At 63.3% G+C, this 110,930-nt stretch carries 110 protein-coding genes, 2 pseudogenes and 1 riboswitch (2 of these 113 cut by a window edge); of the genes and pseudogenes, 51 read left to right on the top strand and 61 right to left on the bottom strand.

What is annotated here, in order from left to right; all coding sequences use genetic code 11:
- Positions 1–824, bottom strand: partial view of a thiamine pyrophosphate-dependent enzyme gene (locus ACNJX9_RS26080; RefSeq protein WP_439404901.1) — the 5' end (the start) only. It extends 1,336 nt beyond the left edge of the window; only the first 824 of its 2,160 coding nucleotides appear in the window; the start codon lies at positions 822–824; the stop codon falls past the left edge of the window.
- A 127-nt stretch (positions 825–951) separates the two neighbouring features.
- Here ACNJX9_RS26080 and ACNJX9_RS26075 point away from each other — a divergent pair, with 127 nt between their 5' ends.
- From ACNJX9_RS26075 to ACNJX9_RS26055, 5 genes are read left to right on the top strand one after another with little or no spacing between them, the layout of a single operon-like run.
- Entirely contained in the window at positions 952–1,968 is a 1,017-nt protein-coding gene (locus ACNJX9_RS26075; RefSeq protein WP_439404900.1) for a carbon-nitrogen hydrolase family protein, read from the top strand.
- A gap of 15 nt (positions 1,969–1,983) precedes the next feature.
- The gene (locus tag ACNJX9_RS26070) at positions 1,984–3,090 is read left to right on the top strand and encodes a cupin domain-containing protein (protein WP_439404899.1); all 1,107 of its coding nucleotides are present in this window, start codon (positions 1,984–1,986) and stop codon (positions 3,088–3,090) included.
- 45 nt (positions 3,091–3,135) lie between these two features.
- Positions 3,136–4,044, top strand: a complete 909-nt coding sequence (locus tag ACNJX9_RS26065) for a fumarylacetoacetate hydrolase family protein (RefSeq protein ID WP_439404898.1) — start codon at positions 3,136–3,138, stop codon at positions 4,042–4,044.
- Positions 4,044–4,481, top strand: coding sequence for an acyl-CoA thioesterase (locus ACNJX9_RS26060; RefSeq protein WP_439404897.1), 438 nt, complete (start codon positions 4,044–4,046; stop codon positions 4,479–4,481). Before ACNJX9_RS26065 ends, ACNJX9_RS26060 begins: the two co-directional genes overlap by 1 nt.
- Positions 4,478–5,194, top strand: coding sequence for a hypothetical protein (locus ACNJX9_RS26055; RefSeq protein WP_439404896.1), 717 nt, complete (start codon positions 4,478–4,480; stop codon positions 5,192–5,194). Before ACNJX9_RS26060 ends, ACNJX9_RS26055 begins: the two co-directional genes overlap by 4 nt.
- Here ACNJX9_RS26055 and ACNJX9_RS26050 read toward each other — a convergent pair.
- Together ACNJX9_RS26050 and ACNJX9_RS26045 are read right to left on the bottom strand one after the other, a co-directional pair.
- Positions 5,191–6,081 carry a LysR family transcriptional regulator gene (locus tag ACNJX9_RS26050; RefSeq protein WP_439410131.1) on the bottom strand — a complete coding sequence of 297 codons (891 nt, stop codon included), beginning with the start codon at positions 6,079–6,081 and terminating at the stop codon, positions 5,191–5,193. The two genes, ACNJX9_RS26055 and ACNJX9_RS26050, sit on opposite strands and share 4 nt — an antisense overlap.
- 111 nt (positions 6,082–6,192) lie before the next feature.
- The gene (locus ACNJX9_RS26045) at positions 6,193–6,762 is read right to left on the bottom strand and encodes a TetR/AcrR family transcriptional regulator (RefSeq protein ID WP_439404894.1); all 570 of its coding nucleotides are present in this window, start codon (positions 6,760–6,762) and stop codon (positions 6,193–6,195) included.
- A 95-nt stretch (positions 6,763–6,857) separates the two neighbouring features.
- Between ACNJX9_RS26045 and ACNJX9_RS26040 the strand changes: the two genes are divergently transcribed.
- Positions 6,858–7,238 carry a DUF4267 domain-containing protein gene (locus ACNJX9_RS26040; RefSeq protein ID WP_439404893.1) on the top strand — a complete coding sequence of 127 codons (381 nt, stop codon included), beginning with the start codon at positions 6,858–6,860 and terminating at the stop codon, positions 7,236–7,238.
- On the opposite strand, the gene ACNJX9_RS26035 is transcribed toward ACNJX9_RS26040, so the two are convergent.
- A complete protein-coding gene (locus ACNJX9_RS26035; protein WP_036024830.1) occupies positions 7,239–7,592 on the bottom strand; it encodes a cupin domain-containing protein in 354 nt (117 codons plus the stop codon).
- A gap of 220 nt (positions 7,593–7,812) precedes the next feature.
- Positions 7,813–8,613: a DUF1269 domain-containing protein gene (locus tag ACNJX9_RS26030; protein ID WP_439404892.1), complete on the bottom strand. Its 801-nt coding sequence runs from the start codon at positions 8,611–8,613 to the stop codon at positions 7,813–7,815.
- Between the two features lie 497 nt (positions 8,614–9,110).
- On the opposite strand from ACNJX9_RS26030, the gene ACNJX9_RS26025 reads away from it, so the two are divergent.
- Positions 9,111–9,584: an SRPBCC family protein gene (locus tag ACNJX9_RS26025; RefSeq protein ID WP_439404890.1), complete on the top strand. Its 474-nt coding sequence runs from the start codon at positions 9,111–9,113 to the stop codon at positions 9,582–9,584.
- A gap of 60 nt (positions 9,585–9,644) precedes the next feature.
- Positions 9,645–10,313 (top strand): NAD(P)-dependent oxidoreductase, encoded by a 669-nt coding sequence (locus tag ACNJX9_RS26020; protein ID WP_439404889.1) that lies wholly within the window; start codon positions 9,645–9,647, stop codon positions 10,311–10,313.
- A gap of 100 nt (positions 10,314–10,413) precedes the next feature.
- Here ACNJX9_RS26020 and ACNJX9_RS26015 read toward each other — a convergent pair whose 3' ends face one another.
- Both ACNJX9_RS26015 and ACNJX9_RS26010 read right to left on the bottom strand, forming a co-directional pair.
- Entirely contained in the window at positions 10,414–12,999 is a 2,586-nt protein-coding gene (locus tag ACNJX9_RS26015) for an excinuclease ABC subunit A (protein ID WP_439404888.1), read from the bottom strand.
- Between the two features lie 86 nt (positions 13,000–13,085).
- On the bottom strand, positions 13,086–13,274 hold the full coding sequence (locus tag ACNJX9_RS26010) for a hypothetical protein (RefSeq protein WP_439404886.1): 189 nt from the start codon (positions 13,272–13,274) through the stop codon (positions 13,086–13,088).
- Between the two features lie 88 nt (positions 13,275–13,362).
- On the opposite strand from ACNJX9_RS26010, the pseudogene ACNJX9_RS26005 reads away from it, so the two are divergent.
- Positions 13,363–13,635 (top strand): annotated as a pseudogene (locus ACNJX9_RS26005) (DMT family transporter); the annotation flags it as partial.
- A gap of 126 nt (positions 13,636–13,761) precedes the next feature.
- A riboswitch (ZMP/ZTP riboswitch) is annotated at positions 13,762–13,847 on the top strand.
- 34 nt (positions 13,848–13,881) lie between these two features.
- A complete protein-coding gene (gene glyA / locus ACNJX9_RS26000) occupies positions 13,882–15,159 on the top strand; it encodes a serine hydroxymethyltransferase (RefSeq protein WP_439404885.1) in 1,278 nt (425 codons plus the stop codon).
- Positions 15,160–15,211: 52 nt separating this feature from the next.
- On the opposite strand, the gene ACNJX9_RS25995 is transcribed toward glyA, so the two are convergent.
- Both ACNJX9_RS25995 and ACNJX9_RS25990 read right to left on the bottom strand, forming a co-directional pair.
- Complete coding sequence (locus ACNJX9_RS25995; RefSeq protein WP_439404883.1) at positions 15,212–15,493, bottom strand: hypothetical protein; 282 nt, start codon at positions 15,491–15,493, stop codon at positions 15,212–15,214.
- 510 nt (positions 15,494–16,003) lie between these two features.
- Positions 16,004–16,234, bottom strand: a complete 231-nt coding sequence (locus ACNJX9_RS25990; protein WP_439404882.1) for a hypothetical protein — start codon at positions 16,232–16,234, stop codon at positions 16,004–16,006.
- Positions 16,235–16,457: 223 nt separating this feature from the next.
- On the opposite strand from ACNJX9_RS25990, the gene ACNJX9_RS25985 reads away from it, so the two are divergent.
- Both ACNJX9_RS25985 and ACNJX9_RS25980 read left to right on the top strand, forming a co-directional pair.
- Positions 16,458–16,790 carry a response regulator gene (locus tag ACNJX9_RS25985; protein ID WP_439404881.1) on the top strand — a complete coding sequence of 111 codons (333 nt, stop codon included), beginning with the start codon at positions 16,458–16,460 and terminating at the stop codon, positions 16,788–16,790.
- Positions 16,791–16,844: 54 nt separating this feature from the next.
- Positions 16,845–17,243, top strand: coding sequence for a response regulator (locus tag ACNJX9_RS25980; RefSeq protein WP_439404880.1), 399 nt, complete (start codon positions 16,845–16,847; stop codon positions 17,241–17,243).
- Between the two features lie 14 nt (positions 17,244–17,257).
- On the opposite strand, the gene ACNJX9_RS25975 is transcribed toward ACNJX9_RS25980, so the two are convergent.
- On the bottom strand, positions 17,258–17,449 hold the full coding sequence (locus ACNJX9_RS25975) for a hypothetical protein (RefSeq protein ID WP_439404879.1): 192 nt from the start codon (positions 17,447–17,449) through the stop codon (positions 17,258–17,260).
- A gap of 651 nt (positions 17,450–18,100) precedes the next feature.
- On the opposite strand from ACNJX9_RS25975, the gene tnpA reads away from it, so the two are divergent.
- The 3 genes from tnpA (at position 18,101) to tnpC (ending at position 20,532) form a co-directional block, all read left to right on the top strand.
- A complete protein-coding gene (tnpA, locus tag ACNJX9_RS25970; protein WP_439404878.1) occupies positions 18,101–18,502 on the top strand; it encodes an IS66-like element accessory protein TnpA in 402 nt (133 codons plus the stop codon).
- On the top strand, positions 18,499–18,846 hold the full coding sequence (tnpB, locus tag ACNJX9_RS25965; RefSeq protein WP_057745396.1) for an IS66 family insertion sequence element accessory protein TnpB: 348 nt from the start codon (positions 18,499–18,501) through the stop codon (positions 18,844–18,846). Before tnpA ends, tnpB begins: the two co-directional genes overlap by 4 nt.
- Before the next feature lie 93 nt (positions 18,847–18,939).
- The gene (gene tnpC, locus ACNJX9_RS25960; protein WP_057745442.1) at positions 18,940–20,532 is read left to right on the top strand and encodes an IS66 family transposase; all 1,593 of its coding nucleotides are present in this window, start codon (positions 18,940–18,942) and stop codon (positions 20,530–20,532) included.
- A 136-nt stretch (positions 20,533–20,668) separates the two neighbouring features.
- On the opposite strand, the gene ACNJX9_RS25955 is transcribed toward tnpC, so the two are convergent.
- The 6 genes from ACNJX9_RS25955 to ACNJX9_RS25930 all read right to left on the bottom strand — a co-directional run bounded on the left by ACNJX9_RS25955 (position 20,669) and on the right by ACNJX9_RS25930 (position 27,537).
- Entirely contained in the window at positions 20,669–20,848 is a 180-nt protein-coding gene (locus tag ACNJX9_RS25955; protein WP_439404877.1) for a hypothetical protein, read from the bottom strand.
- A 433-nt stretch (positions 20,849–21,281) separates the two neighbouring features.
- Positions 21,282–22,529 (bottom strand): serine hydrolase domain-containing protein, encoded by a 1,248-nt coding sequence (locus ACNJX9_RS25950; RefSeq protein ID WP_439404876.1) that lies wholly within the window; start codon positions 22,527–22,529, stop codon positions 21,282–21,284.
- A gap of 296 nt (positions 22,530–22,825) precedes the next feature.
- Positions 22,826–23,539: an ABC transporter ATP-binding protein gene (locus tag ACNJX9_RS25945; protein ID WP_439404875.1), complete on the bottom strand. Its 714-nt coding sequence runs from the start codon at positions 23,537–23,539 to the stop codon at positions 22,826–22,828.
- A complete protein-coding gene (locus tag ACNJX9_RS25940) occupies positions 23,536–25,305 on the bottom strand; it encodes a branched-chain amino acid ABC transporter ATP-binding protein/permease (RefSeq protein ID WP_439404874.1) in 1,770 nt (589 codons plus the stop codon). Before ACNJX9_RS25940 ends, ACNJX9_RS25945 begins: the two co-directional genes overlap by 4 nt.
- Positions 25,302–26,345, bottom strand: coding sequence for a branched-chain amino acid ABC transporter permease (locus ACNJX9_RS25935; RefSeq protein WP_057758669.1), 1,044 nt, complete (start codon positions 26,343–26,345; stop codon positions 25,302–25,304). Before ACNJX9_RS25935 ends, ACNJX9_RS25940 begins: the two co-directional genes overlap by 4 nt.
- 43 nt (positions 26,346–26,388) lie before the next feature.
- Entirely contained in the window at positions 26,389–27,537 is a 1,149-nt protein-coding gene (locus tag ACNJX9_RS25930; RefSeq protein ID WP_439404872.1) for an ABC transporter substrate-binding protein, read from the bottom strand.
- Between the two features lie 634 nt (positions 27,538–28,171).
- Between ACNJX9_RS25930 and ACNJX9_RS25925 the strand changes: the two genes are divergently transcribed.
- The 7 genes from ACNJX9_RS25925 to ACNJX9_RS25895 are packed head-to-tail and all read left to right on the top strand — an operon-like array spanning position 28,172 to position 35,553.
- Complete coding sequence (locus tag ACNJX9_RS25925; RefSeq protein ID WP_439404870.1) at positions 28,172–28,954, top strand: aspartate/glutamate racemase family protein; 783 nt, start codon at positions 28,172–28,174, stop codon at positions 28,952–28,954.
- A gap of 29 nt (positions 28,955–28,983) precedes the next feature.
- Positions 28,984–29,412 carry an organic hydroperoxide resistance protein gene (locus ACNJX9_RS25920; RefSeq protein ID WP_439404869.1) on the top strand — a complete coding sequence of 143 codons (429 nt, stop codon included), beginning with the start codon at positions 28,984–28,986 and terminating at the stop codon, positions 29,410–29,412.
- A gap of 22 nt (positions 29,413–29,434) precedes the next feature.
- The gene (locus ACNJX9_RS25915) at positions 29,435–30,613 is read left to right on the top strand and encodes a thiolase family protein (protein WP_439404868.1); all 1,179 of its coding nucleotides are present in this window, start codon (positions 29,435–29,437) and stop codon (positions 30,611–30,613) included.
- Positions 30,610–31,851 carry an SDR family NAD(P)-dependent oxidoreductase gene (locus tag ACNJX9_RS25910; RefSeq protein WP_439404866.1) on the top strand — a complete coding sequence of 414 codons (1,242 nt, stop codon included), beginning with the start codon at positions 30,610–30,612 and terminating at the stop codon, positions 31,849–31,851. The genes ACNJX9_RS25915 and ACNJX9_RS25910 overlap by 4 nt, the downstream gene beginning before the upstream one ends.
- Positions 31,852–31,885: 34 nt before the next feature.
- Positions 31,886–32,668 carry a cyclase family protein gene (locus ACNJX9_RS25905; RefSeq protein ID WP_057758658.1) on the top strand — a complete coding sequence of 261 codons (783 nt, stop codon included), beginning with the start codon at positions 31,886–31,888 and terminating at the stop codon, positions 32,666–32,668.
- Positions 32,669–32,725: 57 nt separating this feature from the next.
- Positions 32,726–33,883 (top strand): ABC transporter substrate-binding protein, encoded by a 1,158-nt coding sequence (locus tag ACNJX9_RS25900; RefSeq protein ID WP_057759094.1) that lies wholly within the window; start codon positions 32,726–32,728, stop codon positions 33,881–33,883.
- Between the two features lie 47 nt (positions 33,884–33,930).
- A complete protein-coding gene (locus ACNJX9_RS25895) occupies positions 33,931–35,553 on the top strand; it encodes an ATP-dependent acyl-CoA ligase (protein ID WP_439410130.1) in 1,623 nt (540 codons plus the stop codon).
- A 12-nt stretch (positions 35,554–35,565) separates the two neighbouring features.
- On the opposite strand, the gene ACNJX9_RS25890 is transcribed toward ACNJX9_RS25895, so the two are convergent.
- Positions 35,566–36,072 carry a MarR family winged helix-turn-helix transcriptional regulator gene (locus ACNJX9_RS25890; protein ID WP_057758656.1) on the bottom strand — a complete coding sequence of 169 codons (507 nt, stop codon included), beginning with the start codon at positions 36,070–36,072 and terminating at the stop codon, positions 35,566–35,568.
- Between the two features lie 290 nt (positions 36,073–36,362).
- On the opposite strand from ACNJX9_RS25890, the gene ACNJX9_RS25885 reads away from it, so the two are divergent.
- The 3 genes from ACNJX9_RS25885 to ACNJX9_RS25875 are packed head-to-tail and all read left to right on the top strand — an operon-like array spanning position 36,363 to position 40,322.
- Positions 36,363–38,693: a bifunctional salicylyl-CoA 5-hydroxylase/oxidoreductase gene (locus ACNJX9_RS25885; RefSeq protein WP_439404864.1), complete on the top strand. Its 2,331-nt coding sequence runs from the start codon at positions 36,363–36,365 to the stop codon at positions 38,691–38,693.
- A 3-nt stretch (positions 38,694–38,696) separates the two neighbouring features.
- Positions 38,697–39,875 carry an acyl-CoA dehydrogenase family protein gene (locus tag ACNJX9_RS25880; RefSeq protein WP_439404863.1) on the top strand — a complete coding sequence of 393 codons (1,179 nt, stop codon included), beginning with the start codon at positions 38,697–38,699 and terminating at the stop codon, positions 39,873–39,875.
- An 18-nt stretch (positions 39,876–39,893) separates the two neighbouring features.
- The gene (locus ACNJX9_RS25875) at positions 39,894–40,322 is read left to right on the top strand and encodes a RidA family protein (RefSeq protein WP_439404861.1); all 429 of its coding nucleotides are present in this window, start codon (positions 39,894–39,896) and stop codon (positions 40,320–40,322) included.
- On the opposite strand, the gene ACNJX9_RS25870 is transcribed toward ACNJX9_RS25875, so the two are convergent.
- Genes ACNJX9_RS25870 through ACNJX9_RS25850 form a run of 5 tightly spaced genes read right to left on the bottom strand, consistent with a single transcriptional unit; the run spans position 40,323 to position 44,260 of the window.
- Positions 40,323–41,087, bottom strand: a complete 765-nt coding sequence (locus tag ACNJX9_RS25870; protein WP_439404860.1) for an ABC transporter permease — start codon at positions 41,085–41,087, stop codon at positions 40,323–40,325. It abuts the gene before it with no gap.
- On the bottom strand, positions 41,084–41,848 hold the full coding sequence (locus ACNJX9_RS25865; protein WP_057758648.1) for an ABC transporter permease: 765 nt from the start codon (positions 41,846–41,848) through the stop codon (positions 41,084–41,086). Before ACNJX9_RS25865 ends, ACNJX9_RS25870 begins: the two co-directional genes overlap by 4 nt.
- Complete coding sequence (locus ACNJX9_RS25860; protein ID WP_439404859.1) at positions 41,845–42,651, bottom strand: ABC transporter ATP-binding protein; 807 nt, start codon at positions 42,649–42,651, stop codon at positions 41,845–41,847. Before ACNJX9_RS25860 ends, ACNJX9_RS25865 begins: the two co-directional genes overlap by 4 nt.
- The gene (locus ACNJX9_RS25855; protein WP_057758646.1) at positions 42,648–43,352 is read right to left on the bottom strand and encodes a GntR family transcriptional regulator; all 705 of its coding nucleotides are present in this window, start codon (positions 43,350–43,352) and stop codon (positions 42,648–42,650) included. The genes ACNJX9_RS25860 and ACNJX9_RS25855 overlap by 4 nt, the downstream gene beginning before the upstream one ends.
- A gap of 11 nt (positions 43,353–43,363) precedes the next feature.
- Positions 43,364–44,260, bottom strand: a complete 897-nt coding sequence (locus ACNJX9_RS25850) for an ABC transporter substrate-binding protein (RefSeq protein ID WP_439410129.1) — start codon at positions 44,258–44,260, stop codon at positions 43,364–43,366.
- A 139-nt stretch (positions 44,261–44,399) separates the two neighbouring features.
- Here ACNJX9_RS25850 and ACNJX9_RS25845 point away from each other — a divergent pair, with 139 nt between their 5' ends.
- Both ACNJX9_RS25845 and ACNJX9_RS25840 read left to right on the top strand, forming a co-directional pair.
- Entirely contained in the window at positions 44,400–45,389 is a 990-nt protein-coding gene (locus tag ACNJX9_RS25845; RefSeq protein WP_439404857.1) for a fumarylacetoacetate hydrolase family protein, read from the top strand.
- A gap of 53 nt (positions 45,390–45,442) precedes the next feature.
- On the top strand, positions 45,443–46,219 hold the full coding sequence (locus ACNJX9_RS25840) for a cyclase family protein (RefSeq protein WP_128952545.1): 777 nt from the start codon (positions 45,443–45,445) through the stop codon (positions 46,217–46,219).
- Between the two features lie 14 nt (positions 46,220–46,233).
- On the opposite strand, the gene ACNJX9_RS25835 is transcribed toward ACNJX9_RS25840, so the two are convergent.
- From ACNJX9_RS25835 to ACNJX9_RS25815, 5 genes are read right to left on the bottom strand one after another with little or no spacing between them, the layout of a single operon-like run.
- Entirely contained in the window at positions 46,234–47,331 is a 1,098-nt protein-coding gene (locus tag ACNJX9_RS25835) for a Gfo/Idh/MocA family protein (RefSeq protein WP_439404855.1), read from the bottom strand.
- Positions 47,332–47,351: 20 nt separating this feature from the next.
- Positions 47,352–48,515 carry an N-acetylglucosamine-6-phosphate deacetylase gene (nagA, locus tag ACNJX9_RS25830; RefSeq protein WP_439404854.1) on the bottom strand — a complete coding sequence of 388 codons (1,164 nt, stop codon included), beginning with the start codon at positions 48,513–48,515 and terminating at the stop codon, positions 47,352–47,354.
- Positions 48,515–49,540 carry an SIS domain-containing protein gene (locus tag ACNJX9_RS25825; RefSeq protein WP_439404853.1) on the bottom strand — a complete coding sequence of 342 codons (1,026 nt, stop codon included), beginning with the start codon at positions 49,538–49,540 and terminating at the stop codon, positions 48,515–48,517. The genes nagA and ACNJX9_RS25825 overlap by 1 nt, the downstream gene beginning before the upstream one ends.
- A complete protein-coding gene (locus ACNJX9_RS25820) occupies positions 49,537–50,292 on the bottom strand; it encodes a GntR family transcriptional regulator (protein ID WP_439404852.1) in 756 nt (251 codons plus the stop codon). The genes ACNJX9_RS25825 and ACNJX9_RS25820 overlap by 4 nt, the downstream gene beginning before the upstream one ends.
- Positions 50,289–51,161 carry a BadF/BadG/BcrA/BcrD ATPase family protein gene (locus ACNJX9_RS25815; protein ID WP_057758635.1) on the bottom strand — a complete coding sequence of 291 codons (873 nt, stop codon included), beginning with the start codon at positions 51,159–51,161 and terminating at the stop codon, positions 50,289–50,291. Before ACNJX9_RS25815 ends, ACNJX9_RS25820 begins: the two co-directional genes overlap by 4 nt.
- Before the next feature lie 93 nt (positions 51,162–51,254).
- Between ACNJX9_RS25815 and ACNJX9_RS25810 the strand changes: the two genes are divergently transcribed.
- The 6 genes from ACNJX9_RS25810 (at position 51,255) to ACNJX9_RS25785 (ending at position 57,111) form a co-directional block, all read left to right on the top strand.
- Positions 51,255–52,199 carry an N-acetylmuramic acid 6-phosphate etherase gene (locus ACNJX9_RS25810; RefSeq protein ID WP_439404851.1) on the top strand — a complete coding sequence of 315 codons (945 nt, stop codon included), beginning with the start codon at positions 51,255–51,257 and terminating at the stop codon, positions 52,197–52,199.
- A 1-nt stretch (position 52,200) separates the two neighbouring features.
- Positions 52,201–53,463 carry an ABC transporter substrate-binding protein gene (locus tag ACNJX9_RS25805; protein WP_439404850.1) on the top strand — a complete coding sequence of 421 codons (1,263 nt, stop codon included), beginning with the start codon at positions 52,201–52,203 and terminating at the stop codon, positions 53,461–53,463.
- A 131-nt stretch (positions 53,464–53,594) separates the two neighbouring features.
- On the top strand, positions 53,595–54,545 hold the full coding sequence (locus tag ACNJX9_RS25800; RefSeq protein ID WP_439404849.1) for a carbohydrate ABC transporter permease: 951 nt from the start codon (positions 53,595–53,597) through the stop codon (positions 54,543–54,545).
- Between the two features lie 9 nt (positions 54,546–54,554).
- Entirely contained in the window at positions 54,555–55,388 is an 834-nt protein-coding gene (locus ACNJX9_RS25795) for a carbohydrate ABC transporter permease (protein WP_439404848.1), read from the top strand.
- 9 nt (positions 55,389–55,397) lie between these two features.
- A complete protein-coding gene (locus tag ACNJX9_RS25790; protein ID WP_439404846.1) occupies positions 55,398–56,477 on the top strand; it encodes an ABC transporter ATP-binding protein in 1,080 nt (359 codons plus the stop codon).
- A gap of 55 nt (positions 56,478–56,532) precedes the next feature.
- A complete protein-coding gene (locus tag ACNJX9_RS25785) occupies positions 56,533–57,111 on the top strand; it encodes a histidine phosphatase family protein (RefSeq protein ID WP_439404844.1) in 579 nt (192 codons plus the stop codon).
- A 178-nt stretch (positions 57,112–57,289) separates the two neighbouring features.
- Here ACNJX9_RS25785 and ACNJX9_RS25780 read toward each other — a convergent pair whose 3' ends face one another.
- The gene (locus ACNJX9_RS25780; protein WP_057758622.1) at positions 57,290–57,805 is read right to left on the bottom strand and encodes a YciE/YciF ferroxidase family protein; all 516 of its coding nucleotides are present in this window, start codon (positions 57,803–57,805) and stop codon (positions 57,290–57,292) included.
- Between the two features lie 115 nt (positions 57,806–57,920).
- Here ACNJX9_RS25780 and ACNJX9_RS25775 point away from each other — a divergent pair, with 115 nt between their 5' ends.
- Positions 57,921–58,529, top strand: coding sequence for a cysteine hydrolase family protein (locus tag ACNJX9_RS25775; protein ID WP_439404842.1), 609 nt, complete (start codon positions 57,921–57,923; stop codon positions 58,527–58,529).
- A gap of 13 nt (positions 58,530–58,542) precedes the next feature.
- Here ACNJX9_RS25775 and ACNJX9_RS25770 read toward each other — a convergent pair whose 3' ends face one another.
- The 3 genes from ACNJX9_RS25770 to ACNJX9_RS25760 are packed head-to-tail and all read right to left on the bottom strand — an operon-like array spanning position 58,543 to position 61,391.
- Positions 58,543–59,673: a DUF305 domain-containing protein gene (locus tag ACNJX9_RS25770; RefSeq protein WP_439404840.1), complete on the bottom strand. Its 1,131-nt coding sequence runs from the start codon at positions 59,671–59,673 to the stop codon at positions 58,543–58,545.
- Complete coding sequence (locus ACNJX9_RS25765; protein WP_439404839.1) at positions 59,660–60,205, bottom strand: hypothetical protein; 546 nt, start codon at positions 60,203–60,205, stop codon at positions 59,660–59,662. The genes ACNJX9_RS25770 and ACNJX9_RS25765 overlap by 14 nt, the downstream gene beginning before the upstream one ends.
- 10 nt (positions 60,206–60,215) lie before the next feature.
- On the bottom strand, positions 60,216–61,391 hold the full coding sequence (locus ACNJX9_RS25760; RefSeq protein WP_439404837.1) for a zinc-dependent alcohol dehydrogenase: 1,176 nt from the start codon (positions 61,389–61,391) through the stop codon (positions 60,216–60,218).
- Positions 61,392–61,568: 177 nt separating this feature from the next.
- Here ACNJX9_RS25760 and ACNJX9_RS25755 point away from each other — a divergent pair, with 177 nt between their 5' ends.
- The 3 genes from ACNJX9_RS25755 (at position 61,569) to ACNJX9_RS25745 (ending at position 64,734) form a co-directional block, all read left to right on the top strand.
- A complete protein-coding gene (locus tag ACNJX9_RS25755; RefSeq protein ID WP_439404835.1) occupies positions 61,569–62,351 on the top strand; it encodes an SDR family NAD(P)-dependent oxidoreductase in 783 nt (260 codons plus the stop codon).
- 1,116 nt (positions 62,352–63,467) lie between these two features.
- Positions 63,468–64,544, top strand: a complete 1,077-nt coding sequence (locus tag ACNJX9_RS25750; RefSeq protein ID WP_439404834.1) for a flavodoxin family protein — start codon at positions 63,468–63,470, stop codon at positions 64,542–64,544.
- 16 nt (positions 64,545–64,560) lie between these two features.
- On the top strand, positions 64,561–64,734 hold the full coding sequence (locus ACNJX9_RS25745; RefSeq protein ID WP_167354020.1) for a hypothetical protein: 174 nt from the start codon (positions 64,561–64,563) through the stop codon (positions 64,732–64,734).
- Positions 64,735–64,736: 2 nt separating this feature from the next.
- Here ACNJX9_RS25745 and ACNJX9_RS25740 read toward each other — a convergent pair whose 3' ends face one another.
- The 9 genes from ACNJX9_RS25740 to ACNJX9_RS25700 all read right to left on the bottom strand — a co-directional run bounded on the left by ACNJX9_RS25740 (position 64,737) and on the right by ACNJX9_RS25700 (position 73,330).
- Positions 64,737–65,459 carry a DUF72 domain-containing protein gene (locus ACNJX9_RS25740; protein ID WP_057758611.1) on the bottom strand — a complete coding sequence of 241 codons (723 nt, stop codon included), beginning with the start codon at positions 65,457–65,459 and terminating at the stop codon, positions 64,737–64,739.
- A gap of 12 nt (positions 65,460–65,471) precedes the next feature.
- Positions 65,472–65,954 (bottom strand): VOC family protein, encoded by a 483-nt coding sequence (locus ACNJX9_RS25735; protein ID WP_439404831.1) that lies wholly within the window; start codon positions 65,952–65,954, stop codon positions 65,472–65,474.
- Between the two features lie 52 nt (positions 65,955–66,006).
- A complete protein-coding gene (locus ACNJX9_RS25730) occupies positions 66,007–66,303 on the bottom strand; it encodes a hypothetical protein (RefSeq protein ID WP_057758609.1) in 297 nt (98 codons plus the stop codon).
- A gap of 91 nt (positions 66,304–66,394) precedes the next feature.
- Positions 66,395–67,759, bottom strand: a complete 1,365-nt coding sequence (locus ACNJX9_RS25725) for an FGGY-family carbohydrate kinase (protein WP_439404829.1) — start codon at positions 67,757–67,759, stop codon at positions 66,395–66,397.
- 78 nt (positions 67,760–67,837) lie between these two features.
- Entirely contained in the window at positions 67,838–68,953 is a 1,116-nt protein-coding gene (locus ACNJX9_RS25720) for an autoinducer 2 ABC transporter substrate-binding protein (RefSeq protein WP_057758605.1), read from the bottom strand.
- Between the two features lie 48 nt (positions 68,954–69,001).
- A complete protein-coding gene (locus ACNJX9_RS25715) occupies positions 69,002–69,994 on the bottom strand; it encodes an ABC transporter permease (RefSeq protein ID WP_057758603.1) in 993 nt (330 codons plus the stop codon).
- Positions 69,991–70,977 carry an ABC transporter permease gene (locus ACNJX9_RS25710; protein ID WP_439404827.1) on the bottom strand — a complete coding sequence of 329 codons (987 nt, stop codon included), beginning with the start codon at positions 70,975–70,977 and terminating at the stop codon, positions 69,991–69,993. Before ACNJX9_RS25710 ends, ACNJX9_RS25715 begins: the two co-directional genes overlap by 4 nt.
- Positions 70,974–72,515 (bottom strand): sugar ABC transporter ATP-binding protein, encoded by a 1,542-nt coding sequence (locus tag ACNJX9_RS25705; protein WP_271601995.1) that lies wholly within the window; start codon positions 72,513–72,515, stop codon positions 70,974–70,976. Before ACNJX9_RS25705 ends, ACNJX9_RS25710 begins: the two co-directional genes overlap by 4 nt.
- Before the next feature lie 2 nt (positions 72,516–72,517).
- Positions 72,518–73,330 carry a DeoR/GlpR family DNA-binding transcription regulator gene (locus ACNJX9_RS25700; RefSeq protein ID WP_057758599.1) on the bottom strand — a complete coding sequence of 271 codons (813 nt, stop codon included), beginning with the start codon at positions 73,328–73,330 and terminating at the stop codon, positions 72,518–72,520.
- 185 nt (positions 73,331–73,515) lie between these two features.
- Here ACNJX9_RS25700 and ACNJX9_RS25695 point away from each other — a divergent pair, with 185 nt between their 5' ends.
- The 6 genes from ACNJX9_RS25695 to ACNJX9_RS25670 all read left to right on the top strand — a co-directional run bounded on the left by ACNJX9_RS25695 (position 73,516) and on the right by ACNJX9_RS25670 (position 82,808).
- A complete protein-coding gene (locus ACNJX9_RS25695) occupies positions 73,516–75,612 on the top strand; it encodes a bifunctional rhamnulose-1-phosphate aldolase/short-chain dehydrogenase (protein WP_439404826.1) in 2,097 nt (698 codons plus the stop codon).
- Positions 75,609–76,907: an L-rhamnose catabolism isomerase gene (rhaI, locus tag ACNJX9_RS25690; protein WP_439404825.1), complete on the top strand. Its 1,299-nt coding sequence runs from the start codon at positions 75,609–75,611 to the stop codon at positions 76,905–76,907. Before ACNJX9_RS25695 ends, rhaI begins: the two co-directional genes overlap by 4 nt.
- Before the next feature lie 681 nt (positions 76,908–77,588).
- Positions 77,589–78,191, top strand: coding sequence for a hypothetical protein (locus ACNJX9_RS25685; protein WP_157083798.1), 603 nt, complete (start codon positions 77,589–77,591; stop codon positions 78,189–78,191).
- A 49-nt stretch (positions 78,192–78,240) separates the two neighbouring features.
- Complete coding sequence (locus ACNJX9_RS25680; RefSeq protein ID WP_057758592.1) at positions 78,241–80,103, top strand: GMC family oxidoreductase; 1,863 nt, start codon at positions 78,241–78,243, stop codon at positions 80,101–80,103.
- 58 nt (positions 80,104–80,161) lie between these two features.
- Positions 80,162–80,842 (top strand): DUF2278 family protein, encoded by a 681-nt coding sequence (locus ACNJX9_RS25675; RefSeq protein ID WP_439404823.1) that lies wholly within the window; start codon positions 80,162–80,164, stop codon positions 80,840–80,842.
- A 103-nt stretch (positions 80,843–80,945) separates the two neighbouring features.
- Entirely contained in the window at positions 80,946–82,808 is a 1,863-nt protein-coding gene (locus tag ACNJX9_RS25670; protein WP_439404822.1) for a phospholipase D-like domain-containing protein, read from the top strand.
- On the opposite strand, the gene ACNJX9_RS25665 is transcribed toward ACNJX9_RS25670, so the two are convergent.
- A complete protein-coding gene (locus ACNJX9_RS25665; protein ID WP_439404820.1) occupies positions 82,802–83,998 on the bottom strand; it encodes an MFS transporter in 1,197 nt (398 codons plus the stop codon). The two genes, ACNJX9_RS25670 and ACNJX9_RS25665, sit on opposite strands and share 7 nt — an antisense overlap.
- Positions 83,999–84,024: 26 nt before the next feature.
- On the opposite strand from ACNJX9_RS25665, the gene ACNJX9_RS25660 reads away from it, so the two are divergent.
- The gene (locus tag ACNJX9_RS25660) at positions 84,025–84,360 is read left to right on the top strand and encodes a hydroxyisourate hydrolase (protein ID WP_057759084.1); all 336 of its coding nucleotides are present in this window, start codon (positions 84,025–84,027) and stop codon (positions 84,358–84,360) included.
- Here the strand turns inward: ACNJX9_RS25660 and ACNJX9_RS25655 are convergent, their stop codons facing one another.
- From ACNJX9_RS25655 to ACNJX9_RS25630, 6 genes are all read right to left on the bottom strand, one after another.
- Positions 84,361–85,176, bottom strand: a complete 816-nt coding sequence (locus tag ACNJX9_RS25655) for an ABC transporter permease (RefSeq protein WP_439404819.1) — start codon at positions 85,174–85,176, stop codon at positions 84,361–84,363.
- On the bottom strand, positions 85,176–86,039 hold the full coding sequence (locus ACNJX9_RS25650) for an ABC transporter permease (RefSeq protein ID WP_057758584.1): 864 nt from the start codon (positions 86,037–86,039) through the stop codon (positions 85,176–85,178). Before ACNJX9_RS25650 ends, ACNJX9_RS25655 begins: the two co-directional genes overlap by 1 nt.
- Positions 86,040–86,054: 15 nt before the next feature.
- Positions 86,055–87,101 (bottom strand): ABC transporter substrate-binding protein, encoded by a 1,047-nt coding sequence (locus ACNJX9_RS25645; RefSeq protein ID WP_057758582.1) that lies wholly within the window; start codon positions 87,099–87,101, stop codon positions 86,055–86,057.
- Between the two features lie 30 nt (positions 87,102–87,131).
- Positions 87,132–88,226: an ABC transporter ATP-binding protein gene (locus ACNJX9_RS25640; protein ID WP_271620418.1), complete on the bottom strand. Its 1,095-nt coding sequence runs from the start codon at positions 88,224–88,226 to the stop codon at positions 87,132–87,134.
- 107 nt (positions 88,227–88,333) lie between these two features.
- Positions 88,334–89,083: an aspartate/glutamate racemase family protein gene (locus ACNJX9_RS25635; RefSeq protein ID WP_439404816.1), complete on the bottom strand. Its 750-nt coding sequence runs from the start codon at positions 89,081–89,083 to the stop codon at positions 88,334–88,336.
- Between the two features lie 2 nt (positions 89,084–89,085).
- A complete protein-coding gene (locus tag ACNJX9_RS25630; RefSeq protein WP_439404815.1) occupies positions 89,086–89,793 on the bottom strand; it encodes a GntR family transcriptional regulator in 708 nt (235 codons plus the stop codon).
- Positions 89,794–89,998: 205 nt separating this feature from the next.
- Between ACNJX9_RS25630 and ACNJX9_RS25625 the strand changes: the two genes are divergently transcribed.
- Both ACNJX9_RS25625 and ftsH read left to right on the top strand, forming a co-directional pair.
- Positions 89,999–90,739: a maleate cis-trans isomerase family protein gene (locus tag ACNJX9_RS25625; protein ID WP_439404813.1), complete on the top strand. Its 741-nt coding sequence runs from the start codon at positions 89,999–90,001 to the stop codon at positions 90,737–90,739.
- Between the two features lie 274 nt (positions 90,740–91,013).
- Positions 91,014–92,813: an ATP-dependent zinc metalloprotease FtsH gene (gene ftsH / locus ACNJX9_RS25620; RefSeq protein WP_205668304.1), complete on the top strand. Its 1,800-nt coding sequence runs from the start codon at positions 91,014–91,016 to the stop codon at positions 92,811–92,813.
- Positions 92,814–92,890: 77 nt separating this feature from the next.
- Here the strand turns inward: ftsH and ACNJX9_RS25615 are convergent, their stop codons facing one another.
- Positions 92,891–93,229: a hypothetical protein gene (locus ACNJX9_RS25615; RefSeq protein WP_439404812.1), complete on the bottom strand. Its 339-nt coding sequence runs from the start codon at positions 93,227–93,229 to the stop codon at positions 92,891–92,893.
- Between the two features lie 186 nt (positions 93,230–93,415).
- On the opposite strand from ACNJX9_RS25615, the gene ACNJX9_RS25610 reads away from it, so the two are divergent.
- Positions 93,416–93,592: a hypothetical protein gene (locus tag ACNJX9_RS25610; protein WP_439404810.1), complete on the top strand. Its 177-nt coding sequence runs from the start codon at positions 93,416–93,418 to the stop codon at positions 93,590–93,592.
- A 140-nt stretch (positions 93,593–93,732) separates the two neighbouring features.
- On the opposite strand, the gene eutC is transcribed toward ACNJX9_RS25610, so the two are convergent.
- The 6 genes from eutC to ACNJX9_RS25580 all read right to left on the bottom strand — a co-directional run bounded on the left by eutC (position 93,733) and on the right by ACNJX9_RS25580 (position 100,274).
- Entirely contained in the window at positions 93,733–94,530 is a 798-nt protein-coding gene (gene eutC / locus ACNJX9_RS25605) for an ethanolamine ammonia-lyase subunit EutC (RefSeq protein WP_439404808.1), read from the bottom strand.
- On the bottom strand, positions 94,530–95,927 hold the full coding sequence (locus ACNJX9_RS25600) for an ethanolamine ammonia-lyase subunit EutB (protein WP_439404807.1): 1,398 nt from the start codon (positions 95,925–95,927) through the stop codon (positions 94,530–94,532). Before ACNJX9_RS25600 ends, eutC begins: the two co-directional genes overlap by 1 nt.
- A gap of 11 nt (positions 95,928–95,938) precedes the next feature.
- Positions 95,939–96,763 (bottom strand): ABC transporter permease, encoded by an 825-nt coding sequence (locus ACNJX9_RS25595; protein WP_057758565.1) that lies wholly within the window; start codon positions 96,761–96,763, stop codon positions 95,939–95,941.
- Positions 96,764–96,769: 6 nt separating this feature from the next.
- On the bottom strand, positions 96,770–97,990 hold the full coding sequence (locus ACNJX9_RS25590) for an ABC transporter permease (protein WP_439404805.1): 1,221 nt from the start codon (positions 97,988–97,990) through the stop codon (positions 96,770–96,772).
- Between the two features lie 65 nt (positions 97,991–98,055).
- Positions 98,056–99,117 carry an ABC transporter substrate-binding protein gene (locus tag ACNJX9_RS25585; protein ID WP_439404803.1) on the bottom strand — a complete coding sequence of 354 codons (1,062 nt, stop codon included), beginning with the start codon at positions 99,115–99,117 and terminating at the stop codon, positions 98,056–98,058.
- A complete protein-coding gene (locus ACNJX9_RS25580; RefSeq protein WP_439410128.1) occupies positions 99,114–100,274 on the bottom strand; it encodes an ABC transporter ATP-binding protein in 1,161 nt (386 codons plus the stop codon). Before ACNJX9_RS25580 ends, ACNJX9_RS25585 begins: the two co-directional genes overlap by 4 nt.
- Before the next feature lie 302 nt (positions 100,275–100,576).
- Here ACNJX9_RS25580 and ACNJX9_RS25575 point away from each other — a divergent pair.
- From ACNJX9_RS25575 to ACNJX9_RS25565, 3 genes and pseudogenes are all read left to right on the top strand, one after another.
- Positions 100,577–100,795: pseudogene (locus ACNJX9_RS25575) on the top strand (GntR family transcriptional regulator); the annotation flags it as partial.
- A 69-nt stretch (positions 100,796–100,864) separates the two neighbouring features.
- On the top strand, positions 100,865–101,962 hold the full coding sequence (locus ACNJX9_RS25570; protein ID WP_439410127.1) for a PLP-dependent aminotransferase family protein: 1,098 nt from the start codon (positions 100,865–100,867) through the stop codon (positions 101,960–101,962).
- 6 nt (positions 101,963–101,968) lie between these two features.
- Positions 101,969–103,216: an NAD(P)/FAD-dependent oxidoreductase gene (locus ACNJX9_RS25565; RefSeq protein ID WP_439404801.1), complete on the top strand. Its 1,248-nt coding sequence runs from the start codon at positions 101,969–101,971 to the stop codon at positions 103,214–103,216.
- 326 nt (positions 103,217–103,542) lie between these two features.
- On the opposite strand, the gene ACNJX9_RS25560 is transcribed toward ACNJX9_RS25565, so the two are convergent.
- From ACNJX9_RS25560 to ACNJX9_RS25550, 3 genes are all read right to left on the bottom strand, one after another.
- Positions 103,543–104,448 (bottom strand): helix-turn-helix domain-containing protein, encoded by a 906-nt coding sequence (locus tag ACNJX9_RS25560; protein WP_439404800.1) that lies wholly within the window; start codon positions 104,446–104,448, stop codon positions 103,543–103,545.
- 439 nt (positions 104,449–104,887) lie between these two features.
- Positions 104,888–106,369, bottom strand: coding sequence for an NCS1 family nucleobase:cation symporter-1 (locus tag ACNJX9_RS25555; protein ID WP_439404798.1), 1,482 nt, complete (start codon positions 106,367–106,369; stop codon positions 104,888–104,890).
- Positions 106,370–106,759: 390 nt separating this feature from the next.
- A complete protein-coding gene (locus ACNJX9_RS25550; protein WP_439404796.1) occupies positions 106,760–107,503 on the bottom strand; it encodes a TetR/AcrR family transcriptional regulator in 744 nt (247 codons plus the stop codon).
- Between the two features lie 504 nt (positions 107,504–108,007).
- On the opposite strand from ACNJX9_RS25550, the gene ACNJX9_RS25545 reads away from it, so the two are divergent.
- The gene (locus ACNJX9_RS25545) at positions 108,008–108,568 is read left to right on the top strand and encodes a hypothetical protein (RefSeq protein WP_439404794.1); all 561 of its coding nucleotides are present in this window, start codon (positions 108,008–108,010) and stop codon (positions 108,566–108,568) included.
- 340 nt (positions 108,569–108,908) lie between these two features.
- Here ACNJX9_RS25545 and ACNJX9_RS25540 read toward each other — a convergent pair whose 3' ends face one another.
- The 4 genes from ACNJX9_RS25540 to ACNJX9_RS25525 form a co-directional block, all read right to left on the bottom strand.
- Positions 108,909–109,031, bottom strand: coding sequence for a hypothetical protein (locus ACNJX9_RS25540; protein WP_439410256.1), 123 nt, complete (start codon positions 109,029–109,031; stop codon positions 108,909–108,911).
- Between the two features lie 137 nt (positions 109,032–109,168).
- Complete coding sequence (locus ACNJX9_RS25535) at positions 109,169–110,005, bottom strand: transporter substrate-binding domain-containing protein (protein WP_439404792.1); 837 nt, start codon at positions 110,003–110,005, stop codon at positions 109,169–109,171.
- 13 nt (positions 110,006–110,018) lie between these two features.
- Entirely contained in the window at positions 110,019–110,555 is a 537-nt protein-coding gene (locus ACNJX9_RS25530) for a MaoC family dehydratase (protein ID WP_245317373.1), read from the bottom strand.
- Between the two features lie 8 nt (positions 110,556–110,563).
- Positions 110,564–110,930 carry the final stretch of an acyl CoA:acetate/3-ketoacid CoA transferase gene (locus ACNJX9_RS25525; protein WP_439404791.1) on the bottom strand. The gene runs 1,217 nt beyond the window's last position, so 367 of the gene's 1,584 nt are visible here — the last part of the coding sequence; its start codon lies off the right edge, out of view; its stop codon occupies positions 110,564–110,566.

The following is a 110,930-nucleotide window of genomic DNA, read 5'->3' as shown; positions in this document are numbered from 1 at the left end:
ATGACATTGTTGTACATGCCGCCCTGCATGATGATGCCGACCTTGCCCTGCGTCGGCCCCATCCATTCATTGAGCTTGTTGTCCCTGATGAAGCCGATGGCCGCGGGCATCCGCGTCTTGATCTTCTCCTGCTCGTGCTCATAGGCCGCCGGCGGCAGCACGATACGATTGACGTCGCGCTTGGGATTGTTGAGCGCGTCCTTGATGGTATGCGCCGGCCGGACATTGTCCTTGCAGGCGAAGCTGCCGTGCATGTGACAGGCGCGGACGCGCACCTCCAGCATCACGGGCGTGTTCGAGAACTCCGAGAGCTCAAAGCCCTTCTCGATCAGGTTGACGATGCATTCGTGGTCGGGGCGGGGATCGAGCAGCCACATCTGCGACTTCATCGCAAACGCGTGCGTGCGCTCCTGCATGATGGAGGAGCCCTCGCCATAGTCCTCGCCGACGATGATCATGGTGCCGCCGGTGACGCCGCCCGAGGCGAGATTGGCGAGCGCGTCCGAGGCGACGTTGGTGCCGACGGTGGATTTCCACGCCACCGCGCCGCGCAGCGGATACATCACCGAAGCGGACAGCATCGCCGCGGCGGCGGCTTCATTGGCGGAACTCTGGAACACCACGCCGAGATCGTCGAGCACGTCCTTGGCGTCGGCGAGCACGTCCATCAGATGCGAGATCGGCGAGCCCTGGTAGCCGCCGACATAGGCGACGCCCGATTGCAGCAGCGCCTTGGTGATGGCGAGGATGCCTTCGCCGCGAAAGGTGTCGCCATCGCCGAGCCGGAGATCCTCGACTTCGCGAGCAAAGGAACGTTCAGCCATTGCACCCTCCAGAAATATGCGATAGCATACGTTTACATGTGAAGTAAGTCAACGCGCGCCATGCGACCACGCCTGCGTATCTGCTCTTCCGGCAAGGCGGTCATGAGCCAGCGACAGGGGTGGGCCGATGCTGAAGCTGCCGCGCTTTAAAGCTGCCGCCGTGCAGGCTTCACCAGTCTATCTCAATGCCAGCGCCACCGTCGACAAGGCAGCCTCACTGGTGCGTGAGGCGGCGGCCAACGGCGCCAGGCTGGTCGCGTTCCCCGAAGTGTTTGTGCCCGGCTATCCCTATTGGAACTGGATCACCGATCCCGTCACCGGCAGCGCGTGGTTCGAGAAGCTCGCCAAGGCCTCGGTGCTGGTGCCGGGGCCCGAGGTCGACATCGTCCGGAAGGCCGCGCGCGACACCGGCTGCTACGTTGTCCTCGGCGTCAACGAGCGCAGCCCGGTCTCGCTCGGCGCGATCTATAACACTCTGGTGTTCATCGGGCCCGATGGCGCGTTGCTTGGCAAGCATCGCAAGCTGGTGCCGACCTGGGCAGAGAAGCTGACCTGGACCGGCGGTGACGGCTCGAGCCTGCGCGTCTATGATACCGAGATCGGGCGTCTCGGCGGCCTTGCCTGCGGCGAGAACACCAACACGCTCGCGCGTTTTGCGCTGCTCGGCCAGGGTGAGCTCGTGCATGTCGCCAGCTACATCTCGCTTCCGGTCGCACCGCCTGACTACGACATGGCGGAGGCGATCAAGCTGCGCGCCATCGCTCATTCCTTCGAAGGCAAGATCTTTACCATCGTCTCCTGCTCGACCGTGTCGGAGGAGATCATCGCCGCGATGGTATCAGTCGTTCCCGACGCCCGCGCGCGTTTGCAGCGGAAGTCCAGCGCATTCTCCGGCATCATCGGCCCTGACGGCCGCGTGGTCGGCACGCCGCTGATCGACGACGAGGGCATCGTCTACGCCGACATCGACCTCGATCGCTGCATCCAGCCGAAGCAGATGCATGACATCGTCGGCCACTACAACCGGTTCGATGTGTTTGATCTGCGGGTCAATCGTCGTCCTTTGGCGCCGCTGGGCCTCGCAGACGGCGAGGGCGACGCCGCGGAGCAGGGTTTCGTGCCGATCCCACCGCGATCGGAATAGGACTTGGAGGACAGCATGCGCGAGAACGTGATCGGCCGGGCCAATGTCGAAGACACGCCCGAGCTGAAGGCCTATTACAAGGACCTCGAAAAGTATGAAGCCGGCGCGCTTTGGACGGTTGCCAACAAGATCGAGCCGTGGGCGCCGCAATCGGCCTCCGTGCCCGTGCTGTGGCGCTACAAGGATCTGCGCGAGCATGTGCTGCGATCGGTCGAGCTGGTCTCGCCGGAGAAGGCGGGCCGGCGGGTGATCTACCTGAACAATCCCGGAAGGCGCGACGTGTCGGCTGCGGTCGGCTGGCTCTATTCGGGATTGCAGGTGATGCATCCCGGCGAGGTCGCCACCGCTCATGCCCATTCCGCCTCGGCGCTGCGCTTCATCATGGAAGGCGCGGGTGCCTATACCATCGTCGACGGTCACAAGATGACGCTGGGCGCGCGGGATTTCGTGCTGACGCCGAACGGCACCTGGCACGAGCATGGCGTCGAAGCGGGCGGCTCGGTCTGCATCTGGCAGGACGGCCTCGACATTCCGCTCGTCAATGCGCTGGAAGCCAATTTCTTCGTCGTGCATCCCAAGATCCAGCAGGAGCCGTCAGGCTATCCCGTCGACGACATGACCAAGACCTGGGGCAATCCGGGCCTGCGCCCGGCCGGCTCGACATGGTCGAAGGGCTATTCGCCCATGTTCAAATATGAGTGGGAGCCGACCTACGAGTCCTTGCAGAAATATGCCGCCGCGACCGACGGCTCGCCCTTCGACGGCACTCTCATGAACTACGTCAACCCGATCACCGGCGGCCATGTGATGCAGACCATCGGCGCCAGCATGCAATTGCTGCGGCCCGGCGAAAAAACCAAGTCGCACCGGCACACCGGCAGCTTCCTCTACCAGGTCGCCAAGGGGCGCGGCTATTCCATCATCGGCGGCAAGCGGCTCGAATGGGAGGAGCGCGACATCTTCTGCGTTCCCTCCTGGGCCTGGCACGAGCACGGCAATGGCTCCGCGAGCGAGGATGCCTGCCTGTTCTGCTTCAACGATCTGCCCGTGATCGAAGGCCTCGGGCTCTACCGGGAAGAAGCCTATGGCGACAATGGCGGTTACCAATCGGTCGCGGCCTGACACCTCCTTGCAGAATTCAACCACAACAGCCGGATCGAATCCTTCATGCGCCTCGTCACCTACACTTTGGGCTCTAGCGGTGCGCGCCTCGGCGCGCTGGTCAACGGATTGGTCGTCGATGTCGAGCAACTCGGTGCGTCCGGCGGCGTGACGTGGCCGAGCGATATGCTGGCGTTCATCGACAACAGCGTGACGCTGCTGCCGGCGCTCCGGGATGCGCTGGAGGTGGCCAATGGCCGCTTGCCGGCCGGCTCGGCGGTTGCAGTCGAGGACGTCAAGCTGCTGGCGCCGATCCCGCGCCCACGGAAAAATATTTTTGGCATCGGGCTGAACTACCGGGCCCATGTCGCCGAATCCGCAGAGAGACTCGACACCGACAAAGACCTGCCGAAACAGCCGGTCGTCTTCTCCAAGCCGCCGACCTCTGTGATCGGTCCGGGCGGTGCGATCCAGCATAATGCCAGGATGACGCAGCAGCTCGACTGGGAGGTCGAGCTCGCCGTCATCATCGGCAAGACCGCAACGCGCATCTCCACCGACAAGGCGATGGATCACGTGTTCGGCTATTCCGTGATGATCGACATTTCCGCGCGCGACAATCGCCGCGCCGGACAGTGGATCTTCTCCAAGGGCATGGACACCTATGCGCCGTTCGGCCCCTGCATCGTCACCGCGGACGAAATTGCCGATCCGCATGATCTCAGGTTGTGGCTGACCAAGAACGGCGTGATGAAGCAGGACTCCAACACCAAATACATGATCTTCGACATTCCGGTGCTGATCTCGGACATCTCGTCGGGCATGACGCTCGAGCCGGGCGACATCATCGCAACGGGGACGCCGGAAGGCGTCGGCGCCGGCATGACCCCGCAGGAATGGCTGTGGCCGGGCGACGTGGTCGAGGCCGGGGTTGACGGCGTCGGTGTCCTCAGGCATCCCGTTGTCGCGATCTGATGACGAATTTTGCGTTCGAGCGCGAGCTCAGGTTCGGAGACTGCGATCCCTCTGGGATCGCGTATTTCCCGTCCTACCTGAACATCCTCAACGGCGTCGTCGAGGATTTCTGGGCAAGAATCGGTTTTCCATGGCCGGAGCTGATCACCGTCAGGAAGATCGGAACGCCCACGGTGCACCTCGCCTGCGACTTCTCCCGGCCGTCGATGTTCGGCGATCTCCTGACGTTCAACCTGCGCATCATCAAGGTCGGTGGATCGTCGCTCCATCTGGAGCACGTCATATCGGGCGCGAACGGCCCGCGCTGGCGCGCCCGGCAGATCCTTGCCGCGACCTCCCTGGTCGATCATCATGCGATCCCGTGGCCCGATGACATCAGAGCCGCGCTCGTGTCGCATGTGAGTGCGGGCGAGGGCGCCGAGGCAACATCGGCATGATCTCGCTGTTCATCACCTTCTCGGATTCCACGGGCGAACGGCGCGTTCATCCCCGCGAAGTTGACGCCGTAGCGGAGTTGGTCAAATCGATCCCTGAGATGACCGAGGCCATGCTGTTCACGCCGCTCGAACAGTCGGTCGATCATCCCTACAAGGCCGACGGCTCAGGCCCCGTGTTTGCGCTTCAGCTGCGCTTTCCCGACCTGTTTGCCTGCGAGGCGGCGATGGGCCGTGACGGCATCCTGGCCAGCGTCGCGACAGGCGCCGGACACTCCGGCCTCACTGGCCTCGATGTCACGCACCAGGTGATGCTGACACGTGCGTTTCCCGTCGATGTCGCCGAGCATCCGCCGGACACGACAACGCCGTGCAGCTACCTCGTCCACTATCCCGGCCCGGCCGCGGACATGAACGCCTGGAACCTGCATTATCTCGAGCACCACCCCCCGATCATGCGGACCTTTCCTGATGTCCGCCAGATCGAGATCTACACCCGCATCGACTGGGTCGACCGCCTGCCGTCGCAGCGCATCGACCACATGCAGCGCAACAAGCTGGTGTTCGACAGCCCGGCGGCCCTCGCGCACGCACTCGCCTCCGACGTGATCAAGCACATGCGCGCGGACTTCGTGCAGTTTCCGCCGTTCGCGGGCGGCAACAAGCATTTTCCGATGCTGACGCGGGTGGTGCGCAAAGACAGGCCGCTCGCCTAATCGATGAAGGCGGCGAGCTCCTCGGGTGTGCCAGAGGGGAAGGCGCCCTTGAGGAAATCCAGAAAGGCCGATACCCGGGCGCTCAGCAATCTGCGCGACGGATAGAGCGCCCAGAGCGCGATCGGCGGCCCGTCGACATCGCCCCAATGGACCAGCTTGCCGGCGCCAAGGTCGCGACTGACCAGCGACACGGGAAGGCGCGCGGCGCCCACGCCAGCGCGCGCAGCGTCGCGCACCATGATGAGCGACGACAGACGAAGCACCGGATCGGTTGTGATCCGAACTTTCCGGCCTCGGGCAGTCACATCCCAGGCGGGGTTCAGATCGCCTGCGCCACGGACCACGGTGGGAACGGCGCGATCGGCCTTCGGGCGCTTCAGCTTGGGGCTCGCCACCACCACCAGGTGGTCGCGCATCAGGATTCGCCCGACCAGCGTTTCATCCGGATCCGGATTGACCCTGATCACAAGATCATAGCCTTCCTCGACCATGTCGACGGAGCGGTCCTCCGTCGTGATCTCGAGCCGGACATCAGGATATTTCAGCGCGAAACCGGCCGCCAGCTTTCCCATCGCGGTCTGCGAAAACAAGAGAGGCGCGCTCACCCGCAGCCGGCCGCGCGGCTTGTCGCCGCCCGAGGCGATTGCCGCCGCCGTCTGTTCGAGATCGGTGAGGAGTGCCGCCGTACGCTCGTGAAGCGCTCGTCCTTCCTGGGTGAGCTTCACCGTGCGCGCTCCGCGCTCCAACAGGCGCAGGTCAAGGCTGCTCTCCAACTCGGAGACCCGGCGAGAGAGTGTCGCCTTCGGCCGTCCCGAGGCCCGGGCGGCTTTCCCGAAGCCTCCATGTCGCGCAACGAGGTTGAAATCGGCAAGCGCAAGCAAATCCATAGGTCCACCCATGAGACGGTCTGCCAAAAGATAAAGGTATTTGGCCAGATTCCGGATCACTAATTTACGCGCCGCCGCTTGCGCCTGGCTGCGCGGGTTCGTTTGCCTTGCTCAGGAATCAAGAAGTCCGCGGACGACCAGCGCTATCCGCTGGTCACGTGCACTCTTTCTGATCCGGCCGGACCGCTCGAGCTCGGCCAGCCCATGGAGAGCGGCCCAGAACGTCTCGGTCGCGACCTCGACGTCGCTCCGCGATGGAGCCACGACGGATGCCAGCGCCGCAAAACCGTCCTTCAACTCCGGCCTGGTGTCGGCGTCCGCGAAGCGGAGGATGGTCGGCAGGGTGAACATCGCCTCGTAGAGCGCCGGATGCTGGCGCGCAAAGGCGAGATACGCGATTGCGACATTCTCAATTGCTTTTCCGCGATCGCTCGACCGCTGTCCGGCTTTCCGAAGCGCTTTGGCGAGTTCGCCGAACCCTTCGAGCGCGACAGCGGTCACGATCGCGTCCCTGTTCTCGAAGTGAGAATAGACCACCGGCTGGCTGTATTCGATCTCGTCGGCGAGACGGCGGATCGTGACGGCACTCCATCCCTCGCGTTCGGCGATCAGCCGCGCAGCCGCGGTGATGCGATGCTCCCGATCGGCCCGCTCTCTGGTTTTCCTCTCGGCGACACCCAAGACCCCGATCTCCAAACCGTGATGACGCCGAATTATAGCGTTACTTGATAAACTAGCAATGCTAGATTATCTTGCGATGAAAGAAGGAGGCGTCGATGTACTGGTTTTCAATCGTTGTGGCGTTGCTGGCGGCCCTCGGGATCATCGCCATCGGGTTGATGTATCTGGCCAATCCGCAGGGAGCGACGCAGAGTTTCGGCCTGCCGCTCCCCGAGCAAGGGCCGAACGTCGCCTGGTGGCTTCGTCTCAAGGGCGTGCGTGATGTCGTTTCGGGACTGGTCGTGCTCGCCTTGATGGCGTGGGGCGGCCCGCGAATGGTCGGTTTGGTCCTTCTGATCGAAGCGATCATTCCTGTCGGCGACATGTCGCTCATTTTCGCCGCGAGGGGCTCGGCGGCGAGGGCGTTGGGCGTCCATGGCCTCACCGCCGCGCTGATGATCGCGGCGGCGATTGCTCTGATCGCGAGCGCGGCTTGATCAGACCAGGATGCGAGGCGCCGCCGTGGCCTTGTCGCCGGAATTCGGTGTCCCCGTCGGCTCGATCAGGAGGATGTGCACTTCGCCGCGCGCCACGGGCCGGTGCTCAACGCCCTTGGGGACGACGAAAACCTCGCCGGGGTTGAGCGTGACGGTGCGATCCCGCAGCTCGATATCCAGCGTCCCTGAGAGCACGAGAAAAAAGTCGTCCGTATCCTCGTGCTTGTGCCAATGAAATGGCCCCTCGAGCTTGGCCACCATGATGTCATTGTCGTTATAGGTCGCGACCGTGCGCGGGGAGAACCGGTCAGTGAAGGTTGCGAGCTTCTCGGCGAGATTTGCGGGTGCTTTCATGGCGTGTCCTTGAGCGAGCCGTCTGTCCACGTTTGCAAGACGGGGCGTGCTGGTTAGCACGTGCTCGATCGCGAAACGAGACTGCTGCGATTCGGCAGACGGCCGAGAGGCGCACGAAGTTCCGCCTCGCCATGGCGGGACCATGACGAGCCTGGCGGTGCTCAGGGGATTGCGGGCGCCCGGTCTGACCCGAGCGCCCTTCAAGCTGAGGAGCCCACGCCTAGGCCGCCAGCGCCTCTCCGGTCAACGTCCACGCCTGGTTGAGCTTCTTGGCGCGGACGTCGAAATCGGCCTTGACCTCGGCGATGCGCTTGTCGATGCGACGCTTGGCGCGATCGCTGGCCTGCTTTGCCTGCTCCGTCAGCGACTGAATTCTCGCATCCGTCTCGGCCCGAGCCTGATCAAGTCGCTTCTTCGCCTGCTCTTGCACCGTGTTGATCTGCAGTTTGACCTGCTCCATGTCCTTTTGGATCGCCGCGCGGTTTTCGGCGGCTGTATGCTTGAGATCGTCCTGCAATGCCTTCAGTTCCGCCTGGAACGCAGCGCTCTCGCGCATGAGTTGATCCTCGATGACCTCAGAGCGCAGGCGGCGGAAGACGGTCGCGCCGAGCTTGTGCAGACGCGTATCCACGGGCGTCATCCAGGTTTCCCCGACGTCGGCCAGCACGGCCGCCTTTCCGGGCGAAAGCTCTTTCGAGACTTCATCGAGAAACGCCGCGCTGATGCCGCTGCTGTCGAGATCAAAAGCCAGGCCGCCTAGGCCACCCAGCGAGGCGCCGACGAGCAGTCCGGCGGGGCCGGCGAGAAGCCCGATCAGACTTCCGGTGACCAAGCCGACAGCCGTGCCCACCGGACCCTGGTCAGCCGCCTGCTTGACCTCGTTCTTGCCCGCCTTGTCCTTGACGATCACCGCCGAGGCATAAAGCGTGATGTCGCCCTCCTGATGAAGCTCCCGCAGGGCGCTCAAGCCCTCGAATGCCGAAGCCTCGGTTTCGAAAACTGCAACCAGCATCTTGTTCATGAGGAGTTCTCCTGTCGTTTGGTCTTGAAGTCGGTTATCTCGGCCAGCTCGGAGCGCGCGAGGATCAGCGCATCGTTGACTGGATCCAGTAATTCGAGGAACTCTTTGTTTCCTCCGTGAGATCGCAGACTGAGCTTTGCCGATCGCAAGCAATCGCATGCGGCGGCCACGCGAGAATGATGTGCCGATCGGCGGCTCTCGGCGTTGACCCAGGTCAAATTCCGGCTGCGACAGCCGCGTGGCTCGACCTCCACCGAGCCGAGCGCCGCCGATCAGCTTCCGAGCACTCTCTCTTCGAACTGCCGCACTTGAAACGCGCCGTGCGCGCAACGCCGTGTCGCGGCTGCTCCTGGAAATCTGACCGTTCCACCTGTGAGACGATGCGTCCAAAATAAACGGCTATCGCGATTCTTTTGGATCACTAGTTTCGTGGTCACCAACCCGGCCGGCGCAGCTGTCGCCGCCGAACGCCAACCCCGGCAACAAGGACCATCGTCATGATCTATTCGACCGCCACCGTCCCCGTGAACCCCGAGGGCGAAACCCGACTGAGCCGCGAGCAGGTCTGGAAAGGGCTGGAGCTCAAGGCGCGCGACGCCCGCCTGTTTCTGCCGCCCGGCCTCTGCACGCGCTGCGACGTCGTCGCGGAGAGCGCGACGCACTTCGTGCGCGAAGCCACCATCGCCGGCGCGGATCTGCGCGAGATCATCGCGCTCGAGCCGCAGAGCAAGGTCACGTTCTTCCAGGCCACCGGCCCGCGTGAAGGCGCCATCATCAACGAGATCGTCGAGAACGATGCCGGCGAGCTGCTGCTGAGATTCTACTGCTATCTCGGCCTGCGCGGAAAGCAGCCTGATGGCCCCGAGGAGCAGGCCGAGCAGGCGCAGTTCGACAGCGACAGAGGCTACAGGGCCGCGCTGCTGTCGACGCTCAAGCGCACCCGCGAGCTGCTCGCCGACGGCACGCTCTGACCAATTCACCTTCGCGTCGAACAATCTGGTTCCGATCCGTCCGCATTCATGGAGGCAACAATGACGACCCACACCGAGAACAACGCGAACACGTCACCGACGAAGATACTGGTTCTTGGCGCAACCGGCGGCACCGGACGCCAGATCGTCACGCAGGCGCTGGCGCGCGGCCATCAGGTCACCGCGCTGGTTCGGTCACCGCAGAAGGCCGGCGATCTGAACGGCGTCAGGCTCGTCGTCGGCGACGTGCGCGAGGCGAAGGTGCTTCGCGAAGCCCTGAGGGGACAGGACGCCGTCGTCAGCGCGCTCGGCACGCCGGCGAGCCCCTTCCGCGACGTGACGCTGCTCTCGAGCGCGACGCGCGCGCTCGTCCAGGCGATGAAGGCCGAGCACATCGCTCGCCTGGTTGCGATCACGGGGATCGGCGCCGCCGACAGCCGCGGGCATGGCGGCTTCCTGTTCGATCGCGTGATCTTCCCGCTGCTACTGAAGAAGGTGTATGCCGACAAGGACAGGCAGGAGGCCATCGTGAGGGACAGCGGGCTCGACTGGGTCCTCGTTCGTCCGACCATCCTGAACGACAAGCCCGGCGGCGGCACGGTGCGGGCCCTGACGGATCTCTCCGGCTTCCACGGCGGCAGCATCTCGCGACAGGACGTCGCCACATTCGTGCTGGATCAACTGCACAGCGATGACTGGCTGCATCGGGCTCCGTTGATCACGGGGTGAGGCGTGAGGCCTCATGAACCTTCCGAGAAGGGCCGGGACCGCAACCGGAGCCAGTCGAGACCGTCCCTCTTGGTGATCGCGCGTGGAGTGCGCTCGTCAGCTATTGTGGCGAGACCGTCGCTCCTGCTGCTCCTCGTGATCGCAGCCGATAGTCTTTCAGCGCTCGCGCCAGATAGGGCGCGGTGCGGCTCGCTTGGTGCTGCGCGATCTGCAGCGGCTGCCCGGCTGCGACGACCTGTCCTCCCTCATCCCCGGCGCCTGGCCCGATGTCGATCACCCAATCACTTGCAGCCACGACGCTCATGTCGTGCTCCACGACGATGACGGTGCTGCCGGCGTCGACCAGTCCGTTCAGCTGAACAATCAGCTTCTCGACATCCGAGGGATGCAGGCCGGTGGTCGGCTCGTCCAGGACATAGATGCTTCCCGTTCGCTGGGTGCGCTGGAGCTCAGTGGCGAGCTTGACCCGTTGTGCCTCTCCGCCGGACAGCTCCGTGGCCGGCTGGCCCAGACGGATATAACCGAGCCCGACTTGCCGGATCACATCGAGCGACCTCGCAATGTGGACGTCGCCCACGAAGAACGCATGGGCCTCATCGACGGTCATTGCCAGAACGTCCGCGATCGACTTGCCCTTGAGCTTGATCTTCAGCGTATCCGGATTATACCGCGAGCCCTGGCACTCCGGGCATGGTGCGTAGACGCTGGGCAGGAACAATAGCTCGACGCAGACAAATCCTTCTCCCTGGCAGTTCGGACAACGCCCTTTCGGAAGGTTGAAAGAGAATCGGCCGGCGTCGAAGCGATGCCGTCGCGCATCTTTCGTCTGCGCGAACAGCTTTCGCACCTCGTCGAAAAGTCCGGTGTAGGTCGCCAGATTGGACCGGGGAGTCCTTCCGATCGGCTTCTGGTCCACCACGACCAACCGTTTCAACCGATCAAGCCCTTCGGTGATTTTGCCGCCGGAAGCGACATCAGGCGCGCGCTGAAGGATGTCTTCGCCGACATCGTCAGGTGCGTGGGACTGCCCGAAGTGGCTGCTCAGCGCCTCCACGAGGAACTGGCTGACAAGGCTGGACTTGCCAGACCCGGATACGCCAGTGACTGATGTCAGCACACCCAGCGGAAAGGCGACATCGATCCCCCTGAGATTGTTGCGCTCGACACCGCTCAGCTTGAGCCAGCCCTGCGAATTGCGATGATTTTGCCGTGGTGGTGGGACTCGGCCAAACAGGTATCTTGCGGTGTACGATGTCTCGACGGATTTCAATCCGTCGATTGGGCCGCTGTAAAGGATATTGCCGCCGTGCCGACCGGCGTCGGGCCCAACGTCAACGATCCAGTCGGCGTGTCGCACCACGTCCAGCTCATGCTCGACCACAAAGAGCGAGTTTCCGCCCACTTTCAACTTGTCGAGCGCCCGGAGCAGCGCTTCCGTATCGGAGGGATGCAGCCCGGCGGACGGTTCATCGAGCACATAGACCACACCGAACAGGTTTGAGCGGACCTGCGTCGCCAGACGCAGACGCTGGAGCTCGCCCGGTGACAAGGTCGGCGTACTGCGCTCGAGGGTCAGGTAACCGAGACCGAGCTCGAGCAGCACGCCAAGTCGTGCGCTCAGATCCTGCGCAATCCGCTGCACGACGATCGCCTTCTCCGGGTGGTCGTCCCGCCGGCCAGCGCTTCCGTCGCAATATGGCCGCATCAGCACCGCCAATTGCTTCAACGGAAGGCGAGCCATCTCGGCAATATCCATTCCGGCAAACTTGACCGAGAGCGCCTCGGCCTTGAGACGCTTGCCGTGGCAAAGCGGGCATTCAGCGCTCAACATGAATTGCGACACGCGCTTCTTCATCATCGCGCTGGTCGTATTGGCGAATGTCTCCATGACGTAGCGACGGGCGCCGGTGAAAGTGCCTTGATAGCTCGGCTCCTCCTTGCGCCGGAGGGCTCTCCGAACCTCCTTGGCGTCGTAACCGGCGTAAACCGGCACCGTGGGTTGCTCGTCCGTGAACAGAATCCAGTCACGGTCCTTTTTCGGAAGCTCGCGCCACGGCCTGTCCACGTCGTAGCCAAGCGTCGTCAGGATATCGCGCAGGTTCTGGCCGTGCCATGCGGTCGGCCACGCCGCGACGGCGCGCTGGCGGATGGTGAGGGTATCGTCGGGCACCATCGAGCGTTCGGTCACGTCGTAGACGCGCCCGAGGCCATGGCACTTCGGGCAGGCCCCTTCCGCTGAATTGGGCGAGAACGACTCGGCATAAAGCAGAGGTTGCGACTTCGGATAGTCGCCGGCGCGCGAATAGAGCATGCGCAAAAGGTTCGACAGCGTCGTGACGCTGCCGACGCTCGATCTCGTGGTCGACGATCCCCGCTGCTGCTGCAGCGCCACCGCCGGAGGCAGCCCTTCGACCTCGTCCACCTCAGGCACAGCCATCTGGTGGAACAGGCGACGGGCGTAGGGCGACACGGATTCCAGGTAGCGCCGTTGCGCCTCGGCATACAGCGTCCCGAATGCCAGAGACGATTTTCCGGAGCCGGATACGCCGGTGAACACGACCAGCGCGTCCCGGGGAATGTCGACGTCCAGGTTCTTCAGATTGTGCTCGCGCGCCCCGCGCACCCTGACAAATCCCGGAGCCGATTGCTGCGAGCGCGCGCTTGGTTTGTGCACCTTCTGGTCCATGCTCGTCCCGTCGTCCTCGGGACGACAACTGCGTCAAAGTCCCCACGATCCAAAGAAACGGGTCGCGGTCTGGCCGCCGCTGGCATCTACCCTCTTTGTTTGTCTTCTGCGCTTCGTCCGTCGGAGCTTCTTGAGCGTTCTTCGAAGCGATCAGCGCCCTTGGCGAGATCCTGCCCCGTCTTGCTCTCGCGTTTCGCTTCGTCCTTGGCAGCTGCCTCGCGCAAGCCCTCAGCGGCCCGCTTTCCGGCTTCCGATGATTTTCGCTCGTGATCCATTGGTTGCTCCCTTCGTCGTGAGGACGCTCCTCCAGGAATAGTTTCTTATCCAGCTTTCGGGGCTATCCTGCTCAGCCGTAGATTTCCAATGAGATCGCCTGGGCTTTGTTCCTTCTCCGCCGGGCTGCTCTCCCGCGATGTAGTCCCTCTACGAGTTAGGAGGGCGTGGACGGGCGGCATCTTCGGTGCGATGTTCATTGCCACCAGCATCGCCATGGTGCCCCGGCTTGGCGTCACGTCAGTGGCAACGCTCATCATCGTCGGGCAATTGCTGAGCTCACTGGCATTCGACCAACTCGGCTTCTTCGGCTTGCCGCGACAGCCCATCACGGTCCTGCGAGGAATCGGCGTTGTGTGTCTCATCACGGGCATGACTCGTACGCGGATAGCTTGTCCGCCAGGGGTGAGCCGCGGCCGCACGAACTGGCAGTTGCAGACGGCTCGCAGGTCGGCTAACTTTCCTTTGCGAAGAGCCCCGTGCTCATTCGTCCGTTCGCGCGACTGGCGAGCTAACGTGGAAACGACCACGGTGAAGCGCGAATGGTTCCGACGCCGATCGCCTGGGCAACCCATCTGCTGGAACAACAGCGTGTTGAGGAGCCCGAGCATGCCTTCATTTCGCAACGAACTGTCGATCAACGATTCTGAGATCGCCGCCGCCCTCGCGGGGGAGGAGCGCCGTCAACAGGACGGCATCGAACTGATTCCGTCGGAGAATTACACCTATCCGGAGGTGCTCGAACTGCTCGGATCGGTCTTCACCAACAAATATTCCGAGGGATATCCTGGACGCAGATATTACGGCGGCCAGCACTATACGGACGAAATCGAGAACCTCGCACGGCAGCGGGCCTGCTCGCTGTTTCGTGCCGAGCACGCCAACGTTCAGCCGCTTTCGGGATCACCGATGAATCAGGCCGTCTATCTCGGCCTGTTGAATCCCGGCGACACCATTCTCGCCATGGACCTCTCCCATGGCGGCCATCTCACCCACGGCGCGCCGGTGTCCCACATGGGGCGTTTGTTCAACTTCATGCGCTACAAGACGACCCCATCATCAGGCGCGATCGATTTCGACGAATTGCGCGCAATTGCGCGTAAAGCGCGTCCGAAGATGGTTTTGTGCGGCTACAGCTCCTATCCGCGCGACCTCGACTATGTCGCTTTCAAAAGCGTTGCCGACGAAGTTGGCGCGCTCACGATGGCTGACGTCAGCCATTATGGCGGATTGGTTGCCGCTGATGTCATGCGCAATCCGCTTGATGCCGGCTTCGACGTCATGACAACGACATCGCACAAGACGCTGCGCGGCCCCCGAGGCGGGATCATCCTGTGCCGGAGGGAAATTGCGGGGCGGATCGATGCGTCCGTCTTTCCAGGTCTCCAGGGCGGACCTCACATGAATGTCGTGGCCGGGATTGCCGTGACGCTCAAAAGGGCGGCGACCCCGGATTTCCAGGGTTACGCGCGGCAGGTCTTGCGCAACGCGAAGGTTCTCGCCGACACACTGATGGAGCGCGGCATGAAGCTGGTGACGGACGGGACCGACAATCACATGATGGTCGTCGATACGGCAGCGTCCGTCGGACTCGACGGGCGAGCCGCCGAGGAGGTGCTCGACGCCATAGCCATCACCACGAACAAGCAGGTTATTCCAGACGATCCGCGCCCGCCGCTCAGGCCGAGTGGAGTTCGCCTCGGGACACCGGCGGCGACCACGCGTGGCATGGGAGAGACCGAAATGCGTCGCATCGGCGAGTTCATTGCGGCTGCGCTGCGGGCCAACGGCGACGATGCGGTCCTCGCGCGCCTCAGGTCAGAGTGCGTGGAGATGTGCCGCGCCTTCCCTGTCCCAGGTGTGGTGTCCGGGTCCGGAGCGAGCTGATCGGCCGTCCCCCCGCGCCGGAGGCGGAAGTGTCCGATTGCCGGGAAAGGTCTCAGTGACCGCTTGTTTCAGCACCGTGAAGTTCAAGCAGCAGTCCGAGCGCAAACTTAGCTGAAAGCTCATCTGCGAAAAAAGGTGATGCGAGCGAACCAAATGGCCGCATCGCACAGGCAAGACTAGCAAATCTCTGCGATTGCAATCCCAATCCGAAGGCGGCGGCCACGTCCAGAACAAGACAAGAGAGATAGACCGCAGTGACGATATATCTCGTCGGTTTTGGGACAACGCCGCGACCAAGGCGCCTCAACTTGTTTTCGATCAGCGGGACGTCCATTTCATCAACCTTCGCAGAGCCGCCTCGCTTGCTCAAGAGTTGAAGACCTTATCCCGCGTGGGTTCCATCATGACCAGAAAGAGCACGATGAACAATACGACCGCGATAGGGTATGCGAAGATCAACAGAACCGAAGCCAACATGACTTCGCCGCGCGCTCCGAAGAAAATGGAGCCAGTTCGAGCGGCATGACGATGCCGACGCCCGAGCTACTTCCGCCGATGACTGCCACCACAACGCAGATTGCAACCCTCTTCAAGAACAGGGCGAGCACGAAGCAAACTAGTGCGACGGCCTTCCGTCTGGTGCATCAATTGGACTGGCCAAGCCGACTGTTGAATGCCGAGAGAGGCAAAGACGAACATCATGGAGAGTACCAATGCCTAAGGGCTGACCGCACTCTCGATGATTGCACGCGGTGGTTGACAATTTGTTTCCTTGCCTGATCTGGCGCTGAGTACCGTGATGCCTCCCCATACGCGACCTCGTCGATGGTCCGCCGTGGGTCATTCACGTCGATTTGGGCACGTCGCCACTCTGTCCAGTCTGGCCTCGACTGCTGAAATGGCGGATGCCATTGCGATCTTCGCCTTCGGGCCAGAACCGGACCTCTTTGCCAAGCAGTGCATCTTCACCTTTGGCTTGAGGGTTCACATGGACGGCATTGGTTAAGGTCGCTACAAAGCGATCCATGTAGTCGAGCAATTCCCTCCCGTTACGGTCGCGCAACGCTTCCGACAACACTCGGTCTATTGCAAACGCTCGACCCGCATAAGCGGCAGAATCTTCAACTGGGTGCGCTGCGCATCTCAAACATATCGTATGTTAATGCTCGAACCTTTCTTTCTCTTACCTTGCAACAATTGCGGGTCGAGCACGGTTGAGGCGCATGGCTAACCCCTTGACCCAAAGGTCAAAAGTGAACTTAGCGCGTCGCAGCGGCACGAACGCCGTACAAACAGTTATGATCGTCGAAGACGAATTTTTCATTCGTCTGGATCTCGCGGACAATCTACGCGAAGTGGGCTTCAAAGTGATTGAGTGCAGTACGGCTGATGATGCGATCGATCTTCTTCGCGCGGGCACTGCGGTAGATGTGCTGTTCACTGATATCAGGATGCCGGGTTCACTTGATGGTATCCAGCTTGCGCACTTGGCTCAGGATGAGTTCCCCGGACTGGTGGTGATGGTGACATCGGCAGAGAGGCCGCGCGCACCGGTGCCAGCGCCGTTCCTGTCGAAGCCTTACACGTTTCCTGAGGTGCTCGCGCTGCTGCGCAAGTCGACAGGAACGTGATTTAGGCTGCGCAGTTGCCCCAGGGAGTGCTCGAACGCAACCCGTGGAGGGCCAATGACGAGCAAAGATCCTCAAATGTTTGGCACAATAGTTTTGGCTGAGAGTGAAGTGCTCTTACGTGCACCGCTCGCCGAGTTCTTACGTGACTGCGGATTCCGCGTCGTGGAAGCCACGTCCGCGGACGAAGCAAAGATGGCTCTCGCTAAAGCGGATCTCAATGTCACGACAGTGCTAACCAGCGTCGAACTTGCCGGCGATGGCTTTGGCATCTCCTCATGGGCGAAACAGAACAGGCCAGACGTTGTCGTGAAAATAGCGGGCACACCCCGCCGTTCAGTCGAACTTGCGGCATCGCTTTGCGAAGATGGCGGGAAGCCTCGGCTGAACCCGCAGCTTTTACAGCGAAGGGTTCAACAGATGCTCAGCGCTCGGAAGCCCCCCGACGTCGCCTAGCAGTTCGAGAAGCCCTATCTAGCGACTTGTGACTCGAGCTGCGCTGCTGCTATTGCCTTCTCAAGCTCGTCGGCCAGGACCTTGTGATGCTCTGCCAGCCGCGCAAAGAGGTCGCGCTTGTTGGCATCGGTGGCTAGGTCGCGGATCATCTCGCATTCTGAAATCTGCACTCGGAGCCTCTCCAAGTGATTCAGCATATCTTTCATAAACTTTGCTCCCGCGCCCGGTCTGGCTTCTGCCGGGAAAGCGTTCCAGAGTCCCTAACAATTGTTGGGACAGGAGGCAGTCAGAAAGAAAGCACCGCGATAGTAACAAGCATCGTGTTCAGTATCGCTAAGGCGACGTAGGCAGCGGTGAATGCGTTCATGGCTGACCATGTACTCCCCCCAGTACCTAAAAGTCCGAATTGCTCAGGCGGCCTTAGTTCATTTGCGGCGGAAGCTATCAGCAATATTGCGCTGCTCCTCGATGTCGTCGCGGACCATCTGCCGGAGGTCATCGATGGACAGTGGCCGTTGTCCCACATTGTTTTCCGGCACTTTATTCTCTGCCAGAGCTAATCGTCCCAAATCAGCCGCTCGCACTCGGTGCAGCGATAGACCGTGACTGTGCCGCCTCGCGACACATCCTGAAGGGTCAGATATACGCTAAGGGTATCGGCGCCGTGATTTGGGCAGGCCGGCTTGCGTGCGGACCTTGCGCCCTTGGGTGGGTCCAGTGACACTTCCATTGCCCCATGTCCTCGTTGACAGGCGGGAGCACCAGAATCTCTGTACGCCTCCGGTGGAGGCCGCCTTCCCGGATCGGGTACGGGCGTGAGATGGTTTGCGCATTAATTCGCAAGCAAATGAGCAAACGTGACGACGGTTACGGTTCTGTCCGGTCCTGAGCGGCGACGGCGGTGGACGAGTGCCGAGAAGCTTCGGATCGTGGAGGAGAGTCTGGCTCCTGGGGCGAGTGTTGTCGAAGTTGCTCGACGACATGACGTTCACCGCAATTTGGTTACGGCTTGGCGGCGGCAGGCGCGGACCGGCGTCCTCGCTTGCGGGCCCGAGCCGATGCAGCGGCAGGACGATGAGGTCCGTTTTGCGGCAGTCTCCATGGCGCCAGACCGGCAACCGTTGACGGCGCCCTCGGGAAGTTGCGGTGCGATCGAGATTGAGTTCGCTGCCGGCGCTCGGATGCGGATCACCGGTGCGGTTGACGCGGCGACGCTAAGCGCAGTCGTGGCGGCGCTGACTGATGGACGGCCGCGATGATCCCGTTGCCGGCCGGCGTGCGGGTATGGCTTGCGACCGGCCATACCGACATGCGGAAGGGCTTTCCGTCGCTGGCGTTGCAGGTTCAGGAGATCTTGCATCGCGACCCGCTGGGCGGCCACCTGTTTTGCTTTCGCGGTCGCCGTGGCAACCTGCTGAAGGTGATCTGGCATGACGGCCAGGGCGCCTGCCTGTTCACAAAACGCCTTGAGCGCGGCCGCTTCATCTGGCCGAGCCCGACCGAGGGTGTGGTGACGATCTCGTCGGCGCAGCTCGGTTATCTCTTGTCCGGAATCGACTGGCGGCACCCACAGGAGACGTGGCGACCGACGTCGGTCGGATGAGGCTTTGAGCTTGCGGATCGTGATGGATGTGATTCCATCAACATCGTGACCACATCTGAATCGCTCCCCACCGATCTGGCCGCCGCGCATGCGATGATCCTCGCGGAGCGCGCCGCGCGCCTGGAAGCGGAAGCGGTTGCGGCGAGCGCCAAAGCAGAAGCTGCCGACGCGAAGGCGGCCGAGGCCCTGATCAGTTACCTCAAGCTCGAGATCGAGAAGCTGCGTCGCCAGATTTACGGCAGCCGCTCGGAGCGCAAGGCACGGCTCTTGGAGCAGATGGAGCTCGAGCTCGAAGAGTTGGAAGCAACCGCAACCGAAGACGAGCTGGCGGCCGAGAGGGCGGCGGCCAAGACACAGACGGTACAATCCTTCCAGCGCAAGCGTCCGTCGCGCAAACCGTTCCCCGAACATTTACCGCGCGAGCGGGTCGTGATCGCCGCACCGCAGAGCTGCCCTTGCTGTGGCTCATCGAAGCTATCAAAGCTGGGCGAAGACATTACCGAGACGCTGGAGGTCGTTCCCCGGCAGTGGAAGGTGATCCAGACGGTGCGCGAGAAGTTCTCGTGCCGGGACTGCGAGACGATCACCCAGCCGCCAGCCCCCTTCCACGTGACGCCGCGCGGCTTTGCCGGGCCGAACCTGCTGGCCATGATCCTGTTCGAGAAGTTCGGCCAGCATCAGCCCTTGAATCGGCAGAGCGAGCGCTACGCCCGGGAGGGCATCGATCTGAGTCTGTCGACACTGGCTGACCAGGTCGGCGCCTGTGCGGTGGCCCTGCAGCCGCTTTATCGGCTGATCGAGCATCACGTCCTCTCCGCCGAGCGACTGCATGGCGATGACACCACGGTGCCGATCCTGGCCAAGGGCCAGACGGTCAAGGGACATATCTGGACCTACGTTCGCGACGATCGGCCGTTTGGCGGACGGGCGCCGCCGGCCGCGCTCTATTACGCCTCGCGCGACCGGCGGCAGGAGCATCCCACACGGCATCTCCAAAGCTTCTCCGGCATCCTGCAGGCCGACGCCTATAGCGGCTACAACGAGCTGTATGACGCCTCGCGCGCGCAGGGGCCGATCACGTCCGCACTCTGTTGGGCCCACGCCAGGCGCCAGTTCTTCGAGCTGGCGGACATCGCGGCCAATGCGAGGCGCGACAAGAATGCCGCAGCGATCTCGCCGATTGCCCTGGAGGCGGTCAAGCGCTTCGATGCGCTGTTCGATATTGAGCGCAGCATCAACGGCCAAAGCGCCGAAGAGCGTCTGCGCATGCGCAAGGAGCAAAGCGCTCCGCCTTTGACGGCATTGGAAGCATGGCTCCGCGAGCAGCGTGCCCGGCTGTCAAACTCGTCCGCAGTCGCCAAGCCAATCGACTACATGCTGCGCCGCTGGGACCGGTTTGCTCGCTTCATCGATGATGGGCGGATCTGCCTGACAAACAATGCGGCGGAGCGCGCGCTGCGCGGCTTTGCCCTCGGCCGCAAGTCATGGCTCTTCGCCGGCTCCGAACGTGGTGCCGACCGCGCCGCCACCATGGCGACGCTAATCATGACGGCAAAGCTCAATGACGTCGATCCGCAAGCCTGGCTGGCGGACGTCTTGGCCCGCATCGCCAGCACCCCTCAAGGTCAGCTCAATGAGCTGCTGCCTTGGGATTGGAACAGAACCCCCGTTCAGTCTGCGGCCTGATCGGGCCACCGCGCCACGCGATCATCCCGCGGCCCTCACCGGACGGTTACGAATCTCTCAGTCACCGACGCCAAGTTTCGTTGCCGGTGATTTGCTCTGCATACAACAAATGTTGTGTGAGCGCTATTTAAGCAGGTTAGTTGCTGCCGCTTTCTTTTGGAAACGGCTCCTGTGTTTTCCGGCCTAGGAATGTATCCGGGATGGGGAGCTTAAGCACTTCGGCAGCTTTGGCGAGTTCCTCGCGCATTTTGATATTCTGCTCCGTGATGTCGGATGCTACGTCGCGAACGCGCACGATAGAAGGTTGTTTGGCCATGACGGCGCTCCCCTTGCTCATGCAGGCGGGAGCGCAAAATGGTCTCTCAGCCACCGACGCCTACGGGCAGAGCCTCGGCCGGTGATGGGGGTAGATTACTACAGATCGATATTGTTCAAAAGTGAGCTTAAGATACTAGTGAGAACAAACTAGGACACTTGGGGTCAAACCGCGGCCCTGAATACGCTACGGGAGGTCAGCTATGGGTCAACAGCGCCGTCTTGATGATCGGCCGGTTACTTCCGGTCTACCCCTGATTCCGGACACAGCTCAGTAACGCATCAACTGATGCGTTGGTCCAATACCGCGCTCACTCAAAGGGAAGCCTATTCGATCACCTCGCCGGCGCGGCCAAGGAGTGACGCAGGGCCGATGCATCGCCGGCTAACGGCAATCGCAATCAGTCCCTGAAGTCCATCAAGCTTTGGCAAACCTACCTCACCATCGCGTCGAAAATCAGCGGCGCCAACTCCGTCTCGATCCGCCCGCGCTGCGACGGTGACTGCATCATGCACAGCGCGAACAGATCGTCGTTCGGATCTACAAAGAAGAAGGTGCCGGCCACGCCGTCCCATCCATAGATGCCTGGCGGCCACGGCCTCTTCGGTTGCGGCGATGTGAGCACGGCAACCCCCAACCCGAATCCGGCGTGGACTGCCAGAAAATAGATATCGGCGGGTGCGATTCCGCTCCCGGGACCGATTTGGTCCGACGTCATCAGGGCCACCGTCTCCGGCTTCAGATAGCGTCGTCCGTCGACCGTGCCGCCATTCAAGAGCATCTGCACAAAGCGCGCGTAGTCGCCGGTCGTCCCGACCATTCCGGCTCCGCCGGATTCCCAGCGCCTATGCACCATCGGGTCCCTGATTCCGGCAATGGGCGGTTCTATCAGGTCATCCGGCAGGAACTGGGCAACCAGCGGGCGCTTCGCCTCGTCCGCGACAAAGAACGCGGTATGGCTCATGCCAAGGGGATCCAGCAGCCGCTCCTTCTCGAACTGAAACAGCGATTGCCCCGAAGCCACCTCGATCACCCTCCCGAGCACATCGACGGAATGGCTATAGGTCCACCTCGTGCCCGGTTGCTCGGCGAGCGGCAGGTTCGCAAGGCGCGCAGCGAACTCGGCGTTGTCAAAATCGCCGCCGTAAAGGTCGGCCTGCCGATAGAGTTTTTGCACGGGGCCGTCGCCGTAAAACCCGTAAGTGATACCGGAAGTCTGTCGCATCAGATCGCGTATGGTGATCGGGCGCTTGAGCGGTTCCAGCGTAAACACCGGCTTTCCAGTCGCGTCGGGCTTTTCCACGCCGACCTTTACATCGGCAAAGGCAGGAATGTACTTGGAGAGGGGGTCATCCAACGACAGCTTGCCGTCGTCGACCAGCATCAGCGCGGCAACCGATGTGATCGGTTTCGACATCGAATAGTACCGAAAGATGGTGTCATCCGTCATCGGCACCTTGGTTGCGACGTCGCGCAGGCCGAATTTTTCGTAGTAGACCGGCTTTCCGTGCTGCTGGATCAACAGGATCGCGCCGGGAATTTTACTGATCGCGATCTCATGTCGTAGATAGTCACCGACGCGCTGAAGGCCCGGTTGCGAAAGGCCTCGTGCGGCCGGCGTATCTCCAAACGTGGCATTCAAACTTGCAGCCACGAGCGCGGCGACCAGCGCGAACGCCACCAACCTTGCGGCCGCCTTGATCCGTCGGCCGGCTCGCGTCAGGCGTTCAAAATAGGTCGAGGTAGCGCGTGATGAGGATGTGCTAAACATGTGAGCCTCGCCACAATGGCCCTGTGTCGAGCCGCCGTTGTTGCGTGCGAACAAGCCTGAGCGGCGATGATGACATCATGCCACTGTTTTGCCCGACGGAGCAAGTGGATTTCGTAAAATCCGTAAGTGAGTGACTAAGCCATTGATATGGCTGTCACAGGCTACTGTGCATGGGGTTGTTTTCGACTGTTCTGGTCGGACCGGCGTCAGTGCCCGCCGAGATAGGCCGTGATCAGCCTTTTATCATGGATCAGATCCTTGGCGAGGCCGGACTGCACGATCTCGCCGGTCTCGAGCACATAGCCGTAGTCGGCGGTCTCCAGCGCGGCGCGGGCGTTCTGCTCGACCAGCAGGATCGAGACGCCGAGGTCGCGCAGCGAGGCGATGGTGCGAAAGATTTCGCGCACGATCAGCGGTGCGAGGCCGAGGCTGGGTTCATCGAGCATCAGCAGTTTCGGCTTCGCCATCAGCGCGCGGCCGAGCGCCAGCATCTGGCGCTCGCCGCCGGAGAGGGTGCCGGCGGCCTGGCGCTGCCGCTCCTTCAGGCGGGGGAAGCGGTCGTAGACTTCGTCCAGCGTCTTCTGCACGCCGGAGCGGTCGCGCAGGCTGTAGGAGCCGAGCAGGAGATTGTCGGCGACCGACATGTCGGAGAACAGCTCGCGCTTTTCCGGGACGAGGCAGAGCCGGCGCTCGACGCGGTCCTCAACCGACATCCTGCCGATGTCGTTGCCCTGAAAGACGAGGCGGCCGCGCGAAGCGAGCAGGCCGATCGCGGCCATCAGCAGCGTGGTCTTGCCGGCGCCGTTCGGGCCGATCACGGTGACGATCTGTCCTTCCTCGACCGACAGCGTGACGTTGCGGACCGCTTCGACATTGTCGTAGCAGACGGTCACATCGCGCATCGAAAACATCTGGCTCACGCGACGCCTCCGAGATAGGCCTCTTGCACCCGCGCGTCGCTGCGGATCGCGGCGGGCGCGCCTTCGCAAAGCTTGGAGCCGAAATCGAGCACCACGATGCGGTCGACCAGCGACATCACGAACTCCATGTCATGCTCGACGATCAGGATGGTTAGATGGTCCGATCGCAGTGACCGTAGCAGCTCCGCAAGCCGCAGCTTCTCCTGGCGGCGCAGCCCCGCCGCCGGCTCGTCCAGCACCAGCAGCGCCGGATCGGCGGCGAGCGCGCGCGCGATCTCGAGGATGCGCTGGTTGCCGAGCGGCAGATTGCCGGCGAGCTCGAACGGCTTGTCGCCGAGCCCGACGCGCTCGAGCTGCATCAACGCCTCGTGCCTTGTGCTGGCCTCCTCGCGCCGGTTGAGGCGGAAGGCGCCGGCGAACAGGCCCGTGCTGGTGCGCGCGTAAGTGCCGAGCTTCACGTTCTCCAGGAGGCTCATGCGCGGCCGCAGCTTCACATGCTGGAACGTCCGGGCGATTCCACCCTTGGCGATGCGCGATTGCGGATCGCGCGTGATCGGGCGTCCGGCGAAGACGATCTCGCCCTTGTTCACCCTGAGCGCGCCGGTGAGGCAATTGAACATCGTGCTCTTGCCGGCGCCGTTCGGGCCGATGACGGCGAGGATCTCGCCGGAGCGGACTTCGAAGCTGACATTGTTGACCGCGACGAGGCCGCCGAACCGGCGCTCGGCGCCATCGACCTTCAGAAGCAGCTCGCCCGGTGCCGGCTGCGGGCGGCGGGGCAACGGCGGCGCCGGCGCGGGCCGCTCGCGCTTGATCTTCGGCAGATAGCGCGCGACGAACGGCACGATGCCCTGCCGCGCCCATTGCAGGAACAGGATGAACAGCGCGGAGAACGCGACGATCTCGAGCTGGCCGGACGCGCCCTTGGCGATCAGCGGCAGATAGTCCTGCACGCTGTTCTTGAGCAGGGTGACGATCGCCGCGCCCACGACGCCGCCGAGCAAACTGCCGGCGCCGCCGACCATCGACATCATCAGATATTCGATGCCCATGCCGGCATCGAACGGGCCCGGGCTGATGAAGCGGCTCATATGCGCATAGAGCCAGCCGGAGAGGGAGGCGAGAAACGCCGCGATCACGAAGGTGACGAGCTTGATCTTGAAGGCGTTGATGCCGAGGCTCTCGACCAGGATATTGCCGCCGCGCAGCGCGCGCATGGCCCGGCCGAGCCGGGAGTCCAGCAGGTTGTAGCCGAGGAAGAGGACCGCTGCGACGATGCCCCAGATCAGGAAATAGATCTGCGCGCTGCCAACGAGCGCGAACGCTCCGATGCTGATCGGCGGGATCGACGAGATGCCGTTGAAGCGGCCGAGCCCCTCGACATTGCCGAACAGGAAGCCGATCGCCAATCCCCAGGCGACGGTCGACAGCGACAGGAAATGTCCCTGCAGCCGAAGAGTGACGACGCCGAGGACGGTCGCGACACCGCAGGTCAGCACCACGCCGAACACGAGGCCGAGCCAGGGTGAGTACCCGTTCAGGGCCGAGACCCACGCGGTGGCATAGGCCGCGATGCCGACGAAGGCCGCCTGTCCAAACGACACGATGCCGCCGACGCCGGTGAGCAGGGCAAGGCCGATCGCGACCAGCGAATAGATGCCGATGTAGTTCATCAGCGTGATGCTGAACGGGCTGAGGACGAGCGGCGCGAGCGCGAGGCACGCCACCGCGGCAATTGCTGCGAGCTGAACGTGAAGGCGCGTCATTCCTCGATCTCCTCCTCGGAATGCAGCGAGGCGAGCGATCGCCAGATCAGGATGGGGATCAGCAGCGAGAACACGATGACATCCTTCAGCGCGCTGCTCTGGAAGGAGGCGAAGCTTTCGAGGATGCCGACTCCAACCGCGCCGATCGCAGCTCCTGGATAGCTGGTCATGCCGCCGACGATGGCGCCGACAAAGGCCTTGAGACCGATCAGGAAGCCGGAGTCATAGAACACGGTGTTGACGGGTGCGATCAGGATGCCGGAGACGCCGGCCATCAGCGAGCCCAGCAGATAAGCGATGGTGCCGGCGCGCGCGGGGCGGATGCCCATCAGGCGGGATCCGGTCCGGTTCACGGCGGTGGCGCGCAGTGATTTGCCGACCAGCGTGAAGTCGAAGAAGAGATAGAGCAGGCCGGAGAAGACGAGCGCTGCGATCACGATCAGCATGGTCTGGCCCGAGATCAGCACGCCGGCGAACTCGGTCGAGAACGAGGTCAGCGGCTCGGTCCGGACACCTTCAGGACCGAAGAACAAGAGGCCAAGTCCGACCAGTGCGAAGTGCAGCGCGACCGAGACGGTCAGCAGCAGCAGCACCGTTCCGTCCGCGATGGGCCGGAACACGATCCGGTCCAGCAGCGGAGCGATCGGCGTGATCAGCAGCAAGGCGAGCACGAGTCTGACACCGAGCGGCGGATCGGCGCGCATCGTCAGCCAGGCAATTCCAACCACGGCCAGCGGCAGCGCCAGATAGAAGAACAGGGCGCGCGGAAACAGGCGAAGCTCGCCCGCGCGCAGCAGCGAGATGATCTCGATCAGCGTCGCCAGGCACGCCAGGATGACGACCAGCGCGCCTGTGCCCGGAAAGCGCTTGGCGTCGAGGGCGGCCAGCGTCAGCGCCGTGAAGGCGGCAATGTCGCCGAAGGGAATGAAGATGACCCGTGTCACCGTGAAGATGAGGACGGTTCCGATCGCCACCAGCGCATAGACTGCGCCGGTAGCGATCCCGTCGATCGCAAGAATGGCTGCGATGTCGCTCGTCATTGAGAACGCCGTCCCCTCGTAGTGGTGGCCAGCCGCCGTCGGACTAAGGCGCGTATTTCCAGGCGCCGCCGGTCAGGCGCACCACGACGAGCGAACGTTCGTCGACGCCGGTGACCGAGCCGGGCTTGAAGTTGTAGACGGCATGCACGCCCGGCAGTTCCTTGGTGCTGAGGATCGCGTCCCGCAGCGCCGCGCGGAATTCCACTGTTCCGGGTTTGGCGGTCTTCAGCGCGCGCTCGGCGGCATTGGCGAAGATCAGCCAGGCGTCGAACGAGTAAGCAGAGAAGCCGTCGGTGGTCGGAATGTTATGGACCTTCTGGTAGACGCTGCGGAAATCCAGCGCGATCTTCTTGGCGAAGTGCTCGTCGGGCAGCTGCTCGGCGACGATCACGGGACCTGCGGAAACCTGGATGCCGTCGGCCGCCTTGCCGCCGACATTGACGAAGTCCGGATTGACCAGCGCCACCGTGCCGTAGGTGTTTCCCTTGAAGCCGCGGTCGGCGAGGCTGAGCAGCGGCAGCGCGCCTTGCGTGCCCGAGCCGCCGTCCAGCACGGCATCCGGCCGCGCGGCCAGCACTTTAAGGATCTGCGCGGTCACCGAAGTGTCGGTGCGGGCATAGCGCTCGTTGCTCTGGATCTTGATGTCGCCGGCGGCTTCGGCCGCCTTGGCGCCGTTATAGACGAGATCGCCCCAGGCGTCGGAGAAGCCGATATAGCCGATGTTCTTCATGCCGTCGCGCTTCATGCGATCGGCGACGATCTTGACCAGGAGGGATGCCGGCTGCGGCACCGACACCACCCATTGTTCGGGCGTATCAGGCAGCTTGCCGATCGGCGACACCGCGATCATCGGCACCTTCAATTCGCTCGCCACCGCCGCCATGGCGATGGTCGAAGGCGCCGTCGCCGTCCCAATCAGGAGATCGACCTTCTCCTCTTCCACCAGCTTGCGCGCGTTGCGGGTCGCAGCCGACGGGTCCGAGCCGTCGTCCAGCTGGATCAGACGAATGGTCTCGCCGTTGATGGTTTTCTTGTACTCATAGGCGGCGTTGATGCCGCGCCCGTAGGGGATGCCGATCGACGAGCCGTTGCCGCTGAGTGAGGTGACGAAGCCGATGGTGATGTCGGCCCGCGCAGCCGGGGCGGCAGCGATGCCCGCTGCAAGTGCAAGGAAGCTCAGAGTCTTGCGCATACGCGTTCTCCTCCGTTGATATTGGATAGGAATGCCGTGAAGCCGCCGCGCGGGAACCCCGAACGACGAGCCAACCGATTGAAAGTATTGCTGCAGCGCCAAATACCGGGCGCGTCCGAAGAGAGTTTGCTCGCCCGGCGCTCAGCAGTCATGATGTTGCTTGCCGCGCGAACGTCGAACCCACCGGCGAATGCAGGCGGGCCCTTTCCGGAGCGATGAAAGACCCTCGGTGCGGCCGCGACGCGCGACCGGCGACGCTGCCGCTACAGCCGGCCGTTCGAGCCCGGCGAATGTCCACACGATCGAGTCTCTCAAAATCGGTGCCCTGCAACATCATTGTCACGGCCGCCGGTCCCTGGTCGGCGAGGAATTACTTAAAGCCTAAAGTATCGGCGGTGGCGCCGTCAACACGTGTCACGGGGCTGTCAGAAAAAAATGTTGCTGCATACAATTTCGTCAGTGTGCGGCGTTTCTTGGCGGCCCGCTGAAGCGAAAAAGCCCTGCGGGCCATGCTCCGACGGCGAGCCTCGCAGTCGCCGCCGCGCGCATTTGACGCGCGAATTAGTTTATGATTGAAATATATTCATCGGCAGCCGACGACCGATCCTCCGATCGCCGCTTGAGGAGAAGGACGATGCGCATCTTCTGGCAGAGCTTCGTTGATGCGAGCGTGAACGCGCCCTACATGGCGCGGCTGTCGGAATACCTCAACGGCATCGCTGCACCAGGCACGACGGTTCACGTCGAGGGTATCAGTCCGCCGGACCGCGAGTTCGGCCGGCTCGCGGAATTGCGCTGCGCCGTCCAGGCGATCGACAACGGCATCGCGGCGGAGGAGGGCGGCTTCGATGCCTTCGTCATGGGGCATTTCCAGGATCCCGGCCTCTACGAGCTGCGCTCGGCGCTCGACATTCCGGTGATCGGGACCGGCGAGGCGACGTTGCTGGCGGCCTCGCAGCTCGGCCGGCGTCTCGGTCTTGTGACGCTCGATCCCGTCTTCGAGGTCTGGCACTATGAGCAGGCCGAGCGCTACGGCCTCGGCGATCGCATCGTCCATGTGACCGGCCTCGGCTGCAAGCCGGAGGATTTCGCCGATGCGTTTGCCGGCGATGCTGCAGCACAGGCGCGCATGATCAAGGATTTTGTCGCCTGCGCGCTGCCCCTGGTCGAGCGCGGCGCCGATGTCGTGATCCCGGCCGGCGTGCTGCCGGGGCTTCTGATCGGGAAGGAGCATGGCCTGAAGGTCGGCCACGCGCCGGTGGTCAACTGCGCGGCCGTGGCGCTCAAGAGCGCCGAGATGTGGGTGCAGCTCCGCAAGCTCAACGGCACCGAGCCCAGCCGCGGACCGAGCTTCAGGCGGGCCAGCGCCCGGGCGCGCAGCGACTTCCGCGCGCTGCTGGCCCGTAACAGCCGCTAGTTCTCGAAACCGTTCCTGGAGAACGCATCATGATGACTCCCGAAAAGATCCTGTACGAGACCGAGGTGACGGCGACAGGAGGTCGGGATGGCAAGGCCGCCAGCGTCGACGGTCTGTTGTCGGTGTCACTGTCCGTGCCGAAGTCGCTGGGCGGCCCCGGCGGCGAGGGCACCAATCCCGAGCAGCTTTTTGCCGCCGGCTATGCCGCGTGCTTTCTCGGCGCGGTCAAGCTCGTCGCACGCACCCGGAAGGTGATGCCCTCCGCCGAGCCGTCCGTGACGGCGAAGGTTGCGATGGGGCCGGTGCCGGTCGGATATGCGCTCGCCGTCGAGCTGAAAGTCAACCTGCCAGGCGTCGAGAAAGCAGCGGCGGAAGAGGTCGTTGCCGGCGCGCATGAGCGCTGCCCCTATTCGAACGCAACCCGCGGCAATATTGCCGTGAAGCTGACGGTGGTCTGAGGCGGATGAACGAGGACGGTCGGTGACCAACACCTTGCGCACACCGTATGATGGCGTCGTGATCGCCGCGCCCGTCACGATTCCCTATGTGCGCTACTCCATCGAAAGTGCGCAATGGTGGATCGGCCGCGCCCTGAGCGCGCTCGTTGCGCAAGCCGGCATCAAGGCCTCCGACATCGACGGCCTGTGCGTCTCCAGCTTCACCATGGGGACCGACAGCGGTATTGGATTGACGCAGCATTTCGGGCTGTGCGTCCGGTGGTTAGATACGATCCCGCTGGGCGGCGCCAGTGCCATTGCAGGTCTGCGCAAGGCGGCGCGCGCGGTTCAGGCGCGCGACGCCGACATCGTGGCGTGTGTCGCCGGTGACACCAATCACGTCGATTCGTTCAGGCTCACGCTCGAGAACTTCTCGCGCTTCAACCAAGACGCCGTCTATCCCTACGGCGCGGGAGGCGCCAATTCGAGTTTTGCGCTGATCGCACGCAACTACATGCGGACGTTCGGGGTCACGCGTGAGGATGTCGGCAGGATCGCCGTCGCCCAGCGTGCCAACGCCTTGCGCAATCCGCATGCGCTGATGAAGACGCCGCTGACCATGGAGCAATATCTGGCCGCCCGGCCGATCTCCGATCCCATTCATCTGTTCGATTGCGTGATGCCGTGCGCCGGCGCCGAGGCCTTCCTCGTGATGCGCGAGGAGACTGCGGCATCGCTGGGTCTGCCTGCGGCGCGATTGCTGTCGACAATCGAGCGGCACAATGCCTTTGCCGCCGATCCGATGCAGGTGCGCGGCGGCTGGGCGATGGATGTGGACGAGCTCTACGCGATGGCCGGCGTGAAGCCTGATGATCTCGATGTCGTGCAGACCTATGACGATTACCCCGTCATCACCATGATGCAGTTCGAGGATCTTGGCTTCTGCAAGAAAGGCGAGGGCGCCGCGTTCGTGCGCCAGCATGATCTCACGATCGACGGCGACTTCCCGCACAACACCTCGGGTGGACAGCTCTCGGTCGGGCAGGCCGGTGCGGCCGGCGCCTATCTCGGTGTCGTCGAAGGGCTGCGGCAGGTTCTCGGCACTGCAGGTCCCACACAGGTCAGGAATGCCAGCCTCGCTCTGGCCTCGGGATTCGGTATGATCAACTATGACCGTGGTCTCGCCTCGGGCGCCGCGATCTTTGCAGGGCCTTCGCGATGATAGAGCCGATCAAGCCGCCCCGGCGCAAGAACCCGCTGCTGCGGACGCGGCTGCCTGCCTCGCCTCCGCGACCGCGCAGCTGGACGTCGCACGGGTTCACGCGCGCGGCCGCCGAGGGCCGCTTCATGCTGCAACGCTGCGCCGCTTGCGGCTCTTTTGCCTATCCGGCACGGGAGGCATGTCCGTCCTGTCTTTCGGTTGGCCTTGTCTTCATCGACGCGCCACGCCGGGGCATGCTGCTCGCCGAGACCACGGCCCGCGTGCCGAGCGACGTCTATTTTCGCGAACGGGCGCCGTGGCGGATCGGGCTCGTCAAGATGGATTGCGGTCCGAGCATTGTCGCGCATCTTCATGCCGACTGCGTAGAGGGCGCGGCCGTCCGCATGTCGTTGCAACTCGACAAGAGCGGGCAGGCGGTGGCCTTTGCCCATCCCGAGGGGGAGACTCCGAACATGGCGGACGACAGGCAGTGGCGGGAAATGACAGCCGATCCGAAATTCCGGCGCGTGCTCGTGACCAACGGCCGTAACATGATCGGCCAGGAAGCCGTCGCTGCCTTGAAGGCCGCAGGCGCCAAGACGGTGTTCGTCGGCGTCGCCGAACCGTGGCGGCCCTTTGCCGGCGAGGAAAGGCTGCGCGGTCAGGATGGGGTCGAGATCGTGACCCTCGATGCGGCCGACGAAAAATCGGCGGCTGATCTTGCCGCCGACATCGGTGGCAAGGTCGATATCCTCGTCAACACGACGGAATATGTGCGGCCGGGCGGCCTGCTCGACCGCAGGGGCACGAGCATTGCGCGCGACGAGATCGACCAGGCCTATCTCGGCTTCATCAATCTCGCGCAGGCTTTTGGTCCCGCCATGCGGATGCGAGGTGCCGACGGCATCAATAGCAGTAGCGCGTGGGTCAATATTCTCTCGGTCTATGCGCTGGCGAACTGGCCTGCCTTTGGTGCCTATTCGGCCTCGCAGGCGGCGTGCCTGTCGCTCTCGCACTGCCTTCGTGCGGAGCTGAGGCCCGGCGGCGTCAAGGTGATGAATCTATTCACCGGGCCCGTCGACACCGAATGGTTCCAGACTGTCCCGCCGCCGAAGGTGGCGCCGCGCGCGATTGCGCAGGCGATCGTGTCCGGTCTGAAGGGCGGGCTCGAAGAAGTCTATGTCGGAGACGTCGCCGAGGAGATCCGGCAACGTCTCGCGGCCAATCCGAAAGCGCTGGAGCGCGAGCTCGACAGGTAAGAAGCGGATTTCAACCAAGCTGGAGGACGTCACAATGCAAAGCAAGAATCTCCTGGAGCTGGCGAGTGCGATTTCCTCGGGCGCGGTGCGCGTCGTCGATCTGACCTTTACGCTCAGTCCGGATTTTCCGGTCATCGTGCTGCCGCCCGAGTTCGGGCAGGCCGCGCCGGTCCGCATCCAGGAAATCTCGCGATATGACGGCCGCGGTCCGGCCTGGTACTGGAACAACGTTACCTTCGGCGAGCACACCGGCACGCATTTCGACGCGCCGATCCACTGGTTCACCGGCAAGGATCTGCCCAACAATGCCGTCGACACCATGCCGCCGAAGGACATGATCGCCCCGGCTTGCGTCATCGACTGCTCGGCGCAGGCCGCGCGGGATGCGGACTTCGTCCTGACTGTCCCTGATGTCGAGGCGTGGGAGACGAAGCATGGACGGATCCCTCCTCGTCACTGGGTTCTGTTGCGCACCGACTGGTCGAAGAAGGGCTGGCGCGATTACGCAAACCTCAGGGATGACGGTGCACATACGCCGGGCCCGAATCCCGCTGTGATGAAGTGGCTTGTGGAGGAGCGCGGCGTCATCGGGTTTGGCACCGAGACCATCGGTACCGATGCGGGGCAGGCCGGGCATTTCGATCCGCCTTATCCGGCGCATCACTTCCTGCACGGAGCGGGGCGTTACGGCCTGCAATGTCTCTGCAACCTCGATCAGTTGCCGCCCACCGGCGCCGTCATCGTGGCTTCGCCACTGAAGATCCAGAACGGCTCCGGCAGTCCGCTTCGCGTCATCGCGCTGGTTGCGTCGACCTGAGCCCCGTCATGGCGCTTGCCGATCAGAACAAAAAAACACTTACGAAAGACAGGTGCCATGAACTTGATCAGGAGCTTGCTCGCCTCCGCTGCATTGCTGCTTGCCGTCCCACAAGCAGCGCAGGCCGACATCCTCGTCGGGTTCGTCACCGGCCTCAGTGGGCCGGTGTCGTCGATTGGAATTCCCAACGCGAAGGGGATTGCGGCGGGCCAAGCCTATCTCGGCGAGATCGGCGGCGAGAAGGTCCGGGTCATCCAGCTCGATGATGGCTCCGATCCGACCGCGTCGGCGCGCAATGCGCGCAAGCTGGTCGAGCAGGAGAAAGTCGATGTCCTGATCGGCACGTCCGGCGCCCCCCAGACGCTGGCGATGGCGACGGCGGCGATCGAGATGAAGGTTCCGATGATCGCTGTATCGCCGATCGCGCCGGTGCCGCCTGGCGATGGCGGCCCATGGGTCGTCCAGACGCCGCAGCCGACGCCGCTGCTGGTGCAAGGGATCGTTGACAATATGAAGGCGAAAGGTCTGAAGACCGTTGCCTTCATAGGGTTCACCGATGCGTTCGGCGACCTCATGTACAACTCGCTCGAGCAAAGTGCGAAGACGGCCGACATCAAGATCATTGCCAATGAGCGCTATGCGCGTTCGGATTCTTCGGTCACAGCGCAGGTGCTGCGCGTCGTCGCCTCGCATCCCGATGCGATCATGCTGGGCGGAACGGGGACGCCGGGTGCATTGCCGGTGATCGCGCTGTCCGAGCGCGGCTACAAGGGGCCGCTCTATGGCAATCACGGCATGATCAGCGCCGACTTCCTGCGCCTCGCCGGCAAGGCGGCCAACGGCATCATCTGCCCGACCGGGCCGGTGACCGCGGCGGAGCAGCTTCCCCCCAGCAATCCGATCCAGAAGGTGGCGCTGGATTTCCGCGCGGCCTTCGAGAAGGCGAACGGCGAGGCGCCGACGGATTCGTTTTCGTCCTATTCCTTCGATGGCTGGCTGGTGCTCGCCGATGCCGCCAAGCGTGCGATGGCATCAGGTGCCAAGCCCGGCTCGCCGGAATTCCGTGTCGCGCTTCGCCATGCGCTGTTTGCCACAAAGGAGGTCGTGGGGACGCAGGGCGTTTACACCTATACGCCGGCGGATCGGCATGGCGTCGACGACCGTTCGCGCATCATGGTCCAGATCGAGGACGGTAAATACAAGCTGTTACCGTGAGCGAGGTAGATGTGATCGAGAGCAGCGTGCATGCGCAGGGCGGCGGCGTGGTGGGGGACGGCAGCCGCAGGCCGGCCTGGGCGCGCGCAGTCGAGATGTTTCCACCATCGGACCGGATTCTTTCCACCGTCCTCACGCGGCAGGCCGAACGCTTTGGCGATCGCGTCCTGCTCGTCGCGGGCGAGACGCGCTGGACCTTTGCGCAGACCGCGGCGATCGCGGCTGCATCGGCGCAGGCGCTCGTCGATGCCGGTATCAAGCCGGGCGATCGCGTCGCGTTGATGTGCTCGAACCGTCCGGAGTTCTTGCAGGTCTATCTCGGCTGTGCCTGGCTCGGCGCCATCGCGGTCCCGATCAACACCGCGCTGCGCGGCTTCCAGCTCTCCCACATCTTCCGCAACTCGCGTCCCGCGCTTCTTGCCGTTGAGGCGCAGTTCGCCGGTGCGATCGAGAGTGTGGAGGCCGGTGTCGAGCTGCCGCCCCGAACCTGGATCATCGGAGCTGCCGGGGAGGCGTTCGATGCCAGGCTTTCGGCGGTGTCCCTGCCGCCTCTCGGAGCTTCCGCTCCGGCATGTGACGTGCGTCCCGGCGACACCGTTGCAATCCTTTACACGTCAGGCACCACGGGGCCGGCGAAGGGGGTGTGCTGCCCGCAGGCGCAGCTGTTCTGGTGGGGCATCTACTCGGCGCGGGCGCTCGGCATCTGCGATGGCGATGTGCTGTTCACGACATTGCCCTTGTTCCACACCAACGCGCTGAACGCGTTCTATCAGGCGCTGCTGAACGGCTGCACCTATGTTCTGGAGCCGAAATTCTCCGCCTCCGGCTTCTGGGCCGCGGCGCGACGGCACAATGCAACGGTCGGCTATCTGCTCGGCGCGATGGCATCGATGCTTCTGGCGCAGCCGGCGACGACGGACGACAAGACGCATCGCCTTCGCGTTGCGCTCGGCGGCGGCGTGCCGCCGCAGATCCATGGTCCGTTCCATGAGCGGTTTGGTGTCCCGCTGGTCGACGGCTACGGGTCGACCGAGACCAATTTCGTGTTCGCGGGTACGATCCCGTCCGATCGTCCGGGGACGATGGGCTATCTGGCCGACGGCTTTGAAGCGCGGATCGTCGACGCGAATGATTCAGCGCTTCCCGATGGCGAGGCCGGCGAGCTCGTGTTGCGCGCCAGTGAGCCATTTGCTTTTGCCACCGGCTATTTCGGCATGCCGGAGAAGACGGTCGAGGCCTGGCGCAACCTGTGGTTCCACTCCGGCGATCGGGTGGTTCGGGATGCTGACGGACACTATCGCTTCATCGATCGCATGAAGGATTCGATTCGCAGACGTGGTGAGAACGTGTCTTCATGGGAGGTCGAGCAGACCATCCAGTCCCATCCCGCGGTCGCCGCCTGCGCGATCTACCCATTGCCGTCGGAATTGGGCGAGGACGAGGTTGCGGCTGCGATCCTGCCGGAAGCTGGCCAATCGCTCGAGCCCGTCGACATTGTCAGGCACTGCGAAGGCCAGATCGCCTATTTCGCCATCCCGCGCTATGTGCGCATTCTGAGCCGGATGCCGCTGACGGAAAACGGCAAGATCAAGAAGGGCGTGCTGCGCGATGAGGGCGTCACCGCGGACACATGGGATCGCGAGGCGGCCGGCGTGACGTTGCGGCGCTGAGCGTCGATCGGTTCACGGTTTCTGCAGCGCGTCCCTGACGGCGCTCTTGAGTTCGTCGAGCTCGCCGATCAGTCCGTCGAACCGGTCCGCCGGAAAATTCGCCAGCAGCTCGGCAAGCCAGGCGCCGTGGCTCTTGGCCATTCGCCGGAAGTTCTTGCGGCCTTCGACCGTCATGCAGACGATCTGCACGCGGCGGTCGAGGTTCGACGGCGTGCGGGTGATGTATCCGTCCGCGACCAGGCGGTCCACGATCGGCGTCAGGTTCCCGGCCGAGACCATCAGGCGCTTGGGCAGCTCTCCCAGCACAAGCCCGCTCGGCTCGCGGTCGAGCTGAGCGAGGACATCGAAGCGAGGCATGGTGAAATCGAACTCTTCGCGAAACCGGCGCCGCAGTTCACCCTCGATCAGGGTCGTGCAGGCGAGCAGCCGGAGCCAGACTCGGGTTTGAGCCCTGTACTCGGCTTCCTGATCCGCCCCATTCTTGGCCGAAACAGGCGTGGGCTCCTTCGCGAGTGCCAATCGAATCTCCCGGGCTTGATGGCCTTTCGAAAGCTGGCGCAGCTCTCGCGGACCTGGGGCAAGATAGTTCGTGCCAAAAGTAAATTCAAGGCGGAGCCCGAGGTCCTCGGATTCGGCGCCGGCTTGTCTCCAATTTATTCCGGTTTCAAGATCGATGCTGTGGCTCTGCGCCGCCGTCCAGCGGCATTGCAGAACCGCCTTGACAATGCATGAGCCGACGAAATACTTTATGCTTAAAATAATTTGAGTGAGAGCTCGACATCAGGCGCTACGCGCGAAAGCGAGGGATCATGCGCATAGTCTGTATCGGCGGCGGCCCGGCCGGCCTCTATCTGGGCCTGCTGATGAAGCGTCGGCATCCTGAGCATGTCATCACGGTGGTCGAGCGCAACAAGCCCTACGATACGTTCGGCTGGGGGGTCGTGTTCTCCGACGCCATGATGTCGGCGATGCGTGTTGCCGATCCCGAGAGCGCCGCCGAGATCGAGGACGCCTTCAACCATTGGGACGACATCGAGCTGGTCTTCAAGGGGACACGCCAGCGCACCAGTGGCCATGGCTTCATCGGCATCGGCCGCAAGCACCTGCTCAACATTCTGCAGCGGCGCTGCGAGGCGCTGGGTGTCGAGCTCGTGTTCGAGCGCGAGGTCGAGTCCGACCTCGAATTTCCAGACGCCGATTTGATCGTCGCCTGCGACGGCGTCAATTCCAGGATTCGTGCCCGCTATGCCGAGCAGTTCCAGCCAGACATGGTGATCCGGCCGAATCGTTACATCTGGCTCGGCACCAAGAAAGCGTTCGACGCCTTCACGTTCGACTTTCAGAAGACCGAGCACGGCTGGTTCCAGGCGCACATCTACAAGTTCGATGCGGAGACCTCGACCTTCATCGTCGAGACCACGGAGGAAGCCTACCACGCGCATGGGCTGGGCGATCTGGATCAGCAGGCGTCGATCGACTTCTGCGAAAAGATCTTCGCAGAGACGCTGGATGGCGCGAAGCTATTGACCAACGCCCGCCATCTGCGCGGCTCGGCCTGGCTCAATTTCAGCCGCCTGATCTGCGGCAAATGGAGCGTCTTCAACGGCAAGTCGCATGTCGCGCTGATGGGGGATGCCGCGCACACCGCGCATTTCGCCATCGGCTCGGGCACCAAGCTCGCGCTCGATGACGCCATCGAGCTTGCCAATCAATTCGACCGCCATGGTCACGGCCGCGAGGGCATCCCGACTGTTTTGGAGGCCTATGAAGACGTGCGCCGTGTCGATGTCGCGCGCATCCAGAACGCGGCGCGCAACGCCATGGAATGGTTCGAGGTGGTCGGCCGGCGCTACGCCGACACGCTCGAGCCGCCGCAATTCTTCTATTCGATGCTGACGCGCTCGCAGCGCATCAGCCACGAGAATCTTCGCCTGCGCGACCGCACCTGGCTGGAAGGTTTTGAGCGCTGGTTCGCCGCGCGCGCAGGGATCTCCGTGAGGGACGGCGAGCGGGTGCCGCCGCCGATGCTGACGCCGCACCGCGTGCGCGGACTTTCGCTGGCGAACCGCATCATGGTTTCGCCGATGGCGATGTATTCGGCGCAGGACGGGCTCATCAATGACTTCCACATCGCCCATCTTGGCGCGCGCGCCATGGGCGGCGCCGGGCTGGTCTTCGCCGAGATGACCTGCGTCTCGCCCGACGCGCGGATCACGCCGGGCTGCCTCGGACTCTGGAACGATGCGCAAGCTGAACAATGGCGGCGGCTGGTCGAGCTCGTCCATAGTGTCGGACATGCCAAGGTCGGAATTCAGCTCGGCCATGCCGGGCGCAAGGGCGCGACCCGTGTGCCTTGGGAGGGGATCGATCAGCCGCTTGAATCAGGCGAATGGCCGCTGATCTCCGCGTCGGCCCTGCCGTACCTGCCCCACAGCCAGTTGGCGCGGGAAATGAACCGCCGCGATATGGACCGTGTCCGCGACGATTTCATCGCGGCAACCCGCCGTGCGGCGGCGGCCGGTGTCGAGTGGCTCGAACTGCATTGCGCCCACGGCTATCTGCTGTCGAGCTTCCTCTCGCCGCTGACCAACCGGCGCACGGACGAGTACGGCGGCAGCCACGAGAACCGCGCGCGCTATCCGCTGGAGGTGTTCGAGGCGATGCGCGCGGTGTGGCCGTCCGACCGGCCGATGTCGGTGCGCCTGTCCTGTCATGACTGGACCGACGGCGGCAACACCCCGACTGACGCGGCGATCTTCGCCGCGATGTTCAAGCAGGCGGGGGCGGACGTGATCGATTGCTCCTCGGGGCAGGTCTGGAAGGAGGAGCGGCCGATCTATGGCCGCCTGTTCCAGACGCCCTTTGCCGACCTGATCCGCAACGAGGTCGGCATCGAAACGATTGCCGTTGGCGCGATCTCCGAGGCCGATCACGCCAACTCGATTCTGGCGGCCGGCCGCGCCGATCTCTGCGCCATTGCGCGGCCGCATTTGGCCGATCCCGCCTGGACCCTGCACGAAGCCGCGCGCATCGGCATCACCGCTGTCAGCTGGCCGAAGCAATATCTGTCCGCCAAGGGACAGTACGAAACCAACCTGGCGCGCGCTGCGCAGCTAGCGCCCAGTGAACGGAGGAGGTGACCAATGAGCTCCGTTGCAAAAGTCATCAGGCGCGACTGGCTGGACTGGCCGTTCTTCGAACCGCGCCACCACGCAATCGGCGCGAAGCTCGACCGCTTCGTGCAGTCGGGCGCGCTCGACACGATCGATCACGACGATGTCGATGCGGCCTGCCGCAGCCTCGTGCGCGCGATGGGCGAGGCGGGCCTGCTCGATTGCGCGGTGGCGGCGCCCGACGGCGATGCGGCCACGATCGATTCCCGCTCGATCTGCCTGTCGCGCGAATCGCTCGCCTATGCCGATGGCCTTGCCGATTTCGCCTTCGCCATGCAGGGGCTCGGCTCCGGCGCCATTGCGCTCGGCGGCTCGGTGGAGCTGCGCAAGCAGGTGCTGCCGAAAGTTCGCTCCGGCGAATGGCTTGCGGCCTTCGCGCTCTCCGAGAAGGAGGCGGGATCGGACGTCGCGGCGATGTCCTGCACCGCGCGGACCGACGGCAACGACTACGTCATCGACGGCGAGAAGACCTGGATCTCCAATGGCGGCATCGCCGACGTCTACACGCTGTTTGCCCGAACCGGCGAGGCGCCGGGCGCGCGCGGCATCTCGGCCTTCGTCGTCTTTCCCGATGATCCCGGCTTCGGCATTGCCGAGCGCATTGACGTCATCGCGCCGCATCCACTGGCGACGCTGCGCTTCACCAATTGCCGGATTCCGGCGAGCCGCCGCCTCGGCGCGCCCGGCGGCGGGTTCAAGCTTGCGATGCAGACGCTGGATATTTTCCGCGCCTCGGTCGCAGCCGCAGCTCTCGGCTTTGCCCGGCGAGCGCTTGACGAAGCGCTGTCGCACGCGCGCGGCCGCAAGATGTTCGGCGCGACCTTGGGAGATCTCCAGCTGACCCAGGCCGCGCTGGGCGACATGGCGACGGACACCGATGCCGCCGCGCTCCTGACCTATCGCGCGGCCTGGCGCCGCGACGTCCAGAAGCTTCCGACCACGCGGGAAGCGGCGATGGCGAAGCTGACCGCGACCGAGACTGCGCAGCGCGTCATCGACCGCGCCGTCCAGATGTTTGGCGGCCGCGGCGTGCGCAAGGGAGAGATCGTCGAGAGCCTCTACCGCGAGATCCGGGCGCTGCGCATCTATGAGGGCGCGACCGAGGTCCAGAAACTGATTGTCGCCCGCGAGCTGTTGAAGCCGCGCTGAGAAGATAGAAAGTTCTCCATGAATACGATGAGAAAGCCGGAAGCCGCCGCGACCGGCCTGCGAGTGCTCCAGCCCAGCGGCTGGCCGCAGCCGAAGGGCTATGCCAACGGCATCACGGCCGAGGGACGTCTGGTCGTGACCGGTGGCGTCGTCGGCTGGGACGTTGCGGGCCGGTTTGCCGACGGGTTCGTCGCACAAGTCCGCCAGACGCTCGAAAACATCGTCGCAATCCTGGCCGAGGGCGGCGCGCGGCCGGACCATCTCGTGCGCCTGACCTGGTATGTCGTGGATATGGACGAGTACGTCGCGAACCTGAAGGCGCTCGGCAAAGCCTATCGCGAGGTCGTCGGCACCCATTACCCCAGCATGGCGCTGGTGCAGGTCGTGCGTCTGGTCGAGCCATCGGCGCGTGTCGAGATCGAAGCGACAGCCGTCGTCCCGCGCTGATCAGCGCGTCGACTGCCACGCCAACAACCGGCGCTCGGCCAGGGACATCGCGACCGACGTGAGATAGCCCGTGGCTCCGAGCAGGATCACGCCGGCAAACAGATCGGCCGAGCGGAAGGCGCGCGCCGACAGCAGCACCCAATGGCCAAGGCCGTCGAGCCCGGCCAGCACCTCGCAGACGACGGACAGGATCAGCGCGACCGTCAGGCTGAGCCGCATGCCGGCGAGGATATCGGGCAGAGCCGACGGCAACGCGATCTTGAAGACCACGGCGGTGCGCGACATCTGCAATGCGCGCGCGACCTCGTAGAGGCGCGGCTCGACCGCGGCAAAACCGTGAATGGTCGCAAGCATGATCGGCCAGATCGCCCCGAAGGCGATCACGAACAGGGCCATGCCTTCCGTCAAGCCGAGCATTGCGATCGCGACGGGAATGATTGCGGATACCGGCAGCGGACGCAGGAATTCCAGCGATGGCGCGATATAGATGCGCATCAGGCGAGACGATCCGATCAGGGCGCCGAGCGCGATGCCCGCGATCGAAGCGGCGAGCCAGCCATAGGCCATGTGCTCCAGCGTGCCGACGAGCTTGCTGGTGAGATCGCCGCTCGCAAAGCCACGCATCAGGGCGGCCCAGGCGCGGTCGGGGCCGGGCAGAAACACAGGCGAGACCAGCTTGAGATTGGCAATGAGCTGCCAGAGCCCGACAAAGCCGGCGGCGACCGCAAAGCTTGCGATGCGCCAGATCATCGCGGTGGCGCTCATGAGCCGGCTCCGGCGGTGGCGGCGCGGCCGAACAGGCGGTGCTGGACGACGATCAAGACGAGGTTGAGCCCATAGCCGATGGCGCCGATCCAGACCAGATAAGCGAGCATCAAATCCGGCCGCAGCGCCTGCTGGGCCAGCATGATGCCGGCGCCGAGCCCGAGCGGATTGATCGCGATCTCGACCGTCACCGCGACGATCAACGCGATGCCGGCGGATAGCCGGAATGCGACAAAGATGCGCGGCAGCGCGGCTGGAATGATGATCTTGATGATCCGCTGCACCGGTGTCAGCCGCAGCGCCCGCGACACCTCCATCAACCGCGGCTCGATGCCGCGAACGGCGGTGCGGCTCAGGATCAGCATCGGCCAGACGCAGGCAAAGGCGACGATCACGATCTCCATGCGATAGCCGAAGCCGAGCGCGATCAGCGCGATCGGCAGCAGCGCGATCGACGGAATCGGCCGGATCGCCTCGATGGTCACTTCCATCAACCGATCGAGCACGCGCGAGATGCCGAAGGCGATCCCGAGCGCAAGCCCGATCACGCTGCCGATCGCGAGCCCCGCAAACGCCGCGAGCAGCGTGTCACGGGTGGCGATCGGGATCGAGAGGTCGGCCAGTGCTGCGACCAGAGCGGCGAGCACCGCGCTCGGAGGCGCCAGGCTGTCGCTCTGCAAATGGGCGAGGCGGATCCAGAGTTCGAAGACGAGCAGTGCCGCGAGCGGCAGCAGCAGCGGCTTGGTGCGTTCGAGGCTCAATGTTCGGTCGCCTTGATGAAGTCGAAGAGTTGCCGTCGCAGCCGCAGGAATTCCGGATGCTCCCTTGTGGCAAGCTGGTCGCGCGGGCGCGACAGGTTCACATCCAGCTCGATTCCGATCCGGCCGGGATGCGGCAACAGACCGATGACACGGTCGCCGAGATAGATCGCCTCGTCGAGATCGTGGGTCACGAAGATGACGGTGGTGTTGCTCGCCGCCGTCAACGACAGCACCTCGTCCTGCAGACCTTGCCGCGTCATCGCATCCAGCGCGCCGAACGGCTCGTCCATCAGAAGCGTGGTCGGCTCCTGTGCGAGACAGCGTGCGATCTGCAACCGCTGCTGCATGCCGCCGGACATTTCCGCCGGGTATTTGTCGGCATGGGCGGGCAGGCCAACCTTGCGCAGCAACGCCGCGATGCGTCCGGGGCGCTCGCGCGCAGGAATTCCGCAGGCCTCCAGCGCCAGCGAGATGTTGCCGGCTGCGGTTCGCCAGGGCAGCAGCGCCTTGCCATAGTCCTGGAATACGATCGCGACCTCGCGGCGCGGGTCGAGCATCGGCTGGCCGTCGAAGGTGACGGCGCCGCCGGTCGGACGATAGAGGCCCGCCGCGAGCCGCAATGCAGTGGTCTTGCCGCAACCGGAGGCGCCGACAATGCAGAGGAATTCGCCGGGACGCACCGCAAGATCGAGATTCTCGATAATGGTCTTGCCGCCAAGCCGAAGCGTCGCCCCGTTGAAGCTGATCAACGGCTTTTGCCGCCGCGCCGCCTTTGCGTCTTCAAGTCTTGCAAGAAGGGTCATCGGTTGCTCTCGCTGGCGGGCGGATAGACGAAATTGATGGTCGAGTGCAGGTGCGCTTCCAGCATCTTTTGTGCACCTTCGACGTCTCGCGCCAGCACGCGGTCGGCGAGCATTTGATGGCTGCGGATAAACTCTGCACCGCTGTCAATTCCGCGCATCATCACGCGGCGGTAGCGATAGGCCTGGTCGTAGAGTTCCGAATGCGCGCCGAGCATCCGCCCCGAACCGCAGGCTGCGAGCAGGGCGGTGTGAAAGCCTTTGTGCAGCCGATCGAAATCGGCGGCGCCCTCGCGGAATTCGTTGCCGGTGCGCTCGATGTGGCGGCGCATCTGATGCAGCGCGCTGACGATGCCGGCCTCCCAGGCATCATTCCCATGGATGATGGCCAGCCGGATCGCCTCTTTCTCGACGGCGGTGCGCATGCAGGTGATGTCGGCCAGGTCCTCGCGGCTGACCTCGGCGACGCGAAAACCGCGCTGGCCGATGCCTACGATCAATCCGCGTGACATCAGGCGCGACAATCCCTCGCGCAGCGGCGTGGCGCCGATCTCATAGCGTTGCACGAGATCGACGATGCCAAGCCGCGAACCCGGCGCCAGGCGTCCGGCCAGAATGTCCTGCTCGAGGAGGCTGGCCGCGCGCTCGCTCAGGGTGCCGGCCTCGCCGTTCGGACGTTCGACGGTGCGTTCGGAAGCCGGCATCGCAGGGGTCCTCAGTTCAGCACCAGTTTGCTTGTATCGAGCTTTGATTGCAGCATCTTCTGCGACGACATCACCTCGATCCACCAGGCGAGGTTCTCCGGCTTCAGGCGTGGCTCGGACTGGTTCGGAGGCGTTGCCTTGACGAGATCGAGCGGCTGTTTGGTGAACTTTGCGATCGAAGCGGAGGCCTTCTCGCGGTCGCTGTTGACGATCACTGCCGCTTCCGCGATCGCGTCGCGGAATTTCGTCACGATCGCCGCGTTCTTCTCCGCCCATTCCCGCGATGCCGCGTAGAAGATGATCGGGTCGGTGCGGGCGAGTTCGACGGCGTAGCGTGCGCCGACCGAGCCGAGGCCCGCATTGGTCATGCGGGTGACAAACGGCTCGGCGGTGAGGACGGCATCGACACCGCCGGACTTGATGATGTCGGCCATGGTCGGGAAGGTCACCTCGACGAATTTGACGCTCTTGGGATCGACGCCTTTCTCCACCAGCCACTTCACGAACAGCACATGCAGGAAGGCGTTCAGTCCCGGCGCGCCGACTTTCTTGCCGACGAAATCCTTGGGCTCATTGATGGTGATGCCGTTGCGGACGAAAGCCGTGATGGCATTGTTCGACGTCGGGTTCATCACCGACGCGCCGGCGATGCCGACCAGATCGAGGCCGCCGTCAACTGCCTGGAGGAAGACGGTCGAGGTCGGCCCGCCAATCTGGATCGAGTTCGACATGATCGCGGCAGGGATGTTCGAATTGATCGCGATCGGCGTCATCTCGACGTCGAGCCCGTGCTTCCTAAAGATGCCCTCGTCGACGGCGACCATGGCGGACGCACAGTCGGAGGTGGCCGTGCAACCGATCTGGATTTTCGCCTGTGCCGCCGCCGCGTGAGCCAATGCGCAAGCCATCTGAAGCGAAATACCCAGCGTGATCGCCAATCTTGCCAACTGCCTCTTCAAGGCCATCCTCCCAGCTTGCATTTTTTTAGCTTGATTATCGATATTTTATTCGATCATATATTTCCAACCAAAGCAAGAGGTGTCCAAGGTGAAACTCGCTACATTTAGGTCGGCCGGTCAGGACCGGATCGGCATCGTGCATTCCAATGACGATCGGATCTTCGACATCGCTGCGGCCGCTGCACGCGATGGACAGGATCTTCAGGCCTTTGCCTCGATGCTGGCGCTGATCGACGCGGGGCCAGGCGCGCTGGAGCAGGCGGCGGGGCTGTTCGAAAAATACGGCGCGGATCCGGCGCTGTCGTCGGCGACATCTGCGGTGGACCTCCTCGCGCCGGTGCCGGAGCCTCGGCAGATGCGTGACGGCATGTCGTTCCCGCTGCACATCCTCCAGGCGCCGCGCGGGCAGCGTAAGCTCGCGGCGCGCGCGAAAGGCGACATGGCGGAGCTGGCGCGGATCGACGCCGAGCCGCTCGGCGAACTTCCAGAGGTCTATCGCAAGCAGCCGATCTTCTACATTACCAACCGTTTCAGTGTCCGCGGCACCAACACGACAGTCAAATGGCCGCGCTACAGCAAGGTGATGGATTACGAACTCGAATTCGGCATCATCACCAAGAACAGGGGCGCGAATATCCCAGCGGCGAAGGCTGGGGATCACATCTTCGGCTACACCATCTTCAATGATTTCTCGGCGCGCGATGCGCAGCGTATCGAGATGGAGGGACGGCTCGGCCCCGCCAAGGGCAAGAGCTTTGACGGTGGCAATGTGATGGGGCCGTGGATCGTGACGCCGGATGAGATCGGTGATCCCTACAGGTTGAAGATGGAAGCCCGTGTCAACGGCGAGACCCGCTCGACCGGCGTCTCGGACGGGATGCTGTTCTCGTTCGAGGAGATCATCGCTCATGTCACGCAGGACGAGACGCTGATGCCGGGTGAATTCATCGGCTCGGGCACAGTGGGCAATGGCTGCGGCCTCGAGCTCGGCTGGTATCTCGAGCATGGCGACACCGTCGAGCTCGAAGTCGAGAAAATCGGCGTGTTGAAGAACAGGGTCGAGCGGCAAGACGCTTGAGCTCAAACACGTTTGAGCTTCAAGCAAACAAAAACAGGCAACGAGGAAACACCATGGCGCGCAAACTGATCGATATCTCGGTCCCGCTGCAAAACGACGTGCCGGCCGATCCGCCGGGCAACCATCCGACCATTCAATACATCGATCATCAACAGGGCCTGCCGCGCATGCTCCAGTTCTTCGATGGGCTGAAGGCGGAGGACCTGCCTGACGGCCAGGGCTGGGCGGTGGAGATGGTCAATCTGTCCACCCATAACGGCACCCATCTCGATGCGCCCTGGCACTTCCATCCCACGATGAACCGCGGCGAGCGCGCCTGGACGATCGACGAGGTGCCGCTGGAATGGTGCTTCCAGCCCGGCGTGAAGCTCGACTTCCGCCATTTGCCGGACGGATATGTGGCGACCGCCGGAGATGTCGAGGCGGAGCTGAAGCGGATCGGGCATAAGCTGTCGCCGCTCGAGATCGTCGTCGTCAACACCAGCGCCGGCGCCAAATACGGCCGGCAGGATTACGTCACCTCGGGCTGCGGCATGGGCTATGAGGCGACCATGTATCTCTTGGAACGCGGCGTGCGGCTGACCGGGATCGACGGCTGGAGCTGGGATGCGCCCTTCGTCTACACTGCGAAGAAATATGCCGAGACCAGGGATGCGAGCTTGATCTGGGAGGGTCACAAGGCCGGACGCCACATCGGTTATTGCCACATCGAGAAGCTGCACAATCTCGAGCTTCTGCCCTCGACCGGCTTCATGGTGTCGTGCTTTCCGGTCAAGATCGAGCGGGCATCCGCAGGCTGGACGCGGGCGGTTGCCATCGTTGACGGTTGAAGACGGGTGCCGACCTACAGGCGTACGACTTCACCGGTACGAACGCTCTCGTCGGCGGCAAAGACGATGCGGAGCGAGTTGATCGCGTCCTCGTGATGCTCGGACAGGTCGATCTCGCCACGAATCGCCCTCAGAAACATCCGCTGCTCGCGTTCGCAGAGCTCCTGATGGCCGGGTTCATCTGCGGTCGAGACCAACTCGTCCGGCTTGGCAAAGCGGCCTTCGCTGTCGCGCGCGGCGTGATGGATGCGAAGCGCATTGGTGCGTGTATGCGTGTCGTGATCTGCTGAACGTGCGCCCGCATCGCTCGTCTCTTTCGCGACGATCGACACGCTGCCGTTGGGGCCGATCATATCTTTGACGAAATGAGCGGTCTCGCTCATCATCGGACCCCAGCCGACCTCGTACCAGCCGACCGAGCCGTCGTCGAACGTGATGTGGAGATGGCCGTAATTGTACATGCTAGGTGCGATCTCGCCCGTCAGCCGCGCCCCGAGGGCGTGGACCGCGACGGGACGGGCTCGCGTCACCTGGCACATGATGTCGACGTAATGAACGCCGCAATCGACGATCGGCGAGGTCGACCGCATCAGCCTCTTGTGCACCTCCCAGAAGGAGCCTGCAGACTGCTGGTTGAGATTCATGCGCATCACGAGCGGCTTTCCGAGCGTTCGCCCGATCTCGACGAACCGCGACCATGCGGGATGGACGCGCAGGATATAGCCGATCAACAGCGCTTTTCCGGCCGCGCGTGCCGCGCTTACGACTTGCCGCGCGGCATCCAGCGTGTCGGCCAGCGGCTTTTCGCAGAAAACATGGGCGCCGGCAGCGAAAGCCTGCAACGCCATGGCGGCGTGATGCTCGGTGTAGGTGCAGATCGAAACGGCGTCGGGACGCAAACGCGTGAGCGCCTCGTCGTACCTTTCGAAGCGCGGAAGCGCGGGAAACTCGGCCTCGAGATCGTCGCGATCGGCCGCGCGAGAGGTGCAAAGACCGACGAGTTCGAAACCCTCGATTGATCCATAGGCACGGGCATGGCTGATTCCCATGGTGCCGAGGCCAACCACGAGAACGCGAATAGTCCGTTGAGGCGACATGGAAAGGGAGGACATGGCTCGCTCGCGTCCTTCAGTCAGGTGTTGTCTGCCACCGCATCATGCTCGGAGCCGCGGGAGGAGTGGCCTTCGATCCAGGTTTCCAGCACCCGCAGCTCGTCGTCGAGATGAACGAGGCTCGCGAGATAGCCCGGTGCGATCCGGCCGAGGTCAGTCTCGCGCCGCAGAAACGTCGCCGGAACGCGCGATGCCATGGCGAGGGCATCGGCGAGCGGAAGCCTGACGACGTTGACGGCATACCGCACCGCCTCGTCCATGGTCAGAACCGAGCCGGCGAGCGTCCCGTCGTCGAGCCGCAGGCAGCCGTCGACGGACGTCACGCGGCGGCCCTGAAGATCGAAATGATCGGGGCCGCCGGCCGCCGGCGGCATCGCGTCGGTAATCAGCATGAAACGGTCGCGCCGCTTGGCGGCCAGCGCGACGCGCAAATTCGCCTCGTGGACGTGATGGCCATCGGCGATGAGGCCGACGAACACATCGTCCAGATCGAGGGCGGCACCGACCATGCCCGGCTCGCGCCCCGTCGGCGGGCTCATCGCGTTGAACAAATGGGTGAACGCGCGCGCGCCTGCCGCCACGGCCCTTCGCGCCTCCTCGTAGCTCGCGTCGGAATGGCCCAGCGAGACGAGCACGCCCTGCCGCGCGAGCTCGGCGATACTCTCGGTTCCGACCCTGTTGGGCGCGAGCGTCAGCATGACTGCGCCGCAATCGGCTTTTGCAATCGCCGCGACGTCGTCGCGCCCGAGGTCGCGGATGTAGTTGAGCTCATGCGCACCCTTGCGGCGCGGATCCAGGAATGGCCCTTCGAGGTGAATGCCGAGCGTGGCAGGGGTCAGGCGCCGCGCCTCGCGCGTCGCAGCGATTGCGGCGTCCATCACCTGCGGCGCGTCCGTTACCAGCGTCGGCAACAGCCCGACGGTGCCATGATTGCGATGCGCAGCTGCGATGCGGGCGATGCCTTCGGGCGTCGGCTCCTCGTTGAACAGGACGCCGCCGCCGCCATTGACTTGAACGTCGACATAGCCGGGCGCAAGCAGCCCGCCGCCGAGATCCTGCACTGCGCCGTCGGGTCGCTCCGCGTGGGGAACGATGGCGGCAATGCGCGCGCCATCGATGACGACCGCGTGGTCATCGAGAAAGCGTTCGCCATCGAAGATGCGCGCGCCGGACAGAACGATCATCAGACGGTCTCCGTTACCTTGCGCAGATTGCGCGGGCGGTCGGGATCGCGCCCGAGCCGGAGCGCAAGCGCTTCGGCAAGCCGGTAGAAACGGTGGATCATGACGATGGGTTCCAACAGGGGCGCCTCGACCCGTGCCGTCGCGAGACGGTTCGGCTCATCATCCCCGCCGGCCTCGATTGCGATCACCGTCGCGCCGGCATCGGCCAGGGCCGTGAGCGCCGGCAGCATGCCTTCGCGCGCCGGATCGGACGGCAGGAAGGCGATGACGGGGAAGCCCGAAGTCACAAGCTCGGCCGGACCGTGCAGCACCTCGGCCGCCGAGTAGGCCTCGGCGTGAATCGCGCACGTCTCCTTGAGCTTGAGTGCCGCTTCCGCGGCGATCGCAAGTGTCGCGCCGCGACCGAGCACGAAAGCGCTGCGGGCATCCGCGAGTCTCTCCAGCATCGGCGCGGGCGGCGGCGTTGTTTGGCTGCGGAGAACGTCCGGCAGGCCGGCGAGCGCGTCGGCGAGCTGCCGATCCTCGCGCCAGGCCGCGACGAGGCTTGCTCCCGCGACGAGACCGGCCACCATCGATTTGGTCGCGGCGACGGAGCGCTCCGTGCCGGCGCAGAGCGGCAGCAGGAATTCGGCCTCTTGCGCCAGTGGCGAAGCCACGTCGTTGACCAATGCGAGGGCCAGCGCACCGCCGCTGCGCGCGGCGCGCTGCATTTCCACGATATCGGGGCTGCGCCCCGACTGCGAGATCGCGACGGAAACGCTGCCCTTGAGCCGCATCGGCGTCCGATAAAGCGTCGCAATCGAGGGGCCGATGGAGGCACACGGCACCCCGGACAGAATCTCGAGGAGGTATTTCAAATAGAGCGCGCAGCAATCCGACGAGCCACGGCCGATGGTTACGACGAGCGGCGGATCGAGGGCACGCAGGCGCGCCCCGACGTCAGCAAGCCGTTCCGCATTCTCGCCAAGCTGGCGCGCAGCCGCTTCACCTGCCTCGCCGATCTCCTGAAGCATCTGTGTCGTCATCGCTGCGCCTTTCGGGGCGGGGGCGACAGCGTGAGTTCGGAGACGAAATCATAGGCGTCGGCACGGTACCAGGATTTCGTGAACTCGACGCAGGCTCCGTCGGCGAGGTAGGCAATGCGCTGGATGTAGAGCGCGGGGCTGTCGGGCGCGACGCCAAGCAGTTTGGCATCGGCAGGATCGAGCAGGGTCGCACGCAAGCGCTGCAGGCCACGGGTCGGCTTGAATCCCCCGGCGGAGAGCGCCTCGTAGAGCGAGTCGCCGACCTTATCCTGTTCAGGAAGAAAGCGTATCGGCACAGCGGCGCGTTCGATCGCCATGGGCGAACCGTCGGCCAGGCGCAGGCGCCCGAGCCGGAACACGCGATCGTTCGGTCGTACGCCAAGCATCATCGCCTCTTCCGGCGTCGGCAGGAATACGCCGCGTTCGAGTTCGCGCGAGCTCGCCACCAATCCGCGCAGCCGCATGTCTTCGGTGAAGCTGGTCAGGCGCGAGGAGGGCTGTTCGACCCGCGGCGTTGCGCGATGGATGAAGGTGCCGGCGCCGTGGCGGTGAAACAGCACGCCTTCGGCGATCAGATCGGCGATCGCCTTACGCAACGTGGTGCGCGATACTTCGAGCAGCTCGCACAATACGCGCTCGGCCGGAAGCAGCTGCGTCTCCGCAAAACGCCCGGTCTCGATCTCGCGCCGAAGCGCATCGACCACGGCACGATAGAGCTTCTGGCCCGGCGCAGTCTCGACCGTCAGGGTCATGCCGGGTCCTCCGCGAGCGTTCCGCCGGCGAGAAGGATGGCGCCGTCGACGGCGTCGCGCCGCGGCTGGGCGAGGCGCTTGGCCACATCGGGCGGCAGGAACGGGCGCAACGGCTCGCCGAAACCGCCCGCGAGCGCAATGCGCTCGGCGCCGAGCGCGTTCAGCGCGTTCGCGAGCGCCGCGATCGCGGAGGCTGCTTCCCCGACGATTTCGAGGGCGCGCATGTCTCCGGACCTGGCGACGTCAAGGATCTGGGGCGCGAAGGCGCCGTAGTCGCGCGGTCTGGCTTCCGCCGCCCAGCGGCTCATCCGCAACGGATCGTCACCAAAATGTCGACCGAGCGCCTGGGCGAGGCCGCTCATCGGCTCAAGGCCGTCGATCGCGCGCAGCGTCGCGCGAAGCGCGGATTCGCCGAGGCGCGCGGCGGATCCGTCGTCGCCGAGCCAGAAGCCGCGTCCGCCGATGATCGTCGTTTGCGCTCCGACACGCGCGATGCCCGCCGAGCCCGTGCCCGCGATGATCAGGCCACCGTCGCCGACGCCGTTGGCTCCGACGCAGGCAGCGACCGCATCATTGACGGCGACGATGCGCGCGAAGCCGGGCAGGGCGGCGGAGACACGCTTCGCTTCATTGTCGTCCGAAAGCCCGGCAAGGCTGAGACCGACCGCGATCTCCTGCCGCGGCGTGCCGGCACTGATCGCGGTTTCGATGGTGTCGCGCACGACCCGCATCGCTTCGTCGAAGTCCAGATAAATGTTCGCGGCCGGCCCGATGGCGCGCCCGAGCTCGCGGCCAGAGAAGTCCCGCAGTCTCGCGCGGCAACGGGTGGCGCCGCCGTCTACGCCGAGAAAGAACCGGGCTGTCTCCAAGGGGCCTCCTAAAAAAATTCTTAACGCCTCTAGACAAGTGGTATGTCACGTGTCTAAAACGAATACAAGAGGTATCTACCATTGGTATTCACGATGTCGGTACTGCCGAACTTGGACACGGGCGGAGAGAGGTGCGGCGACACCATCGATGTCGTGACCTCAGATGAGGCGATGTTTGCCGACGCGATGCTGGCCTCCTACCGCCGCGCGATTGCTTCGGTCGCTTCTGTCTCTGGTGACATCCGTAAGGCGGCCCTTCGGCTCGCCGCCGTTTGGCGAGCGGGTGGACGCCTGGTCTACGTCGGCGCGGGGTCGTCGGGCCTTGCGGCGGCCGAAGATGCGGCCGAGCTTCCCGGGACGTTCGGTCTTGACCAGAGCCGCATCGCGATTGTCCTGCCCGGCGGGACCACCGAGCCGTTTCGCATCGACGGCGCGGCCGAGGACGATGCTGCAGCCGGTGAGCGTTCGATAGCAGAGCTTGGCGATCTCTCCCGCGACGCCGTGATCGCCGTATCGGCGAGCGGCTCGACGCCGTTCACTGTGGCCGCGGCCGCAGAGGCGCGTCGCCGCGGCGCCTTCGTGATTGGCGTCGCGCACCGTCCGGTCTCGCCATTGCTTGTTATCGCCGATGCCTCGATCCTGCTCGAAAGCGGGGAGGAGGCGCTGCGCGGGTCGACACGGCTCGCGGCCGGAGCCGCGCAGAAGGCCGCGCTCGGCATGCTCTCATCCTTGATGGGACTTGAGCTCGGTCACATTCATCAAGGGCTGATGGTCAATCTGAAGGCGGATAACGCGAAGTTGCGCGAGCGGGCGCGCGGGATCGTCGCCGCGATCGCTGATGTCAGCGATGCCAAGGCGGCAGCGGCGTTGCGTGAGGCCGGCGGCGACGTCAAGCCGGCGGTGTTGATTGCCTGCGGCATCCCCAACATGAGCGAAGCCGAAGGCTGGCTCGCCGTTGCGGGAGGCCGCATCGACGACGCCTTGCGCCGCGCAAGGATCCACGGAAGCAAGGGCGAAGGCCCGAACAAGGGAGCGTAGCATGAGACGGACATTCAAGGCCGGATTGGGAGCTGAGGTTGCCGCGTTGGCGTTGCTCGCGGGGCTGGCATCGGCCGAGGCGGGCTCATTGAAGATCGAGAGCTGGCGCAATGACGACGCCGACATCTGGAACTCCAAGATCATTCCCGCCTTCAACAAGCGCTATCCCGACATCAAGGTCGAATTCGCGCCCTCGGCGCCCAAGGAATACAACGCCGCCCTCAACGCGCGGCTGGATGGCGGCACGGCCGGCGACCTCATCACTTGCCGTCCGTTCGACGCCTCGCTCGCGCTCTACCAGAAGCATCAGCTCGACGCCGTCGACGGCATCAAGGGCATGGACAATTTCTCCGACCTCGCAAAGGCTGCATGGCAGACCGACGACGGCAAGACCACTTTCTGTGTTCCGATCGCCTCCGTCATCGCCGGGTTCATCTACAACAAGGAGGCCTTCGCCAAGCTCGGCGTATCAGAGCCGAAGACGCTCGACGAATTCCACGCCGTGCTCGAGAAGTTCAAGAAGGACGGGACCTATGTCCCGCTGGTGATGGGCACGGCCGACCAGTGGGAGGCTGCGACCATGGGCTTCCAGAACATCGGTCCCGACTATTGGAAAGGCGAGACGGGCAGGGCCAATCTGATCGCCGGCAAGGAGAAGCTCACCGATCCGCAATACGTCGCGGCCTTCAAGGAGATCGCAGGCTGGGCGCCCTATCTCGGATCTGGCTTCCAGGCGCAGACCTACGCCGACAGTCAGAACCTGTTCTCGCTCGGCAAGGGCGCGATCTATGCGGCCGGCTCGTGGGACATCTCGACATTCCGCGGCCAGGCGAAATTCGCCATGGGTGCATTCCCGCCGCCGCAGCCAGCCGGCACGACGGATTGCTATATCTCCGATCACACCGACATCGCGATGGGCATCAACGCAGCCTCGAAGAACAAGGAGGATGCCAAGAAATTCCTGGAATGGCTGACGACGCCGGAATTCGCAACGATCTACGCCAACGCGCTTCCCGGCTTCTTCCCCCTCGGCAAGACTCCGGTGAAGGTCGAGGACGACGTCGCTTCGACGATGGTCGGATGGCGCCAGACCTGCAAGTCGACGATCCGCAATTCGTATCAGATCCTGTCGCGCGGTACGCCGAATCTCGAAAACGAGCTCTGGAACGTGTCCGCGCAGGTGGTCAACGGCAAGCTGACGCCCGAAGCTGCCGGCAAGCAGCTCCAGGATGGTCTCGACAAGTGGTACAAGCCCGCCAAGTGATATGAGGTCTCCCTCTCTCCGCTCTCGCGGGGAGAGGGGCTGTTCTTGGTCGATAGTTGCTGCACGCTCTGCCAGGAGAAGGCACGAGCACACAGCGCGATAACGCATGGTAGGTTTGTTCATTTCCCGTCATGGCTGAACCGGTCTCGCACGTCACGGCCCAGATGCCTCGCGCAAAGCTCGCGGGCCTTCTGTTGTTCTTTCTCGGGCCTGCGGTCGTGATCTATACCCTGTTTTCGATCTATCCGCTCGTCGCGACAATGGCGCTGTCCACCTACACCAGCGATCCGTCCGGATCCCGGTCTTTCGTCGGCCTCGCCAACTTCCGAATGCTGCTCGGCGATGCGCTCTGGTCGAAGCCATTCTGGAATGCGCTCGGCAACAACCTGATCTTCTTCATCGTGCATATGTGCGTGCAGAATCCGGTCGGTATTGCGCTCGCGGGATTGCTCAGCCTGCCGGGTGTGAGACTCAAGGGCTTTTATCGCACCGTGATGTTTCTCCCGACGATGCTGTCGGTCGTCATTGTCGGCTTCTCCTGGAATTTGATCCTTTCGCCGCTCTGGGGCGTCGCCTCCGGCGCCCTAAAGGCGGTCGGACTGGGCTCGCTCTTTGCGCCCTGGCTGGGGCTGGAATCGAGCGCGCTCGTCACCCTGTCGCTGATTTCAGTCTGGCAGTTCGTCGGAATCCCGATGATGTTGATCTACGCCGCGTTGCTCAACATCCCCGAAGAGTTGATCGACGCGGCACGCGTCGACGGGCTCGGACAGTTCCGCATCTTCTTCCACATCAAGCTGCCGCTGGTGCTGCCGACGATCAGCCTGGTCTCGGTCCTGACCTTCGTCGCCAATTTCAACGCCTTCGATCTGATCTACTCGGTCAAGGGCGCGCTCGCGGGACCGAATTTCGCCACCGACATTCTCGGCACGTTTTTCTACCGCACTTTCTTCGGCAATCAGCTCCAGCTCGGTAATCCGACGATGGGCGCCGCGGTTGCGACCGTGATGTTCTTCATCATCCTTCTCGGTCTCTGCCTCTATCTCTTCCTCGTGCAGCGGCGCATCCGCCGTTACGCTTTCTGAGGGGGAGGCATGACGACGGATCAGCGCGCAAGGAGCATCGGTGTCCATCTGGTCCTGATTGCCTACAGCCTCCTGGCCGTGGGTCCGATCCTGCTTGTCGTGATGAATTCGTTCAAGGTGCGCAGCGCCATCTTCGGCAGCCCGCTGGCGCCGCCGGACGCGTCAACCTTCAGCCTGATCGGCTATGAGAAGGTGTTCCGCTCCTCCCACATCCTCCTGTACTATTCGAATTCGCTGATCGTCACTCTCGTCAGCATGGCGCTGGTCCTGCTGTTCGGGGCCATGGCGGCCTGGGGGCTGACCGAGTACCGCTTCCGTGGTTCGACGGCGCTGGCGCTGTTCCTGTCGATCGGCATCATGGTGCCGATCCGGCTCGGCTCCGTCGCAATCCTGAACATGATGCGGTCCGCCGGGCTCAACGACACGCTGACGGCCCTGGTCCTGGTCTATGTCGCGCAGGGCCTGCCGATGTCGATCTTCATCTTGAGCGAGTTCATCCAGCAGATCCCGAAGGATTTGCGCGATGCGGCGCGCTGCGACGGCGTGCCGGAAACCCGCATCTTCTTCGAGGTGGTCGCCCCGCTGCTGCGGCCGGCCATCGCCACGGTCGCTGTCTTCACCATCGTGCCGATCTGGAACGACCTGTGGTTTCCGTTGATCCTGACCTCGAGCGATTCGACCCATACGGTGACGCTCGGCGTGCAGCAGTTTCTCGGCCAGTACATCACCGACTGGAATTCCGTGCTCGCCGCACTGTCGATGGCGATTCTGCCTGTCGTCATCATCTACGTCATCCTCTCGCGCCAACTCATCGCGGGCCTCACCTCCGGCGCAGTCAAATAGGTTGTCAGAATGGCCAATCTGCGCATCGAGCAACTCAACAAGCGTTATGGCGCGACGACGGTGCTCAACGATGTCAATTTGAGCATCGAGGACGGCGAATTCGTCGTTCTCGTCGGTCCTTCAGGTTGCGGCAAGTCGACGCTGCTGCGGATGATTGCCGGGCTCGATGGTGCATCGGGCGGCGACATCCATATCGCCGGCAAGCTCGTCAACACGCTCGCTCCCGCCGAGCGCGGCATCGCGATGGTGTTCCAGTCCTACGCACTCTATCCGCACATGAATGTGCGCAAGAACATGACGTTCGGCTTGAAGTTCACCGGCGTTCCGCCGACCGAGCGCGAGCGGCGCGTCGCAGAGGCGGCGCGCATGCTGCGGCTCGAGGAGCTGCTCGAGCGCTATCCGCGCGATCTGTCCGGCGGTCAGCGTCAGCGTGTCGCCATCGGCCGTGCGATCGTGCGCGAGCCCGCTGTTTTCCTGTTCGACGAGCCTCTCTCCAATCTCGACGCAGCCCTGCGTGTCTCCACCCGCGTCGAGATCGCGAATTTGCACAGGCTGCTGAAATCGACGATCGTCTATGTCACGCACGATCAGGTCGAGGCGATGACGCTTGCCGACCGCATCGTCGTGATGAACAAGGGCTGCATCGAGCAGGTCGGCAAACCACTCGATCTCTATTATGAACCGGCCAATCTGTTCGTTGCCGGCTTCATCGGCTCGCCCGCCATGAATTTCTTCGAGGCTGAGGTCAAGGGCATCGAGGGCGGACGCGCGCGCGTGACGGGTGCCGCGTTTCGCGACCTCGACACCCCTGCGGCATCGCTGAAGGTCGGCGACAGGCTGACGGTCGGCGTCCGTCCGGAGCATCTTGTCCGGGGCGAGGCCGGTGCTTTCGTCGCCGAAGGCGTCGTCGAACTGGTCGAGCGGCTTGGCGAGGCCTCCTTCGCCTATCTGCGCCGCGCCGACGGCAGGATTTTCGTTGCGGAGGTCCGCGGTCGGCGGACGCCGGCGCCGGGCGAGACGGTGACACTCGTTGCCGCGGGTCCCGATGTTCACGTCTTCGATGCTTCTGGCCTGCGTGTTGCGACGTAGGCACTTGGGAGGCGATGCGATGCCGACTGCAGGCAAGTAAGGCGATCGTTCAGCCATGACGAATGTCGTCCGCTATTTGACCCATCCTCAGGTGACGATCGATCCGTCAATTCCTGTTCCGGAATGGGGCCTGAGCCAGATCGGCAGAGCGCGTACGGAATCCGTGACGGCCACGGGGCGGCTGTCGGGAACCAGGCAGGTCATCTGCAGCGGAGAGCGGAAGGCGATCGAGACCGCCGAGATCATCGCTGCAAAGCTGGGTATCGGCGTGGAGGTGCGCGAGGCGATGCACGAGAACGACCGATCGGCCACAGGCTTCCTCGTCCCCGACGAGTTCGAGGCGACGGCCAATCAGTTCTTCGGGCAACCCCACGTCAGCATTCGCGGCTGGGAACGCGCGGTTGACGCCCAGCTGCGCATTGTCGGCGAGGTCGAGCATGTGCTGGCCCGCGGCACGCCGGGCGACGTGCTCTTTGTCGGCCATGGTGGCGTCGGCACTCTCTTGTATTGCCATTACGCCGGTTTGGCGATTGATCGCGCCCACGACCAGCTGGCCGGAGGCGGCTGCTTCTTCGCATTCACCTCGCAAGAGCGGCGGGTCCTGCACGGCTGGCGCCGCCTCGAAGAGCTGTGACATCGCTTCCAGTCATGCATTCTGCTCGATGAGCCGAACGCTGGCCTGCACCGGCCGACGTCGAAAAGCCGATCGTTCAGCGCGACGACTGGTGGAGGGCAGGTGGTCGCGATCGCAACGCCGAGGGAGATCGCCCGCCACGCAACCAGTCTTACGGCACCTTGCCTGGCGCGGGCTATCAAGCGGCACTCGATGCCTTCGCGTTCACGCCCTTGCGCAGCGCCACCGTATTGAGCTTGGTGTTTGCGGCCTTTTCCTCGTTCAAATTGGTGGTCAGGAAGCGTACGATCTCGTCGTGGCCGAGCTCTTCTGCCCAGGCGATCAGCGTGCCGTATCGGCACATTTCGTAATGTTCGACGGCCTGCGCGTTGGCGACGATCGCCGCATCGAGAACCGCCTTGTCCTCGATCTCGCCGGCGGTCTCGTCGGCTTCCTTGATGAGGCCGTCGATGGCCGGGCAGTCGGTGCCGCTCGGCTGCTTGCCGAGCTTGGCAAAGACCTTGTCGAGCCGCTCGACCTGCTTGTTGGTCTCCTCCAGATGCGCCTTCAGCCCCGCAACGAGGTCGCGGTTGGTGGCCTTGTCGATCATCTTGGGAAGCGCTTTCAGAATCTGTTGCTCGGCATAATAGATGTCCTGGAGGCCGTGCATCAGCAGATCCTCCATCGACTTAATGTCCTTGGTAAAGAGGCCCATATCCGATGTCTCCTTTTACAATGTGGCTTTGGAACGCCTCGCGCCCGGGCAGGTTCCTAGTAGGGATGCGCGAAACGCCGGCCAGAATGTCGCGGGATGCCGACGGTGGAGGACGATGAGGGACAGCCAATCGGAGGTCGCCGAAGTCAGGGATGCAGCCCATCTCTGCATCGACATGCAGAATATCTTCGCCCCTGGCGGCCTCTGGGCAACGCCCTGGATGGAGCGGGTTCTGCCGACGATCGGCTCGATCGTGTCGCGCTACCAGGCCCGCACCATCTTTACACGCTTCATCACGCCGAAGGTGCCGGAGGATCGTCCAGGGCAGTGGCAGAATTATTTTCGGCGCTGGCACCAGGCAACGCGAAACCGCCTTCCCTCATCCGCTCTCGACCTCGTGCCGGCGTTGGCCCGCTACGTTCCTCCGGTTCGCATCATCGACAAACCGGCCTATTCTGCCTTCAGCAATCCGGCCCTGGCAAGTCTGCTGGTCGAAAAGGGCGTCGGGACCGTCGTCATCACCGGCGCGGAGACCGATGTCTGCGTGTTGTCGACGGTTCTGAGCGCCGTCGACATTGGTTTCAGGGTCGTCCTCGTGGAGGACGCGTTGTGCAGCTCGTCGGATGTCGGCCACGATGCGCTCATGACGATGTACCGCACACGGTTTCACGGTCAGGTCGATCTGGTGACCAGCGAGGAGCTGATGGAGCTCTGGCGCGAGTGATGACGCCTCGCGATCAATTGACATTGTCTCCCAGCATGTTCCGCGTCGCCGTGACGACCGCATCAAGACCGCTCATTCCCTGCATCAACGCGATCTCGCCCTGCTGCTCGTGGCGGATGGCATGGGCCATCACGCGCAGGCGCGGATCGCCACCGCTGTGCCACATCTGGTCCGCCATCTTCACCGCTCCGCGGTGATGCCGGCTCATCATCTCGACGAAAACAGCATCGAACTGATCAGGCGGGGCAAGCTTGACCAGCCGCATCTCGACCGGCGTCAGGAAGCCAGGCATGGCGGCGCGCTCCTCGGCGGTGCAATCGGGGAGATCGGTATCGAACCAGCTCCGCCACCAATGCGCGAAAATCCTGATCTCGCCGGTCTGGCTCGCGACCATCAGCATGGCCAGCTTGCGCAGATGCTGATCGCGGGCATGGGCGGCGGCGAACCGAGCCAGCCCGACGCCCTGCTCATGATGCGTCGTCATGTGTCGGAGATAGGTCTGGTCCACCTCCCTGTCATGTCCCCGCCATGGCATTTCGTAGCCACCGCTGCCGAGCAGGGCGATAGTCCCCAATAGTACGATGACCGACACGGCGCCCGCGCCCCATGCATTGGTGAAGGCGACGACCTGCGCCGGTGCCTGGCCACGGCGCCAGCGCAACCTGGCGAACAGCGGATACATCACGGCCGAAGAGCCATGAACGAGCAGGCCGATCCAGTAGGGTTGCTGAAGGCTGAACAGCGGCTGCCAGAACGGAAACAGCGGCACCAGCACGAACCATTCCATGCTCGAAGAGAACACCGCCCAGGGCAAGGCCAGCAGCAGGATTGTCTGGGGTCGCAGGTTCGCGGTCCAGCGCCCGAGCACACCAAAGAAGAACACCGCCCACGAGAAGTCTGCCCATTGATGGAAGGCGATGCCGGTGACGATCGCACTCCAGCTCGGCTCGGCGCCGATCGCCCAGTCGCGCGCCGGAATGGCCGCAACGGTCATCCAGTCGACGGCTGCGTCACGTCCGATCCGAGCGGCGAAGAGCTGGCTGACGATGGTCGAGAAGCTGCTGCTGATCAGTCCGAGCGCGACGGCGGCGATCCAGCGTGAGCGTCGCCGCCGCCCTGTGCCAGGCTCGTCAGGAAGTGACACCGGCCGTTGCGTGCTGGATCATGTCCTTCGCACGATCCTTCGCCGCCTTCACTCCTTTCGGGAAGCCGCTGCGGCCGGGATAGAGCTTGCGTTTTGCATCGCGCGGCGGTCGCCGCGGCTTGGTATCCTGTGCAGCGCGATAGTCGAGCATGGCGATGCCGCCGACCATCAGCAAGGCCAGCGCGATGTTGCCCTTCTTGGGATTGTCGGATGTCAGGCCGGAGAGCAATGCGGCTGCATCGAGGCCGTCGCCGCCGACGCGGGCCCAGAGGCCGGCATTCTTCTCGACGGACAGCGACATGATCCCCGCTATGATCTCGCGGACGCCGAAGGCGCGAACCAGGGTCTCGCTGCCCTCCATGCCCAGCGTTTCCGTGACCCGCCGCGGCGCCAGCAGCTCCACGACGCCGAGGCCGAGGCTGAACCAGCCGAGCGCGCGTGCCAGCTGGTCTTGCGGCCGCTTCAGGCTGGGTCCGCTCTCGACGATGGTCGGATCGCCCTTGGAGCGCACGATATTGGAGAAATGAAACATGATGGCTCCTTCAGGGCTTCAGCACGACTTTGACGCAGGAATCGCGCTTGTCTCGGAACAGCTGATACATCTCGGGACCTTGGTTGAGCGGCACGGTGTGGGTGATGACGAAGGACGGATCGATCTCGCCCTCCTCGATGCGACGGAGCAGATCGTCGGTCCAGCGGTTGACGTGGGTCTGGCCGGTCCGCATCGTCAGCCCCTTGTTCATGAACGCGCCCATCGGCAGCATGTCGGAGAAACCGCTGTAGACGCCGGGCACCGAGATGATGCCGCCGGGCCGGCAGACATAGATCATCTCGCGCAGCACGTGCGGCCGGTCGCTCTCCAGCATCACCATCTGCTTGGCGCGATCGAGCACGGTGTCGGGCAGGGAGGCCATCACATGCGCTTCCATGCCGACGCAATCGATGCATTTTTCCGGACCCTTGCCGTCAGTGAGCTCCTTCAGCCGCTCCAGCACGCTCTCAGTCTCGAAATTGATCGTGGTGGCGCCGGCGGCCTCGGCCATGCTCAGCCGCTCCGGCAGGCAGTCGATCGCAACGACCTGGTTGGCGCCGAGCAGCATCGCGCTCCGGATGGCCATCTGGCCGACGGGCCCGCAGCCCCAGATCGCAACCGTGTCGGTCGGCACGATGTCGCATTGCACGGCTGCCTGCCAGCCGGTCGGGAAGATATCGCTGAGAAACAGCAGCTGCTCATCGGGGATGCCGGCGGGAACCTTGATGTGAGTGGCGTCCGCAAATGGAACCCGCAGATACTCGGCCTGGCCGCCAGGATAGCCGCCGGTCAGATGCGTGTAGCCGAACAGGCCTGCGGTCGCATGTCCGAACACCTTGTCGGCGAGATGGCGCTTGCGATTGGTGGTCTCGCAGACCGAGAAATTGCCGCGCTTGCACTGCTCGCATTCGCCGCAGATGATCGTGAAGGGGACGACGATGCGATCGCCCTTCTTCAGCTTGCCGTCGACGCCGGCGCCGACCTCGACCACTTCGCCCATGGTCTCATGGCCCATGATGTCGCCCGGCATCATCCCCGGGATATAGTTGTGAAAGAGGTGGAGATCGGAGCCGCAGATCGCGCAGCTGGTGACCTTGATGATCGCATCGCGCGGATCCTGGATTTCAGGGTCGGTGACCGTGTCGCACCTGATGTCCTCCTTGCCGTGCCAAACCAGCGCCTTCATGTCCGTGCTCCGCCTGAATCGTGCCCCGCCTGAACTACGAGGCATCTAAGTCCAGGATGAAACGATGGTTGCTATCGGACGCACAAATTCTGTAACCGGCTGGCTTGCGTGCCGATAGGAACGCGGAGGTGGCGGAGCGATTGGGCGTCATCGCCTCAACCTCAAGGACATCTGCCCATGCCCGCCAACCAACTCGCCGTCGTCACCGGCGCCTCCACCGGTATCGGCCTGGAACTCGCCAAATGCTGTGCTGAAGACGGCTTCGACCTCGTCATTGCCGCGAACGAGCCGGCTATCCAGCAGGCCGCCACCGAACTCCGCAACAGCGGTGCCAGCGTGGAGGCAGTCGAGGCCGATCTCGCCACGACGGAAGGCGTCGACAGGCTCTGCGCCGCGGTCGGCGACCGTCCGATCGACGCGCTCTTGGCCAACGCCGGCGTCGGCCTCGGCAAAGCTTTCCTTGATCAGGATTTCACGCGCGTCAGGCGCGTCATCGATACCAATATCACCGGGACCCTCTATTTGATCCATCGCGCCGGCAACGAGATGCTGCGACGAAATTCCGGGCGCATCCTGATCACCGGCTCGATCGCCGGCTTCATGCCCGGCAGCTTCCAGGCCGTCTACAACGGCACCAAGGCGTTCCTCGATTCCTTCTCTTTCGCATTGCGCGAGGAACTGCGTGACAGCGGCATTACCGTCACGTGCCTGATGCCCGGTGCGACCGAGACCGAATTCTTCCGCCGCGCCGACATGATGGATACCAAGGTCGGCACCGAGGAGAAGGACGACGCGCATGAGGTCGCGAAAGCAGGCTTCGAGGCGATGCTGCGCGGCGAGTCCGATATCGTCACCGGCATGAAGAACAAGATTCAGACGACGGTCGCAAATGTCACGCCCAACGAGGTGCTGGCGCGGCAGCATCGCAAGATGGCCGAGCCGGGCACGGCAAAGCGGTAGGAGGGCTGTGCTGGCGCGTGCGGCGGGAAGGCTGCACGCGCCGGGAACAGGTTAGATGTCAGCGCGTACCGATGCGTTGATGTCGTGGGCAGAAACCGGAAAAATGCGCCACGTCCATCGTTCCCTATTGTGTCCGGTTGTCACCCGGCGGTGCCGGAGTTAACGCCATAAGGTGGCTTTGGTTCAATGCGTCGGGCTACAAGACCTTGCGTTGCCCGACAGGCAAAACACGCTAGGCGTAGGGCAACGCCGTTGGTCAAAAATATTCCACTTTACCGAAATTCGGAAATATCGTATGGATCGCGCAACCCGGCCCATGGAAGAGGGGCGTATCGCGATCGTCACGACGCGGGCCGGGCGGCGGTGGGCGTGGGTCACATCGGCGCGATCAGGCTTTGCAGGGCGGGCAACCGTGAGCGAGGCCATCGCGCAAACGACCGGTGTGATTCCCGCGTACGGCAAAATCGTGTGGTCCTGGCGCCCGGAGCCTGTGCGCCAAGGCTCGTGGTGATGCGTGTGGCCCAACCGGGCCCCTTGCATCAGCGTCTGCGAGACGACGGGGGCAATAGTGCATCGCTCCCCGGGGAGATCACGACATAAGCCGTTCCAACCACTGCGCAGGGAAGGCCGGATGTTTCGGCTTCACCTGTATGCCGCTGTGCAGCCTCTTGTAGCGCAACCTATCGCACAGTGGACCGCGGGTGCCAGTCGGGCACCCGGTCTTCCCTGCGCCCTCTTTCAGTTGAGGGTGAGACATTCATGCAAAAGCTCGGGCAAAATGAGCCGCGAGGATGCGAAGGTGTGTCTGCGATGAAGATGCGGATTGAAAGAGCGACGCCGCCACCACACACACCGTCATTGCGAGGAGCTCTTGCGACGAAGCAATCCAGGCTGCCTCCTTGGAGGGATTCTGGATTGCTTCGCTGCGCTCGCAATGACGGCGTGGAGGGAGCCATAACTCCGCTCTCCTGCCTTCGGCGCGCGGTGGCATCTCCCCGGCGATGCGGAGCAGCGTCCAGCGTGCGGTGCGCTGCAAAGCCGGCGAAGATCCGCGGAGGAACCGCACGGGGGCCTCTCGGGTTGGGCCGATCATACCCATCTTCGCGAGGAGCTAGCATGGCGGAACCGGACGTTCGCAAGGGGATGCCGCCCGTCAAGCTGTCGCGTGAGGAATTCGAAAGCCGTTACAGGAGCCGGTTTGTCGATCCTGTCTTTGCACCGCTCGAGCGGGAGCTCGATGCGATCGTCGGCGCTGCCTGGGATGCTTACAGCCATTCGCGCAAAGCGCCGGTGACGCGAAAGGCCGGCCCCGGCTTTGCTGATCCCGACTATGATCTCGCCGTCGACTGGCTGGCGGCGCGTGATGCGATCCTGAAGGCGCAGCGCCGACACGACGACGCCAGCGTTGTGCCGCGCATCCTCGTCATCAATGGCTCGGCGCGCAGCGAGCATACCTGTCCCGGCGAGATGTCAAAGACCTGGCGCATGGTCAAGCTCGCGGAGCCTGTCTTTATCGAGATGGGCTTTGCCGTCGACATCCTGGATCTGTCCCGTCTGACATCGGAGTTCGGCAAGGCCATTCACCCTTGCAAGTCCTGCGTCTCTACCGCGATGCCGCTGTGTCACTGGCCCTGCAGCTGCTATCCCAATTATTCGCTGGGTCAGACCGATGACTGGATGAACGAGATCTATCCGCTCTGGGTCGCCGCCCACGGCATCCTGATCGTGACGCCGGTGAACTGGTATCATGCGCCGGGCGGCCTCAAGGCGATGATGGATCGCCTGGTCTGCGCGGACGGCGGCAACCCTGACCCGACATCGACACACGGCAAGAAGGCTGTCGAAGCCAAGGCCATCGAGCTGAAGGGCTGGTCGTACCCGCGCCATCTCGCGGGCCGGCATTTCGGGCTGGTCGTTCACGGCGACAGCGTCGGTGCCGAGGGCGTGCGCCGGACACTATCGGATTGGCTGACCGACATGCACCTGATCTCCGCGGGCCGCTTCGGGGAGCTCGACGGCTATGTTGGCTACATGGAGCAATATGCCACCTCGCATCACGAGTTGGATGAAGACCACGCGTTCCAGCAGGAGGTTTTGAATGCGGCACGTGCGCTCGGCAATGCTGTCCGGCTTGCGCGGAGCGGGCAGCTCCAGGAGCCGGGCTTCGGCCTCGAAGACCCGAACCCCAAATGACGCAGGGAGAGCACAAATGCTCGAAGAGAAGCTCAAGGAATCCATCGTCGGCGAACTCAAGCGTCAGGCGGCCAACCGGCCGCAAGCGCTGAAGGTCGAAGGTTCCTCGGAGGAATTGGTCGTAAACGGAAAGATCGACCTTGCCGAGCTTGTCATGGTGATCGCAGGCTCTGTTGCCGGTGGTCCCTGACGCTAGAGCAGCGCCTTCAGCTTTTGTGCGTCGGCAGGCGCGGCGCTCTTCTGGTCATTGTCGAAATAGACGTAGACATCGCAGCCTTGCCGCTTCCAGGATTTGATGCGGCGCGCCCATTGCGCCAGCATCGGTCCGGTATAGTGGCCGTGATAGCGTCCGCTCGGGCCGTGGCCGCGCACATAGACGAAATCTGCCGTGCGCTTCCAGGGTGCGGGCGCATCGTGGTGGTCCGACAGGCAGAGCGACATGTTTTCGTCAGCCAGCATTCGCAGGATGCGGGGCTGATACCAGCTCGGGTGGCGAAATTCGAAGCTGTAGCGGCGTTTCCGCGACAACAGCTTGAAGAAGGAGCCGAGCCTGTCGGCGTTCGCTTCGAACTGCGGTGGCAGTTGAAAGAGAATTGGCCCCGCCTTGCCACGCAGCAATGACATGCGGTCTTCCAGCAGCTCCAGGCTGTTTTGCGAGCGATCGGTCAGGCGCTTCCAATGCGTGATGAATTTGGACGCCTTCCAGGCGAAGACGAAGTCACGGCCGGTCTGTTCGCGCCAGGCTTCGACCGCCTCGGGTGTCGGTGTTCGGTAGAATACGCCATTCAGCTCCGTGGTCGCGAACTGGCTGGCGTAATAACGCAGCTGCTGCTTCAGCGGAAGACCGTCCGGAAAGAACGGACCCCGCCAGGAATCGTAGTGCCAGCCGGATGTGCCAACCAAAACCTGCGCCATCGCGCTGCCTTATCATTTGTTAGGGAGCGGTATCTTTTTCGGCGCATCTGTCGAGGTCCCCAATAAATCGAAGCTCTCCCTGGCGGTATAGGTGACAGCCTCGATCTTGTTGCCGTCGGGATCACGGACGAATGCGCCGAAATAATTCGCGTTGTAGTTCGCCCGTATTCCGGGTGCGCCTGCGTCGGCTCCGCCCTGCGCGAGGGCGATCTGGTGGAAGCGCCTGACGGTGTCCCGGTCGGGCGCTTGAAAGGCGATGTGCACCCCATTGCCTGCAGATGCCGGGTGGCCGTCGATCGGCGTTTCGAGGCTGAAGGCGATGTCGGAGGCGCCATAGTGAACTGCCGTCGGCGAGACCTTGATGAGGCGAAAGCCGATCAGCCGCATGAGCGGATCGTAAAATGCCTTCGCGCGGCCAACGTCGTTTGTGCCGACCGAGACGTGATGGATCATCTGCGGCTCTCTTTCATGAACGAGGAGTTCTCCGACGCTCACGCAGTCGTCGAGACGCCAGGGCCGGCCTTGCGAGGGAAGCCGGGCCTGCTCGTCAGCGTCGCCGCTTCGCCGTGCGCGTCTTGGCCGCCCGCCGGTTATAGGGCGAGCGATTGATCGGCTTCAGCGAGATGCCTTCGCGATGCGCCTTGCTGCGGATCGCCGCGACCGGGCGCTGCAGCTTGATGCTCATGACGCCCGTCGGGGTGTTGCCCTTCGCGAGCTGCCGCAACATCCTGACGTCCGCTGTCGACCACGGCTGACGCGAGCGACGCTTGTACGAGGGGTTTGCCTTGCGCGGCCCCTTCTTGCCGATCGGCGAGCCGGGACGTTTCCATGCTGTACGTGCCATGTTTGATCCTCCTTGATCTTCAAGGCACGAATCAGCGTGTTGGTTCCGTTTTCGATATGACGCGCGCGCTGATCACCGGTTCGGCGCTGGCTCACCGAGCGATCAAGTCGACTATTGCCGTCCAGGCCTTACGATAACGATCGAGGCCGGATATCGAAATCGGAGCGACAGGGGCCGGCTCCACCATCCGGTAAGAAGGGGGCCATTGCGCAAGCATTGCCGCGCCCCGTGCCGTGCCTGAGGCGTCCTCCGCCGCAAAGACACGCTGCGACGGGCGTAGCGCGCCGAGCGTCTGGCAGAAGAGAAGGTTGCGAACGAAAGTTCCTTCGATGATGAGGTCGCCGATGGCCGCTCCCATGCGTGTCAGCATCAGATCGCTGACAAGCGCGCAATAGAGCGTCGCAAGTGCGGCCCGATCTTGCGCTGCGACTTCACCGCGGACCACGCCCGCGGTCGTCGCATAAGGTCCGCCCTGACCGGAGAAGCAGGGCAGCGCCATCGCGCCGGAGGCGATGACGCGCTCGATCGCCTCGAGATCCGCGCTACCGCCGCTCTCCGCGATGATGGCGTATTCGCGTCCACCCATGAAGCGTCCGCAGGCGATCGGGCGGCCCAGCGCATCGACATTGGCGAGCGTGTCGTCGCGAGGATCGAGCTGATCGAGCGAAAGACCCACGCTCATCAGGATGACCCAGGTTCCGGTCGACAGCACGGTGAACGGCGCCTGGCGCGAGACGAGGTAGGGCAGAAGTGAAGCATTGGAATCGTGGATACCGCAAAAGACCGGCGTGTCAGACGCGAGCCCGGTCGCGGCCGCGATGGCAGGCTGAATCGGACCAAGCGGCTCGAAGGCGCGGCGCATCGGCGGCAGCAGATGGTCGACGCCAAGCGCTCTGACGAGGCTCGAAACCTGCCCCTCCCGCGGTGCCCAGAGATCCGTATGAGCACCGATGGTGGTGACTTCGGAGACCGCGACGCCGCTCAGGCGCCAAGCCCAATATTGTGGATAGCCGACGAAATGCCTCGCCTTGACGAAGAGCTCCGAACAGCGCCATTTCTGGTAGGCGAGCTGGCGGCCGAGATTGAGGCCGGCCGGCAGCTTCGGCGAAAGAGTCTCCGAAAAGGGCGGGCGCAGGGCGGCATAGTCGACCTCGATCGCGTCCACGTCAGTGAATTCGTAGTCCATGACCGGCGCGGCGAGCTCGCCCTCGCCGATCAAAGCGCCGGCAGCACCATGCGCGGTCGGAACAATCGCATTGATCTGATGAGTGCGTGCGGCTTCACGAAGCGCATCGAGGAAGAAGCTCCATGCGCTCTCGACGTCTTCGTGCGGATATGGAGGCCCCGACCGAATGCGATTGGGCGCCGACTTTTCCCAGAGCAGCCGGCCGCGGTCGAACAAGGCAAGCTTGACGTTGGTCTTGCCGATGTCGAGGACTGCGACCGTCTGGCTCATCGTCAACTCAAGGCGAGTGGAGCATGTCGGCAACCAACCTCGCCCGACCGCGCTCGGCGGCCGGACGAGGCGTTCAGATCAGAAATCGAAGTCCTTGATGTTCTGCTTGGTGAAAATGAAGGGCGAACCAAGCAGGATCTCGCTGCCATTGACCACGTTCAGCTTGCCGAGCTTGCCCGCGTCGACGGAGGTCGCGCCCGCCTTCAGGCTGCCGTCGACCACGGCGCGCACCACATAGGTCGCGGCATAGCCGAGATCGACCGGATTCCACAGCACGACCGACTTGACGCAGTCCGCATTGACATACGGCTTCATCGCGTTGGGCGTGGCGAGACCGACCACCGCGACCTTGCCGCAGAGCTTGGCCTTGGTGACGGCTTCCGCGGAGGCGGGCGTTGCGACCGAAGTCATGCCGAACAGGCCGGCCAGCTTGTCGCCATGCTTGTTGATCAGAGTCGTCGCCTGGTTGAAGGACAGGTTGTTGTCCTCCTGCGCCTCGACCGTTTCCAGCCATGTCAGCTTGGGATGGCACTTTTGCGCATAGGCCCACATTTCGGCGATCCAGCGTGCCTGGTTCGGCGTTGTGAAAGTCGAGGTGACGATCGCAAAGCTCTTGTCCTCGCCGGCTTCCTTGGCCATCGAATCGATCATCGCCTTGGCGATGCCGTTGAATTCGGCCTGATTGACGAACCATTCGCGTGCATCGGGTGTCGAATTGGCGTCATAGCCGACGACGTGGATGCCCTTCGACAGCGCCTTCTTCAGCACCGGCGCAATCGCCACCGGATCGTTGGCAGCGAAGAGAATGCCGTCGACGCCGCTGGTGATGTAATTGTCGATGAACTTGATCTGCTCGTCGATCTTGGCCTCGGTCGGGCCGTCGGTCTTCACCGTGACATTGCCGAGCGCCTTGGCGGCATCCTGCATGCCTTTCGATGTCGCATTGAAATAGCCGATGCCGATCAGCTTCGGCACGTCGACCAGTGTGATCGGTTTGCCGGCCTTGTCAGCCGCATTTGTCGGCTTGCCGCCATCATAAGGCTTGGCCGCGGGCGCGGCATTGGCTTCGCCAGCCGAACAGGCGAGCGGATTGACCGGCAGGTCGTCCGCGCCGTCCCATCTCTTGTCCGCGGCCGAGGCCGTTCCGGCCAGCAGCGTCGCGCCGAGGAATGCAGCAGCTAATCCGAGCTTCATCTTGTTTTCCTCCCATTTTGATGCCGCTTTTTGCGGCTAGACACGCCGTCAAACGCCCTCGCGTCTCCGCTGGAGCGAACTCGCCACAAGAGTTGAAAGGATGAGGACCGTGCCGATGACGACGATCGTCGCGTCGCCCTTGACGCCGGTCAGGGCCAGCCCGTTTTTCAACAGCTGGATCATCGCGAGGCCCACTACGGTACCCCAGATGGTGCCAATGCCGCCGAATATGCTGGTGCCGCCGAGCACGACCGCCGCGATCACGTCCAGCTCATAGCCGATCCCCATGTCCGAGCGGGTCGTGGTCACGCGGGAGACGAGAACGCACGCGGAAAGGCCGGCCATCAAACCCGATAGAGTGTAGATGATCAGCTTGACGCGATCGACCGGCAACCCGGAAAAGCGCGCCGCAGTCTCATTGTTGCCGATCGCATAGAGCGTCCGGCCGAACGTTGTGCGGTCAAGAACGATTGCCGTCACCACGATTGCAATCAGCAAGAGCCAGAGCTGCGCCGGCACGCCGAAGAGATTGTCCTGTCCGATGAAGTAGAACCATTCCGGGTAGCCGCGCACCGAACGCGCCTGGCTGATCCCCTCGGCGAGGCCGCGGTAGAGGGCCAGGGTCGCAATGGTCATGATGAGCGGCGGCACTTTCACCCTGGTGATGACGATTCCGTTGAGGAACCCCGCCACGCCGCCGATGAACAGCGAGAAGCCAATCGCCAGCGGCAGGGGAAAGCCGAAAACCTTCCAGGAGTAGCCGAGCAGGATCGCGCAGAGCCCGACGATCGAGCCTACCGAGAGATCGATGCCGCCGGTGATGATGATGAAGGTCATCGGCAGCGCGATGAGCCCGACCTCGGTCGTCAGCCTGCCCTGGTTGAGCAGATTGTCGAGCGTGAGGAAGCGGCTGTTCATGCTCCCCAACCCGATCAGCGCGATGAGCAGGATCACCGCGAGCATGGTCTCGTGGCGCAGCAGCCACCAGGGCATGACGCGCTTGGCGGCTTGGGGCAGGGGGATCTCGCTCATGGCGCTCATGCTCCGGCCATGCGCCGGCGCCGCAGAATGTCGGCGATCACGGTCACGAGGATGAGAACGCCCTGCACTGCGCGAATCCAGTAGGGCGAGACGTCGATGAAGACCAGTGCGCTGGCAATCTCGGCGATCAGGACGGCCGCAAGGGTCGAACCGACGACCGTGCCGACGCCGCCAAGAATGCTGACGCCTCCGACGACGGATGCAGTGATGATCGTTAGCTCGAGATTGGGCGGCACGGTCGACTGGATGACGCGCAGTTGCGTCGCGTAGAGCAGGGCGGCAGCTCCTGCGAACAAGCCATGCAGTGCGAAGACCATGACGATCGTCCGCGGCTGCGAAATGCCGCACAGCCGCGCCGCTTCGGCGTTGCCGCCGACCGCGTAGATCGCGCGGCCCGAGGCCGAATAGCGCATCCACAACGCGGCCAGGATCGTCACCGCGATCATGAGAAAGACCGGAAACGGCAGCATGCCGAAGAGCTCGATATCGGCGAGATGGAAGCTATGGGGCAGGTCGGTGATCCATTTGCCCCCGGTGAGGCTGATCAGGCCGCCCTTGAGGATCGACAGCATGCCGAGCGTCACCACGATCGCGGGAATGCGCAGATAGGCGATGATGACACCCTGCAAGGCCATCACCACGACGCCGGCAACGAGTGCTGCCAGCCAGGCGACCACGATCGGCGCGCCATTCACGGCCAGAGTTCCGCTGATCGTCGCCAGGACGCCGATCAGCGCGCCGACGGAAATATCGATGTTGCCTGATACGATCACCATCGACATGCCGACTGCGGCGACCGCGATATAGGCGTTGCCTAGCAGTACGTCGGAAAGGTTGCGTGCCGCCAGAAAGCGCGGATTGTAAAGGCCGACCGCGATGGCAAGGCCGATGACCGCGATCGCGAGCAAGGCCTCCTGCGAGGCGAGCACCTTCAGCCGCCGCCGCGGACTAACCTCGGCGCTGACCAAGGTGACCGCCGTCATGCCGCTTTCTCCGCGTTTTCGTGGCTGCCCATCATCGCTGCGCCGACCGACTCCTGCGTCGCTTGTTCGCGCGGGAATTCGGCAACGACACGGCCTTCGCGCATCACGAGCACGCGGTCGCTCATGCCGAGCACCTCCGGCAGCTCGCTCGAAATCATCAGGATGGCGAGGCCCTGGGCCGCGAGCTCGCCCATCAACCGATGGATCTCCGCCTTGGCGCCGACGTCTATGCCGCGCGTGGGCTCGTCGAGGATCAAAAGCTTCGGCCCATTGGCGAGCCATTTGCCGAGCACGATCTTCTGTTGATTGCCGCCGGAGAGCTTGCCCGCGACCTGCTCGAGCGAGCTCGTCTTGACGGCAAAGCGCTTGACGCCATCGCCGGCGAGCCTGCGCTCGGCGCCGCGATCGATGAAGCCGCCGAACGCAACCTTGCCCAGCGCGGCGAGGCTGAAGTTCTCGCGCACCGTCATCGGCCGCACCAGGCCTTGCGTGCCGCGATCCTCAGGAACGTAGGCGATCCCCAGGGAGCGCGCCTGGGCCGGTGAGCGAATATCGGCTTGCTGCCCGTCGATCCGGATCTCGCCGCCATCGGCCGGCGTGACGCCGAAAATGGTTTGCGCGAGCTCGCTGCGACCCGAGCCGACGAGGCCGGCAAGGCCGACGATCTCGCCGGCCCGCACCGTGAGCGAGACGCTCCTCGTCAACGGCCGTCGCTCGAGACCCATCACCTCAAGCACCGGTTTGCCGATCGGAACCGTGACCTTCGGGAACAGGCTTTCGATCCTGCGGCCGACCATCAATTGCACGAGCTCGGCTGCGTCCGTGTCCGCGACGCGCCTGGTTGCGACATGTGCGCCATCGCGCAGCACGGTGACCCGATCGGCGATGGCGAAAATCTCGTCGAGCCGGTGGCTAATATAGATCACAGCGACACCGCGGCCTTTGAGCTTGCGCACGATGTCGAACAGGCGCGTCACGTCGTACTCGGTCAGAGCCGCGGTCGGCTCGTCCATAATCAGGATGCGCGCATCCTGCGACAGGGCGCGCAGAATCTCGACGCGCTGGCGATTGCCGACACTGAGGGAGCCGACGACACGGTCGGCTTGCAGATCATGAATCTCGAGTGAGGCGAGCAGGGCATTGGTCTTCTCGTGCATCGCCCGCCAGTCGATCCGGCCAAGGCCCGCGCGCGGCGCGTGACCCATGAAGATATTCTCGGCGACCGTAAGCTCCGGGAACAGCAACAGCTCCTGATAGATCGTGGCAATGCCGGCGCGCCTGGCATCGTCCGGCCGCGCAAGGTCAACCGGCCTGCCATCCACGAGCACCTCGCCGCGGTCGGGCGGGAATACGCCGGAGATGATCTTGATCAGCGTCGACTTGCCAGCGCCGTTCTCGCCGAGCAAGGCGTGGACCTCGCCCCTGGCGGCCTCGAACGAGACGCCGGACAGGGCCCGCACGCCTGGAAAAGACTTTTCGATCGTACGCACCGACAGGAGCGGTGCGGTTGGAGCTTCACGATGCGGGTCCGTTGTCATGGTCACGCCGCCGCGGTGGTTTGAGCGCTCGCATCGACGATTACGACGCGGACACCGTGTCCGCGCAGCATGTCGAGTGCGTCGTTTGGCGCGTCGCAATCGGTGATCAGCGTGTCGATACGCGAGAGCGGGCAGACGACAAGGCTGCCGCGCGAGACGAATTTCGAGCAATCTGCGAGCACGATCAGCTTGTCGGCACGTTTCAACAGTTTCGATTCGGCGCGGGCGAGCAGGGGATCGCCCTCGATCACGCCGAGCGGTCCGATCGAGATCGCACTCATGAACATTCGTGTCGCCGAATAATGTTGGATCGCGTCCTCGTCGAAGGGCGAGACGATCATGCCCTGCTCACGGTAGACCTCGCCGCCCGGCAAGGCGACGCGGCATTTCGACGTGTGGATCAGTGCGTCGGCGAGCAGATAGGAATTGGTCAAGACCTTCAGGCGGCGCTCGCGCAGATACTCGCCCATCTGATAAGTGGTCGTGCCGCCATTGATGATGATCGTGTCTCCGTCGGCGCAGAGGGCGACGGCCGCTTTCGCGATGGCGCGCTTGGCATCGATGTTGAGCGTCTGGCTGACGTCGAAGGAGCGGGTGGCAAGAGAGAGGACGTCGCCGGGTGCGCTGGCGGTGTCCGGTAGCGCTTCTAGCCCGCCGTGCACCCTGATCGCGACGCCTTGCTCGGCGAGCCTGGCGAAATCGCGCCGTATCGAGGCCTCGGAGACGCCGGTCGCGCGACAAGCGTCGGCGATGCGCACGAGTGACCGCTCGCGCAACAATGCCTTGATGACCTGCCAGCGTTCCCGCTCGTGCACGTCGCCCTCCCTTTTACTCGTAAATAGGTCACGCTCTCGTCCGGTGGTCAACTGCAAACCGTCATATTCGCTCAATATCGCGCTGCATCAATCATACTGCGTCGCGGTTCTGAGTGTCGGTGATTGACCTTGATTGAATCCCTGGCCTAAGCTGGCGGAAAGATCGAGCACAGGGAGGATGCGTCATGAGCGAGGTTGCGGCCACGCCCCTGCCAAATCTTTGGGACGACGCGTTCGCTGCCGGGCTCGATGAAGCCGGTCAACTGCTGTACCGCTCGAACCTGCTCGGGGCCGATCTACGCATCACCAATTTCGGCGGCGGCAACACCTCGGCCAAGATCGAGATGAAGGATCCGCTGACGCGCGAGAGCGTGCGCGTGCTCTGGGTCAAAGGCTCGGGCGGCGACATCGGCTCGATGAAGCGCGACGGCTTTTCGACGCTGTATCTCGACAAGCTGGAGGGTCTGAAAGGCCTCTATCGCGGTCTCGCCCATGAGGACGAGATGGTCGCCATGTTCAATCACTGCACCTTCGATCTCAATCCGCGCGCGACGTCGATCGATACGCCCTTGCACGCCTTTGTGCCGCACCGGCACGTCGATCATGTCCATGCCGATGCGGTCATCGCCATTGCCGCCTCGGGAGACGCCGAGCGTCTCACCCGCGAGGTGTTCGGCGGCAAGCTCGGCTTCCTGCCGTGGCAGCGGCCCGGCTTCGATCTCGGCCTGAAGCTCGGCGAGATGGCTATGCGCCATCCCGACTACGTCGGCGTGGTTCTCGGCGGGCACGGGCTCTTTACCTGGGCCGAGACGTCGAAGGCCTGTTACGAGATGACCTTGCGCGTGATTCAGCAGGCCGCCGATTGGCTCGCCGCACACGAGCAGAAGCCGGCCTTCGGCGGCGCCATGGTCCAGACGGCCGCACCGGACAGGCGCCGCGCGATCGCGGCGAGGCTGATGCCGCTGATCCGTGGCAAGATCTCCGCGGACGAGCGCAAGATCGGCCATTTCACCGATGCGCCGGAGGTGCTGGAATTCGTCAACTCCAGCGCGCTGACGACGCTGGCGCCGCTCGGCACCTCCTGTCCGGATCATTTTCTTCGCACCAAGATCCGCCCCTTGCTGCTGCCCTATGATCCCGCCCGCGACAATCTCGGCGAGGTGATCGCCGGCCTCGACGAGGTCCTTGCAGCTTACAGGCGCGACTACACCGCCTATTACGAGCGCTGCAAACGTCCTGACTCGCCGGCCATGCGCGATCCCAACGCGGTGGTGTATCTCGTGCCGGGGGTAGGCATGTTCACCTTTGCCAAGGACAAGGCGACGGCGCGCGTTGCGGCCGAGTTTTACGTCAACGCGATCAACGTCATGCGCGGCGCCTCGGGCGTCAGCGCCTATGTCGGCCTTGCCGAACAGGAAGCCTTCAACATCGAATACTGGCTGCTGGAAGAGGCCAAGCTCCAGCGCATGCCCAAGCCGAAATCGCTTGCCGGGCGGATCGCCTATGTGACCGGCGGTGCCGGCGGCATTGGCGGGGCAACCGCGGAGCGGCTGCTCGGCGAAGGCGCTTGCCTCATCATTGCGGATATCGACGAGAGCGCGCTGAACGAGCGCGTTACGGCTATCACGAAGCGCCATGGCCGCGATGCGGCGATCGGCGTGAAGCTCGATGTGACCGACGAGGCGGCGGTGGTCGCCTCGTTCGAAGAGGCCGCGCGGGCCTTTGGCGGCGTCGATATCGTCGTCTCGAATGCGGGTATCGCCTCGGCCTCACCTGTCGAGGATACGAGTCTTGGGCTGTGGCAGAAGAACATGGACATTCTCGCCACAGGTTATTTCCTGGTTTCGCGCGAGGCCTTCCGGCTGATGCAGCGCCAGAACATCGGCGGCGCCATCATCTTCGTGGCCTCGAAGAACGGCCTTGCCGCATCGGCCGGCGCCTCGGCCTATTGCGCCGCCAAGGCGTCGGAGATCCATCTCGCCCGCTGCCTGGCGCTGGAAGGCGCGGCGCATGGCATCCGCGTCAACACGGTCAACCCCGACGCGGTGCTGCGCGGCTCGAAGATTTGGGAGGGCGAATGGCGCCAGCAGCGCGCGGTGTCCAACAAGGTTGCGGAGGAGCAACTTGAGGAAGTCTACCGCCAGCGCTCGATGCTCAAGCTGTCGGTCTTCCCCGAGGACGTCGCCGAGGGCGTCTACTTCTTCGCGTCCGACCTTTCGGCCAAGTCGACCGGCAACATTCTCAATGTCGATGCCGGCAACGCCCAGGCCTTCACGCGATGAGCGCCCCGTTCTCGATCAGCGCGGATTTCATCGCCGAACACAATGCGCGGCTCGAAGGCGCGATCAGCGAAGACTATGACGCCCTGAAGCGCGCGCTGGCGCGGCACCGGATCGATGCGGACGTTCTGGTGCAGAAGGTCATGGCCTTCGGCGTCGCTATTCCGACTTGGGGCGTCGGCACTGGGGGGACGCGATTTGCCCGCTTTCCGGGGCCGGGTGAGCCGCGCAATGTCGTCGAGAAAATCGATGATTGCGCGGTGATCCAGCAATTGACGCGGGCAACTCCGACGATCTCGCCGCACTTTCCGTGGGACAAGGTTGACGACTATGCCGCCTTGCACGAACAGGCCGCGGGTCAGGGCCTGGCCTTCGACGCAGTCAACTCGAACACCTTCCAGGATCAGCCGGGCCAGGAGCTTTCGTACAAATTCGGGTCGCTCTCGCATACCGATGCGCGGGTGCGCGCGCAGGCCGTCGCCCACAACGTCGAATGTATCGAGATCGGCCGTAAGCTCGGCTCGAAGGCGCTGACCGTCTGGATCGCCGACGGCTCGAACTTTGCCGGCCAGTCCAATCTGACCAAGGCGCTCGACCGCTACATCGACGCGATGCGTGAGATCGTCGCGGCTCTGCCCGCCGACTGGCGGGTGTTCCTCGAGCACAAGCTTTACGAGCCGGCGTTCTATTCGACCGTAATCTCGGACTGGGGCACGAGTTTTGCGGTCGCGCAGGAACTCGGGCCCAAAGCGCATTGCCTTGTCGATCTTGGCCATCATGCGCCGAACGTTAATATCGAGCAGGTCGTGGCTCGGCTCGTTCGCTTCGGGAAGCTCGCCGGCTTTCACTTCAACGATTCAAAATATGGCGATGACGATCTCGACAGCGGCTCGGTCGAGCCGTTCCGGCTGTTTCTTGTTTTCAACGAGCTGATCGACGCCGAGCGTCGCAAAGTGGAAGGCTTGGCGCCCGCTTATATGATCGATCAGTCGCACAATGTGACCGATCCGATCGAGAGCCTGATGCAATCGGCAATCGAGTTGCAGCGCGCCTATGCACAGGCTCTGATCGTTGATCGCGCCGCGCTTGAAGCGGCGCAGGAGGCGAACGATGCGCTCGGCGCGCATCTCGAATTGAAACGTGCCTTCACCACCGATGTCTCGCCGCTCCTTGCTGTCGCCCGCATGCGGGCCGGCGGGGCTATCGCACCAATTGCCGCCTTTCGCGCGTCCAGCTACCGGGCGAGAAAGGCGAGCGAACGTCCCAGCGCCGGCGGGATTTCGGCAGGCATCGTCTAGGAAGGTGATCTCTCGATCTCAGGAAGGCCGGAAGCGCGGCTTGGCGGGAGGGATCATCCCAAGCCGGAGTTCGGCAGGGATTCGCCCCCTGCCGCCACATTTGTTGCACTTGGGCGGGAAGATGCGCCGTCCTGGTCTTTTCGAGTGCTTCGCCGGCTGAGATCCTGTGCCGCTACACGCGTCGCATCGCACCTCTGTTTTGGGCGCCTTCATGCGTCGGTCCAATCTGGCTGGGCGGCAGCTCGCAACCCGAATTTCGCCGAGGCGAACACGCGACGAGAACGAGCGTCCAGCCGCCATCCCATCGCTAAGACCGACATTGCCAATGCAACGAATGGTTGAACTCTTTGCATTGCATCGGTCACGCTGCCTGTCCTATCAACCAAATCAACTTTGAATCAGATCCGTCCGAGCGTTGAAGTTTGCCTTTTCGAGCCGGCGTGCATGCGAGGCAGAACGTCAAAAATACACTCCAATCTGTGGCCTACTTCACCATCGGAACGACAGGAATGGTGTGTTGTGGTCGACGTTAGCACCTCGGGCGTCACCCGTGTAACGTGTGGGCGATGAAAAAAGCCAAGTGAGCGAACCTCGCTCTTGCGTTGAATACCCTGTCAAGAGTAACTTGCGTAAGCGGATTGATTTTCTCATTTTCCAGTCTGTTTTGGCGGAGGCATTGCAATGAGCCGATCTGCTTCAGACGTACCTTCCAGCCATTCTGTCATTGCGATCGATCGAAGACATCTGCTTCAAGGCGTAGCGATCACGGGCCTTGCGGTGGCCGGAAACGCTTTCCTCGCCCCGGCGGTCCAGGCAAACATCTGGGAGGAGGGCGAAGCCCAGTGCCATGTCTCGGCTCCTGAACAGGCCCTCGGCGACGATCTCGACGACCTGCTTGCCGATTTCATGAAGGTCTCGCGAACACTCACGGGCATGCCGCTTGCGTCACTGCACGAAAGTCGCCTCGGCCGCGAGTATCTCGTGCGATTCGCCAAATTAAACGTCCCAGCGATCGATGTTCGCAAGCTGATTGCGGCGAATGCCGACACCGCGGACGCCATCATGAACAACAAGGATATTCGGGCCGCTGCGGAGCAGCTGATCTATCTTTGGTATCTGTCCGCATTCTTCCTGAATACGACCGTCGGTCCCGCGTGGGTCTACGGCACGACTGATCAATACGAGCAAGGAATAATTTGGAAGGTCATTGGTGCGCATGCACCGATGATGCCGATGAAGCCCTTCCAGCCAAATTACTGGGCCAAGGCCCCTCGTCTGGCCTAGTCACGATTGCATTAACGGCCTGCAGATTTTCCGAGCGAAGGGGGAGTGCATGGCGACCAGGATTTCTCAACCCGAATACGACGTCATTATCGTTGGCTCAGGAGTGAGCGGCGCGCTCATCGCGAATCAGCTCGCGCGAAAGCAACTTCGCGTCCTGATCCTGGAAGCCGGCGGCGTCGCACGCGAATCGATTGGCCGTTATGAGCTGTTGTCCGCCTACGCGGCTTCGACGTCCAAGGCGACGGACAGTCCGTATTGCGGCGACAACATCCTTGCCACGCAGCCGGATCCTCGCAATACGAATGCGCCGGATACGTCGAACTATCTCTATTATCCGCCGCAGTATTCCGGCGACATGTTCAAGAGCTTCTACGAGCGGATCGTCGGAGGAACGACCTGGCATTGGCAGGCGATCTATGTCCGCATGCTGCCGACTGATTTCAAGCTCAACAGCACCTATCACGTGAAGCAAGCCGTGGATTGGCCCATCGGCTATTCAGACATCGAGCCTTACTACGTTCGGGCCGAGGAAGAGATGGGCGTATCGGGAAGCATGGACGACTTCAGGAGACCTCGCTTCCACAACCCGATGAGCAAGCCTTACCCGATGCCTCCGCTGGCGCAGAGCTATGTCGATCAGCAGTTCAAAGAGGCTATTGACGAAGAATACATGGATGCGCGGCTCGAAGGGGCCCCCATGCCGATGAAGCGGGAAATGATCTCGCTGCGGCCGACACCCGTTCCGCATGCGATCAACTCGCAACCGTATGACGGCCGCCCGGTTTGCGACGGCCGCACGTCTTGCGTACCGCTATGCCCGATCAAGGCTCGGTATGAAGCGGTGTTTCATGTCGAGAAAGCCCTTCGCGCCGGAGCAACGCTGCGAAAGCAGGCTGTCGTTCGCAATCTCGATTTCGACAGCGAAGGAAAGCGGGTGGTTGGCGTCCACTATTTGAACTGGGTCTGGCAGGAGGATTCGACCAAGCCGGAGGAGAACGGCAGGAGGGCCGTCGTCTCGGAAGGTTACGCGACAGGTCGCATCGTTGTGCTGGCGGCTCACGGCATCGAAAATCCGATGATCCTGTTGCGCTCGAATGCGGCGCGCTCCTGCGGTCCGGTCCTGGGCGGCTATCTCATGGATCATCCGATGAAGCAGTCGTTTGCGCTGGCGAAAGCGCCCGTCTTTCCATACAGGGGACCGCAGACCACCTCGCACATCGAGGGTTTCCGCGACGGTGCATTCCGTGAGGTCTACGCGTCCTTCAAATGCTCGATCAAGAATGATGGCTGGGCCTCCACCATCGCGAGCTGGCCGCGCGGCAGCGGTCGGTTTCCTTCGACGGCGCAGGGCGATTGGCTGCCGGGAAGTATCGTCAACCTCGTGAGGGATTTCGGCTACGCGGGGACCAAGCTGAAGGAGACGCTGGCAAAGCATGCGACCCACCAGATCACGCTGAATAGCGCATGCGAGCAGCTGCCCATTCTCGAAAACAGGGTCAGCCTTGCGCCCGCTGACAAGAAAGACGACCTCGGTCTTGAGCGACCGCAGATCGCCTACAAAGTCTTCGACAATGACGGCGGCTATGTCGAGCGCTGCTTCCATAAAATCATCCAGTTCCACAACAAGGTCTTCGATCATATTGGCGTCACGCATCGCTTCATGATGGACGACCAGCCGACCTTCAAACTGTTCCTCGGCTCTGGTCACATCATGGGGACGACCCGGATGGGAACGGATCGAACGAAAGCTGTCGTGGATCCTGAATGCAGGGCATTTGACCACCCCAACCTGTTCGTTGTCGGCAGCAGCGTCTTTCCGACTGGGGCGAATGCCAATCCGACGTCGACTGTCGCAGCTCTGGCGCTTCGAGCGGCCGATTCGATTGAGAGGCAGCTTAGATCGGGCAGCTGAGGTCCTGGACGTCTGCGATTTGGTTCGTTGACTGCATCATCTGAAGCGGAGAGCTGCAATGCTCCACAAGCGCAGGAAGCCGCCAGGCGCGGTTCGTCATTATGGTGTCCTGGTCGGCTCAGTCGTGGACGGCTTTGAGAGCCCGGATGGAGCTTCCCCCCACTACGAGATCAGGGTGGATGGCGGGGGGGACTATCGGATCGCCGTCAATGTCAGGTCGGTCGATCAGAGCGAGGTGCTGGCTTATTTTGACGACCAATTCCAGCAAGCCGGTACGTTGGACCTCGCGCCCTATCTCAACGGCGATCCCGGCTTTCAGGCGCTGCAGACCGGCCCGTCTGGCTCCGGGGGCCTCGACTATCTACGCGACGATCTCTTCCCGGTTGATGCGATGCAGCCGATTCCTCCGGCGGGCAGCGGCGTTTCGCTCAAAAACCTGCTCGATGCCAATATTGAACGGGCGAAAGCGGACCTAAGCGCCATGGTGGTGGCCTTTGGCGAATTTTTCGAGGACGCGGGGCAGGTCGATAAGTATTTTGGCTTTCAACCCGAGAGGGGGATTCATGACATTCACATGATGCAGGGCAATCGCGGGCCATTCGCGAGCGACAACCGGGCTCACGGCGACGGAGCGCTGTTCTTGTCTTTCAACAGCGGCCAGGAAATTGTTGCCCTCTTTGTGCGCTTCCAGACTCAATCTCTTCAGACGGACGATCGCACCGGCGACCCAATCGGTTAGGCGTGCGGCTCGGGCACAGGCGGTCTTTCCAGCACTCGGCATCATCAACTCGCTGTGCTCTCGGGTATCCCCGAGAGCATCAAATCTCTGGCGCTCAAGGAAGTTGGTCAACGCCGCAGCTCAGTCATTCGCGAGGACGTGCACTATGAAGACGACCGGTAGATTTGCGGCGCAGGAGATCGATCAAACCATTCGGAAGAACCTGGCAAAGTTGCGCAAGCCGGGTGTGCTGACCGTCCGGCCCGGCTTCGAGATCGCGGGTAATCAGTTGACCGGCAAGCAAGCTATCGTCGTAACTGTGCATACCAAGAAGAGCCCGGCGGATATCGCCCGTGGCGATCTACTGCCGACGAAACTCGGAAAATTCCCCGTCGACGTGCGCGAGGCCAGCGCGCATCAACGTCTCCGCGTCGTCGACCCCGCGGCCGCGGTCCTGAGCGAACTCCACGCCCGGCCGGAGGAAAAAGCACCGACCTGGCCGCTGGAGCGCGAAATGCCGAGTGGAAAGCTGCTCGACGATCCCGCCAGCGACACGCAGACGGCGTTCGCGCTGTCCAGGACGACGCAACCGGCCATCCATGAAGCGATCTCCGCGCACGCGACCAAGCAAGCGCTGCAATATTCACCGCCGGCCGGGGCTCCCGCGCTCGATCGACGCCAGCTCAACACCACGATCACTGTGGCGGTGAGCCCGGATGCAGGCTACGTGACCCTGTCAAAGTTTCTGACCGCGACACAGCATTCACTTGTGGTGGGGATGTATGACTTCACCTCCGGATCCCTGCTCGCCGATTTCCTGGCTGACCTCACGGGTCAAAAGACGTTGCAGATGGTTCTCGATGACCCTGCACCCAACGAGACGCGCGACCAGCTCGATTCGGTGACCGTGCAGGATCTCAGGGCGGGCCTCGGGGGCCGTGCCAAGATCGCCTGGGCCCTGAACGACAAGGACCCGTTTGTGACCGCGTTCATGTTTCCCTTTGCTTACCATATCAAGGTGATCGTCCAGGACGACCAGCGGTTCTGGCTGTCGAGCGGCAACCTGAACAACAGCAATGAGCCGAATCCAGCCCGGCCGCGGCCGGTGACTGAAGATCGCGACTGGCACGTCATCATCGAGGACAAGGCTCTTGCGCAGCTCTTTGCCTATTACCTGAACTACGATTACGGGCAGGCCATCCTGCATCAAGCCCCGAATGCGGTTGCCTTCGAAACAACGATTGCGGACGCCCGCGCCAAGAAGGCGGCGCACGCGAATCCGCCGCCCATCACGCCCGCGCAAGCGAAGAAGAAGCCGGTTGCGGCCAAGACCTTCGCCAACAGCGCGTTTGCGATCACGCCGTTGTTGACACCTGACCTGCTGCCCAATGGTCACCCGCAATATCTCACGAACATCATGAATCTGATCGAGAACGCCAAGACGTCGATCGACATCCAGCTTCAATACATCGAGTCGTCCAAGGGAGACGGAAGCCTGTACGAGCAGCTGCTCCAGGCAATCGCGAACAAGATCGCGGAAGGCAAGAAGGTCAGGCTGATCGAGAGTGCCCGATGGGGGCTGCCATGGGTCGAAAAGATGAAAACGACAGGCGTCGACCTGACGGCGAATATCAGCCTGCAGCCTGACGTGCACAACAAGGGCTTCGTGATCGACTCCCAGATCGCCGTGGTCAGCAGCCAGAATTTTTCGCCGTCCGGCGTCCAGACCAATCGCGACGCCGGCGTCATCCTCGAACATGCGGGCATCGCCAAGTACTTCGAGACCATCTCCTCTCCGATTGGCAGAAAGCCAAACCGGCGATGGCCGCGTCGGCTGGTGGCGGACGCAAGAAGGGCGCGGGTGCGAAGGGCTCCGGCAAGCGAAGCGCGACACGCAAAGCGAATACCGGGGGGAGACGAGCGGCGCGTTAGCGGGACGTGGTCAACGCCGCTAAACGCCGATACGACGCGCGTGGCGCGCTATTGACCTGCTTTGCCGTGATCTCCCCACATCAGAGCCAATGTGCCGCACAGCGCAAGGCCCGCCAAGGCGAAGAAGGCCGCGCCGAGACTGGCAGCGCCGTCCAGGATCGAGACCACGGCCGGCGCGGCCAGCAGGCCCGCATAGGATGCAGTCAGAACCGCTCCAGTGGTCTCGCCGACCCTGTCCTGCGGGGCGAGGCGGGCAATCTCGGCAACGAAAACGCCGTTCCAGCCCGACGCTGTCAGGCCGAACAGGGCAGCAATGGCGAACTGTCCGGTACGGCCAAGCGAGGCGCCGTCGAGGCCGAGCAGCGCGGCGCAGAAGGCCATGCCGAGGCCGATAACGACCAGTACCGCGCGGGAGGCGTTGAGGCGCATCGCGACAAAGCCCCAGCCGAGACGGCCGATGAGGCCGCCGGCCTGCGCGCAGGCCAGCGCCATGCCCGCCTCGATATGGTTGAGGCCAAGCTCGCGCGTGCCGAGCGTGACGAAAACCGTGTTGAGCGACACCTGCATCGCGCTGAATGGCATCGAGGCCAGCGCCAGCGTCGCGATCCGCCGGTCTGACGTGACCAGTGCCAGTCGCCCGCGGAGATCGAGTTCTGGCGGCGGGATGGCCTTGCCGGCATAGGCCGGCCGCAGCCACTCATACAGCAGGATCGCAATCAGCGCGCAGCCGCCGACCGCCGCATAGCACCAGGCCGGTCCCAGCGAGACCGCGACCGCTGGCAGCGCCAGCGAGCCGCAGACGGCGCCGATCTGGTTACCCGTCTGGCGCACCGAGAACACGAAGGCGCGGCGTTCGGTGGTCACGAGCCGCGCCAGCAGCGCTGCGCTGGCCGGCGTCTCCGGTCCGAACGCGAGGCCGAGACAGAGGCCTGCGGCGAGCAGGGCGGCCGTCGTGCCGAACGCGGCCAGCGCCATGCTGATCACGATCGCCACCGCACAGAGGCTTGCGATCCGGAGCGAGCCCATCCGGGCAATAAGGCCGCCACCCCAGAACGAGGCGGGAATGCCGATGGTGAAAACCGCGCAGGAGAACAGCGAGAGTTGCCAGACCTCGATATGGGCGCGCGGCGCGACCACGCCCGGCGCAAACAGGGCCAGCGCCACCAGCGCCTGGAGCGAGGTCATCGCGCCCAGGGCCGGCAGCAACGCGGACGCTGGCCGAAGCTGTGTGTTTGCGTCTACCATGGCGCCGCGCTCACGGGAGGGACATGGTGGCAGGCGGTATTTCCATTCACGCGGTCGATGTGGCAAGCGGACGGCCCGCGCAAGGGCTGCGCGTTGAGATCTGGCAGATCGATCCGGACTCCGCGCGTATCGCCGACGGGCGGCTCGGGGCCAATGGCGTACTCGATCATGCCGTCGCACAAGGCGCGGGCGTAACCGCGGGCGAGTACGAGGTGCTGTTTCATCTCGGCGAATTCTTTGGCGACAGCGAGGGCTTCCTGACCGTGACGCCATTTCGCTTCCGTATCAAGGATGTCAACGAGCATTTTCATCTGCCGCTGAAATTCACGCGCTGGGGTTTTGCGCTATTCCGCGGCGCCTGATCAGTTCGTCAGCCGCCGCGACAGGCCGGTGACGCGCTCCATCACCGCGACCAGCGCGACGGTGGCAATGATCAGCACACCCGACAGCGCGGCGATGGTCACATCCAGCTTACCCTCGAGGTCCTGCCACATCCGGATCGGCAGCATATCGGTCGCGGCATCGCGCAGGAACAGCGAGACCGGCACGTTGTCGAATGACGACATGAAGGCGATGAAGGCACCGGCGATGATGCCCGGCCGGATCAGCGGCAGCACGATTCGGCGGAACGTATAGAGCCGGCTCGCGCCCAGCACCGCCGAGCTTTCCAGCAGTGTCGGCTCCAACTGGGCAAGTGCGGCGACCGTGTTGCGCACGACATAGGGTACGCAGACGACGGTGTGGCCGATCACCAGGGTCAGCTGCGACACCGGCAGGCCGACCAGCGAGAATAGCATCAGAGCCGCCAGACCAAAGGCCAGCGCCGGCAAGACCAGCGGCGACATGAAGAGGGAATCGAGCAGCCGCACCGATAGCGTTCGCGACCTCGAGATTGCGAGCGCCGCCGCGACCCCGAGCATGACGGAGAGGCCCGTGGCCCACAACGCGACGACAAGGCTGTTCTTGGCCGCGAAGTGAAGCTGCCAGGCGTTCCACAACTCCGCGTACCAGCGCAGCGAATAACCCGGCGGCGGGAATTTCAGCGAGAAGCCGCTGGTGAAGGACACGATCAGCACCACCAGCGACGGCGCGATGATGATAACAAGCGCGATGACCGCGATGACCGTCATGACGAGCTCGAAGCTGAGCGCCTCAAGAGTGCGTTTGCGCCCGCTCATCAGGCACCTCCATAGCCGCGCGACAGGCGGCCGAGCGTGGTAAAAACGGACACGACCGCGAGCACGGCGAGCAGGAAGATGATCGAGATTGCTGCCGCAAACGGCCAGTTCTGGAGCGTGGAGGCCTGCTGATAGAGATACATCGGCATGAACAGCATCTGGCCGCCGCCGATCAGCGACTGGGTGATGAAAGCAGTGATGGCCGCGGCATAAGTCAGTGTGCAGCCGGCGATCACGCCGGGCAGCGACAGCGGCAGCACGATCCTGAAGAAGGTGCGCCAGCTACCCGCGCCGAGCGAGCAGGAGGCATCATCGAGATTGGGGTCGATCCGGCCGAGTGCGGTGATCAGCGGCAGCGTCATCAGAGGCATCTGCACCTGCGCCAGCGCGATCACCACGCCGAACTGGGTGTAGAGCAGCTTGAGCGGCGTATCGATGATCCCAAGGGACTGTAGTGTCGCGTTGACGATGCCTTGGCGACCCAGGATCACGATCCAGGCGAAGGTGCGAACCACGACGCTGGTGAGCAGCGGCAGCAGCACGATCAGGATGATGATGGTTTGCAGCTTTGGTCCAACGCGCTGATACAGCCAGGCGATGGGAAAGCCGAGCAGGAGGCAGACCGCTGTGACTTCGGCCCCCAGCAGCAGCGTCGAGCCGAGCACGCCGAGGCTGAAGGGATCGGTGAGGAAGTGCAGGTATTGGCCGAGCCCCCAATGGAGCCCGGCCGTATCGTTATGGAGGGAGAGCCAGAGCAATTGCAGCAGCGGCGCGACGAAGAACAGCAGGAAGAACAGCGCCAGCGGCGCTGCCAATCCCATTCCGTAGGACGTGACGTCCCGTGATGCCGGAGCTGCGCCCATGGTTTTGAGCCTGTCCTAGATCTTGATCTCGCGGTTGAAGCGCTCGATCCATGCCGAGCGCTGCTCGTTGATCTTTTTCCAGTCCTGGAACACGAATTTCTGCTTCAGCTCCGCGGTGTCCTTGGCCAGCACGCGCGCGATCTCGCCGCCCATTGTCACCTTGGAATTGGTCGGGACGATCAGATAGGGCGGGTTCATCAACGTGGTCTGCACCTCCGGCGTCAGCGCCGCCTCGATCAGCTTGAAGGCCAGCTCGCGGTTCGGCGAGTTCTTGACGATGTGGATCGTGGTCTTGAAGGCGATGGCGCCTTCTTTCGGCGCGACGAACTCGACCGGCACGCCGCGCGCTTTCAGGATCTGGATGGCGTTGAAATTGCCGGGCGAGATGTCGATCTGGCCCTGCTGGAACAGGGTCGCGAGCGCACCGGGATTGGCGGCGACCGCGGCGAGATTGGGCTTGAGTTCCTCCAGCGCCTTGAAACCCGGATCGACATTGGCTTCCGAACCGCCGCGCATCTTGGCGATCTCGACCAGCCAGCCGGTGCCGAGCGTCGAGTTGAGATTGGTGATGCCGACACGCCCCTTGAATTCCGGCTTCCAGAGATCAGCCCAGGATGTCGGCGGCGTCTTGATCGCCTCGGGATTGTAGGTGAGGCCGACCACCTGGAAGAACGGCGCGGGACCCATCGGCTCCTGCGCCTCGGCGATCAGGTCCTTGTAATGGGCGCTCTTCTCGACCGGATAGGGCTCGGCGAGGTCCTGGCCGATCGCGACGAGCGCCGGGCCGGGATCGTGCAGCATGACGTCGATGGGCGGGTTGGCCTTGGCCGCGTTGATCTTCGCGATCTGGTCGACCGAAAGCATGGGGTCGAGCACGATCGCCGCATCGGCGTTGGCCTTGCGGAAGGCCGGCACCAGCACGGCCTTGTGCGCTTCTTCCCAGCTTCCGGTAAAGGTCGCAAATACCAGCGGGCGTGCCTGGGCGAAGCTCAGTCCGGGAAACGCCTTCATGGCTCCGAGGGTGAGGGCGGTGGTCATCAGGCTGCGGCGGTTGAGGATCATGTCGAACTCCGTTGTGGACAATGACTGGAACTAAAGCGTCGCGGGAAAGGCATTTGCGAGCGAGGGGGCGAGCGGTGCGAGGCGCACGGCCGCGCCGCTCGCCAGGGCGCGCGTCTCGCCGATGCGCGCCTGGGAGACCTTTACGCCGGAGCCATCGGCAGTGGTGACCTCGTGGACGACGGTGGCACCTAACGGCAGCGACATGCCGACCACGCCGGCAAACCCCGACGCGTCGCCGACAAACTGCAGATGCTCGGGCCGGATGCAGACGGTGACGCGGGCGCCCTCGGTGAGGCTGCCCGCCGCCGGCCGGGCGATGATCTCCGCGCCTGCGTCGAGACGCACTTTTGCGGCCGTGCGATCTGCGGAGACCACGACACCGGGCATGCGGTTGGTGGAGCCGACAAACGTGTTCACGAACAGGGTCTGCGGCCGGTCGTAGACATCGGACGGTGAGCCGAACTGCTCGAGCTTGCCGTGGCTTAGCACCGCGACGCGGTCGGCCATCGACAGCGCCTCTTCCTGGTCGTGGGTCACGATCAGCGTGGTGATGCCGGACACGCGCTGCAGCCGCTTCACCTCGATCTGCATGTCCAGCCGCAGATTCTTGTCGAGCGCGGCAAAGGGCTCGTCCAGCAGCAGGATCGACGGCTTGATCGCGAGCGCGCGGGCAAGGGCAACGCGCTGCTGCTGGCCACCGGAGAGCTGTCTTGGCAGACGCTCCGCCATGGTCGGCAATTGCACCAGCTCGAGCAGGCGTTGTGCCTCGCGCTGGCGCGATGTCTTGTCGACGCCGCGTGCGGCCAGTCCATAAGCGACGTTCTCGCTGATCGAGAGGTGCGGGAACAGCGCATAGTTCTGGAACACAATGCCGACGGCCCGCTTGTTCGGCGGCAGCGCGTCGACGATGTCGTCGCCGATGATGATGCGTCCCTGCGTCTGCGCGATGAAGCCGGCGATGATGCGCAGCAACGTGGTCTTGCCGCAGCCGGACGGACCGAGCAGCGCGATGATCTCGCCACCCTTGATATCGAGATTAATGTTCTCGACGGCAAGCGCGCCGCTCGGATAGCGGTGGGTGACGGCGTCGACGACGAGCGAACGGCCGCCTTGCGCTTCAGCCATGATGGTAGCTCCGGTTTCGTCGAGAGAGAAAGCAAGTCGCAAGCCTTGGAATGCCGGCTCGGCGATTCAAAACGGATTGAACTTCTTGCATCGCCGCCGGGGCCTCCCTAGCTGTCGCGCCGCTCGAGCCGCGCGGCGAGCGCGTCGGCAAGACCGATGGTCGGTTTGGCGGCCGGCCGGCGGAACGTGCCTGCGGTCGCCTTGCGCAGCCGCAGCGCTACCACCGCCTCGGCCTGCTTCACGGCGGCGACGACCTGGTCGACCACAGGAACGGGGATCCTGTCGGCCACGCGCTCGGCAAGGCCGGAGAGCGGCGCGCCGGCAAAGATCAGAACGTCGGCCTCATCTTCGATGATGGCGCGCTGCGCCAGCTCAACGAGCACATCTTCCTTCTCGCCGCCGACATCGGAGACGGCCTGAAACGGCGTGTCGAGCATGCGAATGCTGGCGCAGCGTTCTCGCAGGCCATGGTCGCGCACGCATTCCTCGTACCAGGGGCCGAGCGCCTGCGCGAAGGTCACAATTGCAAATCGGCGCCCAGCCATACAGGCCGACAGCATCGCGGCTTCCGCAAGACCGATCACGGGAATGTCGAACGTCTCGCGCGCAGCGAACAGGCCGGGATCGCCGAAGGCGGCGATGATCGCGGCGTCGACCTTGCGATGCTGCTCGGCCAGCATTTCCAGCACGATAGCGCCGCCGATCTGCGCCTCGGTGCGCGTTGCGATATAGGGCACGCCGCGGGTCGCGGTGCAGGGGATGAGCTCGGTGCCGGGGGCGGCTGCGCGCTGCCCGACCTCGGTCATCAACTGCGTGACCGGGGTGCTGGTGTTGGGGTTGAGCAGCAGCAGCTTCATGGTCAGGCCGCCGTCAGCTTGGTTTTGGGGACAAGAGTCTCGAGCAGTGCGATGCCAGTCTGACGGACATGGGCGCCGAGCAGGCGTCCTGCGGCCTCGCTGTCCCGTACTTCGAGTGCGGCGAGAATATTGGCGTGCTCTTCGACCGAATTGCTCCAGCGCTTGTCGGCGCCCAGCGCGAGATAGCGCGCGCGCTCGGCCCGGGAGATCAATGTCTCGTGCGCCTCACGGAGCGGCGCGTTGCGGGCCATGCGGACGATGGTGTTGTGTATCTCGCCGTTGATCGCGAAATATTCGTCGAGCTTGCCCGCGCGATGATGACCTTCCATGCGGGTCTGGAGCGTGCGCAGGCGGGCAAGATCTCGTTCGCTGGCGCGCTCCGCGGCGAGCTCTGCCGCGAGCCGCTCGATGCCGGCGAGCGCTTCGAATAGCTCCGAGATAGTCTCGACTGCAATGTCGGCGATGCGCGGGCTGCGATTGGGGCGCAGCTCGATCAATCCTTCAGCCGCGAGCACCTTCATCGCCTCGCGCAGCGGAGTGCGCGACACGCCAAGCTCCTTCGACAGTTTTGTTTCCTGGATTTGCGATCCCGGCGGGAGCTCACCGCGAATGATCATCGTCCGCATCCGCGCGGCAGCGCGCTCGTGCAGGCCCATCCTCTTGAGTTTGGGCGACTTTCGTCCCGGGTTCGGATCGGATCTGTGCTGCACGCGGGGACTTCCTGTTGCGCCCGATCCTAGCCATTCCCTGTCAAATCAGGTGCTCAAATAGGAGACGTATGTGGCTCAAAGCACGTGCTTATCGAACAAATTGTATGCAGCATGCAAATTGCCGGTTGCGCGGACGCAAGGGGATGCGGATGATCCTTTGCAGCGAGCGCGGATGCGCTTCGCCACAACGGAGCGATCGTGATCGATGTCAGTTTTGCGCAAGCGCCTCGGCATGATCACGCCGTCCTCCAACTCGGTGCTCGAGCCGGTCACGAGCGCGATGCTGCATGATGTAACCGACGTCACCGCGCATTTCTCGCGCTTTCGCGTCACCGAGATTGCGCTTGATGCTGCCGCGCTAAGTCAGTTCGATGTTTCGGTGATGTTGCCTGCGGCGGACTTGCTTGCCGATGCCAAGGTCGATGCCGTCGCCTGGAACGGCACCTCCGCAAGCTGGCTCGGCATCGACAGGGACAGGAGCCTATGCAAGGCGATCACGGCGCGCACAAACGTGCCGGCGACGACTTCGACGCTCGCCTGTATCGAGGCTGTCCGCGCGCTTGGCGCCAAACGTGTCGCGCTCGTCTCGCCCTATACGGACGACGTGCAGCGGCGGATCGGCAATGTCTGGGCCGGGGAGGGCATCGCACCGCATGCTGAACGGCATCTCGGCTTGCGCCACAATTTTTCCTTCGGCGAGGTCGCTCCCGCTGATATCGCCGACATGGTCCGCGCGGTCGCGGCGCAGGGGGCTGACGCCGCCGTCATCCTCTGCACCAATCTTGACGGCGCGGCGCTTGCGCCCGCACTCGAACGCGAGCTTGATATCGCCGTCCTCGATTCCGTCGCGGTCACGCTATGGCGAACCCTCGGTCTCGCCGGCGGCGACATCACGGCGCTTGCGTCGTGGGGGCGCATCTTCCAGACATCCGCCATGATGAGGTGACGGAGAGATCTGTAACACAGCCCGACCCCGCCATTCGCCGCGGTCGCATCGTCATCATCTCGGACCGCGTCGAGGGCGGGTTCGAAGCCCCAGATATCGATCACACCGTTCTGCACGGTCGCATTCAAATTGAACGTATGAGCCCATGGTCGGCGGCCGAGTTGACCTGAATCAATCCGACGCGGCCATCTCCCGTTACCAATTGAGTGCGAGCTGATGTTGATGGGAGGAGCAGGTGGAGGCAGGTCAAGGGTCGCGAAAGCAGACCATCGTGATGGCCATCATCTTCGCAGGCAGTATGTTGCTCGTCGCCCTGCAATTCCTTGTCGCAACCTATAATTCGATCGAGACCATTCCTTACAGCCAGTTTGAGCAGCTGCTCGCCCAGGAAAAGATCGCAGAGGTCTCCGTGGGACCGGATAGCATCCAGGGAAAGCTGAAGGAACAACTCCCGAGCGGAAAGTCCGCGTTCGTCACCGCGCGGGTTGATATGGTCCTGGCCGACAAGCTCGCGCAGAAGGGCGTGAGCGTCACTGGCGTTCCCGGGAGCGGCGCATTGCAAAGCCTGCTGTCCTGGATCTTCCCGATCGTGGTCTTTTTCCTGATCTGGTACTGGATCGGGCGCGGCATGACCGGCCGGCAGGGATTCGGCGGACTCATGGCGATTGGTAAGTCGCGTGCCAAAGTCTATGTCGAGAAGGACATCAAGGTGACTTTCGCCGACGTCGCCGGGGTCGATGACGCGAAATTCGAGCTGCAGGAGGTGGTGTCGTTTCTAAAGGATCCCGGCAGTTACGGCCGACTGGGTGCGCATGTGCCGAAGGGCATCCTATTGGTGGGACCGCCCGGAACCGGCAAGACGTTGCTGGCCCGCGCTGTCGCCGGCGAGGCTGGCGTTCCGTTCTTCTCGATTTCGGGCTCCGAGTTCGTCGAAATGTTCGTCGGCGTCGGCGCCGCGCGCGTGCGTGACCTGTTCGAGCAAGCCCGCAAGGCAGCCCCATGCATCATCTTCGTCGACGAGCTCGACGCGCTTGGACGTAGCCGTGGACCGCTGTCGTTGTCGAGTCATGATGAGAAGGAGCAGACCCTCAACCAGCTCCTGTCCGAGCTTGACGGCTTCGATCCGAGCGTCGGCGTAATCCTGTTGGCGGCAACCAATCGCCCCGAAATCCTGGATCCCGCGCTGTTGCGGGCAGGACGGTTCGACCGGCAGGTCCTCGTCGACCGGCCAGACAAGACGGGGCGCATTGCCATTCTCAGAGTGCACGTCCGCAAGATCCGGATGGGTGAGCTAGTTGATCTGGAGAAGGTGGCTGGCCTCACAACCGGCTTCACGGGGGCTGATCTTGCCAATCTCGTCAACGAGGCCGCGATAGCCGCGACCCGGCGGGGCGCTGGCGAGGTCTCTTTTGCCGATTTCGTCGCCGCGATCGAGCGGATCGTTGCTGGAGTGGAAAAGAAGAGCAGGGTGCTCGGCAAGGAGGAGCGGCGTAGGGTTGCATATCACGAGATGGGCCATGCTCTCGTGGCTGCGAGCCTGCCGGGGGTCGACCCGGTGCAGAAAGTATCGATCATCCCGCGTGGAATCGGGGCGCTGGGCTACACCATTCAGCGTCCCACCGAAGACAGGTTCCTGCTGACCATCGAAGAGCTGAAGAACCGTGTCGCGGTGCTGATGGGTGGACGCGCGTCGGAGCGCCTGATTTTCGATGGTGCGATTTCGACCGGGGCCGCGGACGATCTTCAACGTGCGACCGAGGTGGCCATTGAGATGGTGACCAAATACGGGATGGACGAGACGGTCGGGCAGCGCACCTATGCCCCCAAGCCCCAGGCATTTCTCGCGGCCCAGGATACGGTCGTGACTGCTGCCGAAGCCACCGGCCGCGAGATTGATCTTGCCGTGCGCAATCTGATCGAGGAGGGTGATCGCCGTGCCCGCGATATCCTGCAGCGACGCCGTGCCGACCTTGACGCCGGTGTTGAACTGTTGATTGCAAATGAAACCGTGACCGCGGAGCAGTTTACGCCACTACTCGGCAACAGAGAAACGAACGAGTCCGTCGCTGCCTGATCGCAACCGAGCCGACCATCACCTCCTCAAGAGTTCGCGGCTTGGTGTCGTGTTACCTGCGCGACCTCCGTCAGCTCTCAAGCGGGACCCGATGCGATTCTGTGACGAAGGCGGTGGCAGAAATCATCCAGTACCGTATGAACATTCTCAAGGTGGATCAGGTATCTCTCTGCGTTTTCCCGCTCGGATGTGCCGAGGGCGAGAGAATCGCGGCGGGCGGCTGCTTGTGCGACCTGTTGACGGCTCGCTGAAACGTTGGTTTCCGCGAAATCCAGATGCTCGCCGTCCTCGCCGAGCTTGTCGAGCTCAGCAATAAGCAGTGCGATCGTGGTACTTCGGCGCTGCGTCGACAGGCCCATGTCCTTCAAAATCTCTACGTAGTGATCGATGTTTGCCCGGGCGACGTACCTGTGCATGGTCTGCTCCCCCGCGCTGCGCGCAACTGTTAAATGTTACCACTAACGGTGGGTCGGCGAAACGGATCGAGCATCGAAGGGAGTGAACGGCGGTATCAGGATGCGGTTTCGGCTTCTGCCACCTAGGTGATCTTCCTGAGTTGATCTTCGGGCTGGGGAGAGACAGGTCTGTGTCACGGAGCTTCCATGTCCAACATCCTGTTTCGCTGCCCCAACACGGGCATGAACGTGCAACATCCTATCTGCGAGCCTGCCTCGACGCCTGCCGAGGCGGTCGTGGTCGTGCATTGCCCGGCTTGTGCGCGGATTCATTTGATAAATGTGGCGACAGGTGAATTGTCGCGCGATGTCCGGAGCAGATGATCCTCGAGATATCCTTTGATCCCGATTTCCTATGTCGAGGTTCCGAATAGCTTGCGCACTGCCGGGAGCCACTCGCCGGTGATTTTGAACTCAAGCCCGCGCGGAAAGCGGGAGCCGTTCATTGGCTTACCGTGGTTTGCTTACTCGCGAGGCCCGACCAGAGGCATTGCGTCCGCTCCCCGCAAATCGTTCAATTGTACACCCGTCACGGCATGCTTGAAGGCCAGTTCGACCAAGCCGACGATCTGCGCTGCCGCGTCTTCCGGCAGCAGTCCGGCGGGGCGAATATTGGATATGCAGTTTCGATTCGAATCCATCGTGCCGATTCGTGGCTGCCACGTCATGTAGGCGCCGAGCGAGTCCGCGGCCGACAGACCCGGACGTTCGCCGATCAGGACGACGACCAACCTCGCGCCAAGGGTTTCACCAATCTCGTCGCCGATTGCGACGCGTCCCTGCTCGACCAGAACGATGGGACCGACAGTGAGGCCCTTGGCCAACAACAGCGGTTGCAGATGATCGAGCAACGGCCGCAGGTTGATCTCGACGGCCGAAGCGGAGAGGCCATCGGCGGCGGCGATCGCGACATCGTTGCCCCGCCGCTGGCCTTCGATGGCAAGACGCCCCTCGGGCGAAAGGCGGCGTCCCAGATCCGGGCGGCGCAGATACTCGGCCCGATCGGCCGCAGCACTCCGGACGGCGATGACGTCCCAGTTCCGCTCGCGAAGCGATCGCCCGAGCGCCTCGCAATCAAGTGCCGCGTGAACCGCGTCACGCGCGCGCGCATGGTCGAGCATGAAGTTGAGGCCCGTCACCGTCGGTTGACCGGAACCGCAACGTCCGAGCGCGATGCGTGCCGGCGTGAAGCGCCGCAGGCCTGCAAGTTTATCGAGCACCTCAAGCTGATCGCCGTCACGGGGAGGGTCGTCGCGTATCATCAGGCTCTCATCGTCTCGATCAACGCAATGGCCGGGCCGATCGCTCCGGATGCTGGCTGCTCGAGCAGGCGACCGTCCGCGTCGGCGAGGCCGACCCGGCTCAGCCAACTCTCGAACTCCGGCGCGCATCGGCGGCCGAGGGTCTGGCGCGCGTAAAGGATGTCGTGAAACGCCAGGCTCTGATAATTCAGCATGACGTCATCGGCTCCGGGGACCGCGATGACGAAGCTGACACCCGCGGCACTTAGCAACGTCAGCAGCGTGTCCATGTCGTCCTGATCGGCCTCGGCGTGATTGGTGTAGCAGACGTCACATCCCATCGGCACGCCGAGCAGCTTGCCGCAGAAATGGTCCTCCAGCCCGGCCCGCGCGATTTCCTTGCCATTGTAGAGATATTCGGGACCGATGAAGCCGACCACGGTATTGACGAGCAGCGGGCTGAAGCGCCGCGCGATGGCATAGGCTCGGGCCTCCATCGTCTGCTGGTCAATGCCGAAATGCGCATCTGCGGACAAGGCGCTGCCTTGCCCGGTCTCGAAATACATCACGTTGCGGCCGACCGTGCCGCGCGCCAGCGAAAGCGCGGCATCGTGGGCCTCCGCCAGGACAGACAGGCTGATCCCGAATCCCCGATTGGCTTTTTCCGAGCCGGCGATGGATTGGAAGACGAGATCGACCGGAGCGCCGAGATTGATGGCCTGGATCGCGGTGGCAACATGACCCAGGCAGCAGGTCTGCGTCGGAACGTCGAGGCGTTGGCGGACATCGTCGAGCAGGCTGACGACGCGCACATAGTCATGCAATGTATCTGTTGCGGGATTGACGCCGATGACCGCGTCGCCGACTCCGTACAGGAGTCCGTCGAGCAGGCTGGCAGCAATTCCGCGGGAATCGTCGGTCGGATGGTTCGGTTGCAACCGCGTGGAGAGTCGGCCAGCCAATCCGATCGTGCTGCGGAACGCGGTCACGACGTTGCATTTGGCGGCAACCGCAATCAGGTCTTGCGCACGCATGATCTTGGAGACTGCGGCAGCCATTTCCGGGGTCAGGCCAGGGGCCAGCGCCGTCAGCTGGCTTGTCGTGGTGCGTGTGTCGAGCAGCCACTCGCGGAACGCGCCCACAGTGAGATGGGACACCGGCGCGAATGCCGGGAGGTCATGGCTGTCGAGGATCAGACGAGAGACCTCGTCTTCGTCGTACGGTACGAGATCGACATCAAGGAACGTCTTAAGCGGAAGATCGGCAAGCGCCGTCTGGGCGGCGACGCGCTCGATCGCGCTGTGCGCCGCGATCCCCGCCAGGGCATCACCGGAGCGGGCCGGCGATGCCTTGGCGAGCAGCGTCTTGAGGTCATCAAAGGTCCAGCGTGTGCCGTTGATCGTTGTATGGAAGGACATGCAACAAGGCCTCACTCGGCCGGCAGGCCGGCTTGTCTGGACCGGCGGGCCAGCAGATTGGCAACGATCAGCAACAGGATCGACAGTGCCATCATCAGTGTCGCAGCGGCTGTGATCGCAGGGCTCAATTGCTCGCGCAGGCCTGTGAACATTTCGAGCGGCAAGGTGCGTTGCTGGGCGTTGGCGAGAAACTGGACGACGACCACCTCGTCGAATGATGTCACAAAGGCGAAGGCCGCGCCGGACAACACACCGGGCAGGATCAGCGGCAGCATCACCCGGAAGAATCCGGTCAGGGGCCTTGCTCCGAGAATCGATGTCGCCCGCATCAAATTGCGATCGAACCCTGAGAGGCTCGCCCCAACGGTCACGACGACAAAGGGGCTCGCCAGCACGGTGTGGGCGAGGATGATGCCGGCATAGGTATTGGCGAGTCCGAGCCGGGCATAGAACAGGTAAGTCCCGACGGCGGTCACGACGACGGGCACGATGAGCGGCGAGATCAGCAGCGGCACGACAAACCGACGCGCCGGAAATTTCGGGTCCGACAAGCCGATCGCAGTCAGCGTTCCCAGGAAGGTGGCAAGCACGGTCGCACCCGCCCCAATCAGCAGACTGTTGCCGATGGCAGCACGCCAACGCGGTGTGCCGAGCACGACCTCGTACCAGCGTGTCGAAACGCCTGCGAGCGGAAAAGTAAAGAATGATCCGCTGTTGAACGAGAGCGGCACGGGAACGAAGATCGGCACGACGAGGAAGATCAGCACCAGCACGCACCAGAACCAAAGTGCGGCGACGCGGATCCGTTCAGAGGTGGTCGGATAGGGCGACAGCATGGCGCTTCATCCCATCTTGAAGAGGTCGAGACCGAGATAGCGTGTCATCGTCACGTACAGGCCGAGCGTGGAGGCGAGCAGCACGAAGCTGAGCGCCGCCGCCATCTCCCAGTTCAGCTCGACATTGACGTAATTGGCGATGAAGTTGCTGATCAGCTGGTCGCTGGCGCCGCCGACCAGGACCGGTGTGATGTAGTAGCCAAGGCACAGGATGAAGGTGAGCAGACAGCCGGCCAGGACACCGGGCATGACCTGTGGCAGATACACCCTGCGGAACACGGTGAACGGCCGCGCGCCAAGCGATTGAGCGGCCCTGAGCTGCGAAGTCTGCACCGCGCGCATCACGCTATAGATCGGAAGCAGTGTGAAGGGCAGCTGGATATGCGTCATCGCGATGACGAGACCAGTGCGGCTGTACATCAGCTCGAGTCGATCCGATGTCATGCCGAGCCAGAGCAACAGATCGTTGAGCAGGCCGTATTTCTGCAGGATTACCGTCCACGCCGCCGTGCGCACCAGGATAGACGTCCAGAACGGCAGTAACACCAGCACGAGCACGATGCCGGCAATCACCGGCCGCACGTTGGTCATGACATAGGCGAGCGGAAAGGCGAGCGCGAGCGTCGCCAGTGTCACCAGCGTCGCGATCAGGAAGGTCCGGCCGAACACCCGGGTGAACACGGCCTGATCGGCCGGGACCGTGCCGATCGTTCCCTGGTCGGTCCAGCGCAGATCGAACGCACTGAGCAGAAAGAACGAGGTGAAACGGTTGCTCCCCGAGCGGATCGCCGTCCAGCCCTGGTCTTCGCCCAGCAGCGACGCGGCCTTGATCATCGCCTCCCTGGTGGGTGCCGGATCCCGGCCGGCGAGCCGCGCGAGGCGCAACACCTGGCTGCGCGCGCCGGGCAGGCGGGTGTTGAGCGTCTTGGCGAATTCGTAGATCGCGCCCGCCGCCTGGTCTGTCTTCAGATCGTCCGCCAAGGCGCGGAACACCGGCTCGGCCGGTACGCCGGCGCTGTCATTGCGCAGGGCCGCGATCGTGTGCGGCAGTGCATTGGCGATGGTCGGCTCATAGACCGCGCGCGATAGCAGCAGCACGATCGGCGCGCCGAAGCTGAAGGCGAGCAGAAGCAGCAGCGGTGCGGCCAATGCCAGTGGCCGCAGGCTGTCGCTGCGGTCGGTGGCGCCGGCGCGCGGTTTGACGCCTGACATTGCGATCGACGACATGAACGTCACCTCGTGTGGTCGCTGGCGATCGGGCGGGTTGACCGATCGCGATCTCGCCGCGCTATCTACTGGGCAAGCCAGGCGTTGAAGCGCTTCACCAGGTCCTCGCCATGGTCGCCCCAGAACTCGACATCGCCGACCAGATAGGTCTTCATGTGGTCGGGCGCCGTCGGCAGCTTCGATAGCACATCCTTGGGCACGAAAGGCGTCGCATCCGCCATCACGGGACCGTAGGGGATGTATGCGCCGAGCTGCGCGCTCACCTCGGGCCCGGCCGCATAGGCGAGATATTTGTAGGCGAGGTCGAGGTTCTTGGCGCCTTTCGGAATCGCAATCATGTCGTATTCGACGATCTGGTTATCCCAGACGATCGCGAACGGCCGCTTGTCCTTGTCGATCGCGTTTTGAATGCGTCCGTTCCAGGCGGTCGTCATCACCACTTCCTTGGACGCGAGCAGTTGCGGCGGCTGCGCGCCGGCCTCCCACCAGACGATGTCCTTCTTGATCGTATCGAGCTTCTTGAAGGCGCGGTCGACGCCGGCGGGCGTCGCCAGGACCTTGTAGATCTCGGCGATCGGCACGCCGTCGGCCATCAACGCCCATTCGAGATTCTGTGCCGGCGCCTTGCGCATGGCGCGTTTGCCCGGAAACTTCTTGGTGTCGAAAATGTCGAGCACTGATGTCGGCGCCTCTTTCAACACGGTGGTGTCGTAAGCAAGGACGTCACCATAGACGTCGATGCCGACACCGCAGTCGAGCGCGGTGCCGGGGAGGAACCGCGCGCGATCGGCGACCTTGGCATAGTCGAGGCGGATCAGCACGCCGGCGTCGCAGCCTTGCAGGACAGTCGAAGTCTCGACGGTCACGAGGTCGATCGGCACATTGCCGGTCTCGACCATGGCTTTGATCTTGCCGAGCTCGCCGGTGTATTCCTGCTCGTTGAACGTGATGCCCGTCTTCTTGGCGAATGGCTCAAACCAGGCCTTGCGCAGTGCCGCCTGCCACTCACCGCCGGTTGCCATGACGGTGAGCTCTTCGGCGCTGGCGGGCCGGATCTGCGAGGTCATTCCTGCGCTTGCCAGGACAGGTAATAAGGCAACCAAGGTCGTCCGGTAGATCAACTTCATGTCACGCTCCCTGTGTTCGGAGTGTTGCCGTCTGGAGCTGCGCCCGCCGGAAAGGCCCGGCAGTCAATCGTGCGCCAGCTCAGATCGATGGTTTCGCCCGTCGCCATCGCAGCGTCGGGGCTGACCTTGACGGTCAGCACTTGTCCGCCCGGCAGGCGCGCGAGCAGGCGTTGATGGTCGCCGTGATAGATTCGGCCCTCGACAATGGCCTTGAAGCGGTTGTTCGCCGGCTCGCCGCTGCCTGCGATGCGCTCGGGCCGGATTGCCAGCTGGACCGCGGTGCCGGGACGGATGCCGCCGATCGCCATGGCGGATGTCGTCAGTCCCGCCGGCAGCGCGACCAGGCATTGATCGCCGTCGACGCGTTCGACGACGCCATCCAGCGCATTGTTCTCGCCAATGAAGCCGGCGACGAAGGCGGTCGCAGGCTCGTTGTAGAGCGCATCGGGCGTACCGATCTGGGCGATGTTGCCGCTCTCGAAGATCGCGACCCGATCCGACATCGTCAGCGCCTCGCTCTGGTCGTGCGTGACGTAGACGATGGTGACGCCGAGCATTTCGTGAATCTGCTTCAGCTCGATCTGCATGTGCTCGCGCAGCTTCTTGTCGAGCGCGCCGAGCGGCTCGTCCATCAGGACGAGGGTCGGCTGGAAGACAAGCGCGCGCGCCAGCGCGACGCGCTGCTGCTGTCCGCCGGAGAGCTGCGCCGGCTTGCGGTCCTTGAAGCGCTCCAGCTTGACCATCTCGAGCGCGCGGATGACTCGCGGCCCGATCTCGGCCTTCGGCGCCTTGCGCACCGAGAGCGGGAAGGCGACGTTATCGGCCACGCTCATATGCGGAAACAACGCGTAGTTCTGGAACACCATGCCGATGTTGCGCTCATAGGGCGGCAGGCGGTCGACCGATTTGCCGTCGAGCGTGATCACGCCCTGGCTCGGGCGTTCGAAGCCCGCCAGCATGTTCAGGGTCGTTGTCTTGCCGGAGCCCGACGGCCCGAGGAAGGTGAGAAACTCGCCGCGGCCGATGCTCAGATTGAGCCGGCGGACGGCGTGAAAATTTCCATAGGTTTTTTCGACGTCGATGAATTCGACAAACTTGGCATCGGCCCGGGCCGCCGACCCCGTTCTTCCGCCGGCCAAGGCTGCCGGCCGGTCCATTGCAGAGAGGGCGCTCTCGGTCAACGCTTCGCGAAGCGACGTGCTTTGTCCTGATAAAACCATCGCTCGACCTCCAGGGCGCCCGCCGCAGTTATGTGGTCAGACAATACGATATTGGGTGACCGTATAATGCGGCAATTACACCGTCAAGCGGATCATATGATGCAATTTATGGCAGACATTATGCCATATAATAGGGTTGCGAAGCCTGTTGGTAGGCATACAAGTCAGATTGTCTGGTCCTTTTCTCCATGATAAGAAGGCTTTGCTGACGATAAGAACGTCCGGGGCGCCAAGCCGCAATGCTCGAAAATCTGGAATTGCCGAACAACGATCGACCAATTTATCAGCGTTTGGCGGATGCCATCGGTGAGCGAATTGCACGCGGAGAGCTGGCAGAAGGCGATCGTTTGCCACCGCACCGGGAAATTGCGCGCCTGCTCGGCATCAATGTCACGACCGTCACGCGGGCCTTCTCTGCGTTGCAGCAGCGAGGACTTGTGGAGGCGCGCCCTGGCCGCGGGACGCTTGTCGCGGGTAAGGAGACGGAGGAGGGCGGCTTCAAATCGGCTCCCAGTGATGAGGCCGGCTTGATCGATCTGTCCGTCAACAGGCCGGCCACGTCGGCCTATCGCGAAGCGCTCGCGCTGCTGCTCCCGCACATCGCAAAAGATCGCAGGTTCAGCGCCTTGCAGGACTACCATCCTCCTGAGGGTCCTGAATGGGCGCGCGCCGCGGTCGCCGATTGGCTCGATGGCGTCGCGGGCGACGGTGATGCAGGCCGCGTCGTGCTGACCGATGGCGCTCAGCATGGCCTTGCCTGCGTGTTGCGTGCCCTGACGCAGCCCGACGATGTCGTGCTTGCCGATTCCATCACCTATCAAGGCATCAGCGCGTTGTGCCGGTCACAAGGCATCGACCTGCGTGGGGTGTCGATCGACCGCGAGGGCATGCGGCCCGACGCATTCGAGGCCGCCTGCGCGACCCTGCGTCCTCGCGCGGTTTTCCTGGTGCCCACCCTGCATAATCCGACCACGGTCACCTTGAGCGAGGAGCGTCGCCGCGCGCTTGCCGCGATCGCGCGCCGCCATAACGTGCTGATCATCGAGGACGACGTCTACCGTCCATTGCTCGATCGCGCCGTCCCGTCCTTCGCAGCGCTGGAGCCCGAACTCACCGTCCATATCAGCGGCCTGTCGAAATGCATTGCGCCGGGCCTGCGTTATGGATTCGTCGTCGCGCCGCGTGCGGTGCTGGGCAACGTCGCAGCAGCGCTCCGGATCGATTGCTGGAGCATCAGCCCGCTCACCGCGCTGATCGCCACCATCCTGCTGGAGGAGGGAGCTGCGAGGCGCATCATCGACGTTCAGCGCGAGGAGCTGCGTCGGCGGCAGGCCATTTTGCGTGAAGCGCTTGCGGCCTTCGATGTCCAGTCGCAGGAGACGTCGCCGCATGCCTGGCTGCATTTGCCCGAACCCTGGCGCGGCGCGGCGTTCGCCCGTGCCTGCCGTCAGCGCGGCGTCGGCGTGCTACCGGCGGATGCGTTCGCCGTCGGACGCGAGACGCTCGCCCATGCGGTGCGGATCAATGTCGGCGCAGCACCGTCTTCAGGCGAATTGCGCCAGGCGCTTGCGATCATGGCCGACCTGCTCAATGCCGGTCATTTCGAAATCTCGGGCGCGGTCTGAGGCATTGTGGCCGAATTGATCAAAACGGACGTCGCGATCGTCGGTGCTGGGGTCATCGGGCTTGCGATCGCGTTTCGGCTGGCGGACGGCGGCCGTGACGTCGTCGTCATCGATCCCAACGAGCCCGGCTCGGGAGCCTCCTACGGCAATGCCGGGACATTTGCCCCCTATGCCTGCGCACCGGTCGGCAACCCCGATGTTATCAGCAACTTGCCGAGCCTGCTTGTTGGCGCTGACAGCCCTCTCTCGGTGAGGCTGGCCGCCGTGCCCGCGCTCGTGCCGTGGCTGTCGCGCTTCCTTTGGCAATCCATGCCTGCCCGCGCGCGCCGCAATGGACACGCGCTCGCGGGCCTGCTGAAAGAGGCGATGCCGGCATGGCGCGAACTTGCCGAGCAGGCACAGCTCGCGGATCTGCTTCGCTATGAAGGCTGCCTCTATCTTTATCGCGGGAAAATGCCCCGGGACGACAGCGAGTGGGGAGCCCGGCTGCGCAACGAGCTTGGCGTGCGGCAGCAGCGATTGACTGCGGATGAGGTCGCGCGGCTCGAGCCGGCGTTGCCGCGCGCAGCCGGCGGCATTTTCTTTCCCGATGCCGCCCATACCGTCGATCCGGCCGCACTGACCGGGCGGCTGGCATCCGCGGCCGCGGCGAAAGGCGCCGTGTTCGAACGCGCGCGTGTCGACCGGCTGCGACCGCAGGAAGGAGGCCGCATCCATCTGGTATGCGGCGACCGCGCCATCGAAGCGCGTAGTGTTGTCCTCGCCGCTGGCGCGTGGTCCCGCGATCTCGCCGCGCAAGCCGGGGACGACATCCCGCTCGACACCGAGCGCGGTTATCACATCGAATTCGCGATGGATGCCTGCCCGATCAAGCGGCCGGTCAGTCCGGTCGATCTCGGCTTCTATCTCACGCCGATGGCGGGCCGCTTGCGGGTTGCGGGAACGGTCGAACTCGGCGGCCTGGAAGCGCCGATCAATCCGAACCGGATCGCGCTGCTGGAGCGCGGCGTCCGCGGGATTTTCCCGGACCTTGGACCGGTTCAGTCGCGATGGCTCGGCTTTCGTCCTTCGCTTCCGGATTCGCTGCCCGTCATCGGACCCAGCCGGCGCCTTCCCAACCTGATCCACGCCTTTGGACATGGACATCTCGGCTTGACCCTGGCCGGTGTCACGAGCCGTGTCGTCGCAGGCCTCGTCGAGAGGCGAAACGACGTTCCGAGCCTCGAAGCCTTCCGGAGCGGTCGGTTTGGTTGAGTGGTCGGTCGAGGAGCACTTTCGTTCGATGGGATGATGAGAAAGTCAGCCCGGTCGAGTGTCGGCATGCGAGCCTGCTTCGAGCGTGACCGGGCGCGCCGCCTTTACCGCTGGCGCGCGCCCAGGTCGCCGCCAAATACATCACACGACCCCGACGCTACGTTAGATGGGGCGACGGTTCAATTCAGCTCTCGTTGTCAGGTGGCGCAATCCTTCAGGTGCGGCCGGAGCCATTGATGCCCGCGATCGAGCCGCTTCTCGTTTGCGGCCGGGGCATGCAGACGCCGGTCTTCCGATGGATGGAGATGAGGATCTGGCGGCGCGCTTTAGGTCTTCCGGATCAGTCGCCAGCGGCCTGGTGTGGCGCCAAGCGCCGCTGAGAAGGATCTGGTGAAGTGACTCTGGTCGGCGAAGCCGCATTTGATGGCAATTTCCGTCAGCGACAACGTCGAGTCCAGCAGCAAGGCCTTGCTTTGCTCGATGCGTTGATTCATCAGCCACCGGTGCGGTGGGGCTCCCATGCTAATCCTGAAAGCGCGCGCAAAGTGGGCAGCTGACAAGCCACATTCGCTCGCGATCCGTGCCAGTGACATTTTGCCGTCCAGATTCGCGCGGATGAGTGCCCTCGCGGTCCGAAGCTGCCATGGCGCCAATCCGCTGCGGCAAGGGCGGTTGCCAGGTCGACTGATCGTGTATTTGCGGAGGAAATGAGTATTAAGAGCCATCGAAACATAGCCGATGAACAGCTCGTTCGCCTCTTGAGGTCTCTCCAAGGCCGGCAGCAGGCAGCGGCCCAAATGTGCAAGGACAGGGTCGAGGAGGTTCGCACCGGCTACGACGTCATATTGAAAGCGACCAAGGTCAAGCTCGGTCGCAAGGTCACTTAGCGCGTTGTGGCGCAGATAGAGGTACAGGAAGTCGAATGGGTCATGGAAGTGAATGATCGTTTCGCATCGCAGATCGTAGACGGTTGTCTCGTCCTTCAAGGCGCCCTTGCGCATATGCCGGCCGTCCACCCATATCTCGCCTCTCTGATGCTGTAGCCGAACGCAAAGCCCAAAAGCCTCGTCGGCGGGGGATGGCAATGTCGGATCACCGACCGCCCCGCAATATGTTATCCGGACGGCGGCGAACGCTCCCTTCTGTAGCGACTTGACTGTTCCGGTGTTCGGCTGCCGGAGCACGGGAAATAGTCTTGCGAAGCGATCTCCGTAGCGGCCAGCATTGATCATGGTTCGCTCCCGGAGCGCCGCCGGAGCCGTTTGGCGCAGTCTGCGACCAGCTCTGCCGCCGCATGTCTTCGCAGGCTCGATTCGTTCGACCTTGGTTCAAGGTGTTCAAGCGCAACCTCGCGGATCCGCAGGATCGACTTCGGACGACAGCACTCGGCGGGCGAGCGGAAACCGAGCGCTCCGCCGGCCGTTCCTGACGAGGACAATCTCAAGCGGATAATGCGCTTGGTGATTTCGCTGCTGGAGGTCGCGACCATATTGGAAGAAGCGGTCAACGATCTGCATCCACTGAAAACCGCAGAACGGGCGGATAATCGGCAGTAGCTGCTGAGGTGATCACGAGCTCGTCTCAATCTTGCATGCGCGTTCGGTCGAACGCGCATGCTGAGGTTTCTTCCCGGACGCCGCCGGCACGGCGGTGGGTCCGCGAAGAGGGCCGTCATTCACCTGCCCCGACGACGATGGGGACCGAGTCCTGCTCTTTCGATAGCGCTCGGTAGATCGTTCCTCCGACACAAGCTCCGATGAGCCATCCCCAGTCTCCGACGTTGAAGATCAGTCCGTAGGCACCCAACAGGGACAACCCAATCGACAGGACCCCGGATAGTGCCAGCGCGATCAACGCCCTGGAGTTCCAGCCGCCGTCGTAGTGGAATGCTCCGGTCGGCGACATCGTATAGAGGTCATCCACTCTCACGATCTGCTTTCTCACGAGGTAGTAGTCGGCGACCATGATGCCGAACATCGGTCCGAGCGTTGAGCCGAAGATGCTCACGAACAGCGTGATGGCCGATGGGCTCGCCACGAACAGCCAGGGACATACAAGCACTGACAGAATAGACGTTATGAGGCCGCCCATCTTGAAATTGATGCGCTCCGGATTGAGGTTGGAGATGTCGTAGGCGGGGGAAACGAAGTTCGCCACGATGTTGATGCCCATGGTCGCAACGATGAACGTGATCGAGCCCACAATGACGACGATGGGATTGCCGATTTTCTCGACGATAAGGACTGGATCCATGATCGCTTCCCCGAACACGTTCAGAGTGCCGGCTGTCACGATCACCGTGATGATCGAAAACACCAGGAAGTTGACGGGCAAGCCGAGCAGGTTTCCTGCCTTCATGGCGTCCTCGCTCTTGGCGAACCGGGCGAAGTCACCGAAATTGAGCAGGAGGGCCGAGAAGTACGCGACAATCAGCATTGCGGCATTGGCCATCACCCCAATCGTTGCCGCATTCGATGCCGCGGGTGGGCTGAGCTGAAGCGACAGGCTCGAAAAGCCGGTCTGCCACAGCATCCAGACCGCGAGGGCCAGCATGACAACGTAGACCACCGGTCCGCAGAAATCGATGAAGCGGCGGATGCGCTCCATGCCGCTCAGGAAAATGATAAGCTGGAACAGCCACATGAACAGAAAGCTGAACCAGGCGAGGGTGGACAGGCCGATAATGCTGTTGTGCGTAAGATCGACTGCTGAAGGTGCCAAAGTGATGATGAGGACCTGGACCGCCTTCGAGGCGAAGTAGGTCTGTACGCCGTACCAGACGATGCCGACGACGCCTCGCACGATGGCGGCGAGATTGGCGCCCATTACCCCGAACGACACGCGCGCCATGACCGGGAAGGGGATGCCGTATCGTTGAGAGGGGCGGCCAATGAGGTTCATTAGGAAGTAGACCGCCGTGATGCCGACCGTCATGGAGATAAGAACCTGCCATCCGGTCAAGCCGAGAAAAAACAGGCTTGCGGCGAAGGTATAGCCGCCAACCGAGTGGACATCCGACATCCACATCGCGAACAGGCTGAATACTCCCCATGTTCGTCCCTCGGGCGCGGTCGGAGCAAGGTCGTGATTATAGAGCTTGGGATGAGCACCGATAATGACCAGCGCGGGAACGTCGCCGCTGTTGGATGTCATATCCTCTCTCCAATGTTTGTTTGACGAGGGCCCGCACCATGCGAGGCGATCGGATCGAAGCAAGCGACATGCCATCTCTGTAACGATCGATAAAATAATTTTACGTTCGATAAAATAGTTTTACAATAAGGTTTTCATGGCCCGCCTCTAGCCCTTGACGCGAGCTGAGTGAACAACTAAAGGTAGAGTAACCGGTCGGCCGTGAGCGCCGAAGTGACGTTTGTCGAGGGAAAGTCTTGAAGGGCCGGGAATGCGCGCGGCCGAGCAAGGGCCTAAAGCATGGTCCCGAAAGGAGCGAAGCAATTGTCCTTCGCGACAAACGCCGAATGCGCTTGCGTGGATCTCGTACGCAGACGACAACCGAAGGCGCGATGACGATTCATCCAGTTTTCATCGTGCCTTAGGTGCCCGGCTTTGCCGTGGCCCGCTCGGCGGGAGCCGGTTCGTCGGCTTGTCGCTCTTCTCCAGCCCGAGGCCGCCAAGAACGAGCTGGACGATGGTCGCTTTTGCGGAATCGAAATCCGCATCCTCCAGCTGCCGCTTGCCTTTCATGATGATCATTTGGCTCGAGAAATCGGCATAAGCCTGCGTCATTGCCCAAATGCAGAAAAAGAGATCCACTGCGCTGATCGCGCGAATGGACCCGCTCGCCGCCCATTGCTCCAACGTCGCGACCTTATCGAGCAGCAATGGGGTTGAGACCTTCTCGATGAAGCTGCCGATGAATTGTGCGCCGCTGATGATTTCGTTTGCATAGATGCGCGACAGATGAGGGTGATCTCGCGAGAAATCGATTTTTTTGTGGATGTAGCCGATAAGAATGGTCTGGATGTCGGACGTCATGTCCAGATTGTCCATGTCCCGCGCCCACATGTTCATCGCACGTTCGAGCACCGCGCGGTAGAGATCCTCCTTGTCCTCAAAATAGTAATAGATGTGGGGTTTTGCGATCGAGGCCTTCTTGGCAATCAGGGCAGTCGTCGCCCCCCGGAAGCCGAAATGCCCAAATACGAACTCCGCCGCATCAAGGATCTTTTCTTCGACGTCAGGGCCCGGCGCGGCAGCCTTGCGGCCGCCTTTTGGCGCGCGGCGGATGCGAAAAAGCTTGAGCTTGTCGGCAGACATGGCAGCCATATGGCCTCATTGGGAGCGCTGCCTCCGCGAGGAGGGCTGAACGGAAATGTTTGGATCGCGATAGGCGATTCATGCGCAAGGTGCTCTTCCTATCCAGTATTTTCAAGCGGTTAGGCCGGGCAATGATAGGATTAAAGAGCTTTCGAAGAGAGGGGCAGTGACAGCTCGTCGGCCGGCGCAGCCCACATGTGGCGGTGTCTCCGTGCTGACTTCGAAGGCGCGGGCAAAATGCGCTGCCGATAGACCCCATTCGCTGGCGATGCGTGCGAGAGAAAACTCACCATCGAGATTGGTGCATATCATGTTTTTTGCGGTCCGAACTTGCCGAGCCGTCAATCCGCTGCGGCGCGGGCGATCGGCTGGCAAGATGCTGGCAGACCAATTTAGCGGGATCAGCTTTCGAGGCGTGCATTGATCAATCGTGGCTCAAGACGTTCAAGCGCGCTGCCCTTCTGTAATCTAGAGTTGTATTGCCGTGATCGCAGGGCGCCTCTGGAGCAAATGATGTACTTCACACTCATCAGGTCGAAGGCCGCATCGGCATCGATGCAGGCCAACCTGTCATTGCTGGAAGCACTTGTTAGAACCGCTCGGTCGCGATTCTCGACGCTGGTGGCCCGACTTTCCGAACTGCATAATCGATCTGTGGCCATCGCGCTTTGGGCGAGCCTCGGTAAATCCGGCAAGCACAATGGCCATGGGGATAGTCTCGCTAGTGTCGCGCGGGATGCGATTGCCGTGATCAAAGTGATGGATCGCATGGCTGACGAGCTCTTGCTTGAATCAAAGCAGTCGTTGTCATCAGTGGGACACCTCTCCGGCAATGTCCGCGAGATCGCCTTCGGGGGATGGCGCCTGCTCGGTGGGCAGTCGATGAACGATCTCCGCGCGGTTGCCGTTGAAGAGAAACTCCGGCGCATGCCACGCCTGGTGATCTCACTTTTGGAGGTGGCCACGATCCTGGAGGGGACTGTCGCAGATCTTGCGCCAACGGTGGACGGCAAGACGATCGAGGAAAAGGATCACGTCTCGAGCGATACCCGTCTCCTCCGATCATCTTTCTGATCGCGAGGCGCGCAGGGCTGGAGGACACCGGCCGGTCGTGCAGAGATCTTTGTCTCTGCCGAGTGACATATCTCGCACGTATTTGAACCACAATCGAGCCAGCTGATTAGTGACCGGTGCGAGCGCCTGGCGGACCTCGACCCGTGCGTTGACCTGCCGCCCATGCCACTGGGCGTCGCCAAGATACTGACGCTGGGATCGCCGTCATCGCGCCGAATGGGTCGCTGCTTGCAAAAAGTGAGCCCGGAGCTCGTGAGAGCTCCGGGCAGTGGAGGGGTGCCTGCCTGCGATGTGCTACGTCTCAGCACGGTGGCGGCGTTCGAAACCGTTTCATGATGGCTCAAGCCGAGATCGCCTTCGCGGAGTCGACCAGATTGCGCAGCAGGAATTTCTGGATCTTGCCGGTCGACGTCTTCGGGATCGGTCCGAACACGATGGCCTTCGGCGTCTTGAAGCCGCTCATATGGCTCCTTACAACGACGAAGCTCTCTGACATATTCTTACGGCGGACGTGGCCGCGCCAGTTTCCGGAAGGCCGCGCACACTCCCCAATTCGGTCGCTCGTATGTGCGCGGCCACACATGAGGTGGCGAAGGCCGGTCAATTCGTCGGCCCGTCGCCGCGGATGGCGAACGTCGTCGCCTTCAGCTTAGTCATGCCGAACCTGTCAAACAGCTTGTCGTAGGTGCCGTCGGCCCGGATCGCGGTGAGCGCATCTGCGGCGGCCTGTGCGAGCAGCTTGTCACGGAAAGCAAAGGTGATGTCGGTGCCGGCGATGTCGCGCACCCAGATCTTGGCAATGCCCTTCTGCTCCAGCGAGTTTGCGGTCTCGTTGATATTCAGCGCGGCCTCAAGCTGGCCAGCGCGCAGCGCTGCCGAGGTCGCGGTTACCGTGGTGAAGGTGCGCAGATCGACCGGCTTGAGACCCTTGGCCTCCATGGCCGTGCTGAATTCACGCGCCTTGCGCTCGGTGTAAGTCGCCGATTCCACCCCGACCACGCGGCCGGCGAGATCCTCGAACTTCTCGAGCTTCAGGCTGGAGGAGGGGTCGGTGTAGATGCTGATCGCCTGCTGCGCGTAAGGCACGAGGTAGAGCATCTTCGAACGCTCCTCGGTCCAGAACAGGCCGGTGTTGATGGCGTCGAAGCGGCCCGAGCGCAGCGCCGGGATCATCGGCGGGAAGTCCATGCGCAGGAACACCGGCTCGACACAGATGCGCTTGGCGATCTCGCGGGCGAGCTCGACGTTGAGGCCCTGCAACTCGCCCTTGTCGTCGACGAATTGTTGCGGCGGCAAGGTCGGGTTGATCGACATCTGCCATTTGGGCGCTTCGATCAGGCTCGACGCCGGCACTTTCGGCGTGCAGGTCTGGGCACCGACGGCCTGGGTCAGGCCGACCAGAAGGGCGAGGGCGGAGAAGGTTTCTGGAAGTCGCATCAAGGTACTCCTGTCAATCGTGGGTGGCAGTTGAGCCGTCTCCGGTCCGAGGCTCCGTCGTTGTCACGTGGCAGCCGGCACCGCGATCGGCTTGCCGGGTCAGGATCAGCGAGATGTGGCGCGCCGCAGTCACGACCTCGTCGTGCTGGTTGAGCAAGTCGAGCGCCTCCACGACGATTCCTCGTTGAGGATTTTTGGTCGGCCGCTTCTCGACGAAGCGGAAACGAACGCGCAGGCTGTCGCCGGCCACGATTGGCCCCTTGAATTTCACCTCGTCCCAGCCAAGCGAGGCCACCGAGGTCTCCTCGTACAGCTTCAGCTCCGACTTCAGCCCCTCCATAAGCGACAGGCCGAACAGGCCGTGGCCGATCACGGCAGGAAACCCGCGCGAACGCGCATAGGCGCCGTCGATATGGAGCGGGTGGTGATCGCGCGTGACGTCGGCGAAGACTGCGATGTCAGCCTCGGTCACGGTGTGCACGGCGGTCTCGAACTCCGCGCCGAGCGCGATGTCCTCGTAACGGAGATTGATCGGTGCGCTCGTGTCCATGGTGATCCTCAGGCGACCCTGCGCGGCCGCGCTGGCAGGGCGTTGAAGGCTTGCGCGATTCCCATCGGCCCGGAGCGGAAGATGCGCGGGTCCATGTCCTTCAATTGCGGGCTGATGCGCGGGCGAAAGCCCATATGAGCGAGGATGTCCTCCTCCAGGCGCACGCCCGGCGCGATCTCGGTCAACGTCACGTGGCCGTTCTCCAGCTCGAACACGGCGCGCTCGGTGACGTAGCTGACGTGCTGGCCGCGCTGCGCGGCGAGCGAGGCGCTGAAGCTGATCTGGCCGACCTGCGGGACGAATTTGCGGAAGGCGCCGTCGCGCCGGATCGCGAGGCGGCCGTTCTCGACACTGATGTCGAACTTGCCGCCGGTC

This window comes from Bradyrhizobium sp. BLXBL-03 (assembly GCF_051853015.1).
Lineage (GTDB): Bacteria > Pseudomonadota > Alphaproteobacteria > Rhizobiales > Xanthobacteraceae > Bradyrhizobium > Bradyrhizobium manausense.
The sequence above is the reverse complement of the archived record's forward strand: the minus strand, read 5'-3'. Positions and strand labels throughout refer to the sequence as shown.

What these genes read in the sequence shown, in the direction of transcription:
- ACNJX9_RS25790 (WP_439404846.1), top strand. Translation starts at nt 55,398, where the DNA reads ATGGCCAATCTGCGCATCGAGCAACTCAACAAGCGTTATGGCGCGACG.
- ACNJX9_RS25905 (WP_057758658.1), top strand. Translation starts at nt 31,886, where the DNA reads ATGCAAAGCAAGAATCTCCTGGAGCTGGCGAGTGCGATTTCCTCGGGC.
- ACNJX9_RS25760 (WP_439404837.1), bottom strand. Translation starts at nt 61,391, where the DNA reads ATGAAGGCGCTGGTTTGGCACGGCAAGGAGGACATCAGGTGCGACACG.
- ACNJX9_RS25695 (WP_439404826.1), top strand. Translation starts at nt 73,516, where the DNA reads ATGAGCGAGGTTGCGGCCACGCCCCTGCCAAATCTTTGGGACGACGCG.
- ftsH (WP_205668304.1), top strand. Translation starts at nt 91,014, where the DNA reads ATGGCCATCATCTTCGCAGGCAGTATGTTGCTCGTCGCCCTGCAATTC.
- ACNJX9_RS25540 (WP_439410256.1), bottom strand. Translation starts at nt 109,031, where the DNA reads ATGAGCGGCTTCAAGACGCCGAAGGCCATCGTGTTCGGACCGATCCCG.
- ACNJX9_RS26065 (WP_439404898.1), top strand. Translation starts at nt 3,136, where the DNA reads ATGCGCCTCGTCACCTACACTTTGGGCTCTAGCGGTGCGCGCCTCGGC.
- ACNJX9_RS25985 (WP_439404881.1), top strand. Translation starts at nt 16,458, where the DNA reads ATGATCGTCGAAGACGAATTTTTCATTCGTCTGGATCTCGCGGACAAT.
- ACNJX9_RS25705 (WP_271601995.1), bottom strand. Translation starts at nt 72,515, where the DNA reads ATGACAACGGACCCGCATCGTGAAGCTCCAACCGCACCGCTCCTGTCG.
- ACNJX9_RS25585 (WP_439404803.1), bottom strand. Translation starts at nt 99,117, where the DNA reads ATGAAGTTGATCTACCGGACGACCTTGGTTGCCTTATTACCTGTCCTG.
- ACNJX9_RS26040 (WP_439404893.1), top strand. Translation starts at nt 6,858, where the DNA reads ATGTACTGGTTTTCAATCGTTGTGGCGTTGCTGGCGGCCCTCGGGATC.
- ACNJX9_RS25635 (WP_439404816.1), bottom strand. Translation starts at nt 89,083, where the DNA reads ATGAAGCTGCTGCTGCTCAACCCCAACACCAGCACCCCGGTCACGCAG.
- rhaI (WP_439404825.1), top strand. Translation starts at nt 75,609, where the DNA reads ATGAGCGCCCCGTTCTCGATCAGCGCGGATTTCATCGCCGAACACAAT.
- ACNJX9_RS25730 (WP_057758609.1), bottom strand. Translation starts at nt 66,303, where the DNA reads ATGGCACGTACAGCATGGAAACGTCCCGGCTCGCCGATCGGCAAGAAG.
- tnpB (WP_057745396.1), top strand. Translation starts at nt 18,499, where the DNA reads ATGATCCCGTTGCCGGCCGGCGTGCGGGTATGGCTTGCGACCGGCCAT.
- ACNJX9_RS25600 (WP_439404807.1), bottom strand. Translation starts at nt 95,927, where the DNA reads ATGTCCTTCCATACAACGATCAACGGCACACGCTGGACCTTTGATGAC.
- ACNJX9_RS25610 (WP_439404810.1), top strand. Translation starts at nt 93,416, where the DNA reads ATGTCCAACATCCTGTTTCGCTGCCCCAACACGGGCATGAACGTGCAA.
- ACNJX9_RS26035 (WP_036024830.1), bottom strand. Translation starts at nt 7,592, where the DNA reads ATGAAAGCACCCGCAAATCTCGCCGAGAAGCTCGCAACCTTCACTGAC.
- ACNJX9_RS25805 (WP_439404850.1), top strand. Translation starts at nt 52,201, where the DNA reads ATGAGACGGACATTCAAGGCCGGATTGGGAGCTGAGGTTGCCGCGTTG.
- ACNJX9_RS25825 (WP_439404853.1), bottom strand. Translation starts at nt 49,540, where the DNA reads ATGACGACACAGATGCTTCAGGAGATCGGCGAGGCAGGTGAAGCGGCT.
- ACNJX9_RS26050 (WP_439410131.1), bottom strand. Translation starts at nt 6,081, where the DNA reads ATGGATTTGCTTGCGCTTGCCGATTTCAACCTCGTTGCGCGACATGGA.
- ACNJX9_RS25640 (WP_271620418.1), bottom strand. Translation starts at nt 88,226, where the DNA reads ATGGCTGAAGCGCAAGGCGGCCGTTCGCTCGTCGTCGACGCCGTCACC.
- ACNJX9_RS25940 (WP_439404874.1), bottom strand. Translation starts at nt 25,305, where the DNA reads ATGACGCGCCTTCACGTTCAGCTCGCAGCAATTGCCGCGGTGGCGTGC.
- ACNJX9_RS25550 (WP_439404796.1), bottom strand. Translation starts at nt 107,503, where the DNA reads ATGGCTGCCATGTCTGCCGACAAGCTCAAGCTTTTTCGCATCCGCCGC.
- ACNJX9_RS25615 (WP_439404812.1), bottom strand. Translation starts at nt 93,229, where the DNA reads ATGCACAGGTACGTCGCCCGGGCAAACATCGATCACTACGTAGAGATT.
- ACNJX9_RS25555 (WP_439404798.1), bottom strand. Translation starts at nt 106,369, where the DNA reads ATGACATCCAACAGCGGCGACGTTCCCGCGCTGGTCATTATCGGTGCT.
- ACNJX9_RS25780 (WP_057758622.1), bottom strand. Translation starts at nt 57,805, where the DNA reads ATGGGCCTCTTTACCAAGGACATTAAGTCGATGGAGGATCTGCTGATG.
- ACNJX9_RS25910 (WP_439404866.1), top strand. Translation starts at nt 30,610, where the DNA reads ATGATAGAGCCGATCAAGCCGCCCCGGCGCAAGAACCCGCTGCTGCGG.
- ACNJX9_RS25645 (WP_057758582.1), bottom strand. Translation starts at nt 87,101, where the DNA reads ATGATCCTCAACCGCCGCAGCCTGATGACCACCGCCCTCACCCTCGGA.
- ACNJX9_RS25785 (WP_439404844.1), top strand. Translation starts at nt 56,533, where the DNA reads ATGACGAATGTCGTCCGCTATTTGACCCATCCTCAGGTGACGATCGAT.
- ACNJX9_RS25765 (WP_439404839.1), bottom strand. Translation starts at nt 60,205, where the DNA reads ATGTTTCATTTCTCCAATATCGTGCGCTCCAAGGGCGATCCGACCATC.
- ACNJX9_RS26075 (WP_439404900.1), top strand. Translation starts at nt 952, where the DNA reads ATGCTGAAGCTGCCGCGCTTTAAAGCTGCCGCCGTGCAGGCTTCACCA.
- ACNJX9_RS25680 (WP_057758592.1), top strand. Translation starts at nt 78,241, where the DNA reads ATGGCGACCAGGATTTCTCAACCCGAATACGACGTCATTATCGTTGGC.
- ACNJX9_RS25535 (WP_439404792.1), bottom strand. Translation starts at nt 110,005, where the DNA reads ATGCGACTTCCAGAAACCTTCTCCGCCCTCGCCCTTCTGGTCGGCCTG.
- ACNJX9_RS25775 (WP_439404842.1), top strand. Translation starts at nt 57,921, where the DNA reads ATGAGGGACAGCCAATCGGAGGTCGCCGAAGTCAGGGATGCAGCCCAT.
- ACNJX9_RS25980 (WP_439404880.1), top strand. Translation starts at nt 16,845, where the DNA reads ATGACGAGCAAAGATCCTCAAATGTTTGGCACAATAGTTTTGGCTGAG.
- ACNJX9_RS25530 (WP_245317373.1), bottom strand. Translation starts at nt 110,555, where the DNA reads ATGGACACGAGCGCACCGATCAATCTCCGTTACGAGGACATCGCGCTC.
- ACNJX9_RS25995 (WP_439404883.1), bottom strand. Translation starts at nt 15,493, where the DNA reads ATGGACGTCCCGCTGATCGAAAACAAGTTGAGGCGCCTTGGTCGCGGC.
- ACNJX9_RS25665 (WP_439404820.1), bottom strand. Translation starts at nt 83,998, where the DNA reads ATGGTAGACGCAAACACACAGCTTCGGCCAGCGTCCGCGTTGCTGCCG.
- ACNJX9_RS25860 (WP_439404859.1), bottom strand. Translation starts at nt 42,651, where the DNA reads ATGACCCTTCTTGCAAGACTTGAAGACGCAAAGGCGGCGCGGCGGCAA.
- ACNJX9_RS25675 (WP_439404823.1), top strand. Translation starts at nt 80,162, where the DNA reads ATGCTCCACAAGCGCAGGAAGCCGCCAGGCGCGGTTCGTCATTATGGT.
- ACNJX9_RS26025 (WP_439404890.1), top strand. Translation starts at nt 9,111, where the DNA reads ATGATCTATTCGACCGCCACCGTCCCCGTGAACCCCGAGGGCGAAACC.
- nagA (WP_439404854.1), bottom strand. Translation starts at nt 48,515, where the DNA reads ATGATCGTTCTGTCCGGCGCGCGCATCTTCGATGGCGAACGCTTTCTC.
- ACNJX9_RS25745 (WP_167354020.1), top strand. Translation starts at nt 64,561, where the DNA reads ATGCTCGAAGAGAAGCTCAAGGAATCCATCGTCGGCGAACTCAAGCGT.
- ACNJX9_RS25685 (WP_157083798.1), top strand. Translation starts at nt 77,589, where the DNA reads ATGAGCCGATCTGCTTCAGACGTACCTTCCAGCCATTCTGTCATTGCG.
- ACNJX9_RS26020 (WP_439404889.1), top strand. Translation starts at nt 9,645, where the DNA reads ATGACGACCCACACCGAGAACAACGCGAACACGTCACCGACGAAGATA.
- ACNJX9_RS25580 (WP_439410128.1), bottom strand. Translation starts at nt 100,274, where the DNA reads ATGGACCGGCCGGCAGCCTTGGCCGGCGGAAGAACGGGGTCGGCGGCC.
- ACNJX9_RS26015 (WP_439404888.1), bottom strand. Translation starts at nt 12,999, where the DNA reads ATGGACCAGAAGGTGCACAAACCAAGCGCGCGCTCGCAGCAATCGGCT.
- eutC (WP_439404808.1), bottom strand. Translation starts at nt 94,530, where the DNA reads ATGATACGCGACGACCCTCCCCGTGACGGCGATCAGCTTGAGGTGCTC.
- ACNJX9_RS25800 (WP_439404849.1), top strand. Translation starts at nt 53,595, where the DNA reads ATGGCTGAACCGGTCTCGCACGTCACGGCCCAGATGCCTCGCGCAAAG.
- ACNJX9_RS26030 (WP_439404892.1), bottom strand. Translation starts at nt 8,613, where the DNA reads ATGAACAAGATGCTGGTTGCAGTTTTCGAAACCGAGGCTTCGGCATTC.
- ACNJX9_RS25740 (WP_057758611.1), bottom strand. Translation starts at nt 65,459, where the DNA reads ATGGCGCAGGTTTTGGTTGGCACATCCGGCTGGCACTACGATTCCTGG.
- ACNJX9_RS25975 (WP_439404879.1), bottom strand. Translation starts at nt 17,449, where the DNA reads ATGAAAGATATGCTGAATCACTTGGAGAGGCTCCGAGTGCAGATTTCA.
- ACNJX9_RS25560 (WP_439404800.1), bottom strand. Translation starts at nt 104,448, where the DNA reads ATGATCAATGCTGGCCGCTACGGAGATCGCTTCGCAAGACTATTTCCC.
- ACNJX9_RS26060 (WP_439404897.1), top strand. Translation starts at nt 4,044, where the DNA reads ATGACGAATTTTGCGTTCGAGCGCGAGCTCAGGTTCGGAGACTGCGAT.
- ACNJX9_RS25880 (WP_439404863.1), top strand. Translation starts at nt 38,697, where the DNA reads ATGAGCTCCGTTGCAAAAGTCATCAGGCGCGACTGGCTGGACTGGCCG.
- ACNJX9_RS25795 (WP_439404848.1), top strand. Translation starts at nt 54,555, where the DNA reads ATGACGACGGATCAGCGCGCAAGGAGCATCGGTGTCCATCTGGTCCTG.
- ACNJX9_RS25810 (WP_439404851.1), top strand. Translation starts at nt 51,255, where the DNA reads ATGTCGGTACTGCCGAACTTGGACACGGGCGGAGAGAGGTGCGGCGAC.
- ACNJX9_RS26070 (WP_439404899.1), top strand. Translation starts at nt 1,984, where the DNA reads ATGCGCGAGAACGTGATCGGCCGGGCCAATGTCGAAGACACGCCCGAG.
- ACNJX9_RS25625 (WP_439404813.1), top strand. Translation starts at nt 89,999, where the DNA reads ATGTCAGTTTTGCGCAAGCGCCTCGGCATGATCACGCCGTCCTCCAAC.
- ACNJX9_RS25935 (WP_057758669.1), bottom strand. Translation starts at nt 26,345, where the DNA reads ATGACGAGCGACATCGCAGCCATTCTTGCGATCGACGGGATCGCTACC.
- ACNJX9_RS25925 (WP_439404870.1), top strand. Translation starts at nt 28,172, where the DNA reads ATGCGCATCTTCTGGCAGAGCTTCGTTGATGCGAGCGTGAACGCGCCC.
- ACNJX9_RS26055 (WP_439404896.1), top strand. Translation starts at nt 4,478, where the DNA reads ATGATCTCGCTGTTCATCACCTTCTCGGATTCCACGGGCGAACGGCGC.
- glyA (WP_439404885.1), top strand. Translation starts at nt 13,882, where the DNA reads ATGCCTTCATTTCGCAACGAACTGTCGATCAACGATTCTGAGATCGCC.
- ACNJX9_RS25595 (WP_057758565.1), bottom strand. Translation starts at nt 96,763, where the DNA reads ATGCTGTCGCCCTATCCGACCACCTCTGAACGGATCCGCGTCGCCGCA.
- ACNJX9_RS25850 (WP_439410129.1), bottom strand. Translation starts at nt 44,260, where the DNA reads ATGGCTTGCGCATTGGCTCACGCGGCGGCGGCACAGGCGAAAATCCAG.
- ACNJX9_RS25955 (WP_439404877.1), bottom strand. Translation starts at nt 20,848, where the DNA reads ATGGCCAAACAACCTTCTATCGTGCGCGTTCGCGACGTAGCATCCGAC.
- ACNJX9_RS25820 (WP_439404852.1), bottom strand. Translation starts at nt 50,292, where the DNA reads ATGACCCTGACGGTCGAGACTGCGCCGGGCCAGAAGCTCTATCGTGCC.
- ACNJX9_RS26010 (WP_439404886.1), bottom strand. Translation starts at nt 13,274, where the DNA reads ATGGATCACGAGCGAAAATCATCGGAAGCCGGAAAGCGGGCCGCTGAG.
- ACNJX9_RS25715 (WP_057758603.1), bottom strand. Translation starts at nt 69,994, where the DNA reads ATGAGCGCCATGAGCGAGATCCCCCTGCCCCAAGCCGCCAAGCGCGTC.
- ACNJX9_RS25835 (WP_439404855.1), bottom strand. Translation starts at nt 47,331, where the DNA reads ATGTCCTCCCTTTCCATGTCGCCTCAACGGACTATTCGCGTTCTCGTG.
- ACNJX9_RS25885 (WP_439404864.1), top strand. Translation starts at nt 36,363, where the DNA reads ATGCGCATAGTCTGTATCGGCGGCGGCCCGGCCGGCCTCTATCTGGGC.
- ACNJX9_RS25545 (WP_439404794.1), top strand. Translation starts at nt 108,008, where the DNA reads ATGTACTTCACACTCATCAGGTCGAAGGCCGCATCGGCATCGATGCAG.
- ACNJX9_RS25720 (WP_057758605.1), bottom strand. Translation starts at nt 68,953, where the DNA reads ATGAAGCTCGGATTAGCTGCTGCATTCCTCGGCGCGACGCTGCTGGCC.
- ACNJX9_RS25870 (WP_439404860.1), bottom strand. Translation starts at nt 41,087, where the DNA reads ATGAGCGCCACCGCGATGATCTGGCGCATCGCAAGCTTTGCGGTCGCC.
- ACNJX9_RS25725 (WP_439404829.1), bottom strand. Translation starts at nt 67,759, where the DNA reads ATGAGCCAGACGGTCGCAGTCCTCGACATCGGCAAGACCAACGTCAAG.
- ACNJX9_RS25755 (WP_439404835.1), top strand. Translation starts at nt 61,569, where the DNA reads ATGCCCGCCAACCAACTCGCCGTCGTCACCGGCGCCTCCACCGGTATC.
- ACNJX9_RS25855 (WP_057758646.1), bottom strand. Translation starts at nt 43,352, where the DNA reads ATGCCGGCTTCCGAACGCACCGTCGAACGTCCGAACGGCGAGGCCGGC.
- ACNJX9_RS25840 (WP_128952545.1), top strand. Translation starts at nt 45,443, where the DNA reads ATGGCGCGCAAACTGATCGATATCTCGGTCCCGCTGCAAAACGACGTG.
- tnpC (WP_057745442.1), top strand. Translation starts at nt 18,940, where the DNA reads ATGATCCTCGCGGAGCGCGCCGCGCGCCTGGAAGCGGAAGCGGTTGCG.
- ACNJX9_RS25900 (WP_057759094.1), top strand. Translation starts at nt 32,726, where the DNA reads ATGAACTTGATCAGGAGCTTGCTCGCCTCCGCTGCATTGCTGCTTGCC.
- ACNJX9_RS25920 (WP_439404869.1), top strand. Translation starts at nt 28,984, where the DNA reads ATGATGACTCCCGAAAAGATCCTGTACGAGACCGAGGTGACGGCGACA.
- ACNJX9_RS25930 (WP_439404872.1), bottom strand. Translation starts at nt 27,537, where the DNA reads ATGCGCAAGACTCTGAGCTTCCTTGCACTTGCAGCGGGCATCGCTGCC.
- ACNJX9_RS25875 (WP_439404861.1), top strand. Translation starts at nt 39,894, where the DNA reads ATGAATACGATGAGAAAGCCGGAAGCCGCCGCGACCGGCCTGCGAGTG.
- ACNJX9_RS25710 (WP_439404827.1), bottom strand. Translation starts at nt 70,977, where the DNA reads ATGACGGCGGTCACCTTGGTCAGCGCCGAGGTTAGTCCGCGGCGGCGG.
- ACNJX9_RS25655 (WP_439404819.1), bottom strand. Translation starts at nt 85,176, where the DNA reads ATGAGCGGGCGCAAACGCACTCTTGAGGCGCTCAGCTTCGAGCTCGTC.
- ACNJX9_RS25650 (WP_057758584.1), bottom strand. Translation starts at nt 86,039, where the DNA reads ATGGGCGCAGCTCCGGCATCACGGGACGTCACGTCCTACGGAATGGGA.
- ACNJX9_RS25750 (WP_439404834.1), top strand. Translation starts at nt 63,468, where the DNA reads ATGGCGGAACCGGACGTTCGCAAGGGGATGCCGCCCGTCAAGCTGTCG.
- ACNJX9_RS25590 (WP_439404805.1), bottom strand. Translation starts at nt 97,990, where the DNA reads ATGTCGTCGATCGCAATGTCAGGCGTCAAACCGCGCGCCGGCGCCACC.